The sequence below is a fragment of the Amycolatopsis vancoresmycina genome (genome assembly GCF_000716785.1).
GTDB classification, from domain to species: Bacteria; Actinomycetota; Actinomycetes; order Mycobacteriales; family Pseudonocardiaceae; genus Amycolatopsis; species Amycolatopsis vancoresmycina.
This window is the reverse complement of the sequence record NZ_JNYY01000001.1, coordinates 857319-971493: the sequence shown is the minus strand read 5'-3', so window position 1 is coordinate 971493 and position 114175 is coordinate 857319. Positions and strand designations below refer to the sequence as shown.

Here is a 114175-nt window from a genome sequence, read left to right as displayed (position 1 = left end):
TCGAGAAAGCGCTTTCACAACCCGGTCGGACGTTTTCCGTCAGCGCCGATTGAAGCCCAGGACCAGGGAGTGACGAATGGTTTCCCCAGCGATGTCCCGGATGATCCGGGTGGCGGCGGTCGCCGCGCTCGTGGTTTCGGCGGCGGCAGGCACCGGCGCCACCGCGTCGGCCGCCTCCTGGCCGAGCCCGGGCAGCAGCGTCCCGGTGCCGAAGACGATCAAGGTCACCAGCGGCACCTACGACGGCGGCCTCAAGCGGTTCTACGGCACCGGCGACCTCGGCACCGGCGGCCAGGACGAGAACCAGAGCCCGATCTTCGAGCTCTCGAACGGCACCACGCTGAAGAACGTCGTCCTCGGCAGCCCGGCCGCCGACGGCGTGCACTGCCTGGGCACCTGCACGCTGCTGAACGTGTGGTGGGAGGACGTCGGCGAGGACGCCGCGACCTTCAAGGGCACCTCCGCCTCCCAGACGATGACCATCGACGGCGGCGGCGCGCGCAAGGCGTCGGACAAGGTGTTCCAGCACAACGGGCCCGGCACCATGTACATCCGCAACTTCCAGGTCAACGACTTCGGCAAGCTCTACCGCTCCTGCGGCAACTGCAAGACGCAGTACAAGCGCAACGTCGTCGTCGACAACGTCACCGCCACCGTGCCCGGCAAGGCACTCGTCGGCATCAACACCAACTACGGCGACACCGCGAAGCTGACGCGGATCACCATCGTCGGCGACTCCGGCCGCAAGATCGAGCCCTGCCAGAAGTACCAGGGCGTGACCAGCGGCGAGCCGACGAAGATCGGCACCGGGCCGGATGCGGCGAACTGCCTCTACACCGCCGCCAACATCACCTACAAATAGGGGCGTCATGTTCAAGACCCTGCTCACCGCGTCGGTGCTCGCCGGGGCGTCGCTGGCCGCCCCGGCCGCCGGTGCGGCGGCGGCGAACGTCGTCGTGGCCAAGGACGGTTCCGGGAACTACACCACCGTCCAGGCCGGGATCAACGCGGTCCCGGCGGGCGGCACGATCTCGGTCAAACCCGGTACCTACCGCGAGGTGATCTCGGTGCCGTCGGGCAAGACCGGGATCACCCTGCGCGGGACGACCGGGAAGGCCGCGGACGTCGTCGTCGACTACGACAACGCCAGCGGGACGAAGAAACCCGACGGCTCGACCTACGGCACGTCCGGCAGCGCGACCGCCACGATCGCCGCGAACGGCTTCACCGCGTCCGCGCTGACCTTCCGCAACTCCTTCGACCGCGGCGCCCACCCGGAGATCAAGGACACCCAGGCGGTCGCGGTCAAGACCACCGGCGACCGGATGGTCTTCGACAACGTGACCTTCCTCGGGCACCAGGACACGCTGTACGCCGACACCGCGGCCGTCGGCACGATCGGCCGCCAGTACTACCGCAACTGCGCCATCAGCGGGGACGTCGACTTCCTCTTCGGCCGCGCCACCGCCGTGTTCGACCGGGCGACGATCACCGCGCTCGACCGCGGCTCCAGCAGCAACAACGGGTTCCTGACCGCGGCCAGCACCCGGCGGACGAACCCGTACGGCTTCCTGATCGTCGGCAGCCGCGTGCTCAGCTCGGCCGCGAACGCCAGCTTCTACCTCGGGCGCCCGTGGCACCCCAGCGGGGACGTCGACGCCATCGCGCAGGTCCTGATCCGCGAGACCGCCCTGCCGGCGGCGATCAAGGCGGCGCCGTGGACCGACATGTCGGGCTTCTCGTGGAGGGACGCGCGGTTCTCCGAGTACCGCAACACCGGCCCGGGCGCGGGGACCGGCACCGACCGGCCGCAGCTGCCCGCCGCGCAGGCCGGGACCTACACCGCGCAGAAGTACCTCGCGGGCGGCGACGGGTGGAACCCCGTGCACTGACACCGTCGTGAGTGGTAAGGCGTGTTCTAACTCGCCTTACCACTCACGACCTGGCACGGTTGACACTCGACTTTGGGACACCCATGCGCCTGCGCCGCCTCCCGGCCCTCGCCGTCGCCGCCGTCCTGCTGGGCGCCCCCGCCGCGGCCTACCCGGACCCCGGGTACGTCACCGGGGACGTCGAGGCGGTACACGACCCGTCGATGATCCGCGCGGCCGACGGCAGCTACCTGCTCTACTCCACCGACCAGTACCTGCAGATCCGCCGCTCCACCGACCGGATCCACTTCACGAAGATCGGCTCGGTCTGGCCGGACGGCGCACCGTGGACCGCGCCCTTCACCGACCCGGCCAAGCCGGGATACCTGTGGGCGCCGGACATCTCGTTCCACAACGGCAGGTACTACCTCTACTACGCCGCTTCCTCGCTCGGCTCCCGCAACTCGGCGATCTTCCTCGCCACCAGCACGACCGGCCTCCCGGGCAGCTGGACGAACCAGGGCATCGTCGTGCAGACGAGCGCGAGCGACGACCACAACGCGATCGACCCGAACCTGTTCGCCGACACCGCCGGCCGCTGGTGGCTCAGCTTCGGCTCCTGGTGGACGGGCATCAAGATGATCCGGCTCGACCCGGCCACCGGCAAGCGCAGCACGAGCGACACCGCGCTGCGGAGCATCGCCCAGCGCACCGGCAGCACGTCCGCCGAAGAAGCGCCCTACATCGTCCAGCACGGCGGCTACTTCTACCTGTTCGTCTCGTGGGACCTGTGCTGCCAGGGCACGAAGAGCACCTACCGCGTCATGGCCGGCCGCTCGACGTCGATCACCGGCCCGTACACCGACCGGAACGGGGTCCGGATGACCGCGGGCGGCGGCACGCAGATCCTGGCGAGCCACGGCGCGGTGCACGGCCCCGGGCACGTGGCCGTGCTGCACGACTCGGACGCCGACGTGCTGATCTACCACTACTACCACTCGGACGCGACGCCGCTGACGGGCAAGCTCGGCATCAACCTCATCGGCTACGACAGCGCCGGCTGGCCGTACGTGTACTGACTTCCGTATAACGCCCTATACCTCGCCGATCGGAAGAAGTCCATGCGCCGGTTCCTGTCGTTCCTGCTCGCCCTGCTCATCACGACCGGGCTGTGTGCCGCACCGGCGTCGGCTGCGCCACCGGCGAAGCACCGGGTCACGTTCGACAAGTACTCGCTGATGCTGGACGGCCGCCGCCAGATCGTCTGGTCGGGGGAGTTCCACCCGTTCCGGCTGCCCAGCCCGGACCTCTGGCGGGACGTGCTGCAGAAGATGAAGGCCACCGGCTACACGGCGGTCTCGATCTACTTCGACTGGAACTACCACTCGCCGGCGCCCGGGGTGTACGACTTCACCGGCGTCCGGGACATGGACCGCGTCCTGGACCTCGCCGCGGAAGCGGGCCTGTACGTCATCGCGCGGCCCGGGCCGTACATCAACGCCGAAGTCACCGGCGGCGGGTTCCCGGCGTGGCTGAGCACCCAGGCCGGCCGGGCGCGCAGCGACGCGCCGGACTACCTCGCGGCGGCCGGCGAATGGCTGGCGCAGATCGACCGGATCATCGCCCGCCACCAGTACACCGACGGCCGCGGGCCGGTGATCCTCTACCAGATCGAGAACGAGCTGGCGGCGACCGGGACCGCGCAGCAGAACTACGTCGCGCACCTGTACGACCGGGTCCGGGCCGACGGCATCACCGTCCCGGTGTTCCACAACGACAAGGGCCGCAACGGGATCTGGGTGCCGGCGGGCTCCGGCGTGCCCGGCACCGTGCCGGGCAAGGTCGACCTGTACGCCTTCGACGGCTACCCCGGCGGCACGTGCCGCACCGACGCGACACCCGGCAACCCGAACGCCGCGCCGGACTGGGGCACCTACGGGCCGGGCGGGGCCAAGGGCGGCGCGAGCGCGTCGCCGGACACCCCGGGATTCGCCGCCGAGTTCGGCGGCGGCTGGTTCGACTACTGGGGCAGCAACGGCACCTACCCGTGCACCGCGGTCCGGGAGGGCCCCGGCTACGAGCGCGTCTTCTACGGCACCAACCTGGCGAACGGCCTGACGATCCAGAACTTCTACATGACCTTCGGCGGCACCTCGTGGGGCCGGCTGCCGGCGCCGGTGGTCTACTCCTCCTACGACTACGGTGCGGCAATCGACGAGGGACGTCAGCTGCGGCCCAAGGCGCTGACGATGAAGGAGCTGGGCTACTTCCTCGGCACCGTGCCGGATCTGGCCGAAATGGACCGCGGCGAGCCGGTGACGCCGTCGTCGGCCGCGGTGAAGGTCTACCACAACGTCAACCCGGACACCGGCGTCCACTTCTACCTGGCGGTGCACTCGCCGTCGAACGCGACGACGGACGACTCCTTCACGTTCCTGCTGTCCACATCGGATGGTGCATACACCGTGCCGCTGCGGCTGACCGGCCAGGACGCCAAGCACCTGGTGGCGAACTTCGACGTCGCCGGGCAGCACCTGGTGTACTCGACGTCCGAGCTGATGGCCCAGGCCGCCGGAACCGTGCTGCTGCACGGCCGTCCGGGCGAGGACGGGCAGACGGTGCTGCGGTACGCGTCCCGGCCGCGGGTGGACGTCCTGTCCGGGACGGTCACCACGACCTGGACCGGCCACGACCTGCGCCTGGACTACCGGCACGACGGGCTGGCGCGCGTCCGCATCAGCGGCGGCGGCCGCCCGCCCGTCACGCTGCTGCTCGCCGACGACGCCACCGCCGGCACGTTCTGGCTGGACTCGGGCGTGCTCGTGCGCGGGCCGGACCTGGTGCGCACCGCCCGCACCGGCTTCCGGACCGCGCTGACCGGGGACACGAAGGCGCCGCGCGACCTCGAGGTCTGGGGCGCCCGCGGCCCGGTGGTGACCTGGAACGGCACTCCGGTGCCGGTGCGGCCCACCGCCTCGGGCAGCCTGCTCGCCGTCCGCCCGCTGCCCGGGCCCGCCGACCCGCGGCTGCCCGAGCTCACCGGCTGGCGGTCGGCCCCCGGTTCACCGGAGGCCGACCCGGCCTACGACGACTCGGCGTGGCCGGCCGCGGATCGGACCACGACGCACAGCACCACCCCGCCCCCGGCCGGGCAGCCGGTGCTGACCGCGGACGACTACGGCTTCGGCGTCGGGGACGTCTGGTACCGCGGGCGGTTCACCGGACCGCCGGGGGAGCAGGTGAGCCTGCGCTACGGCGGCGGGGGCGCCGGGATGCTGCAGGCGTGGCTGGACGGGCAGTACCTCGGCGAGCACGTCCTGCCGTCCGGGCTGGCCGCGCCGCCGACGACCGGCACGGCGGCGTTCACCGTGCCCGAAGGGCTGCGCGGCGACGGCCCGCACGTGCTTTCGGTGATGGTGCGCAACAACGGCCACAACGAGGACGGCGGCGTCAACGACGCGCACAAGGAGGGACGCGGCCTGATTTCGGCGTCACCGGACGGCGTGGCGTGGAAACTGCGGGGCGGGACGGCCGATCCGGTGCGCGGCCCGCTGAACAACGGCGGTCTCGCGGGCGAGCGCGCGGGCTGGTCATTGCCGGGCTTCCCGGACCGGGACTGGACACCGGCGGCCGTCCCGGCACCGGCCGCCGCGCCGGGGACGACGTGGTACCGCACGACGTTCTCGATGCGGGTGCCGCGGGGTCAGGACACGTCGGTGGGCCTGACGATCGGCGACCCGGCGAAGCCGCGGTCCGGCGGCCGCTACCGGGTGCTGGTGTTCCTGAACGGCTGGAACGTCGGCCAGTACATCGGGGACGTCGGCCCGCAGCACACTTTCGCGCTGCCGGACGGGATCCTCGACGCCCACGGCCGCAACACCGTGGCCCTGGCGGTGACCAGCGACGGCGGCGCGGGCAACGGCCTGGAGCGGGTCGTGCTGACGGACCTGGGTTCGGCGCGCGGCGGCGTGCCGGTCCGGCCGGTGACCTCGCCGGGTTTCGCCGCCCCTGCGGGTGGGTAGGCGGTGATCACTTGCGACCGTCCCCGCCGTGAAGGAGTTCGCCGATGAGCGCTCTCGACCCGTCCGCCCTGCTGCTAACCGCGACGACCGCGGAACCCCGGCCCGGGACACTGCGGGTCACGGTCACCGGCGAAATCGACATGGCCACGTGCCCCCGCCTCGACGCCGAACTCGACCGCGCGGTGGCGGCGGCCCCGGAACGCCTGGTGGTCGACCTGCTGGGGGTCGGCTTCTGCGGTGTGACGGGGGTGGCGTCGCTGGGCAGGCTGCGGACCCGCTGCGCGGAAACGGGAATCGACCTGGCGCTCAAGCCGTCCCGCGTGGTGCGGCGAGCGCTGGACAACGCGGCGATCGCCCCGCTGTTCCGGCTGGAGGAGCGGGTCATCGCGCAGTGACCGGCGGGGGCCCTTGGCCGGCGGCGGTCGTGTTGTGCGGTCCGCTGGAGGAGCGGGTCATCGCGCGGTGACCGGTGGCCCGGTGAACGTCCTGGCCTCCTCGTCGGCCGCGGCCAGCTCGCGTTCCGCGGCCGCCGTGTCGCCCGGGCCGTTCCGGCGGACCAGGGCCTCCGCGTGCCGGCGGCGGGAAAACACCACCGCCGGCCAGTGGGCCAGGGCGAGGTTGTGCCGGACCGCCGCGCGCAGGTGCGTCACCGCGCGGTCCGCGTCGCCGGCCGTCAGGGCCGTCGTGCCCAGCGGGTGGTGGACCGACCCGAAGCACGCGATGCCCAGGCTCGCCATCGCCGGCAGGTGGCCGAACGGGCGCAGCAGCTCGTGGATCCGCGCCGCCGTCGCGTGGTCGTCCAGCAGGTAGGCCGTTTCCGCGGCGCCGCACAGGGAAATCAGCCACGTGCTCGACCGCGGCAGCGCCCCCGGGTCGTCGCCGCACAGCCGCGCCAGTGCGCCCGCGGCCGTCCGGCGGTCGCCGGCCGAGGCCGCCGCCACGGCCAGTGCCGCGTAGTACGAGTTGTCGATCGGGCTCAGCGTCGGCGAATGCATCAGCCCGTCCAGCACCGGCACCAGCTCCCCGAGCCGGCCCTGGAACCACCGGATCGCCACCAGCTGCGCGCCGTACCAGCCGAGCGCGTCGAAGTCGCCCGCGGCCTGCCCGACCTCCGCGCACGCCTGAGCCCCGGCTTCGGCCTCGCGGAACCGGCCGGCCCGGATGTGCAGCATCACGTGGAGCGCGTCCGCCACGAACCCCGCCGCCAGGTGCTTGCGTTCGGCCAGCAGGTCGTCGAGCTCGCCGAGGCGCCGCTCCGCGTGCGGGTCCGCGGCGAGGAACGAGTCGACGGCGTCCCACAGCACGCCCATCACCAGGTCGGTGCGCCGCCCGGAGTGGCCGCTCACCGCGACGAGCTCCGTCGCGAGCGCGTGGCGCAGCTGCGTGTGGTCCGGGCCGAGCAGGCAGTGGTGGGCCAGGCTCAGCGCCTCGGCGTGCGCGACCGGGTCGCCCGCCGCCCGCGTCCGGCCGGCGACCGCCAGGATCCGCTCGTGCGTGCCGGCTTCGTAGTCCAGCTCGGCCGCCAGCCGCGCCTGCAGCCGGTGCCCGAGCGACGACCCGGGATCCACCCGCTCCAGCGCGTACCGCACCCGCGTCAGCAGGGACGCCGACGCCGCGCACGTCCGGTGCTCGTGCACCCACACCCCGCCCAGGCCGAGGGCCGCGCGGGCGAGCGTGTCGGCGTCGCCGGTCCGCTCGGCCCGGACGTAGGCGGTTTCGAAGTGCTCCCGGCCGGTCCGGAGGTCGCCGTCCTCGAGCAGCGCGTGCTCGCCGGCGGCGAGCGCGTCGTCCTGGACGGTCACCACCGCCTCGGCGCGGACCGCGAGCAGCGCCGGGTCGTGGGCCAGCACCCGGCGGTGCACCTGCGCCAGCACCGGCGACGGCTCCACCCCGGACGCGGTGATCAGGCCGTGCCGGGCCCGGCGGAACGCTTCGAGCGCGTCACCCTGCCGCCCGGCCCGGTAGAGCGCCGTCATCAGCTGCGCCCACAGCCGTTCGTGCCCGGGGAACGCGGCGGTCAGCGTCTCCAGCTCGGCGATCAGGCCGGTGTCCTCGCCGGTCGCGAGGTCGGCGTCGATCCGGTCCTGGACGGCGTTGTGCCGCAGCCGGTCGAGCCGCATCCCTTCCGCCGCCAGGGTTTCGACGTCGGCGAACTCCTCGTACGCGCCGCCGCGCCACAGCGCCAGTGCGCCGGCCAGCTGCCCCCGCGCGGCGGCGGGCTCCCCGGCGGCCAGGGCCCGGCGTCCTTCGGCGGCCAGCTGTTCGAACCGGGTGGCGTCGAGGGCCGACGGCGGCAGGTGCAGCACGTACCCGGGCGACCGGGTCCGGAGCACACCGGAGTCCACCGTGCCGCGCAGGCGCGAAAGGTAGGTCCGCACGGTCCGGTCGGCGTGCGCGGGCGCCTGTTCGCCCCACAGCGCCCGGCCGAGCGCGGGAACGCTGACGACGCGGCCCGCCTCCGCCGCCAGCACCGCCAGCAGGGCTCGCAGGCGCGGCCCGCCGACGTCCCGCGGCTCGCCGCCGACCCGCACCTCGAACGGTCCCAGCACCCGGAGGTCCACCCCGCCCATGCCCGCCCCTCCGCGCGCGGGTGTGGCGCGCGCTTCGGCGTACAAGAGCGACCGGCGCCGCCGGGGATACGTCCCACAGCGCGGTAATTCTCCGTCGACGAACTGTCGACGGATTGTCGATGGGCGCTGCGAGTCTCGGCGCTGCGGACCGGAGGGGTCCGCACCACCGGTTCTTCGGGAGGACGTCCATGAAACGCACGATTCGGGGTCTCGCACCGGTTCTCGCCGCCGCGGCGGCGGGGGCGGCCACGCTGTCGGGTGTCCCGGCGCAGGCGGCGCCGGCGCACTCCGCGGCGGTGCTGGAGGTGAAGAGCGCGACGTGGGGCCAGCTGCACGTCGGAGACTGCGAGCAGGACAACGGTACCATCGTGATCCGCTCGGACGGCACGGGCACCTGGAGCGCGACGACGCTGACCTTCCAGACGCACTCCGGCGACGTCTGGCACTCCAGCTTCGACTTCAAGACCACTGCGGGGACGCAGCTGTTCCACGCCGGCACGTTCGACAGCCCGCGGATGAACGACGGCAACCCGCCGCCGCGCTACCCGTGGAGCAAGCCCTTCACTTTCGACGCGTCGCTCTTCAGCGCTGTCGACATCTTCAAGACGATCCAGCACTCGAGCTGCTGAGGACGGGGTGAGAACCGCACTGGGTCACGGTCCGCCGGGACCCAGTGCGGTGCCCGCGACGGCCCCGCTGGGGCGGGGTTCCTTCAGCTCGACGAAGAAGGAGTGCGTCGGTGTCTCGCCGATGTTCTCGCCCGAGTGCTCCTGCGCGGCGACCCAGCGCACCGCGCCGGCCGGCAGGTCCACCCGCACCTCGCGGCCGCCGGCGGAGATCCGGCGGCGGAACGCGCTCAGCGTGAGCATCACCGTGTCCGGGTGCCGGTGCGGCGCGGTCCGGTCGCCCGGGCCGTCCCGGTATTCCAGGACCCGAACGCGCTCGTTTTCGAAGACCACCCGGTACAGCTCCGGGTTCGTGTCGGCCGGGTCACCGGTCATGGCCGCCTCCTTCGTGGGACTGGAGTACCATGATGGCATGGCAGTGCCGTATGAGTCCACGGGCCGGAGCAGGCAGAAGGGGCGGACCCGGGCCGCGCTGGTCGCCGCGGCCCACGAGCTGCTCGCCGAAGGCCGTTCGCCGACGGTCGAGGACGCGGCCGAGGCGGCCGGGATCTCCCGCACCACCGCCTACCGCTACTTCCCGAACCAGCGCGCGCTGCTGCTCGCCGCGTACCCGGAGATCCAGGACGACGCGGGCCTGCTGCCCGCGGACGCGCCGGCCGACCCCGCGGCCCGCCTCGCCCTGGTGATGCGCGCGTTCGTCGAGTTCACGCAGCGCTGGGAGCCGCAGCTGCGCGCGCAGCTGCGGCTGTCCTTGGAGCCCGGCGCGCCGCAACCGGTGCTGCGGCGCGGCCGGGCGATCCGCTGGATCGAGGAGGCCCTCGCCCCGCTCGCGGACACCCACCCCCACGTCGACGTGCACGGCCTCGCCGTGGCGATCCGGTCGGCGACGGGCATCGAGTCCCTGGTGTGGCTCACCGACATCGGCGGCCTCGACCGCGCTCAGGCGGCCGCGGTGCTCGCCGGCTCGGCGCAGGCCATCCTGCGCGCGGCGCTCGACCCGGTCACCTGATCAGGACTGTCGCGACGCAGGAATCGGTGCCGTTGTCGAACGTCGCCGCCGCGGTGCCTTCGGACGTGACCGGCACGGCGGTGGTCGAGGGCATCGTGAACGTGGTGCTCCCGGTGGTCGGCGCCGACTGCGAGTACACCGTCTGCGTCGTCGATCCGGTGCGGTAGGAAATCCGCAGGGACACCTTGCCCGCGACGTCGCCGATGTAGGGCCCCGACGTGGTGTACCCGCTGACGATGCGGTGGTAGCCGCCGGAGGTGTCGTACCGGAGGGTGAACGTGCCGCCGTAGCCGCCCGCATGGCAGACGGCCGTCCGCTGGACGATCGTCGCCGCCTGCGCCGGGGTCACCAGCACCGTCGCGCCGGCCAGCATCGCCGCCAGCCCGGCCTTCACCACAGTCTTCATCTTTCTTCCTCCCTCGTGTTCGCGCGTCATCCTGCCCGGTGCCGCTTCCGTCCCGCTTCCCTTCACGCGGTGGTGCGCACCAGCAGGACCGGGCAGGCGGCGTGGTGCAGCAGGGCCTGGCCGGTGGAGCCGAGCAGCAGGCCGGGGAACCCGCCGCGGCCGCGGTCGCCGAGGACCACGAGCTGGGCGGCGGTGCTGCGCTCGACGAGTTCCCGCCGCGGGTGGGCGTGCACCACGACCTGCTCGACCTCGACGTCACCGGTGTCGTGGGCCAGGACCCGCTCGCCGAGCAGCCGGCGCCCGGCCTCGGTGACGCACCGCGGGTCCCGGTGCGGCGGCGGGCTGTCGGCCCAGGCGTGCAGGACGACCAGCGGCGCCTGCCGCGCGCGGGCCTCGGCGACGGCGGCGGCCAGCACCCAGGCACCGGCTTCGCTGCCGTCGATGCCGGTGACGACCGGCCGGGCGGCGGCGCCGGGCTCGTCCCAGCTGTCCCCGCGGACGACGGCGGTGTCGCAGCGCGCGTGCGTGCCGACGGCCGCGGCGACCGAACCGGCGAGCAGGCTGGTGAGCCTGCCGTGCCCGGCCGACCCGACGACGAGCAGCGCGGCGTCCCGCGACGCCCCGATCAGCGCCTGCGCGGCACGGTCGGGATCGAGCCGGGCGGCGGCTGCGGGCACCCCTTGCGCGGCGGCGAGTTCCTGCGCGGTCCGCAGCGCCCGCCGCCCCCGGGCGCGCAGGGCGTCGACCATCTCCTCGGGCGGCGGGACGACTCCGCCGGCGACCAAGGCCGGCACGTCGAGGGCGTGCACGATTTCGAGCGGCGCGTCCCGCAGCCGCGCGGTCCGCGCCGCCCAGCGGACGGCATCGAGCGACTCGGCCGACCCGTCCACCCCGGTGACGATCGGCCCTCCGGCGGCGGTCATCCTCCAGACTGTAGGCCCGCCCGTGCCGCCCCGGGACCCCTAACCTGAACGGCCGACTCGCGCACCCGGAGGGTCGGCTCGCGTGCCTGGATGGACGACTCGCGTGCCTGGATGGACGACTCGCGTGCCTGGATGGACGACTCGGGCGGCCGTCGTGTCGTCCATCGCGGTACGCGTGTCGTCCGGCTGGGTACGCGTGTCGTCCGTTGGGGTGCGCGTGTCGTCCGGTCGCGGGCGGGGGCGGTGTCCGGCATGATCTGCGGCGTTGCCGAGCCGAGTCCGGAGGAGCCCGATGGCGGTGGTGGTCGTGACGGCGGCCGTGCTCGGGCTGCTCGTCGGGTCCTTCCTCAACGTCGTGATCCACCGGGTGCCGCGGGGTGAATCCGTCGTCCGGCCGCCGTCGCGGTGCCCGGACTGCGGGCAGGAAATCCGGGCGCGGCACAACGTGCCCGTCGTCGGCTGGCTCGTCCTGCGGGGCCGGTGCGCCGGCTGCGGGACCCGGATCAGCGTCCGGTACCCGCTGGTCGAGCTGGGCACCGCCGTGCTGTTCACGCTGCTGGCGCTGCGGTTCGGCCCGCCCGACCTGCCCGCCTTCCTGTACTTCGGCGCGATCGGGATCGCGCTCGCCCTGATCGACCTCGACTGCCGCCGCCTGCCGAACGCGATCGTGCTGCCGTCCTACCCGGTCCTCGCCGTCCTGCTGACCGCGTCGGCCGGGTACCGCGGCGACTGGTGGTCGCTGGCCCGCGCCGGGATCGGCGGGGCCGCCCTGTTCGCGTTCTACCTCGCGCTCGCGCTGGCCTACCCGGCCGGCATGGGCTTCGGCGACGTCCGGCTCGCGGGCATCCTCGGCGGCGTGCTCGGGTACGTGTCCTGGGCGGCGCTGCTGATCGGGGCGTTCGGCGGGTTCCTGCTCGGCGCGGTCGCCGGTGTCGTGGTTCTCGCGGCCGGGAAGGGCGGCCGCAAGACGGCGTTGCCGTTCGGGCCGTTCATGATCGCCGCCGCCCTCGTGGCGCTCTTCGCGGCCGGCCCGCTCGGCCAGGCCTACCAGCGGCTGACCGGCCTGACCTGAGCGGTCACCGGTTCCCCGACCAGCTCAGCACGGAGACCTGCCGCGCCCCCGCCACCGGGTTCGCCGGATCGCCGTCGACGTAGGCCACCCGCGCCCGGGCCACCGGCGTCCCGCCGGGTGCGCACGTCCCCGTGCCGGGACAGACGTAGGCGGACAGGTAGACGCCGAACACGAAGCCCGGCGAGTCGTCCGGGACCTCGATCACCGCGCCGGTGAACGTCACGCTGCCGGTTTCCTTCACCCACAACGACCGCGCGACGACGCCGAAGCGGAAGATCGGCTCGGTCGCGTTGTTCAGCGTGACGTCCAGGACGGCTTTCGGCGCGTACGTCGTTCCCTGCACGTAGAACCGGTTGCCGGAGTTGTTGAGGGCTGTCACCAGCGCGCACGCCGACGGGCTTGTGTACGGCAGCTGGGTGCAGCCGCTTTCCGCGCGCAGGGCGGGCGGGGTGTAGGCGAGGTCCAGCTGGACCGCGTCCACCAGTTCGGTGCCCTCGTGCTTGACGTTCACGGCGTAGCTCAGCTGGCCGCCGCCGAAGGTGCCGTCGTACACGGACTGGGCCAGCTGGCTCGTCACGTCGGTGACGTCGGTGGCGGCCGAGCCGTCGCTGGGGGCGGACAGGGTCAGCGGGATCGGCGCACCGCCCGCGGGGGTGAACTGCGCCGTGCGCGAATCCTTGCTCGCGCCGTGGTCGTTGCTGTGGGTCACCCGGATCTTCGCGGAGGTCAGGATCGTCCCGGCGGGCGGCGTCACGGCGGGGGAGAACGCGGTGGCGGTCAGGGTGGCGGTGCCGCCGCTCTTGCCGGGCGCGGCCCAGGTCGCCCCCGTGCTGTCCACTTTGGACAACGCGGCCGCGGTCCCGCCGGTGAAGTCCCCGGTCGCGGCGCCGGGCGTCAGGGTGCCCGTGACCGGCGCCTCCGCGCCCGAAGCCAGGCCGTACAGGGCGACCGGCGGCCGGTCCGCGCGGTAGCTGCCGCAGATCTCCACCTGGCCCGCCTTCACCGCCAGCCGGCTGTCGCCGCCGAAGACGAACTGGACGCCGGCCGCCTTGGCGTCGTCGATCGGGTTGTCGCAGGCGGCCGGGATCTTCGCCGGGACCGGCGGCTTGGCGATGATCCGCCCGCCGGCGTCCACCGGCGTGCCCGCGACCAGGTAGCCGTTGTCGACCGTCCACACGTCGTCGCCGCCGGGCAGCGACGGCGGCCGGAGCGCGGCGCTGTTGCGGAAGTCGAAGTAGTACGTGCCGGGCGTGAACCAGAACGTGCTGTCCTTGCACTTGCTGCTGGCCGACATCATCGCCGACAGCCCGGCCGCGTCGTCGTAGAACCCGGGCTGGAAGGTCACCAGCGAACCGGCCTTGGTGCACGGCGGCAGCGCCTGTCGCGGCGGAACGGAGGTCAGCGCGGGCGCGTAGCCGGGGTCCGCGCCGAGGTTCGAACCGCCGTAGCCGCACGCCGCCGCGGGCGTGCTGCGGATCGTGCCCGCGCAGGCGCCGCGGGCGTACACCGCGGTGTTGGTGTCGAGGGACCCGTTGACCACGTTGATGTTCGAGTTCGAATACACCACGCCGTGGACCCGGAACGAGGAACCGGTCGGCTGCTGGATGTTGAGCCCGTCCTCGCCGCCGGTGCCGAGGGTGAGGATCGCGCTGCCCGGCCGGTTGCACACGCTCAGGGACGGGCACTGGATCTGCACCTTCGCCGGATCCGCGGTGCACGACACGGCCGCCGCGCCGCCGCTGCCGAAGCCCGGCAGGCTCAGCGTGTCCGACGCGCCGAAGCAGTGCTCGCCGTCCGCACCGGTGAACGTGCTGTTGCGGATCGCGTTGATCCCGGCCTGCAGGGCGCCGTCGGCCGTGTAGGCGGACGCCGCCTGGTCGCGGAGGTTCACCGTGGTGCGGACGCTGGTGTCGGCGAAGGACAGCAGCGCCCCCAGCACCACCGCGATCACCGTGACCAGGATGAGCACCAGCGGCAGCGCGGCCCCGGTGTCGTCGTCCTTCCGCCGGCGGTTCATGTCTGCCTCCGTTGCCCGAACAGGGTGATGGGGTAGGGGTCGGCGTTGCGCGTGACGGCGGTGAAGGTGAGCTTCACCCACAGCGGCACGGCGGCGTCGGTGCACGCGCTCGCACAGGTGACCGCGGGCGTGGCGGGGTCGACGTTGTGCGCGACGACCGCGTCGGAAACCGGCGCCGCGGAGCCCACGCAACGCAGGCGGTGCAGCTCGGTCCCGGCCAGGTAGTAGGCGACGATCGCGGTGCGCCGGGTCGCGGACGGCGGGCTGGTGTCCCAGTCGTCCGACAGCAGCCGCACGAGCGAGACCGGCGTCGCGGCGGTGCCGCAGACCTGGCCGCCCGCGTTGTACGCCGCGTTCAGCTGGACCGACGGCGAGAACGGGACGGCCCCGCTCGCGACCAGGCCCGAGTAGTCGCGCAGCCCGGTCGCGGCGACGTCCTGGGCGAAGAACGCCGCGCTCTGCTGGGCGTCGTGGGAAACGGCCAGCCGCGCCGAGGTGGCATCGGTGTTGCGGATCGAAACGATCACCACGTTCGCGATCGGGGCGGCGACCACGCCCAGGATGACGACGACGATGAGCAGCTCGATGAGCGTGAACCCGGCGTCGGACCGGCGGCTCAGCACGGTGCCTCCCCGAGCCCGCACCGCTTGCGCACCACGACCTCCAGGCGTTCGCTCGCCCGCCCGTCGCCGCTGGCGACCTGCAGCGTCACCTGCTGCAGCCCGGTGTCGGTGCCGCAGGTCGCCGACCAGGCCGAGCCGGTCCAGTACTTCACCGAAGACACCGAGCTGGTGAACCCGGCGGGCACGGTGAACCCGGCCGGGGCGGCGTACTTCGCGGGCGCGGCGCAGGTGAAGTAGCCGCCCGCCATCACCTGGTTCTCGACCGCCTCGCCGAAGTCGCGCACACCGGCACCGGCCGTCGCCTGCTTGCGGTGGACGTCGGACATGAGGACGCCGACCCCGATCCCGCCGACGATCGCGAGCACGGCGACGCCCAGGATCGCGACCGCGACCAGCAGCTCGAGGAGGCTCTCACCCCGGTCGTCGCCGCCCATCAGACGTGCACCTGGCCGAAGATGCCGTACATCGCCGACACGAGCGCGACCGCCACGAACCCGACGACCAGGCCCATCACCACGATGACGGCGGGTTCGAACAGCGCGGTGAGCTTCTTCAGCCGGTAGTCCAGCTCGCTCTCGTAGTACTGGGCGGTGACCTCGAGCTGCGAGTCGAGGGTGCCGGTGTCCTCGCCGACGCGGATCATCTGCGCGGCGGTCACCGGGAACAGCCCGGAGCCGGTGAGCGGCCGGGCCAGGCCCTCGCCGTTGAGCACCGCCTGCGCGACCCGGGTCAGCGCCCGCATGAACACGCGGTTGCGCAGCGAGTCGGTCGCGACCCGCAGGGCCTCCGGCAGCGGCACCCCGGCGCTCACCATGGACGACAGGATCCGGCAGAACCGCTCGACCAGCGCGTGCCGCACGGTCGGGCCGATCGCCGGGACGGCGAGCAGCGCCCGGTCGCGGGCGTACCGGCCGCCGGGCGTGCGCACGGCGAGGACGTACAACGCGATCGAGGTGACCAGCCCGGCCAGCAACGCCCACCACCACTGGCCCAGGAAGTCCGTGAGGGCCAGCAGCATCCGCGTCGGCAACGGCAGTTTCGCATTCAGGCTGGCGAAGAACGTCTTGAACCGCGGCAGCACGAAGGTGGCGAGCACGACGACGGTGACGACCGACATCAGCGCGATCATCGCCGGGTAGATCAGCGCGGCCTTGATCTTGCGCCGGGCTTCGAGGTCGCGCTCGAGGTAGTCGGCCAGCTGGTCGAGGACGACGTCGAGCTGCCCGGTGAGCTCCGCCGAACGCAGGATCTCGCGGTAGAACTCGGGGAAGATCTTCGGGTGCCGGTCGATGCGGTCCGACAGCCGGTCGCCGCCGCGCAGGCCCTGCTCGACGTCCCGCAGCATCCGGGCCACCGAGGAGTTCGCGGCCTCGTCGCCGAGGATGCGGACCGCGTCGATGAGCGGCAGCCCGGCCCGGACGAACGCGCCGAGCTGCCGCGAGAGGTGCATGACGACCTCGCGCTTGACCCGCGGCGCGGTCAGCTCCAGGCTCAGCACGCTCTTCTTCTCGGTGACCTCGATGTCCCGCAGCTCACGCTCGTACAGCGCGAGGACGGCGGAATCGGCGTCGGCGGCCTTCTGCACCCCGCGGGTGCGCTGCCCGTCCGGGCCGGTGGCGACGTAGGCGTACCGGTTCATCGCGCCCCTCCGGTGAGGTAGATCGACCGCAGCACCTCGGCCGGGGTGGTGACGCCCTCGGCGACCAGCCGCAGGGCCTCGTCCTGCAGCGTCCGCATGCCCTCCTTGCGGGCCAGTTCGTGCACCTCGCGGTGCGGCGCGCTTTCCAGCACCAGCGTCCGGATCCCGTCGCTGACCGGCATCAGCTCGTAGACGCCGGTGCGGTCGAGGAAGCCGGTCTGCGCGCAGAAGTTGCAGCCGGCGCCGCGGACGAACCCGCCGGCCGGCCCGTCCGCGCCCAGGGCGTCCAAAAAGGACATCTCCTCGGCGGTAGGCTGGTAGTACTCGCTGCAGCGCGCGCAGATCCGCCGCACGAGCCGCTGGGCGAGCACCGCGGTGACCGACGACGCCACGAGGAAGTTCTCGATCCCCATGTCCAGCAGCCGGTGCAGCGCCGACGCGGCGTCGGTCGCGTGCAGCGACGAGAGCACGAAGTGCCCGGTGAGCGCGGATTGCACGGCGATCCGCGCGGTGTCGACGTCCCGGACCTCGCCGACCAGGATGACGTCCGGGTCCTGCCGCAGGATCGACTTCAGGCCGTCGGCGAAGGTGACGCCGGTCTGCTCGTTGATCTGGATCTGGTTGATCGAGGACATGGTGTACTCCACCGGGTCCTCGATGGTCATGATGTTGCGCTCGCGGCTGTCGAGCTCGCCCAGCGAGCCGTACAACGTCGTGGTCTTGCCGCTGCCGGTCGGCCCGGCGCAGATCACCATGCCGTAGGGCGACTGCAGCACCGCCGAGTACCGCGCGGCCATCTCCTCGGGCATGCCCAGCTGCGGCAGCCGGAACAGCGGACGGCTCTTGTCCAGCAGCCGCAGCACGACCTTCTCGCCGCCGACGACCGGCGTGCTCGCCACCCGGATGTCTACCGGCCGGTCCTCGACGTCCATGCTGATCTGGCCGTCCTGCGGGCGGCGGCGCTCGACGATGTTCATCCCGGCGAGGATCTTGATCCGGCTGGTCACCGCCGGCCCCATCGAGCCGGGCAGGTCGAGGACGTCGTGCAGGACGCCGTCGATCCGGTAGCGGACGCGGATCCGCTCGGCCTGCGGCTCGACGTGGATGTCGGAGGCCCGGTCGCGCAGCGCCTGCTTGATCATCAGCGCGACGACGTGCACGACCGGCGCGTCGTCGTTCGCCGTGGCCGGCGCTTCGGCGCGGGCGGCGTCCCGGCGGAGGGCGTCCCGGGCCTCGAACGCCTTGACCTGCTGGTCGACGCCGGTGAGCGCGCGGTAGGTGCGGCCGATGGTGGCCAGGATGTCCGCACGGGCGGCGACGGCGACGGTCACCGGGCGGCCGAGCGCCGCCTGCAGCGCCGGGGCGGTGGCCGCATCGGCCACCGCGACCAGCACGGCGTCCTCGCGGACGGCCAGGGGGATCGCGCAGAGCTCGCGGGCCTTCGCCTCGCCGAGCAGGTCGGCGGCGGCGCGGTCCGGGGTCACCGTGCGGAGGTCGACGGTGCGGGGCTGGGTGCGGAGTCTCATGCCGGCACGCTCCGGGGCCGAGGCCGCGGGTCGATGTCCTGCGGGTGCATGCTGCGGGCGGCCGCCTCGGCGGGGGAGACCAGCCCGGCGGCGACGAGCGCGGACAGGGACTGCTCCAGCGTCACCATGCCTTCGCGGCGGCCGGTCACCAGCGCGTTGCGCAGCTGGTGCGGCTTGCCCTCCTTGATGAGGTTCCGGACGGCGGTGTTCGCGACCAGGACCTCGAAGGCGGCGACGAGCCCGCCGCCGACGCGGGGCAGCAGGCGCTGGTAGACGATCCCGGTGAGCGCGGCGGCGAGCTGGACGCGCACCTGTTCCTGCTGTCCCGCCGGGAAGACGTCGATCATCCGCGCCAGGGACTGCGCGGTGTCGTTGGTGTGCAGCGTGGCGAAGACGAGGTGCCCGGTCTCGGCGATGGTGAGGGCGAAGCGGATCGACTCGAGGTCCCGCATTTCGCCGACCAGCAGGACGTCGGGGTCTTCCCGCAGCGCGCTGCGCAGCGCCGCGGGGAAGGATTCGGTGTCGGTGCCGACCTCGCGCTGGTTGACCGCGGACCGCCGGTGTTCGTGGACGTACTCGATCGGGTCCTCGACGGTGAGGATGTGGCAGGCGCGTTCGGAGTTGATCCGGTCGATGACGGCGGCGAGCGTGGTCGACTTCCCGGAGCCGGTCGGCCCGGTGACGAGCACCAGGCCCTGGTGACGGCGGGCGAAGTCGGCCAGGACGGGCGGCAGGCCGAGGTCGGCCATGCCGGGGATCCGGCGCGGGATCATTCGCAGCGCGACGACGGTCTCGCCGCGCTGGGTGAAGGCGTTCCCGCGGACGCGGGCTTCGTCGCGCCAGCCGAAGGAGAAGTCGAATTCGTGGCTGGTGCGCCAGGCGAGGGCCTGGTCGTCGGTGAGGAGCTCGGCGAGCAGCGCGCGGGTGTCCTCACCGGTGAGGACGGGGTGGCCGGGGACCGCGGAGAGGTCGCCGTGCACGCGCAGCTGGGGCGGCAGTCCGGCGGTGAGCAGCAGGTCGGTGCCACGCGCCTGCCACAGCGCCTCGAGCAGGCCGTCGACGCGGCTGCCGATCTGGGTGGGCATGGGATCCTCCGAGGCGAGGTGGTCCGTGGAGGCGGGTCGCCCCGCCCCCACGGGACTTCAGTGGGTGCAGGCGCCGGCGGCCTTGACGACGCCGGAGGCGATGGTGATCGTGTAGCCGTTGGTGGTCGACGGTTCGTCCTTCAGGTAGCCGGCGGTCTTCAGCGTGGCCGGGTCGGCGGCGTAGCCACCGGTCTTGGCGTAGTAGGCCTCGTTGGCGGTCTCGACGCTCTTCCAGTCGGCGTTGCACGCGGCGGCCTTGCCGTCGCCGTTGAACGCCTGCACGGCGAACACGACGACCCCGGCGAGCACCCCGAGGATCACGACGACGATGAGCAGTTCGATGAGGGTGAAGCCGTCCTCGTTCGCGCGGGCGGCACGCAGTCTTTCCAGCATGGTGATTTCCTTTGCGTTGCAGGGGTTTCAGGGGTGTTCCGGAGTCAGCAGACACGCACCTCCCCGGACCGGAGCCGCCAGGTTCCGGCGACTGAGCGCACGCTCAGGTAGGCGGCCTGGTTGTTGCCGGGCAGCGGGATGGTCGCCGACAGCGCGGTGGTGGTGGCGGCCACCGCCGGGCTGGCGTTGTTCGGCGTGGTCGACGAGAGCACTTCGAACTTCGGTGGCAGGAAGGTGCTCGGGTAGGTCCAGGTGACCGTCGCCGTGGGGTCGGTGCCGCCGCTTCGGTTGCACTTCACGTTCGAAGTCGTCGGGGTGTCCGGCGCCTTCAGCGGCAGCGCGGCGGCGGAGGCCGTGCCGGCGCCGGACTTGAGCCAGGCCGCTTCCGCCTTGGCCGCGCCGACCGCGACCAGGCCGCTGATCACCGTGGTCCACGAGGCCGCCACCAGCACCGCCGCGAAGACCACCCGGGGGGTGCTCATCCGCTCACCACCGTGACCGTCACCGGGATCGCGAACAGCGCGCCCTGGCAGCCGTCGTCGGCGGCTGTGCTCATCGAGACCGCGTTCGCCAGGGTGAGGGTCGTGCTTCCGTTGGCGGGCACGGTGTTCCCGGTCGTGGGTGTCTGCGTTGCGAAGCTCACGCCGGTCGTCGTGCAGGTTCCGGTGCCGCCGGACCCGGTCGGTGTCCCGTTCGCAGCGACGGAGGTGACCTTGACCGGGTACGGATTGGGGTTGTTCACCAGGATCTTGGCGTCCCCGGCCGGGCCGCCGGGGTAGAGCAGGCCGCCGGCGAAGGCCGAGGCGGGCACCGCCCCGGTCGTCGGGGCCGACGCGGTGCCGGCCTTCGCGTTCGCGGCGCCCGAACCGGAGCTCGTCCACGCCGCGACGGCGATCCCGCCGCCCAGCGTCGCGCCGACCACCGTGGTGACCACGAGCACGCGGCGCAGGGTCGGGTTCTTCATGGCTTGACCGCCGTTCCTGTGTACGTCAACGGGAAGGTGACCGACCGGCACGCGTCGGGCGCGCCGGGCAGCATGTGGCTGGTGAGCGGGACGTCGGCGGTGCCGTTGCCGGCCACCGTCACCGGCCGGGGGAGTGCGTCGACCCGCACCGACGACGCCGGGCAGGCCGGGACCGGCTTGCCGCGGCCGTCGACGGGCTTGCCGACGTCGGCCGTCACGGTCTGGACGAGGATCGGGAAGTTCTCCGCGTTGGCCAGCCGGATCCACCGCGTCCCGGTCGCGCCGGGGAACAACGCGGTGGCCCGGCCGGGCACGTCGGCGATGCCGAACGGCTTGATGCCGTTGCCGTTCGCGGTGCTCGCGACCGGCGCGGGGCCGATCGCGAACCACGTCACCACGACGGCCGCGAGCGCGCCGGCCGGAACCGCGATCCGCCACCTGGACATCGGGGCGCCGTCTGGTGCGGGTCAGGCGGACGCGAGGGTGGCGGTGAGCGGCAGCACGAAGGTCTGGCTCTTGCAGGCGTCGGTGGCGCCGCTGCTCATCGTCGCGTGCAGGGTGTACGTGCCGCTGCCCTTGGCCGCGATGGTGCCGGTGGTGCTCGAGGGCGCCGGGCTGGTGACGGTGCCGGCGGCGCAGCCGTTGACCGCGTCCGAGGAGCCCGCGCTGATCGAGGTGACGACGACGGGGTAGTCGTTGGGGTTGTTGATGGTGACGGTGAAGTCGGTGCCGCCGCCCGGGTAGAGCGCGGTGCCCGAGCCGGCGGGCGTGATCGTCGAGTTGACCGACGTGGTCGAGGAGACCGAGCCGGTGCCGGCGCCGGAGCTGGACCAGGCCGCGTAGGCGACACCGGCGACGACGACCACACCGGCGGCGCCGAGGACGACCGCGGACCGCTTGCTGATCTTGCGCATGAGTTCACTCCTGAAAGCTGTTTCACCGGGAAGGCCGCAGCCCGGGGATGGCTCCGGCTGGTCCGAGCGGACCGTCACGAAGAGTGTGCGAATTCCGCGGCGACCTTCTCCCCGGGCGACCGGCCTGACTGCGAAGGTCCGAGGTCCCTTGTCTTCGGCGGAGCGGCGTGTTACGCGCGCGTGATCGCGTCGAAGCGACGGCGTTTCACTCCGGAAAAGTTCCGATGCGGGACCGTGACCTGCGGCTTTTCCGACCCGATCGGCCGAATGGCGGAGACCGTCCCGTGACCTTCCCGTCGGTGCTCGCCGGTGCCGGGCAGCCTCGGTTCCGGGATCGACCCGTCGCAATTCTTCGATTGATGAGTTACTGGGAGTAGTATTTGAACGTGTTCAAGTATGCCGGTACCCTGGGCGCAGGGCGGGAATCGGAGGGGTGGCATGAAGATCGTGATTCCGGGCGGGACCGGGCATCTGGGGCGGGTGCTGAGCCGGGCGCTGGCCGGGCAGGGGCACGACGTCGTCGTGCTGACGCGGCGGGAGGCGCGGCCGGAGCCGGGGGTGCGGCACGTCCGCTGGGACGGCCGCGGCCCGGGCCCCTGGACGGCGGAGGTCGACGGCAGCGACGTCGTGCTGAACCTGGCCGGCCGGTCGGTGAACTGCCGCTACACCCGGGCGAACCTGCGGGAGATGCGGAACTCGCGCGTCGACTCGGCGCGCGTGGTCGGCGGCGCGATCGCCCGCGCGGCGCGGCCGCCGCGGGTCTGGCTGCAGATGAGCACGGCGACGATCTACGTGCACACGTCGGGCCCGCCGAACGACGAAGCGACCGGCGTCCTCGGCGGGGACGAGCCGGACGTCCCCGCGTACTGGGCGTACAGCGTCGACATCGCGAAGGCATGGGAGCGCGAGCAGCACTTGGCGGCGACCCCGCACACGCGGAAGGTCGCGCTGCGCACGGCGATGGTGATGAGCCCGGAGCCGGGCGGCGCGTTCGCGATGCTGCTGCGCCTGGCCAGGCTGGGCCTGGGCGGCCCGGTGGCGGGTGGCGCCCAGTACCTGTCCTGGATCCACGACGCCGACCTGGTCCGCGCGATCGGGTTCCTCATCGAGCGCGAAGACGTCGGCGGCCCGGTGAACCTGGCGGCCCCGGAACCGTTGCCCTACCGCGACTTCCTCCGGACGCTCCGCGCGGCGGCGGGAATCCCGGTGGGCCTGCCGGCGGCGAAGTGGATGGCGGAGATCGGGGCGTTCGTGCTCCGCAGCGACACGGAGCTGCTGCTCAAGAGCCGCCGGGTGATCCCGGGCAAGCTCGCCGACGCGGGTTTCGAGTTCACCTACCCGGAATGGCCCGCCGCGGCGGCGGACCTGGTGCGCCAGTCCCGAGGCACCCTGGCCCCGGCCCCCTGAACCGACCGTCCGGGTACGCGAGCCGACCGTCCGGGCGGGTCCACACAGGACGGTCAGCCCAGGTCGGCGTTGTCCCGCAGCCGTCGCAGCATCAGGGCCAGGTGCAGCCGGAACCGGCCCGCTGGGGAATCCACCTCGAAGCCCAGCACCGCCTCCGCGCGGGCCAGGCGGGCCGGCATCGTGCTGTGGTGCCGGTGCAGGACCGCCGCCGCCTTGCGCGCCGAACCCGTGGCGCACAACGCGTCCAGCGCCGCCAGCGTGTCCGGGCCGTGGTGCTCCGCCGCCAGGCTGTCGAGCCCGCGGACGTCGGGCAGGTCCGCCAGCTCCGGCGGGCTCAGCTTGTCCGCCAGTGCCGCCAGGCCGCCCAGCCGCTCCCACCACACCACCGGCTCCGCCGCCGACGTGAACCGCAGGGCCGTGCGGGCCGCCGCCCAGGACCGGGGTGCCTCGATGGCCGGTCCCTCCGGGCCGATGCCCGCGCGGGCGCCGTCCGGCACCGTGGCCGCGTCGCCCGGCAGCAGGACCACCCGCACCCCGCCCAGCCGCGCCGAGCGGCCCGCGAGTGCGTCGACGCCGGTGCCCGCCAGCACGCGCAACCGGGTCGCCGGGCCGAAACCCAGCAGGTGCAGGGCCCGTGACCGCTCCACCGCGCCGGCGTCCGCGGACAGCGCCAGCTCGACCAGCGCCGGGTCCCCGAGCTCGGGCCGCGGCACGCCGGAGTGCTCCAGCAGGATCGCGGTCGCGATCGCGAACCGTTCCAGGAGCATGTCGTCGAGCGGGACCGGCTCGCCCGCCCGGGCCACCCACACGACCACGCCGCCTTCCAGCGGCCGCACCGCCGCCCCCGCGGGCGCCGCGCCCGGTGTCACGACGCCGGTCCCCGGGGCCGCGCGCAGTGACAGCCCCTGGCCGGGCGCGTGCACGCCGACCGGGCAGCCGGCGAGGTCCGCGGTGCTGCGCACCAGGGCGTCGAGACCGGCGCGGCCGGCGATCAGGCGGTCGAAGAACCCGATCACCCGCACGGCGTTCTCGGCGTCGGCGTCGAGCCCGGACAGCCTCAGCAGCAGCCCTTTCATCCCGCCACGATAGGCGCGCCCGCCGCCGGATGGCGAGGATCGGCCGGGCAACGCCCGCCGGGTGGCGGTGGCCGGGGTCGCGCCGGGCGGCCGATGATCGGACCATGACCTACGCGATCGATCCCGAGCTCCTGCCCTGGCTGGACATGCTCCCGGCCGTGACCCTCACCGACGACGGCCTGCCGGCCGCGCGGGCCTCGATGGCGCAGCTGGCCGAAGTGCTGCCGGCCTACGAACCGGCCCAGCCCATCGACGTCCGCGACACCGCCGTGCCCGGGCCGTCCGACGCCCCGGACGTCCCCGTCCGCGTCTACGCGCCGGCGAACCGCACCGCGCCGGCCCCCGGCTTGCTCTACATCCACGGCGGCGGCTTCATCATGGGCGACCTGGACACCTTCGACGCGCACCTGCTGCGCCTGGTCGACGAACTCGGGATCGTGATCGTGTCGGTCGACTACCGGCTGGCCCCCGAGCACCCGTTCCCGGCGCCGGTCGAGGACTGCTACGCGGCCCTGAACTGGGTCGCGGCGAAGGCGGACGAGCTGGGCATCGACCCGGCCCGGCTCGGCGTGGCCGGCGAAAGCGCGGGCGGCGGGCTCGCCGCGGCGGTCGCCCTGCTGGCCCGCGACCGCGGCGGCCCGGCGCTGTGCTTCCAGTACCTCGGCATCCCGGAGCTGGACGACCGGCTCGACACGCCGTCGATGCGCGCCTACACCGACACGCCGATCTGGAACCGGCCGAACGCGGTCTTCAGCTGGACGAGCTACCTCGGCGCGGAACCGGGCGGCGACGGCGTCTCGCCCTACGCCGCGCCGTCGCGCGCCACCGACCTGGCCGGCCTGCCGCCGGCGCTCGTGACGACCTGCCAGTTCGACCCCCTGCGCGACGAAGGCATCGACTACGCACAGCGGCTGGCCCACGCCGGCGTGCCGGTCGACCTGCGCCACTACCCGGGCACCTTCCACGGCTCCTCGATGGTCGAGGCGGCGGCGGTCTCCCGCCGCATGTTCGCCGACGAGCTCGACGCACTGCGGCGCGGCCTCGGCATCGCGGACTGAGCGGGAGCGGCCACCGCGCCGGATACCGCCGCCACCAGTGCGGCGCCCACGGCCGCGGAACCCCAGCCGCGCTCGGGCGTTGCCCGGCCTCGGGGCCGCCGACGCCGCACTGGGCCGGGACGCGGCCCGCCACCTGCGCGCGGGCCGCGCCTTCCACGACGAACTGGGCCTTCCCGGCCCGGTTCCCCGGACCGTCAGCCGGCCGGGCTGACGTCGATCAGCACCTTTCCGGTGATCCCCTCTTCGGACGCAGCATGCGCCTTCGCCGTTTCGGCAAGGGAAAACCGGTGCACCGGCACGCCGTGGTCCTCGCCGAGCCGCAGCGCGCCGTCGGCGAAGGCCGCGGTGACGTCCTCGGCGCCGGCGCGCAGCTTGTCCTCGCCCACCGTGTAGAGCACCAGGAACTGGTACCGCGCGTTCAGCCACAGCGCCGGACCGAAGTCCAGGGCGACGGTGCCGGTGCCCCGGTCGTCGCCGTAGGCCGCGACCGTGCCGCGGGGCCGCAGCACCTCCGTGTGCAGCTTTGCGTTGACCCCCGCGGCGACCTCGACCACCACGTCGACGCCGTCGGGCGCGACCTCGCGGATGCGGGCGCCGAGCTCCGGGTCGGGGTAGCGGACCACGTGCTGGGCGCCCGCCGCGCGGGCGAGCGCGGCCTTTTCGTCGCTGCTGACCGTCGCGACCACCGTCGCCCCGGCCCAGCGGGCGAGCTGGATTGCCGCGTTGCCGACCGCGCCGGCGCCGCCGCTGACCAGCACCGTGCGGCCGTCGAGCGCGCCGGGGGCGAGCCGGGACGGCCCGTCTTCGGCGACGGTGAGCGCCCGGTGCGCGGTCAGCGCCGGGACGCCGAAGCCGGCTCCCTCGTCGAAGCCGGTGCCGTCGGGCAGGCGGACGAGCTTCGCCGCCGGGAGCACGGTGTACTCCTGCGCGGTGCCGGACAGCGGCCCGTACGCGCCGGCGATGACCGTCCACACGCGGTCGCCGGGTGCGAAGCCGGTGACGTCCGGGCCGACCGCGTCGACCACGCCCGCCCCGTCCTGGTTGGGCACGGTTTCCGGCACCTCGGCCCCGGGTTCGGCGCGGAGGCCGCTGCGGGCCTTCCAGTCGGTCGGGTTGACCGCGGAGACGACGATCCGGACGCGGACTTCGCCGGGGCCCGGGTCCGCGGCGGGCCGCTCGGTGAGCGTCAGGACCTCGGGTCCGCCGTGGCGGCGGTAGACGACTGCTTTCATGCCCGGTGCAATCACGGGCGTCCCCGGCTTATTCCCGGCCGCACCGGGAATTCGGCCCGTGAAATGCCTTTTTCACCGCCGTCGAAAAGGGGAAATCGGCGCCGCGCGGGTGATCCCCCGGCCGGGCGATTTTCCGGGCCGGTCCCAGCGGAATCGCCGGGCGTCGCAGAAACTGGGCGCGTGGGAGAGGAAAAGCGCACGCCGGGGGATGAGCGGCCGAAGCGCGACGATGGTGAGCCGACGCCGATCTTCGACGCGGTGTTCAATGCGACGCGCGCGAAGGCGAATACGCCGGAACCGGCGGGCGAGCCGGGCAAAACCGCGCGGTGAGCCGGCCCGCGGACCACGACGTGCAGCACTTCGTTCGACGTCCGCAGCGAACATGTAGCATCCGGGTGCCCGTGCACCCGCGCTCGAGGAGTCACTTTTGCCCGGTGTCGTGAACAGCATGATCGCCGCCGAGTACGCGGCGGGCGCGTCCATCTCGGAGCTGGCCGAGCGCTGGGGGATCGACCCCCGGCAGGTCGTCGAGCGGATCTCGGCGGCCGCCCGCTCCTGAGCGCCCGGCTCAGATCGCCCGTTCCCCCTTGCCCAGCACGACGATGCCGCCCTCGCTGACGTGGTAGTGCCCGCGGTCGCGGGCCAGGTCGACGCCGATGTGCGCGCCGGGTGGCACCACGACGTTCTTGTCCAGGATCGCCCGCCGCACCACCGCGCCGCGGCCGACGCGGGCGCCGTCCAGCAGCACCGAGCCCTGCACCACCGCGCCCTGTTCGACGATGACGTCGGGGGAGAGCACCGAGTCGACGACCTGCGCGCCGGAGATGATGCAGCCGTTGCTGACGATCGACTGGTTCGCCGAGCCGCCTTCGACGAACTTCGCCGCCGCCCGCTGGCCGGGGTGGGCGAGGATCGGCCACCGCCGGTTGTAGAGGTTGAAGATCGGGTGCGTCGAAATGAGGTCGACGTGCGCCTCGTAGTAGCTGTCGATGGTGCCGACGTCGCGCCAGTAGCCGTGGTCGCGCTCGGTTTCGCCGGGCACGACGTTCGTGTTGAAGTCGTAGACGGCGGCCTCGCCCGATTTGACCAGCGCCGGGATGATGTCGCGGCCCATGTCGTGGTGCGAGGCAGCGTTTTCCGCGTCGGCGTAGAGGGCCTCCAGCATCACCTTCGTGGTGAAGATATAGTTCCCCATCGACACGTACGCCTCTTCGGGGGAGTCCGGCAGGCCCGGCGGGTCCGCGGGCTTCTCCATGAACGCGTCGATCATGAGCCCGTCGGTGGTCCGGATGACCCCGAACGAGCTCGCCTCCTTCCGCGGCACGCGGATGCCGGCGACCGTGACCCCCGCGCCGGAGGCGACGTGCGCCTCCAGCATCTGCCGCGGGTCCATCCGGTAGATGTTGTCCGCGCCGAACACCGCGATGTACTCGGGGTTCTCGTCGTGGACCAGGTTGAGGCTCTGGTGGATGGCGTCGGCGCTGCCCTGGTACCAGCGCGGGCCGAGCCGCTGCTGCGCCGGCACCGGCGTGACGTACTCGCCGGTCAGCGACGACAGCCGCCAGGTCGTCGAGATGTGCCGGTCGAGCGAGTGCGACTTGTACTGCGTCAGCACGCACAGTCGCCGGATGCCGCCGTGCACGAGGTTGGAGAGCACGAAGTCGATCAGCCGGTGCGTGCCGCCGAAGGGCACCGCCGGTTTCGCCCGGTCCGCCGTCAGCGGCATCAGGCGCTTGCCCTCGCCGCCCGCGAGCACGATGCCCAGGACATGGCATTCGCTGTTCACAGCGACCTCCCGCACGCTTCGTAGAGGGCGACCGTCCGCTCGGCGATCGCCTTCCAGCCGAACTCGCCGACCGCGCGCTCGCGGCCGGCGGTGCCCATCGCGGCGGCCCGGTCCGGGGAGCCCACCACCTCGTTCAGCGCGGCGGCCAGGCCCGCCTCGAACGCCTTCGCGTCCTGTTCGTCGTAGTGCACCAGCAGCCCGGTCCGGCCGTCGTCGACGACCTCGGGGATGCCGCCGACGTCGCTGGCCACCACCGGCGTGCCGCACGCCATCGCCTCGAGGTTCACGATCCCGAGCGGCTCGTAGACCGACGGGCAGGCGAACACCGCGGCGTGGGTCAGCAGCTGCACGACCTCGTCGCGGGGCAGCATCTCCGGGATCCAGCGGACGCCGGTGCGCGTCTTCTCCAGCTCGGCGACCAGGCCGCGGAACTCCGCGTCGAGCTCGGGGGTGTCGGCGCCGCCCGCGCACAGCACCAGCTGGACGCCCGGGTCGAGCTCCGCGCCGGCGCGGACGAGGTGCGGGACGCCCTTCTGCCGGGTGATCCGGCCGACGAACAGCACGTACGGCCGGTCCGGGTCGATCCCGTGCTTGGCCAGTGCCTCGGTGCCCGGGTCGGGGCGGTAGAGGGTGGTGTCGATGCCGTTGTGGATCACGTGCACGCGCTCGGGCGGCACCGCGGGGTAGGCGGCGAGGACGTCCCGGCGCATGCCGCCGCTGACCGCGACGATCGCGTCGGCGGCCTCGTAGGCCTCGCGCTCGATCCAGGAGGAGACGCGGTAGCCGCCGCCGAGCTGCTCGGCCTTCCACGGCCGCAACGGCTCCAGCGAGTGCGCGGTGACGACGTGCGGGATGCCGTGCGTCAGCTTCGCCAGGTGGCCGGCGAGGTTCGCGTACCAGGTGTGGCTGTGCGCGAGGTCGTGTCCTTCGAGGGCGTTCGCCATGGACACGGCGATGTCCATGGTCGTGAACGCGGGCTGCCGGTAGCCGTGCGGATCGGTGTGCCCGGTCGCGCCGGGGCGGTCGGCGCCCCAGCAGTGGACGTCGAGATCGACCAGCGGCCGCAACTCCCGGGCGAGGAACTCAACGTGGACCCCGGCGCCGCCGTAGACCTCCGGCGGGTATTCGCGGGTGAGCAGGCCGACCTTCATGATGCGAACCCTATGGCCTTTCCCGGCCGCGGCGCAGTCTGGCGTCCAGGGGAATCTCGCGAGTTTTCCGTCACGGCCCCGGCGTGAGGGTGAAGTGGCCGTCGCCCTTCGCCGCGGACCGGACCGGCCAGCTGTCCGGTCCGGTCGCCGGACCCGAGCCGTACTGCAGCCGGTAGTCCGCCCGCCGCGGTGCCAGTGACGGGTCCAGCCAGTGGTAGTTGATCCGCAGCGCCAGGCTCATCAGCGGGTTCGCCAGTTCGATCCGCTTCCGGATCAGCTCGACGGCGTGGCCGCGGTCGGAGAACTCGTCGATGATCGCGCACTCGCAGAAGTAGGCGAGGGTGCCGATCTCACCGGGGCCGGCGACGCTGGCGCCGTGCAGCCGGGCGCCCAGTTCGGTGCCGACGCGCGCGTAGTCCCGGGCGCTCGCCCAGTTCCCGAAGACCACCGGCGACGGCCACGGCAGCCCCTGCGCGGCGTCGACCGCGGCGGCGCTCAGCGCGAGCACGCCGGTGAGGCCGAGGGCGAGCACCGGCGGCCCGGTCCGCCACGCCGTCCGCTCGCGCGCCTGGGCGTACCAGGTGCCGCAGGCGGCGACGGCGAACGTGCTCGCCGCCGTCACCGGGGCGACGTAGTACCAGTGGAACGGGCCGACACCGAGGAACGAGTAGGCGACGTAGTGCAGGATCCCGCCGCCGGCCAGGGCGGCGACCGGGCCGAGCGCGGGGAACTCCGGCCACCGCACGGCGAACCGCGCCGCGGCCCACGCGGCGAGCGCGACCACCCCGGCCAGTGCGGGCAGGAACGACACGAGCACGGTGACCGGCCAGCCGAGGTAGTACATCATCGGCCCGGTGCCGTAGCTCCACGGCGCGAACACCCCGGCCTGGAGCTGCTTGATCACGAGCGTGTCGGGCACGAACGAGCCGAAGGCGAGCCAGCTCACCAGGAACCACGGCGCGGCCGTGAGCGCGGTCAGCCCGGCGGCGGCCCGCCACCGGCGCCGGATCGCCGGCGTGCTCACCCCGATCACCACGACGAACACGACGAGGTCGAGCCGGGTGAGCACGGCGAGGCCGCCCGCGACGCCGAACCAGGCCGGCCTGCCCTCGAGCGCGCAGACCGTGAGCGCCAGCAGCACGACCGGGATCAGCAGCACCTCGAGCCCGATCGCGGACAGCACGAACGGGTTGACCAGCACCAGCGCGACGCCGATCACCCCGGCCGCGGGCGGCAGCGCGAGCACCCGGCCGATGCGCTGCCACGCCCAGCCGAGCCCGGCCCCGGACAGGACGGTGAGGACGCCGAGCGCGACGACCGGGTGCGGGCCGCCCGCCACCCGCGTCACCAGGGTCAGCGCGGCGAGCAGCAGCACGTTCAGGGGAGAGGTCGCCGCGTTGGCGGGCGAGCCGGGGATGATGCCCCATTCGCCGTGCACGGCGAGGTTCTTGGCGTACGCCAGGGTGATGTAACCGTCGTCGGTGAGACTGGTCCGGACCAGGAGGAAAACGGCGGCGCCCAGCACCGCTCCGAAGGCAGCGGGGAGCCACCGGCCCCGCGTGTTCGTCCGTTCCGCGTTCGTTACCGCCAGCAACCTGCCTACCTCGTCATGCGGGACTTCACCCGATCGTGGCATGTGCCGCGTGGGTTCGCAGTACGGCGAGTGAGCGTTGCCGCGCGTTCAGGGCCGGGCGGGGACCCGGACCGCGGCGACGGCCGCATGCGCCGCGTCGAGCGCGGAGTGCAGCGGCAGCGACCGGTCCAGGCCGAGGAGCTGGAGGGGCCGGGCGACCGCGGTCTCGCCGGCGGCGATGGCGAAGGCGACGTCGTGCGCGGCCGCGTCGCGGAAGACCTCGGCCAGCACGGTGAAGACGGTCGAATCGCAGAACGTGGTGCCGGTGAGGTCGGCGACGACCCCGCGGGCGCCGGCGCGGACGGGCTCCAGCAGTGCGTCGCGGAGCCGGGCCGCGCTGCCGAGGTCGAGCTCGCCGGCGCACCGGACGGTCGTGATGCCGGTGCCGGTCGTGGTGGTGATCCGGGGCGCGGTGCGGTGGTCGGTCATCGGTTCTCCTCCTCGGGCGCCTAGCGGTTAATACCCACCACGGCGTGGGATCACTCGTCCGGTGGAGGTCGGCGCACTGCGACATCCGAGGGAAGGCGATGCACAACCGTTGCAGCACAGGTATAGCTTGGGTCGGGAAGGGTTTCAACGCGTAGCCGGCCGTAGCGGGTGCCACCCCGGGCGGCCGGGCCCGGATCCGGCCGACGCGGGCCGGATCACCGGCGCCGGGCGGCGCCGGAGGGGACGCGGCAGGCCATCGCCCCGCCGCCGCGTCCCCACCCCGGGCCTGCCTGGTCACGGGGCCGCCGGGGGCCGCCGGTGCGGTTCTCGGGGTGGGCGGGACCGCTTTCGTTGCGCCGTGTCGCCGGTCGGGTGCGGTGTGCGTCGCTAAGCTTCGGGGAACGTCCGCCGTCCGCGAGCGAAAGGATGCGGTGGAACCCGAGAACGTCGACGCGCCGTCCGTCGCAGGAGCCTGGGCCCCCGGAAAGGTGGCCGAACTGCTCGGCGTGTCGCCGGTGACGCTGCGCAGCTGGAGCGCGCGGTACGGGATCGGCCCGCCGGCCGGCGCCGGACGGCACCGCCGGTACTCCGACGCCGACGTCCGCCGCCTCCAGCACATGCAGCGGCTGGTCGCGCGCGGGATGCCGGTCCGGGAGGCGGCGGCGGCCGCGTTCAGCGGCGGACCGGGCACCGTCGCGCCGGAGGTACCGGCGTCCCGCCGCGCGGACGAGCTGGCGGACGCCGCGGACGAGCTCAGGTACGCCTCGGTGGCCGGCCTGCTGGACGAAACGCTGGGCACGCTGGGCCCGGCGGCGGCGTGGACGGACGTCCTGGCACCGGTGCTGCGCGGCCTCGGCGACCGCTGGCAGCGCGGGGACGTGTGCTTCGCGTCGGAGTGGGCGCTGACGACCGAGATCTCGCTGGCGTTCGAGCGGTTCAGCCGCCGCTTCCCGGCGGCGGTGCCGGGCCGCCCGGTGCTGCTGGCGTGCTGCCCGGCCGAACGGCACTCCCTGCCGATGGAAGCGCTGCGGGCGACGCTGGCGGAGGCGGGGGTCCCGGTGGCGTACCTGGGCCAGCTGGTCCCGGCGGAGACGGTGGCGGACCTCGCGGCCCGCCTCGACCCGGTCCTGGTCCTGCTCTGGTCGAAGACACCCCCCACGGCCGACGACCTCCTGGCGGCCCGGCTGCGCGACCTCGGCTGCGCGGTGGGGACGGCCGGGCCCGGGTGGGACCACCTGGGGGATCGCGGGTTCCCGAGGGTGAACGACCTGGCCTCGGCGGTGGAGGTGGCGCTCGAGCACGCGCGGGCGTAGCGCGGGCCGAGGGCCTCGCCACGGCGGCGGAAGTGGGGCGGGTGCGGCGCGGAGGCCTGCCGCGCCCTGCTGGGACTGGGGTGCCTGGCGCTTTCGGTGAGCCGCTCAGCCGAAACGCCCGGCAAGGCAGCCACGCGGCCGCTCAACCTCCGCTGCAATTGCGTTGCAACCCCGCCGTGTTCCGCTCACCGGGGCACTACACCCCACCTCGCCGACATCGATGTCATTTATCCGAATTCTTGTCCTCCTTGTCGTCTTGACGGTCCCGACAGCCGCGGCGGAAGCTTCCTGGCAACGTTGTCAGCCCGCGGTGCGGCACCCCGCCAGGTCGCGCGCCGGGACCCGGGCTGCCGCTTCGAGAACGGAGTTCGCATGGCGGAAGAGCACGAGCGGGTGTCGCGGCGGCACGTCCTGGCCGCCGGGTCCGGGCTGCTGGCCGGGTTCGGCCTCGCCGCCCTCCTGCCCGGAACCGCGGCCGCCGCGGAAGCCCAAGTCGCCGAAGGTGCGGCGAGCCGCCGGACCGACCTCGCCCTGTTCCGGCCGGTGCAGGTGTCTTCGACCGACTACGCCGCCACCCCGGCCGAGTTCGCCGTCGACGGCCTCGCCCAGGTCGGCGTCCGCGGTTCCGGCTGGCGCGCCGCCCAGGGCGATGGCCAGTGGATCGTCGTCGACCTGCAGGCGCCGTGCGCGATCGAGTCCGTCGTCCTCACCTTCGAGGCGCAGCCCGGCGACCCCGCCTTCGACGCCGCCGCCTCCCGCAGCCACACCAGCGGTTTCGAGGTCCAGTCCAGCTACGCGACGGCGTTCGACCTCGACGTCTCCGGCGACGGCAAGGCCTGGCGCACCGTCCACCACACCGACGCGGGCACCGGCGGCGTCGTCACCATCCCCGTCGCCGTCACCGCGCGGTGGGTCCGGTTCACCGCGAGCCGCCGCTCGACGAGCAACCCGCTGGGCCTCAACGGCTTCCAGGTCTTCGGCACCAGCCGCGGCACCCGGCCCGCGGTCCGCGGCTGGACGAGCTTCCCAGTGCGCCCGGACGACAACCCGCCCGCGCTCGCCGTGGCGCCCGACGGCACCGTGCCGCTCGAATCCGGCTGGGTGCTGACCATGGACGACTGGGCCCCCGCGGGCGGCGGCCAGGCCCTGTCTGCGTCCACTGTGGACACCCGCGGCTGGCTCCCGGCGACCGTGCCCGGCACCGTGCTGGCTTCGCTCGTCGAGCAGGGGCAGCTGCCCGACCCGGTGGCCGGGATGAACAACCTGCACGTCCCGGAAGCGCTTTCCCGCCACGCGTGGTGGTACCGCCGCCGCTTCACCCTCCCACGCGGCCTCGACACCTCGCCCGGCCGGCACGTCTGGCTCGAGTTCGACGGCATCAACCACGAGGCGCAGATCTGGCTCAACGGCGCCGAAATCGCCACCCAGAGCCACCCGTTCGGCCGCGGCGTCCACGACGTCACCGCCGCACTGCGCCGCACCGGCGAGCAGGTCCTCGCCGTGCAGGTCGCGCCGATGCCGAAGCCCGGCAGCCCCGCCGACAAGGGCGCCAACGGCAGCTCCTGGGTCGACGCCGGCGGCACGATGTTCGAGAACTCGCCGACCTACCTCGCCGTGTCCGGCTGGGACTGGATGCCCGCGGTGCGGGACCGCGCGTCCGGCCTCTGGGACCACGTACGCCTGCGCTCCACCGGCGCGGCCGTGCTCGGCGACGTGCGCGTCGACACGAAGGTGCCGGACGCGAAGACCGCCGAGGTGACGCTGACCGTCCCGGTCCGCAACGCCGCCGCGACCGCCCAGCGCATCAAGGTCACCGCCGCCTTCGGCCCGGTGAACGTGGCGAGCACGGTCACCGTCCCGGCCGGGCAGGCCACCGACGTCGTCTTCCCGAAGCAGCGGATCGACAACGCGAAGCTGTGGTGGCCCAACGGCTACGGCGACCCGAACCTCTACGACCTGACGCTGACCGCGGCCATCGGCGCCGCCACGAGCGACCGCCGGACCGTCAAGATCGGCCTGCGCGAGATCGGCTACCGGTACGACCTGCCCATCGTCATCGACGGCGGCCGGGCCACCCAGACCGTCGACCTCGCTCCGCAGAACGCCCGGTTCGTCCGCATGCAGGGCCTGAGGCGGGCCACCGGCTGGGGCTTCTCGCTCTGGACGATGTCCGTGCAGAACGGCTCGGGCCCCGACCTGGCGCAGGGCAAGCCGTCGGCGTCGCAGTCGGTGGCCGACGGCAACCCGCCCGAACGGGCCTTCGACGGCGACCCGAACACCCGCTGGACATCCGAATACAGCGACAACCAGTGGCTGCAGGTCGACCTCGGCGCCGCGACGGCGTTCGATCGTGTCGTGCTGACCTGGGAAACCGCTTACGCGGCGACGTTCAAGATCCAGGTGTCGCAGGACGGCGGCACCTGGACCGACGCCGCGTCGGTCGACAACAGCCCGAAGCCGCTGACCTTCCTCGTCAACGGCGTCAAGATCTTCGCCCGCGGCGGCAGCTGGGGCTGGGACGAGCTGCTGCGCCGGATGCCGGCCGAGCGGGCCGACGCCGTCGTCGCGATGCACCGCGACATGAACTTCACGCTGATCCGCAACTGGGTCGGCTCGTCGTACCGGCCCGAGCTGTTCGACGCCTGCGACAAGTACGGCATCCTGCTGTGGAACGAGTTCTGGGACGGCTGGTCGACCGACCCGGCCAACCACGACATCTTCCTGGCGCAGGCGGCGGACACCGTGCTCCGCTACCGCCACCACGCCTGCGCGACGGTCTGGTTCGGCTGCAACGAGGGCACCCCGCCGCCGTCGATCGACAACGCGCTGCGCGACATCGTGCACTCGAACACCGACCTGCTCTACCAGGGCAACTCGGCGGGCGGCGTGATCACCGGCGACGGGCCCTACTTCTGGCAGGACCCCAAGCGCTACTTCACCGGCGAGGCGACCGGCGGCAAGTACGGGTTCTGGAGCGAGATCGGGCTGCCGACCGTGTCGGTCGTCGAAAGCATGCGCAACCTGGTCGGCGCGGGCGACCCCGGCTGGCCGATCGGCGCGCCGTGGTTCCTGCACGACTGGTCCACGAACGGCAACCAGTCGCCGCAGAGCTACCTGGCGGCGATCGACGCGCGGCTGGCGCCCTCGACCAGCTTGGCCGAGTTCTGCCGCAAGGCGCAGTTCGTCAACTACGAGAGCATGCGCGCGATCTTCGAGGCGTGGAACGCGAGGCTGTGGGACGACGCCACCGGCGTGCTGCTGTGGATGTCGCACCCGGCCTGGCACAGCACGGTCTGGCAGACCTACGACTACGACCTCGACGTCAACGGCAGTTACTACGGCGCGCGCAAGGGCTGCGAAGCCCGGCACGTCCAGGCCGACCTCACGACGTGGCAGGTGCGGGTGGTCAACCACACGCCGTCGGCGCTGACCGGCGTGACGGCGACCGCGCGCCTGTTCTCCCTGGAAGGTGCCTCACTCGGCGCTCCGGCGCAGCAGAAGCTCGACGTCGCCCCGGATTCGGCCGCGGCGGCGTTCACGGTCCCGTTCGCCGACGGCCTGCCGGACCTGCACCTGCTGCGGCTGACGTTGACCGATGGCCAGGGCGCCGTGCTGTCGGAGAACACGTACTGGCGGTACCGGACGGATGCGGCGATGCGCGCGCTGAACCAGCTGCCGGGCGCGCGCCTGACGACGTCGATGCGGCCCGACGGCGACGCCCACACCGCGACGATCCGCAACGACGGGCGCACGGTCGCGGCGATGATCCGCCTGTCGCTGCGGGAACGCAACGGCACCGACCGCGTGCTGCCGACCCGCTACGGCGACAACTACTTCTGGCTGCTGCCGGGCGAGAGCCGCACGATCCGCATCGAGCCGCGGCGGCGGGTGCCGAACGCGAAACTGCTGGTGGAGGCCTACAACGTGGCCGCGAAGCTGATCTAGGCGGGTTTTGTCGGACCTCGCCGCTACGCTCGCGGGGTCCGCGAGCGAGGAGGACCGGTGCGTGGCTGTGGGTCGCGATTCCGGAGCGAGTGGAGGGGTGCCGCGCGCTCCCCTCACCGCCCCCCGACGACCAGCCCGGAGCCGATCCGGGTCTCGGTGCTCCTCGCTCGTGGATCCGGCGAGGGGGAGGAGCGGTCATCGAGGAGTTGTACCGGACGGTACTGGCCAGGACGGCGTACCAGGACGCGTTCTTCGCGTGGCCGCGCGCGGACCGGGAGCGGTACGTCGCGCTGCTGCGGTCGGCGGACCCGACGTGGGCACCGGATTTCCTGAGCTGGCTCCGGACGGAGACACCGATGCGCTACCCGGCTCTGGTCGGGGCAGCGGCGTTCGTGGCGGGGCGGCGGGAGCGAGGCGAGCACGGGCTGTCGCGGCAGGTGATCGCCGCGGTGCTGCGCCGCGCGGACGATCCGGGGCACCTGCTGGCGTACTGGGGTTCCGCGTACGGGCCATCGCTGCCGAAGCCGGTGAAGCGCGGCGTGGCAGAGGCGGTGACGTGCCTGTACGACGAGCAGGCGCTGCTGGCGTATGACAACGCGAGCCACCATTTCGAGCTCGGGTTCGTCCGCGCCGACCTGCCATGGCACGGCGGGATCGGCACGCCTCGGCCGCTCCGGTTCGGTACGGTGATCAGGCTGGTCCATCCCCGCGCCCGCGACCGCGAGCAGGGGGATTTGTTCCGGTATGCACTGGCCAGGAGGTACGGGAGGGTCCGGACGATCCCGGCGACGCTGCCCTTGGCGCGGAGCTGGGCCGGGCTGCCTGCGGCGGTCGGCGGGGTCGGCGGTGAGCCGCCTGGGCCGGTCGGCCGGGGGAGCGCGGTGTCGCCGGGGGAGCAGGCCATGGCGGAGCTGCCGGGCGGATCGGTGAGCCGGGGCAGTGCGGCGGGGGGGCAGCGGCAACCAGCCGCCGAGCCGGCAGCGGGTCGTCCGGCACCGGCCGGATCGCCGCGCCGAGGCGAACCACCATCGAATCTCCCCTTACCACCCGGGCCGCTGCACCTCACCGCCGCCCTGCGCTCGGTCGCCGGTCACCCGCCGCCCGGCCAATGGCTCGCCCAACTCCGGCGCGCCCGTACCGGCGACCACGCCGGCACCGTGCTCGCCACCCTGCCCCTCGCCGACCTCCTGGCCCGGCCCGGCGGCCTCGCCCGGCTCGAACCCCTGATCCCGCACCTCCCCCTCTCCACCCTCCTCGCCCACCTCCGCCGGTTCGACGCCGCCGGGATCGGCTTCGAAACCGCCATGGCCGTCGCCGCGCGGATTGCCGATCCCGGCGAAGTCCGCGCCTCCGGCCTCGGGCCGCTGCGGTTCGCGGCGGCCTGGGGGCGGGCGGACAGCCGGCGGTGGGAACCCGCCCTCGCCGCCGGAGCCCGGCACAGCCTCGAAGCCGTTCCGCGGCTGCGCGGGCGCACCCTCGTCGTCGTCGAACCCGGCTGCGACACCCGGATCGTCTTCGGGATCGCCCTGGCGCAGCGGTGCGACGACGCCGACGTCGTCCTCCTCGGCGGCGGCCGGTTCGCCCTCCGGCCAGGGGAGTCGCCGCTGCACGCGCTGATCCGCTGGCACTCCACCGACCTCCGCGCCGCCGCGCCCGTCACCCCCGGGCACGATCGGGTCGTCCTCCTCACCGAGCAGTACCTCGGGGAGCCGCCGGGCACCGGCGTCCCGCACTACGTCTGGGAAACCCGGCGGCACCGCCGGCACGAGCACGAGCCGGAGTTCGCGCCCGGCTCGGGGTGCGGGTTCTTCCGCGGGCTCGGCGACGCGTCCTTCCGGATCATCCCCTGGTGGGAGGAGTTCGTCGGCCACGACCAATGACAAGGCTGATTTCGTCCGCTGCGACGAACTAGGCTCACGGCATCGCGCCTAGCTTCGGGAGGTGCTCGTTTCGGTGAACCTGCGCCCGCACGCCAGCCTCGGCCGCGTCCTCGACGACCTGGGCGGCACCCTCCTGGACCTGGTGCTCGGCGACGGCGACCGCCCGGGCGGGATCGGCGGCGTCGCCATCCACGACCCGCTGGACGAACCCGCGCTGCCGCAGCATGCCCTCGTGCTGGGCGTCGGCCTCGCCGGCCCGGACGAGGTCGTCCGGCAGCTGCGGACCCTCGCCCGGCACGACGCGGCCGGGCTGGTGCTGCGCGCGCCGGTCGCGGTGACCCCGGCGATCACCGCCGCCGTCGAGGAGACCGGCGTCGCCCTGCTGAGCCTGGCTCGCGGCGCGTCCTGGGCCCAGCTCGCCGCCATGCTGCGGTCGCTGCTGGCCGAGGGCGACGTCGGCGACGCGCAGCCGGAGACCCTCGCCGGGCTGCCGTCGGGTGACCTGTTCGCCGTGGCCAACGCCATCGCCGCGCTGATCGACGCGCCGGTCACCATCGAGGACCGGCGGTCCCGCGTGCTGGCGTTCTCGGGCCGGCAGGACGAAGCCGACGCCTCGCGCGTCGAGACCATCCTCGGGCGGCAGGTGCCCGAGCGGTTCGCGCGCGTGCTGGCCGACCGCGGCGTGTTCCGCGAGCTCTACCGCACCGACCAGCCGGTGTACGCCGACCTGCGCGGGGAGGGCCTCGAAGGGCTGAAGCTGGTCCGGGTGGCCGTCGCGGTCCGCGCGGGCGACGAAATCCTCGGCTCGATCTGGGCGGCGGTGCGCGAACCGCTGACCGCCGACCGGACGCAGGCCCTCTGCGACGCGGCGCGGCTGGTGGCGCTGCACCTGCTGCGCGTCCGGGCCGGCGCCGACGTCGAACGGCGGCTGCGCGCGGACCTGCTCAGCACGGCCCTCGAAGGCGGGGCCGCCGCACGCGAGGCGCTGAGCCGGCTCGGCCTGGCCGACCAGCCGGTCGTCGTGCTGGCGCTGGCGGTGCTGGGCTCCGGCGCCGCCGACGCCGAGCTGGCCGCCGACCGGCAGCGGCTCAGCGACGGCCTGGCGATGCACCTGAGCGCGGTGCACCCGCGCTGCGCCGCCGCGCTCGTCGGCGACACCGCGTACGGGCTGGTCCCGGTGACCCGCGACGCCGACGGCGAGCGGCGCGCCCTGCGGATCGCCAAGGACTTCCTGGACCGGGTGGGCGACCGGGTCCGGGCCGTGGTCGGCATCGGCCCGGTGGCCCGCAGCGCGGCCGAACTGCCGGAAGCCCGCGACAGCGCGGACCGGGCGTTGCGGGTGCTGCGGTCGGGCAGCGGCGCCGGCCGCCGGGTCGCCCTGCTGGCCGACGTGCACGTCGAGGCCCTGCTGCTCGAACTGCAGGACCTGGTCGCCGCCCGCGGCGACCGCCCGACCGGGCCGGTGGCCCGCCTGCTCGACTACGACGAGCAGCACCACGCCCACCTCGTCGAGACGCTCCGGGCCTGGCTGGACGCCTTCGGCGACGTCATCGCGGCTTCGGCGGCGGTCCACGTGCACCCGAACACGTTCCGGTACCGGCTCCGCCGCCTCGCCGAAGTCGGCGGGTTCGACATGGCCGACCCGGAGGCGAGGTTCGCGGCGATGCTCCAGCTCCGCGTGGTGGCCCCACCCGCCCCCTGACCCCGTGCGGAAAGGGGCATCACCCGTGATCAGCGGGGACACACGCGTGACTGCAGGGGCATCTCGCCCGATGCCCCCGCAATCACGCGTGATGCCCGCCCAATCACGGGTGATGCCCTTTCAAGCACGGCCTCGAAATTGCGTTGGCGGACGTGCAGTACCCGGCTAGGCTGCGCCGGAACCTGTCCGCCGCGTCGAATGAGGGGAGCCGGCCGTGCGTGTTCGCATTGCTGTCGCTTCCCGGTTGCGGTCCGAGGTGATCCTGGTGTCTCCGCGTTCCCGGTGCCTGCCGCGCGGCTCGCACCGGACTCCGTGACGCGCTGACAATCTCTCCGTCGCGGGGAATCGCGCCGCCCTGATCACTTCGTCCACAAAGGACCAGGCTGTGCGTACCACCCTGACCGCCGTTCGCAACCTCGGCATCCTCGCTCACGTCGACGCGGGCAAGACCACCGTCACCGAACGGATCCTCCACCGCACCGGTGCCACCCACAAGACCGGCGAGGTCCACGACGGCACCACCGTCACCGACTTCGACCCCCAGGAACGCGACCGCGGCATCACCATCTTCGCCGCGGCCGTCAGCTGCACCTGGGCCGGCCACCGGCTCACCCTCATCGACACGCCCGGCCACGTCGACTTCACCGACGAGGTCGAGCGGTCGCTGCGGGTGCTCGACGGCGCCGTCGCCGTGTTCGACGCCGTGGCGGGCGTCGAGCCGCAGAGCGAAACCGTGTGGCGGCAGGCCGACCGGCACGGCGTGCCGCGGATCGCGTTCGTCAACAAGCTCGACCGCGCTGGCGCCGACCTCGACGCCGCCGTGGCATCGATCCGGGCGCGGCTGCACCCGGCGCCGCTGGTCGTGCAACTGCCCGTCGGACGCGAGGACGGCTTCACCGGCGTCGTCGACTTGCTGCGCCTGGACGACGTGCCGGACGACCTCCTCGCGGAGGCCCGCCGGCGGCGCCGGGTGCTGGAAGAGGCCGTCGCCGAGCTGCACCCGGTGGCGCTGGACGAGTTCTGCGCCACCGGCACGGTCTCGGCGGAGACCCTGGAGAAGGCGCTGCGGGAGCTGACCCTCAGCGGCGCCGGGCTCGTCGTGCTGTGCGGCGCGGCCTACCGCGACCGGGGGATCGGGCCGCTGCTCGACGCCGTCGTGGCGTACCTGCCGTCGCCGGCGGACGTCCCGCCGGTGCGGCCCGACCGGCCCGCCGACCCGGCCGCGCCGCTGGCGGCGCTCGTGTTCAAGGTCGTCTCGACTGCGACGGGACGGCTGACGTACCTGCGGGTTTATTCGGGAACACTGCGAAAGGGGGACCAGGTGACGGACGCCGGGCGCGCCGAACGCGTCGCGCGGGTGCTGCGCGTGCAGGCCGACCGGCAGTCCGAAGTGGACAGTGCGGTGGCCGGCGACATCGTCGCGGTGGCCGGGCCGAAGGCGGCGCGCGTCGGCGCCACCCTCTGCGCGCCGGGCGACCCGGTGCTGCTGGAGCCGCCGGTGACGGCGGACCCGGTGGTCTCGGTGGCCGTCGAGCCCCGGCGCGCGGGCGACGGCGAGCGGCTGACGGCGGCGCTGGCGCGGCTGGCCGAGGAGGACCCGTCGCTCGTCGTGCGGGTCGACCCGGAGACCGGGCAGACGGTGCTGTCCGGTCTGGGCGAGCTGCACCTGGAGGTGGCGGTGGAGAAGCTCCGCCGCGACCGCGGCCTGGAGGTGGTGGCGGGCCGTCCGTCGGTGGCGCACCGCGAGACGGTGGTCCGCGGCGTGTCGGGGCTGGTCTACCGCCACGTCAAGCAGGACGGCGGCGCGGGCCAGTTCGCGCACGTGGTCCTGGACGTCTCGCCGGCGGCCGAGGGCTTCGAGTTCGCTTCGGCGATCGTCGGCGGCCGGGTGCCGCGCGAGTACGTCCGCGCGGTCGAGGCCGGCTGCCGGGACGCGCTGGCGGAGGGCCCGCTGGGCGGCCACCCGGTGACGGGCCTGCGCGTGACGCTGACCGACGGGGCGACGCACCCGAAGGATTCGTCGGACCTGGCGTTCCGCACGGCGGGACGGCTCGGGCTCCGGGAGGCGCTGCGGGCGTCGGTCCTGCGGCTGCTCGAACCGGTGGCCGAGGTGGTCGTGACGGTCCCGGCCGACGCGGTCGGCGCGGTGCTGGGCGACCTCGCAGCCCGGCGCGGCCGGGTGGCGGGCTCGGCGGTCCGGCCGGGCACGGCGGTGGTGACGGCGACGGTCCCGGTGGCGGAGTTGTTCGGCTACGCGAACCGCCTGCGCAGCCGGACCCAGGGCCGCGGCACGTTCACCGCCCGCCCGGCGGGGTTCGCGCCGGTGCCGTGAGGTGAGGGTGGCGAGCGGGGATGCCCGGCTCGCCACCCGGTCCGGCTTCCCGAGCCTGCCGCAGCCGGTCGTGAGTGGTAAGGCGAGTTAGAACTCGCCTTACCACTCACGACAGCCGCGGAAGGGCGGCTGCGGAGGGGCGGCTGCGGTGGGCAGCTGCGGAGGGGTGGTTGCGGAGGGGGGCTCGGAAGGGTGGTTGCGGAGGGCGGCTGCGGAGGGGCGGTCGCGGAAGGGCGGCTGCGGTGGGGTGGTCGCGGAGGGGTGGCTGCTGTGGGAGGTAGTCGCTGCGCAAGGCAGCAGCGGCCGGGGTCTCAGCCCCGGGGCAGTGACTTCACCCCGGCCAGTAGCCGGTCCACGTCTTCCTCCGTTGTGTACGGTGCGATTCCCGCCCGCACCGCGCCCGTGTCACCCAGCCCCAAATGCCGTGAACACTCGATCGCGTAGAAACTCCCCGCCGGCGCGTTGACCCCGACTGCCCCGAGGTGCTCGTACACCGCCTGCGACGGCACCCCGTCCACCGAAAACAACACCGTCGGCGTCCGCCGCCGGTCCGGTGCCCCGTACCGCGTCACGCCCGGCAGTGAAGCCAGACCACCGTCGAGGCGGGCCAGCAACGCGTCCTCGTGCGCCTCCAACGCCGCCATCGACGCGACCAACCGCTGGCGCCGCGACCCCGGACCCGGCACCAGCCCGGCGAGAAAATCGATCGCCGCCGTCGTTCCGGCCAGGAGCTCGTACGGCAACGTGCCCAGCTCGAACCGTTCCGGGACCGCGTCGGTCGAAGGCAGCAGCTTGTCCGGGTGCAACGTCTCCAGCAACGCCGGTGCCGCCACCAGCACCCCCAGGTGCGGCCCGAGGAACTTGTACGGCGAGCACGCGTAGAAATCCGCCCCGAGATCCCTCGCGGACACCGACGCGTGCGGGGTCAGGTGCACGCCGTCCACGTACAGCAGCGCTCCTGCGGCATGGACCTCCGCCGCGATCGCCGGGATGTCCGGGCGGGTGCCCAGGAGGTTCGACGCCGCCGTCACCGCGACCAGGCGTGTCCGCTCCGACAGCAGCGGGCCGATCGGGGCGAGCTCGCCGGTGGCCGGATCGAAGTCCGCCCACCGCACCTTCGCCCCCGTCTGCACCCACGGGCGGATGTTCGCGTCGTGGTCGAGACGGGTGACCACGACTTCGTCGTCCGGGCCCCAGCCGCGGGCCAGCGTGCGGGAAAAGTCGTACGTCAGCTGGGTCATGCTGCGGCCGAACACCACCCCCGCCGGGTCGGCGTCGAGCAGGTCGGCGACCGCCTGGCGGGCTTCGGCGACCACCGCGCTCGCGCGCCGCTCGGCCGCCGTCACGACGCCGCGGTTGGCGATCGCCGCGCACAACGTCTCGGCCACCGCCGCCCCGACCACGTCGGGGACCTGGGAGCCGCCGGGGCCGTCGAAGTGCGCGGCGGAAAGGGCGGAGAAGTGCTCGCGGATCTTCCACACGTCGTAGGTCACCGCGCCAGCATGCCTCAGGTTCTGCGCAGCGGGGCGGCCGCGGTGACGGGCAGCTGCGGCGGCGCCGCCACCGGCCGCCGGACCGGCGCGGGCGGGCGCAGGTGCCGGCGCAGCCGCTGCGTCGGCTTTTCGACGTAGTTCCAGGACAGCTGCCCGACGGCGTACGCGGCCGGCACGGCCAGCAGGATCAGCAGCCACACCTGCCGCACGCCGGCGAGGATGAGCAGCTGCTGGATCGGGAACCCCCAGATGTAGGTGCCGTAGCTGCCGTAGACGTACGGCGCGGCCGCCTCCAGCTTCCGCGGCCAGTGCGTCGCGAGCGTGATCGCGCCGTAGGCCGCGCTCAGTGCCAGCGCGTACCGGCTCGCCGGGGTCTGGCTCAGCGCGAGGTACGCGCCGAACAGCACCAGCGCCACCCACGGCTTGAGCGGGATCCGGTCGCGGTAGGCGTGCAGCACCACCCCGATCACGAACGGCACCAGGAACGACACCGTCGACCCGATCGGCACCACCAGCAGCGACCCGCCCGCGCCGTGGTACTCGAACGTCGCCCGCAGCACGCTGTCGGTGTAGACCATGCCGCCCAGGACGAGGACCAGGAACCAGCGCGGCACGCCGATCAGCACGATCACCCCGGCCACCAGGACCAGCCCGTAGCCGAGCAGTTCCATCGGCAGCGTCCAGATCGCGCCGTTGACCGAGAACGGGTACGGGTTGGCCGCGAACACCCCCGGCAGGTCGTGCTGCATGTAGAACAGCACGGTCGTGCCGACCAGGTAGCGCCAGGTCTGGATGTGCGTCCAGTAGGCGTGCGCCGGCCACGTCGTCACCAGCGGGCCGATCACGAACACCGTCACCAGCAGCACCACGACCAGCGGCGGCATGATCCGCAGCAGCCGCCGCGCGGCGAACCGCCACCACGACGGGTCGCGCGCCCAGCTGTCCTGGATCTGGTAGCCGCTCATCGCGAAGAAGCCCATCAGCGCGATGTACCCCGGCGACATGTGCCAGGACGCCGGGAAGACCGTCAGCCGCTGCGGGTGCAGCAGGGGCATGCTGTGGTCGACGATCACCGTGATCGCGCCGATCATCCTCAGCCACGCGAAGCCGGTGTTGGGATTGGCGTGAATTTTTGACGAGGTCGGCACGGGACGGGATGCTAGCCCATCCGGTTGCGCCGCTTGCCCCGAACGGTCGAAAAGCTCAGCGTCCGCGGTTGCGCGGGTGGTCCCGCGCCCGGCGTTCGTTGCCGTGCTTGTAGTTGCCGGTCACGCGGGCCATCAGCAGCTGCTGGTCGTCGCCGCGCGCCACCGCGGCCAGGAACCGGGCGGCGGCGGCCCCGCGCAGCGTCCCGGCGGGCCGGCCGTGGTGGGTGATCGTCACCGTGCCGCGCTCGTCGCGGTAGGCGAAACCGTCCGGGGTCCCCATGCGTCCAGGGTGACACGGGCGGCAAGGGAGTTTTCCGGGACGACGTCGGGGGTTTCCCGGATGGTGCCCCGGCCGGGACCCGACAGAATGCGGGACATGACCGGAGGGGGCGCAGGGGTGCGGGCCAGACTGGGGAACAAGTACGTGCTGCTCGGGGCGCAGCTGATCGTGCTGGTGGCGGTGCTCGTTTCGTACAACGGCGGCCGGTGGCGGTTCCCGGCCTACCGCGTCGACCTGGACGTCTACCGGCTCGGCTCGGCGGCGCTGCTGCACGGCCAGGCGCTGTACGGGACGCTGCCGCCCACCGGCGACGGCCAGTCGCTGCTGTTCACCTACCCGCCGTTCGCGGCGATCGTGCTGGCCCCGCTGGCGCTGCTGCCGTACTGGGCCGCCTGCCTCGCGCTCACCCTGCTCACGCTCGGGCTGCTGGCCGTGGTCCTGGTGACGGTGCTGCGGGCGCTCGGGCTGCGGTCGGACTGGCGGCGGGTCGGGGTGCTGCTGCTGGCGGCCGAGGTCCTGGAACCGGTGCTGCGCACGCTCTACGCCGGTCAGATCGACCTGCTGCTGCTGGCGCTCGTCGTGCTGGACGTCCTGGTCGACACCCCGCGGTGGCCGCGCGGCCTGCTGATCGGCCTCGCCGCCGCGGTGAAGCTCACCCCGGCGGTGTTCCTGCTGTACTTCCTGCTGCGCCGGGACGGCCGGGCCGCGGTGACCGCCGTCGTGACGTTCCTGGCCGCGACGGCGCTGGGTTTCCTGCTCGCCGGCGCGGATTCGGTGCGGTACTGGACGGGCGCGCTGTGGGACACCGGCCGCGTCGGCGAGCCGACCTACGCCGGCGACCAGTCACTGCTGGGCCTGCTGGCCAGGGCCGGGGTGCCACCGGAGGCACGGACCGCGTGGTGGCTGCCGCTGGTGGCGGTGGTGCTCGTGCTGACCGCGTGGGGCGTGCGACGCGCGCTGGCCGCGGGGGAGACCACCGTGGCGCTCGGCCTCAACGCCGTCGGCGGGCTGCTGGTCTCGCCGATCTCCTGGACGCACCACTGGGTCTGGGCCGTAGTCGTCCTGCTCGGCTGGGCGGAGCTGGCCCGCCGGACGCGGCGGCGCGGGGTCGCGGTACTGGCCGGGGCCGGCGCGGTGCTGTTCGTGGCCGGGCCGCAGTGGTGGTGGCCGCGCGGGGGCGAGGTGGAACGGCACTGGAGCTTCCTCCAGCAGCTCACCGGCAACGGCTATGTCCTCCTCGGACTCGCGGTGCTGGTCGCGGCGCTGCTGGTGCGGTTCACGCCGCGCGACGACGTCGTCAGCGGGGCCGTGCCGGTCCGCGCCGGAGCCAGCCCGCGCCGAGGATGAGCATCGCGGTCCCGGCCGCCAGGTCGAGGCAGATCCCCGCGTTGTTCAGCGGCAGCGCCTCGGTGACCACGTCCGGCAGCGGGAGCAGCCCGGCGAGCCCGGCCACGGCGTAGCAGGCGCCTGCCACCAGCAGGAACCGCGCGGCCCAGCGCGGCGACCGGGTGCAGAACACCGCGGCGGCGCCGGTCAGCAGGTGCACCACCGTCCACACCCCGGACACGGCCAGCCCGCCGAACAGCATGCGCGGGCCGCCGCCGGCGGCCGCTCCCGTCATCAGCTCCAGCGCGGCGAGCACCAGGAACAGCAGGCCGATCAGCATGCCCATGCCCTGGACGGGGGCGGGGCCCCGCCGGGGCACCCGGGCCTCGGGTTCGGTGGCCGTCATGCTTCCGGGGTTCCCCGCGCGAACCCTTTTAATGCACCGCATCAGGGGTATCCGGGCCCGGAACGGACCGCCGAGCAGGAGTGAGACGATGACCGAATACCGCCACACCGCGACCGCCGACATCCCCGCCGACGAGCTGTTCGCGTTCCTGAGCCACCCCGAGAACCTGCCGCGCTACTTCCCGGAGATGAAGGTCGCCGAGCCGCAGGGCGGGGACACCGTCCACGTCGAGGCCGAGGTGCACGGCAACCGCGTCGCGAGCGAGGCGTGGCTGCACACCGATCCGGGCACCAGGTCGCTGAAGTGGGGCGCCGAAGGCCCCGACGACTACCACGGCGAACTGCGCATCCGCGAAGAGAGCCCGGCCACCTCGGAAATCACCGTCACGCTGCACAGCGTGCGCGAGGCCGACGGCGACGAGGTCCAGCAGGGCCTCGAGCGCACGATCGCCGCGATGACCCACGCCGCGTCCGCCGACGCCGACGTCGAAGCGGCCGAAGGCCAGGGCGGCTGGACCTCCTACGACGACAAGAGGGATTCGTCGAGTTGAGGCGCGAACGGCCCGTAGGCGTTGGCGCGGGCCCCGCGGGTGCGCACCCCCGGGACGGCGAACACGTACTTGAGCAGCTTCGGGGGTGCGGCGCCGCGGCCGCGGGCCCGGGCGGCGGCCGACCGGCGCTCGACCCGCACCTGGTCGGCCTGCACCCGCTCGATCGCCCGGATCCGGTCGGCCTGCACCCCGGCGAGGTCGGCCGGGGTGACGCCGCCGCGGCGGAAGGCGGGGACCAGCCGGTTCGCCGCGGCGACGGCGTCCTGGACCGCCATCAGGATCCCGTTGCCGCCGACCGGCGAGATGACGTGCGCGGCGTCGCCGAGCAGCAGCAGGCCCGGCCGGTGCCAGTGGTCCACGCGCGAGATGTCCACCGACAGCAGCGTCGTCTGCGAGAAGTCCGTGAGCAGGTGCGCGCGGTCGGCCAGCCACGGCACGCGCTCCCGCACGAACGCGCGGACCGGCTCGACCCCGCGCTCGCGCAACGCCGGGTACGAGCCCTTTTCGAGGCTGTAGCCCACCTGCCAGTCGCGGACGCCGCCGAGGACGCCGACGTAGGCGTCGCGCCCGAAGTACAGGTCGAGGTCGGCGTCGGGCGGGTCACCGGGCGAGCGCGGCAGCCGGAACCACAGCAGGTCGGTGGTGGCACCGAGGGAGCGCGCTTCGAGCCCGGCCAGGCGCCGGACGGTGGAGAACCGGCCGTCGGCCCCGACGACGACGGACGCGGTCAGCTCGCCGCCGCGGTGGCGGACGCCGGTCACCGTGCCGTTGCCGTCGTCGATCAGCCCGGTGACCTTGGCGCCGGTGCGCAGGGTGAAGTTCGGCAGGGTGCTCGCCCGCTCGGCCAGGAAGTCGAGGAACCGCACCTGGGGCATCAGGGCGATGTAGGCGAACGGCGTGCGGAGGCGGCCGTAGTCGGCGGCGCGGTAGACGCCGTCCGGGGTGTGGAACCGGAACGAGCGCGCCTTGAAGTGGTCGAGTTCCAGCAGGTCGCCGGCCAGGCCGAGCCGGTCGAGCAGCTCGAGGGTGTAGGGGTGCAGGGAGTCGCCGCGGAAGTCGCGGTCGAAGTCCGACCGGGCCTCGAGCACGGTGACCTCGATCCCGGCGCGGGCGAGCAGGTAGCCGAGCAGCAGCCCGCCGGGTCCGCCGCCCGCGATCGCGACGCTCACGAGTCCACTGTGGACAGGCGGAACACGGCCATGCCCGGCAGCTGTTCGAGGATTTGCGCCGGTGTGGCGTCCTGGGGGACCGGGAACGCCCGGATCGCCCACGGCACCGACATCGCGGCCAGGTAGGCGGCCACCACCGCGGCCGCCTCCTCGCCCCCGGCGGGATCGGCCCGGCGGTCCTCGCGGCGGCCGCCGGACAGCAGCGCGCACTCCGGCGTGGCCACCAGGTTCTCCACCCAGTCGCGGTCGCGGACGGGGGAGACGAGGTACTGCCCGCCCTCGTGCGCGACGACGGCCAGCGGCACGCGCCGCGGTGCGCCGGTGCGGCGGCCGCGGGTCTCGACGACCCGCAGCGCGTACCCGCCTTCGGGTGGTGCCCCGGCGGGCGCGTCGATCAGCTTCGCGGTCATTTCGGCGTTCATCGCTCGGACGTCCACGCGCTCCACGGTAGCAAAACTAGCTAGATTGTCTAGCTAACTTAGAATGCGCCGGTGGAAGACAGTCCCGTCGCCCTCCGGGTGAACCTCGCCCTGCGGGAGCTGCTCGCGCTCGCCCACGACGTCCAGATCGCCCTCGCCCGGCGCCTGGGCCTCGGCGCGACCGACGTGCAGGCGCTGCAGCACCTCGCGGCCGGCACGCCGATGGGCACGGTCGACCTCGCGCACGCGCTGAAGATCCGGTCCGCCTCGGCCACCGTCCTGGTCGACCGCCTGGAAGCCGCCGGCCACGTCCGCCGCGGCCCGCACCCCCGCGACGGGCGGCGGGTCACCCTCGTCGTCAGCGAAGCCGCCCGCACCGAGGTCCGGGCCGCGCTGGCCCCGCTCGTCGACGCCATCACCCGGTTGACGGACGGCCTGCCACCGGGGCAGGCGGAGGTGGTGGCGCGGTTCCTCGGCGACACCACGGAGATCCTCCGGGCCTACGCTGCGGAGCCACCGGAAGCGGGTTAGCGTTCCGCGCATGCGAGACGAGCCCGCGCTGTGGCTGTTCGCCGACCAGCTCGGACCGCACTTCCACAGCACGCCCGACCACCGCGACCGCGACGTGCTGCTGATCCGCTCGGCCGCGGCCTTCGCCGCGAAACCGTTCCACCGGCAGAAGCTGCACCTGGTCCAGGCGGCGCTGCACCGGCTGGCCGCCGACCTCGGCGACCGCGTCACGCTGATCGACGCCCCGGACTACCGCACCGGCCTGCGCCGGTTCGGGCGGCCGGTGGTGGTGCACGAGCCGACGTCGCACGCGGCCGACGCCTTCGTCCGGCGGCTGCGCGACGAAGGCGTCGTCACGGACATCCTGCCGACACCCGGCTTCGTACTGTCCAAAGCGGACTTCGCCACCTGGGCCGACGGCCGCGCCCGGTTCGTCATGGAGGACTTCTACCGCGACCAGCGCCGGAAGTTCGGCGTGCTGCTCGAAGCCGACGGCGAACCCGAAGGCGGGCACTGGAACTTCGACCACGACAACCGGCGGCCGCCGCCCAGGACCGTCCGACTCGACGTCCCGGCGCCGTGGCACCCGCGCGAGAACGAGATCGACGAGCGGGTCCGCGCCGAACTCGACGCGGCCGAGCGCGCCGGAAGGATTCACCCGGTCGGCGTGGACGGCCCGCGGCAGTTCGCCGTCGGGCACGACGAAGCGAAACGGGCGCTGCGCCGGTTCCTCGACCACCGCCTGCCCTCGTTCGGCCCGCACCAGGACGCGATGCTGACCCACGACTGGGCGATGGCGCACGCGCTGCTGTCGGTGCCGCTCAACCTGGGGCTGCTCGATCCCCGGGAGGTGGTCCGGCAGGCCGAAGCGCGGTACCGGGCCGGCGACGCGCCGCTGAGCAGCGTCGAAGGGTTCGTCCGGCAGGTGCTCGGCTGGCGGGAGTGGGTGTGGCACTGGTACTGGCACGCCGGACCCGATTACCTGCGCCGCAACGCCCTGCGGGCGCACCGGGAGCTGCCGGCGTGGTGGCGGACGCTGGACGCCGACGCGGTCGAGGCGGCGTGCCTGCGCACCGCGCTGGCCGGGGTCCGCGACCGCGGCTACGCCCACCACATCGAACGCCTCATGGTGCTCGGCAACCACGGGCTGCAGCGCGGCTACGACCCGGCCGCGCTGACCCGCTGGTTCGCCACCGCGTTCGTCGACGGGTTCCCCTGGGTGATGCCGGCCAACGTGATCGGCATGAGCCAGTACGCCGACGGCGGGGTCGTGGCGACCAAGCCGTACGCGGCCGGCGGCGCCTACATCAACCGGATGAGTGACCACTGCGCCGGCTGCGTGTTCGACCCCAAGAAGCGGACCGGACCGGATGCGTGCCCGTTCACCGCGGGCTACTGGGCGTTCCTGGACCGGAACGCCGGACGGCTGCAGGGCAACCACCGGATGCGGCAACCGCTGCGCGGCCTGGAACGGCTGGCGGACCGCGCCGAAGTCGTCGCCCGGGAAGCGGACCGCGAGCACTTCTGATCGTATAACGCCCTATACGGCGGCCGAGGATCGAGACCAACGCCGCGAGCGTGAACAAGCCACTGGCGACGGCCGCCGCGACCTGGACGCTCACCGTGCAGGCCGCCCGCGCCGCCGCGAGGAGCTCGGTGGCCTGCGTCAAGCCGTGCGACGCGGCGTCCGCCTGGGCGGGACCGGCCGACGCCAGCCGTTTCGCGGCGTCCGGCACACCCGGCGGCACCACCAGGTGTGCCGCGTAGACGGTGGCGGCCAGCGAGCCGAACGCCGTCGTGCCCAGGCCCGCGCCCAGCTCGTAGCCGGTTTTCTCGACGGCGGCCGCGCCACCCGCCCGGTCGGCGGGCGCGGCCGACAGCAGTGTGTCCGTGCTCGACGTGAGCGCGAGCGCCATGCCGAAGCCCGAACCCACCAGGGCGACGCCGAGCCACCACGGCGATGTCAGCGCTCCCGCCGCGGGCAGGGCGAGGGAGACCGCGGGGAGGGCGAACCCGGCCGTGCGGACGCGCGCGTTGCCGAACCGTTCCAGCAGGGCCGGGGCGGCGACGCTGCCCACCGCCGACGCCCCCAGCACGAGCAGCAGCCGAGCCGCCGCGGCCGTGGGGGAGAGACCGAGCACCACCTGCAGGTACTGGGCGAGCAGCAGGCCGAGCCCGACCAGGGTGCTCATCACCAGCAGCACCCCGCCGGCCGCGCCCGGCACGCCGGGCCGCCGGAACAGGGCCGGGTCCAGCAGGGGCGCGGCCGCCCGCCGCTGGCGGCGCACGAACAGCGCGAGCAGGACACCGCCCGCGGCCCCCGCCGCCAGGCCGCCCCCCGACGGCCCGGCGGCGAAGGCGATCCCGAGCACGCCGCCCGCGGCGAGCCCGGCGCCGAGCGCGTCCCACGGCCCGCGCCCGGGCGGGGTCCGCGGCAGCCACCGCAGCGCCGCCACCACCGCGGCGAGGATCACCGGCGGGTTGACCAGGAACGTCGCCCGCCAGCCCCACGCCTCGACGAGCAGCCCGCCGAGCACCGGCCCGAACACCGAACCGGTCCCGGCGATGCCGCTGCACACCGCGATCGCCGTGCGCCGCCGCTGCCGGTCGGGGAACACCTCGCGCAGCAGTGACATCGTCACCGGCATGATCAGCGCGCCGCCGACGCCGAGGGCCGCGCGGGCGGCGATCAGGGCCGTCACGCTCGGGGCGAGCGCGCAGGCGAGCGACGCCAGCCCGAACACCGCGTAGCCGGTGACCAGGACCCGGCGCCGCCCGAAGCGGTCGCCGAGCGTGCCCGACGGCAGGAGCAGCGGCGCCGCGGTGAGCGGGTAGACCGCCACGATCCACACCTGGGCGGCCGCGCCGGGCCGCAGCTGCCGGACGACGTCGGGCAGCGCGACGTGCAGCACGGTGGCGTCCACCGCGACCAGGAACAGCCCGGCGCCGAGCACGGCCAGCAGCCCTCCGGTGCGCGTCACGGCCACAGCAGCCCCGCCAGGTGCCGCGCGACGACGTCGACGTGCGGCGGGTCGACCACCGAGAGGTGGTGCGCGGGCACCGGCACGATCTCCAGCCGCGGGCACAGTTCCGCCCAGCCGGCCGCGAGGTCGGTGCGGGCGTAGCGCGGTTCCATCGCGAGCCCGGCCGCGTACGGTTCGGTCGCCCGGTAGAGCACCACCCGGCCGGCGTAGGGGCGCGGGGTCCCGCGTTCCGCGGCCAGGGTGTCCAAAAAGGACTGGTGCTGGTGGCGGAGCACGCCCGGGCTGAGCAGGCCGGCCTCGGCGACCCGGCGCATGGTGAGCTCGATCTGCGCTTCTTCGGGCAGCGGCGCGAGTTCCTCGTGGCCGAGCCGGACGGTCCGGCCGTAGGTGCCTTCGACGTAGCCGGTGAAGCGCAGGAACCGCCGGGCCGAGGAAGCGCGCGGGTCGAGGTCCGGTTCCGGCAGCGGCAGCATCGTGTCGATCAGCGCGACGAGCTCCACCGGTTCGCCTTCGTCGGCGAGCCGCGCGGCGACGCCGTAGGCGAGGGCGCCGCCGAACGACCAGCCGGCGAGCCGGTAGGGCCCGTGCGGCCGCCGGGCCCGGACCAGCGGCAGCAGCCGGTCGACGCGCTCTTCGATGCTCGCGCCCGGCACGCGTTCGAACCCGGCGCAGGGCACGCCGGCGGGCAGCCGGTCCAGCAGCGGCCGGTAGACGGTGCAGGTGCTGCCGCCGGGGTGGAACAGCAGCAGCGGCGCGGTTCCGGCGTCGCCCGCCTTCAGGGCGTGCACAGGCCCGCGTTCCTCGCGCGTGTCCAGGACGGCCCGTGCGACGTCGGCGATGGCGGCGAGGGAATCGTGCGCCAGCAGCTCGGCCGGGTCGACCGGGGTGTCGAGCTCGGCGGTGAGGCCGTCGGCGAGCTGCCGGGCCAGCTGCTCCGAGCCGGCCAGGCGGATGTGCGTCCCGGCCGCGTCGGTGCCGGTGTGCTCGCGCCAGAGCCGCAGGACGAGCCGGTCGGCGGCGTCCCAGGCGCGGCCGCGGGGCGCGAGGTCGCGGTTGAGGTCGGCGAGGGTGGCGCCGCGCAGGACGGCGGCGGTGTCGGGCTCGGTGCCCAGCTCCCGGCGGACGGCTTCGCGGATCCGGTTCGCCATCAGGGAATCCAGCCCCAGATCGACGAGCGGGGTGCCGGGGTCGAGGCGGCCGGGGGCGAGGCCCATGATCGCGGCGACGATCTCGGTGAGCCGGTCGGTCCCGGCGGCGGGGGTGGGCGTCGCGACGGGCCGCGTGGGTTCGGTGCCCGGTGCCGGTTCCGTGTACCAGTGCCGCTCGTGGCGCCACGGCATCGGCGGGACGTCGGCGAGCCGGGCGCCGTCGTCCGGGCCGGCGAGGGTGATCCGCGTGCCGGCGCAGTACAGCGTGGCCGCGGCCGCGCCGAACGCCCGGACCTCGTCCTGGCCGCGGCGCACGGTGCCGGTCACGACGGCGCCGTCGATCCCGGCGGCGTCGAGCGTCCTGGCGAGCGAGCCGCGCAGGATCGGGTGCGGGGACACCTCGGCGAACACGCGGTGCCCGTCCGCGGCCGCGGCGGCGACCGCCTGCCGGAACCGCACCGGGCGGCGCAGGTGGGCGGCCCAGTACCCGGCGTCGAAGTCCGGCAGCTCGCGCGGATCGGTCAGGACGGTGTCGTACCAGGGCACCAGCGGCCGTCTCCCGCCGAGCTCGGCGAGCGCGTCCCGCAGCGCACCGAGGACCGGCTCGACCCCGGCCGAATGCCCGGCCACGCCGACCGGCAGCCGCCGCGCACCCCGCCCGGCGGCGGTGAGTCCGGCGACGAGCTCGTCCAGCACGGACGCGTCCCCGGCGACGGTCAGCTGCCCCGGCGCGGAGTCGACGGCGAGCTCGACACCGGGGTGGCGGGCGAGGTCGCCGGGGCTCAGCTCGACGGCGGCCATCGCACCGCCGTCGCCGATGGTGCCGAGCAGCCGGGCCCGGGTGGCGACGAGGTGGACGGCCTCGTCGGCGGTCAGCGCCCCGCTGACGACGGCGGCGGCCGCGGACCCGAGCGAGTGCCCGAGCACGGCGGCGGGCCGGACGCCGAGCGCCTCCCACCGCGCGGCGAGCGCGACCTGCATCCCGAAGATCGCGAGCTGGGTCTCGGCGAGGTCGTGGGGGCCGCCGGTGAGCAGGGCGCGCAGGGAGCGGCCGGTGTGCTCGGTGAAGGGATCGCCGAGCTTGTCGACCTGCGCGGCGAACGCGGGTTCGGCGGCGAGCAGGTGGCGGCCCATGCCGGGCCATTGGGAGCCGTGCCCGGAGAACACGAAGACGGGTCCCTCGCCGGGGACGGCGGTACCGGTGAGGGCACCGGCGGGCAGCGGATCGTGGCCGGCGGCGACGGCTCGGAGGAGGGCGGCGAGTTCACCGTGGTCGGCGGCGACGAGGGCGGCGCGGTGGGGGTCGGCGTTGTCGCGCCGGTGGAGGGTGTGGGTGACGTCGGCGAAGGGACTGCGGCGCCCGGCGGGGGAGTCGAGCCAGGTGGACAGCTGGGCGGCCCGCTCGGTGAGCCGGTCGCGGGTACGGGCGGAGAGAACGGTGATCCGCACCCCGGCCCGGGGTGGTTCGCCGGTGCGGGCCGTGCGCTCGGCTTGCGCCGGTGGGGTTTCGCCGGTGGCCGGTTCCTCGAGGACCACGTGCGCGTTCGTCCCGCCGAACCCGAAAGCCGACACCCCGGCCACCGCGCGGCCGCTGTGCCGCGGCCACGGCGTTGCCTCCGTGACCACCTCGACGCCCAGCTCGCCGAACGCGATGTGCGGGTTCGGCGCCGCGAAGTGCAGCTGCGGGGGCAGGGCGCCGTGCTGCATCGCCAGGACCACCTTGATCAGCCCGGCGATGCCCGCCGCGGCCTCCGCGTGCGCGATGTTCGTCTTCACCGAGCCGATCAGCAGTGGTGTGTCCGCCGCGCGGCCCGCGCCGAGCACCGCGCCGAGCGCGCGGGCCTCGATCGGGTCGCCCAGCAGCGTGCCCGTGCCGTGCGCCTCCACGTAGTCCACAGTGGACGGATCGAACCCGCGGTACGCCTCCCGCAGCATCGCCTGCTGCGCCAGCGGGTTCGGGGCCGCCAGGCCGTTCGACCGGCCGTCGGAGTTGACCGCCGACGCGCGGATCACCGCCAGCACCCGGTCGCCGTCGTATTCGGCGTCCGCCAGGCGCTTCAGGACCACGACGCCGCAGCCCTCGGCGCGCGCGATGCCGTCGGCGGCCGCCGAGAACGTCTTGCAGCGGCCGTCGCCCGCGAGCAGCCCGGCCGCCGCGAAGGCGGCCGTCGGGCCCGGCAGCAGCATCAGGTTGACGCCGGCCGCCAGGGCCAGGTCCGCGTCGCCGTCGCGCAGCGCGCGCACCGCGTGGTGCACCGCCACCAGGGAGGACGAGCACGCGGTGTCCACCGCCATGCTCGGCCCGCGCAGGTCGTAGACGTACGACAGCCGGTTCGCCGCGATGCTGCCCGCCGCGCCCGTCGCCGTCCACAGGTCCGGCTCGCCGCCGGTCATCGTGAGGTGGCCGTAGTCGTGGGTGGCGATGCCGGTGAACACCCCCGTCCGGCTGCCGCGCAGCGACGCCGGGGCGATGCCGGCGTGCTCCAGCGCCGCCCAGGTGACCTCCAGGAGCATCCGCTGCTGCGGGTCCATCGTCGCTGCCTCGCGCGGGGTGATGCCGAAGTGCCCGGCGTCGAACCCGGCCACGTCGTCGAGGAACCCGCCGAGCACCGGCGCCGCACCGGCGTCCCACCGGCCCGGCGGCGCGGACCGGACGGCGTCGCGCCCGTCGCGGAGCAGCTCCCAGAACTCGCCGGGCCCGTCCGCGCCCGGGAACCGGCAGCCGAGGCCGACCACGGCGACCGGGTCGGTCCGGCGGCGGTCCGTGCTCCGCGGGGCGTCCGGCTCTTCGGTGCCGGTCAGGCTGCGGACGAGGTGGTCGATGGTCGGGCTCTCCCACAGCAGCGTCGCGGGCAGCCGCCGGCCGAGCCGTGCTTCGAGGTCGGCGGCGATCCCGACGGCTTGGCGGGAGGACAGGCCGTAGTCGCCGAGCGGGTGGTGCGGCTCGGCCCGGACGCCGGTGTGCTCGGCGACGGTGTCCAGCAGCCAGCGGCGCAGGGTGTCGGTCGTCGGGTCGCTCATCGCGCCAGTGCCTTTCCGTAGTCGCCGGCGAGGTAGCGGTCGCGGCAGGCGCCGCGCGCGATCTTGCCGCTGGAGGTGCGCGGGACCCGCCCGGGCGGGACGAGCAGCACGTCCCGCAGCGCGAGGCCGTGCGCGTCGGAGACCAGCCGGCGGATCGCGGCGGCGAGCGCGCGTTCCGCCGGTTCGGCCAGGTCGTCGTGGCCGCGGTGTTCGGCGACCACGACGACGGCCTCGGTGTCGGTGCCTTCGACGGCGAAGGCGGCGACGCTGCCGGGGCGGATGGCGCCGTCGGCCGACGCGGCGGTCGCCTCGACGTCCTGCGGGTAGTGGTTGCGCCCGTCGACGATGATCAGGTCCTTGATCCGGCCCGCGATGTAGAGCTCGCCGTCGTACCGGACACCCAGGTCGCCGGTCCGCAGCCACGGCTCTCCCGGCCGCCCGCCGGCCAGCCGGGCCCCGAAGGTTTCCGTGCTCTCCAGGGGTTTCTGCCAGTACCCCGCGCCGACGTTGGGCCCCTGCACCCAGATTTCGCCGACCGAGCCGTCCGGGAGCGCGACGGCGGTCTCGGGGTCGGCGAGCGTGACGAGCTGGCCGGCCGGGGCACCGCACGCGACCAGGCGGATGCCGTCGGCGGCGGGCCGCGCGGTGCCGGTGGCGAGGGCGTAGCGGTCGAACGTCGTCACGCGGGGGACCGCGGCCGGGCCGGTGGTGACGAAGACGGTCGCCTCGGCCAGGCCGTACGCCGGGCGGGTCATCTCCGGCCGGTACCCGGCCGCGGCGAAGGCGGTGTGGAACCGGTCGAGGACGTCCGGGTTGATCGGCTCGGCGCCGTTGACGATCGCGGCGACGCGGCCGAGCCGCAGCCGGGCGCGGTCGGGTTCGCGGATCCGGCTCGCGCAGTAGTGGAAGGCGAAGTTCGGCGCCGCGCTCCAGCTGCCGGCGTGGTCGCCGAGCAGTTCCAGCCAGCGGACCGGCCGCTCGACGAAGGCCAGCGGGTCCATCAGCACCGACCGCAGGCCCAGGGCCAGCGGCGTGATCAGGCCGAGGACCAGGCCCATGTCGTGGAACAGCGGCAGCCACGACACCGTGGTGGCCGCCGCCGGGTCGAGGCCGAGGCCCTGCACCACCTGGGCGACGTTCGCGAGCACGTTCGCGTGGGTCAGCACCACCCCGGCCGGGCTGCGCGTCGAGCCGGAGGTGTACTGCAGGTAGGCGACGTCGTCCGGGGCCGCCTGCGGCGCGGGCCACGACCGGGCCGGGCCGGGGCGGTCGGCCGCGACCACCGGGACGCCGCCGCCGAGGAACCGCTCGACCGCCGGTTGCGCGGCGGTGTTCGTGACGACGGCGGCGGGCTCGCAGTCGGCGAGGACCGCGGTGAGGCGTCCCGCGTGGCCGGGCAGGCCCGGGTCGAACAGCGGCACCGCGATGGCGCCCGCGGTGATCGCGGCCAGGAAGCCGACGACGTAGTCGGGGCCCTGTGGGCAAAGCACGGCGACGCGGTCGCCGGGTGACACCGGCAGCGCGGCCGCGGCGGCGTCGACGCGCTCGGCCAGCTGCCGCCAGCTGAGGGTGCGCCGCCGGCCGGCGGGGTCGGTGGCGAAGTCGGCGAAGGTCAGGGCGGGGGCGTCGGGGGTGGCGGCCGCCCAGTGGCGCAGGCACGCGGTCAGGGTGCCGGGGATGGGGTGGGACACGGGGTTTCTCCTTGCTAGCGGCCGAGCCGCGGGGCCGCGTGCTGCCACGCGGCGACGGCCAGGGTGTCGAGGTCGAGGCCGGTCGTCCCGGCGTCGCGGAGCAGGACCAGCACGTCGCCGGCGGCGACGGCGACCGTGCGCAGGCGCAGGCCGGGCAGCTCCGCCTGCTGGCCGGGCAGGGTCAGGACCTGCTGGTAGGACAGGGTTTGCGCACCGGGAACCGCGGGCGCGGGCGTGACGGTCGTGGTCGAAACCGTCGGCAGGTCCTGGTCGTCGACGGTGACCTGGCCGCAGCGGTGCGCCTGCGCGGTCCAGGCGGCGAGGTCGGGCGGGTGCGGGGTGCGGGCGACCAGCTCGGACAGCTGCCCACCGGGCACCGCCGTCTGGAAGCCCTGCCCGGTGCCGGAGCGCAGGAGCCGCCCGTGGACGACGTCGTCGCAGCCGTCCCCTCGGTCCACAGTGGACAGCGCGGTGGCGACGTCGAACACGTCACGGGCCGCGGGACGTCCGGGGATCGCCTCGGCGGGCAGCAGGGCGGCGGGCGGTACCGCGGGAGGTGGCGCGGGTGGTCCGGGCACCGGCGCGGCGCCGGTGGCCGGTTTGGCGGGCGAAATGGTCGTGACCGCGGCCGCGGCGATCAGCAGGACGGCGGCGCGACCCGGGGAGAAACGAATTCGGGCAGGCATGGAGAACCCTTCCGGGAGCATTCTCGGGGGAGGTGCGGTCCCGGCGCTGGAACCCTTCGCCGGGGACGCGTCAGCCCGGCGGCACGGGTCAGGCTACGCCAGGTAATCGGTTACCGGAACCACCTCAAGACGGCGTAAACATCTTCGTGTACACGCTGTGAACTGCGGAATCGCAGGTTACTGGCGAGTTCGGTCCGGCACTGTGGCACGGGCGTGCGAGATCGGCTACCCTCCGCGACCGGCGGCTCACCCGAGTGGGGGAGTTTGTTTTCCTTCCATTCACATTGTCCGCCCGCATCGTGGACAGGACAATTGCGCCGTCAAACGGTGTTCGGCTAGCTTGGCCGCACTTCTTCGGGATTTCGTGAACGGGAAAGGAAACACATGCGCCTGGTTGCGAGGTGGTGCGCGGTGCTGGCGGCCGTGGCGGGCACGCTGCCCGGGATCCCCGCCGCGGCCGCGACGGCCGTGCCGGACGCGCGGGCCGACGACGGGTCGCACGTCGTCGCCCAGACCACTGTGGACGGTGACGGGCGGGTGCTCGACCTGACCGTGCGGTCGACCGGCGTCGGGGCCTACGCGATGGTCCGGCTGATCCTGCCGCGGACCTGGGCGGCCGAACCGGACCGGAAGTGGGCGGCGGTCTACCTGCTCGCCGGTGAGACCCGGCTGCAGGACTACCGGGGCTGGAGTGCGAACACCGACGTCCGGCGGCTCGCCGACGACGCCGGTGTCCTGGTCGTCATGCCCGGCTCGGGACCGGCGGGGTTCTTCGGCGACTGGTGGAACTACGGCAAGGACATCGCGCTCAACCAGTGGGAGACGTTCACCGCCGTCGAACTGCCGCAGCTGATCGACCGCGGCTACCGCGGGGACGGCCGGCGCGCGGCCGCCGGCCTGTCCCTCGGCGGGTACGGCGCGATCGAGCTCGCCGCACGCCGGCCGGGCGTCTTCCGCTACGCCGCTTCCTTCAGCGGCAACCTCAACCCGACCGGCCCCACCGGCGAGCTGCTGACGGACGCGATCGTCACCTCGGCCCACCTCGACCCCGAGGCCCTGTGGGGTGACCGGCGGCGCGAGGCCGCGCGCTGGGCGGCCCACGACCCGCTGGTGAACGCGGACCGCCTGCGCGGCACCGAGCTGTACCTCTCGGCGGGCAACGGGCTGCCGGGCCCGCTCGACGCGAAGCTCCCGGTCGACGTGCTGCCGGGCGCGATGCTCCTGGAGTTCCTGTGTGGCGCCCAGACCACGGCGATGGCCGCGCGGCTGCGCGACCTCGGCGTCCCGGCGACGGTGGACCTCTACGGCCCGGGCACCCACCAGTGGGCGTACTGGCAGGAGCAGCTGCACAAGACGTGGCCGCGGATGCTGCAGGTGCTGTCGTGAAGCCGTCCTACGTGGTCACCGGAGCGGCGGGCGGGATCGGCCGCGCGTGCGTGGCGGAGCTGGTCCGGCGGGGCGCGCACGTGTGGGCGAGCGTGCGCACCGACGCGGACGCAGCGGAACTCGAGCGCGCGTACGGCGACGCGGTCACGGTGCTGCGGATGGACCTGCGCGACGCGGAGTCGATCGCGCGGTGCGGCGAGCGGGTCGCGGCGGCGGGACCGTTGCGGGGCTTGGTGAACAACGCGGGCCTGGCCCGGCCGGGGCCGCTCGAACACGTGCCGCTGACGGCGTTCCGGGAGCAGCTGGAGGTGAACGTGACCGGCCAGCTGGCCGTGACGCGGGCGATGCTCCCGGCCCTGCGGCGCGCGGAGGCGGCCCGGGTGGTGACGCTCGGCTCGATCGGCGGCCGCATCGCGGGCCCGATGGTCGGCCCGTACCACACGGCGAAGTTCGCCCTGGTCGGCTTGACCGACAGCCTGCGCGCGGAGCTGGCCCCGGAAGGCATCCACGTGGTCCTGGTCGAGCCGGGAGCGGTGACGACGGCGATCTGGCCCCGCGCCCGGGCGGCCGCGGAGGAGGTCCGCGCGGGGTTGTCCCCGGCGGCGCTGGAGCGGTACGGCGCCCAGCTCGCGGCGGCGGAGCGCAGCGCGGCGCGCTCGGAGCGGACGGGCGTGCCGCCGCGGCGGGCGGCGGAGGTGGTGGTCCGGGCGCTGGTGGCCCGCCGCCCGGCACCGAGGTACCTGGTGGGGGCGGACGCGCGGGTGGCCGCGGTCCTGGCGAACCTCCCGTTCCGGCTGCGGTACCGGCTGACGGCGGCGAAACGGTGACCGGCCGTCCCGCGGCGGTGACGCCGTGAGCCGGCTGGTGGTCATCGTCGCGCCCGGCTCGCGCGGGGACGTTCAGCCCTGCGTCGCCCTCGGCCGTGGCCTCGCCGACGGCGGCGACCGGGTCCGGGTGCTCGCCGCGTCCTGCTTCCGGCCGCTCGTCGAAGCTCACCACCTCGGCTTCGCGCCGCTGTCCGCCGATCCCGGTGCCCTCCTCGGCAGCGCGGCCGGCCAGGCGTGGACCGGCGGAAGCCGCCTGACCTTCCTCGCCCGGCTGCGCGAGGTCCTCCGCCCGCTCCTCGACCAGCTCCTCGCCGACGTCCACGCCGGTGCCGCCGGGGCCGACCTCGTGCTCGCGCCCTCGCTCGGCTTCCTCGGCGCCCACCTGAGCGCCCACCTCGGCGTCCCCCACGCCGAACTGCACTACCAGCCCAGCGTGCCGACGCGGGCGTTCCCGCACCCGCTCCTGCCGCGAGCCGCCCGGCTCGGCCCGTGGGGACGGCAGCTCAGCTTCGCCGCCGTCGACGCCCTCACCTGGCAGGTCCTGCGGCCGGAGGTCGACCGCTGGCGCGCCGGAACGCTCGGCCTGCCCCCGGCCGGGGCCAGGGGGCCGCGGCGGCGTTCGACCGTGCTGTGCGGCTTCTCCGACGCCGTGGTGCCGCGGCCGCCCGACTGGCCGGACCGCGTGCACGTCACCGGCTACTGGTTCCTCGACACCGCCCGCCCGCGGCCGGACCCGCGGCTGCGCGACTTCCTCGCCGCCGGGCCGCCCCCGGTGTACGTCGGCTTCGGCAGCATGCAGCCCGCGGACGCCGAGCGGACCTTCGCCGTCGTCCGGACGGCGTTGCGCCGCGCCGGGCTGCGCGGTGTCCTCAGCGACGGCGAGGATTGCGACGACCTGCTCGTCGTCGGGGACGTCCCGCACGAATGGCTGTTCCCGCGCACCGCCGCCGTCGTCCACCACGGCGGCGCCGGGACCACCGCGGCCGGGCTGCGGGCCGGCGTGCCCGCGCTCGTCTGCCCGGTCTTCTCCGACCAGCCCTACTGGGGCGAGCGGGTGTCGCGGCTGAGCGCGGGCCCGAAACCGCTGCCGCTGGCGGACCTCGACGTGGACGTGCTGACCGCCCGGCTGCAGGAGCTGACCGGCAATCCGCTGTTCCGGCGGGGCGCGCAGTACGTCGGCGCGCGCCTGCGTGCCGAGGACGGCGTGGCCCGCGCGTGCTCGGTCCTGCGTTAGGCGAAGATCGTCAGGGCCACGCCCGCCCCGGCGATCACCACGCAGGCCGCGATCGTCGTCCGGCGGTAGTACAGGATCAGCGCCGCGAACTCGCGCAGCAGCGCGCTCGGCAGGAAGTACCGGGCCGTCGGCGCGCCCGTCGCGTGGAACGGCAGGCCCAGCCGGCGGCACTCCACCGCCGTCCGGAACACGTGGTAGTTGCTGGTCACCGCGACCACCCGGTGCGCGTCGGCGGGGAGCAGCTCCGCCGAGAAGCCGAGGTTCTCCTCGGTCGTCGTGGCCCGGTCTTCGCGCCGGATGCGGTCCTCCGGTACGCCGCGGTCCCGCAGGTAGGCGTGCATCGCTTCGGCTTCGGTGACCGTCTCGCCGGGACCCCGCCCGCCGGAAACGACCAGCACCGGCGGCGTCGCCTCCCGTTCGGCAAGCCGGATCGCGCGGTCGAGGCGCCCGGCGAGCAGCGGCGGCACGCGGTCGCCGTCCAGGCCGCAGCCGAGCACGATGATCGCGTCGAACCCGCTGCGGCGGCCGAGCCTGCCGTACACCACGGAGTAGATCAGCAGCGACAGGAACAGGAACCCGAAGTAGCAGGCCAGCACGGCCGCGATGGCCACCAGCGCCGAACCCCACCGGCCGAGCGGGACGAAGAACAACGCCTCCAGCGCCACCAGCCCGGCACCGAGGCCGAGCGACAGCAGGTTCCCGGCGCTGCGCCCTTCCCGCCGCCACATCCGCACGCCGTTGGCGATCAGCGCGGCCGGCAGCACCAGCGCGACGAGCACCACCACGACCCCGAGCAGGACCGCCAGCACCGGCGTCAGCCACTCCAGGTGCAGGGCCGCGCGCAGCAGCCACAGCGCGGTCAGCAGCAGCGCGACGCCGAGCCAGACGGCGTTGCCCAGCCGCCGCGGTTCGCGCGCGAGCCGCACGGCGAACACGACGAGGGCCACCCCGGCGGCGACCGGCAGCACCCCACCGGCGACGTTCACCCCGGCCTCCCTGGTTTTCCGTGCGGGTCCAACCTAGCGGGCCGCCGGTCTGGCAGGGTGACGGACGTGACCGATCGGCGACCGGCGTTCGTGCTGCACGAGCACTGGCGCCCCCGGCACCACTTCGACCTGCGCCTGGAGGAGGCCGGCGTGCTCCGCTCGTGGGCGGTCCCGCGCGGCCTCCCCCCGGACGCCGCCACGAACCGGCTCGCGGTCGCGGTGCCGGACCACGCCCTCGACCACCTGGCCTACGAGGACGACACGAAGAAGATCGCCGACACGGGCTGGTGGGAGGAACACGACCGGACGGCCAAGCGGATCCTGTTCACCCTGCACGGCCGCGCGGGCCCGGTGCGCTACGCCCTGATCCGCACGGCGAGCGATTGGCTCCTCCACCGCACCCGCGACCAGCCGGGCGACGAGACCGAGTAGCCCCAGGACTGTCGTGAGTGGTAAGGCGGGTTCTAACCCGCCTTACCACTCACGACCTGGACCACACGCGAGTTGTGGGTCAGGCGGACGGGCGGAAGCGGACGCCGGTCGGCATCGCGCGGTGGGCCCAGTGGCCCAGCAGCACCAGCAGCGCGATCTCCAGCACCATCATCAGCCGCTCCACCAGGCCGGTGGCCACCGTCGGGAGGTGGCCGCCCAGGACGACGTTCACCGCGAACGGGACGATGAACGGCAGGTAGAACGGGATCGCCGCCAGGGCCAGCCGCCGGGACCAGGTCGCGAAGCGGCGCCAGCGCGGGTCGTCGCGGTGGCGGCGGCCCAGCGCCCAGCCGACGACCGGCAGGCTCAGGCACGTCACCGCCGACGCGTAGAGGTGGATCTTGCCCGTCGCGGTGATCGCGCCGCCCTGGGGGTCCTTCGCGAACACGGCCACCGCCAGCAGGCTCACGCACCACAGCGCCTTCGCCGCCACCAGCGCCGGGTTCGCCAGCAGGCCACGGCGGTAGAGCGCCACCAGCAGCAACGCCGATCCCGTGCTGGTGAGCAGCAGCGCGCCGTCCCACAGCAGGCGGCCGGGGCTCAGCGCGTAGTCGCTGAGCATCGTGCTCACCGGGTCGAGCGGGGCCAGGCGCCGGTCGACGTGCAGCACGGTGAGCAGCACGACGGCGCCGGCGAAGGCGGCGAGCGCCCCCGGGACGAGGAGGCGGGCGCGCAGGCGGGGACGGACGGGTGCGGGACACAGCATGTAGGGAGACACTCCGGGACGGTTCGGCTGGTTCAGGCGCAGCCGCGCACGCTACCCGTGACCATTCCGTGACCATGGCCGACGCGCCCGCGCTGTGACGCAGGCCACCGTCAGTGGTCGCCGTCCTGCGGGATCTCGGCCGAATCCGTGAGCCGCAGCTTGCGCCGCGCCCGCTGGTAGAACGTCGTCATCCCGAGCCGCACCACCCGCGCCGCGCTCGGCCGGCCGCGCAGGTCCAGCCGCTCGCCGGGGGAGACGTACCCCTCGACCTGGCCGTCGACCTCCACCGCGAGCCGGCCGCTGGTGGGCAGCAGCTCCAGGGTGACCTCGTCGTGCACCGACAGCACCACGCCCCGGCTGTACGCCGAATGTGGTGCCGCCGGAGTCACCAGCAGGGCCTCCACCGCGGGGCTGGTGATCGGGCCGCCCGCCGAGAAGCTGTACGCCGTCGAGCCGGTCGGGGTCGCCACCACGACCGCGTCGGCCGAATAGCTCACGAACGGCTGACCGCCGACGCGGACGGCGACCACCGCGCTGCCGTCGCCGGGCACGCGCACCACCGCGATGTCGTTGAACGCGGTGATCCTGCGCCCCTGCAGCACCGCGTCCACGGCCAGCCGCGGCTCCACGGTGAACTCGTGGCCGTCGATCGCCGACAGCGCGTCCGGCAGGTCGGGGACGTCGACCTCAGCCAGGAAGCCGAGCTTGCCGAGGTTCACCCCGAGCACCGGCGCGCGCTGCCCGTCGGCCAGCCGCATGGCCCGCAGCATCGTGCCGTCGCCGCCGAGGCTGACCACCAGGTCGGAGCGGCGCCCGAGCTCCTCGGGCGTCACCCCGATCGCGGCGCAGTTCAGCCGGACGATCTCGTCGGCGATGCCGAGGACCTCGATGCCCCGGTTCCCGGCCCAGCCGAGCACGGCGTCGACGGCGGCCGCGGAGTCGCGGCGGGGGTGCAGCACGAGCCCGGCGGAGTGCATGTCAGCGGCCCCGGGCGGGGGAGAAGCGCGTCATGCGCTCAGTCTGCCCGCTCCCGCCCCGCGCCGCCGCGAGAACCGCAGCGCGCCGTCGTCGATCCGGCCGTGCCGCAGCTTGACGACGTCGTGCGCGTAGCTCATGCCCAGCTGCCACGGCGCCCGCGACCCGGCCTTCGGGAACTCGTCGATGGACCGCAGCACGTATCCGGCGTCGAAGTCCAGCAGCGGCCGCTCGGTGACCGCCGGGTCGTCGTTGACCGGGACCGCCTGGTCGTGGCCGTGCCGGTCGAGGTGCCGCAGCAGCCGGACGACGTACTCGGCGACGAGGTCGGCCTTGAGCGTCCACGACGCGTTCGTGTAGCCGATGGTGAAGGCGAAGTTCGGCACGCCGCTGAGCATCATCCCCTTGTACGCCATGGTTTCCGGCAGTTTCACCGGGTCGCCGTCGACGACCAGGTCGATGCCGCCGAAGGCCAGCAGCCGCAGCCCGGTCGCGGTGACGACGACGTCCGCTTCGAGCTCGCCGCCCGATTCGAGCCGGATGCCGGTCGTCGTGAAGGACGCGATCCGGTCGGTGACGATCGAGGCGTCACCGCGCTTGATCGAGCGGAACAGGTCACCGTCCGGGACCAGGCACAGCCGCTGGTCCCAGGGCTGGTAGCGCGGCTTGAAGTGGGTGTCGACGGCGTATCCGGGCGGCAGCTGCTTCATCGCGGCCTTGCGGATCAGCCGCTTCACCACGCCCGGCCGGCGCCGGCTGAGCTGGTAGATCAGCGTGCTCACGGCGACGTTCTTCCAGCGCGCGATCGGGTACGCCAGCCGCGGCCCGAGCAGCCCGCGCAGCCGGTTGGCCAGCGCGTCCTCCGAAGGCAGCGAAAGGATGTACGTGGGGGAGCGCTGCAGCATCGTCACGTGCGCGGCGCGGTCGGTCATCGCCGGGACGAGCGTCACCGCCGTCGCGCCGCTGCCGATGACGACGACCTTCTTGCCGGTGTAGTCCAGGTCCTCGGGCCAGTGCTGCGGGTGCACGACCGTCCCGCCGAAGTCCTCGAGCCCGGGGAACTCCGGGGTGTGCCCGGCCGCGTAGTCGTAGTAGCCGCTGCAGAGGTACAGGAACTTCGCGGTGAGCTCGACCGGTTTCCCGTCGTGCTCGGCCGTGACCGTCCACCGTGCGTCCTCTGTGGACCATTCGGCCCGGACCACCTTGTGCCCGAACCGGATGAACCGGTCGATCCCCGCGTCGGCCGCGGTGTCGCGGACGTACCGCAGGATCGACGGGCCGTCGGCGATCGCCTTCGCGTCGGTCCACGGCCGGAACCGGTAGCCGAGGGTCTGCATGTCCGAGTCGGACCGGACACCCGGGTAGCGGAACAGGTCCCAGGTGCCGCCGATCGCCTCGCGGGCTTCGAGGATCGTGAAGGTCTTGCGCGGGAACGCCGTCCGCAGGTGGTGGGCCGCGCCGACGCCGGACAACCCGGCACCGACGATCAGCACGTCGACGTGGTCGGTCATCTCAGACGGCCTCCGTCCGCCGGGCGCGCTGCAGCACGCGGGTCAGCACGGCGTTGTAGTGGGTGGGGGTGATGCGGGCGAGCGCGTCGAACAGGTAGGCGTCCGGGCCGACCAGGATGCGGGCCTTCCCGCGGTCGACGCCGGTGTGGATGATCGCCGCCGCCTTGTCCGGCGACGTCATCGTCATGGCCTCGAACTGCGCGGCCATCTGCTCGTGGGTGCGGCCCCGGCCCTCGGGGTCGCGGCGTACCCGGGCGTTGCGCGCGATGTTCGTCGTGATGCCGCCCGGGTGGACGGTCACTGCGCGGACGTGGGTGCCGCGCAGCTCCTGCCGCAGCGACTCGGTGAAGCCGCGGACGGCGAACTTCGCCGCGCAGTAGGCGCTCTGGTACGGCACCCCGAGCAGGCCGTAGACGCTGGAGGTGTTCACGATCGCGCCTTCGCCCTGCTCGACGAGGATCGGCAGGAACGCCCGCGTCCCGTGCACCACGCCGTGGAAGTTGATGTCGTGCAGCCAGTCGTCGTCCTCGGGCACGGCGTCGAGCACGGACGAGGTGACCGCGACCCCGGCGTTGTTGAACACCGCGGCCAGCGGCGCCGGGAGCCACTCGCGGACTTCGGCGGCGAACCGGAGCTGGTCGTCGGCGTCGCGGACGTCGAGGACGCGGGTGAGGACGCGGCCGTGCAGGGCGGCCGCGGTGGCCTTGAGGCCGTCTTCGTCGACGTCGGCGAGGGCGACCGGCGAACCGAGCCGTGACAGCCGGGTGGCCAGCGCGCGGCCGATGCCGGACGCCGCGCCGGTGATGACCACCGGACGCCCGGTGAGACTACGAGGCCGGGACATCGCTGCTCCTCGCGTGCTCGTCGATCAGGTCGAGGATGGTCGGCCAGGCGCCCTCGGGCAGGTCGTGCCCCATGCCCGGGACGGTTTCGAGGCGCGCGCCCGCGATGGCGCGCGCGGTGGCGGCCCCGCCGGTCGGGTGGACCATCCGGTCGCGGTCGCCGTGGATCACCAGCGTCGGCGCGGTGATCCTCCGCAGCAGCGGTGTCCGGTTGCCGGACTTCATGATGGCGGCGAGCTGGCGGCCGACACCGCCGGTCGTCGGGTCGCGGTCCCAGCCCGTGGCGGCCAGTTCGCGCACGAAAGCCTCGTCGAACGGGAAGCCGTGCGAGCCGATGTGCCGGAACATCCGGACCGCGCTCGCGATCGCCTCCTCGCGGGACTTCGGCGGCTTCGCGCCCATCAGCCGCCACGTCGAGAGCGCCGGGCGGCCGATCAGGCGGGACCCGGTCGTCGACATGATCGACGTCAGGGTGCGGATCCGGTCCGGGTAAAGCGCAGCGACGGTCTGGGCGATCATGCCGCCCATGGACACCCCCGCGATGTGCGCGGTCTCCAGGTCGAGGGCGTCGAACAGGCCGATCGTGTCGGCGGCCAGGTCCGTCAGGTCGTACTGCTGCGCGGGGAACCGGCCGGCGAGCATGCCGACCAGGCTCGGCGGCCGGAACCGCGGGTGCGTCGAGCGCCCGGCGTCGCGGTTGTCGAACCGGACGACCTCGTAGCCGCGCCCGGCGAGCTTCGCGCAGAAGGCGTCCGGCCAGCTGTGCAGCTGCTGGCCCAGCCCGGCCACGAGCACCAGCGGCTCGGCGCCGGCGTCCCCGATCCGTTCGTACGCCAGGGAAATCCCCCGGCCGACGTCGGCGATCTGTTCGGTCACTGCTCTCCTCCGGTGCTTCGGCGGCGCACGACCGCGCGGCCGCCCTTGGCGGGGGCGTAGGCGACACCCCGCGAGTGCCAGCGTTCGCCGGGCTCGGTCGTCGGGACCAGCGTGAAGTCCCGCAGCAGGGTCCGCAGCACGACGGTCATCTCCATGGTCGCGAAGGCGGCGCCGAGGCAGCGGCGGGTGCCGCCGCCGAACGGGATCCACTGGTAGAGGTCCGGCCGCGCGCCGGCGAAGCGGTGCGGGTCGAAGGTGGCCGCGTGCGGGAAGACGGCGTCGTCGTCGTGGATCAGCGCGATGCTGACCAGCACGGCGTACCCCTTCGGCAGCGTCCACCGGCCGAGCCGGAAGCCGTCCTGCTTGACCTGCCGGGCGGTGAGGTCGATGACCGGGCGGGTGCGCTGGACCTCGAGGATGGTGGCGTCGAGGAGCTTGTCGTTCCGGTCCAGCTCGGCGAGCAGCGCGGGGTGGCGGCGGAGGCGCTCGACCGCCCAGGCCAGCGTGGTCGCGGTGGTCTCGTGCCCCGCGGTGAGCAGCGTGAGCAGCTGGTCGGCGATCTCCTCGCGGCTCAGCCCGGACTCGTCGTCGTAGCGGGTCTGCAGCATCATCGACAGGACGTCGTCCTTTTCCCCGGCGCGGGCCTTCGCGATCAGCCGGTCGACGATCGCGTCGTACTCGCGGCGCATCCGTTCGAAGCGGCGCCACGGGTTGAAGCGGCCCTTCTTGGAGATCGGCGCGACGGCCAGCCGGGAGCCGAGGGTGACGAACGGCGGGAGCAGCTCGCGCAGCTCGGCGAACTCGGCCCCTTCGGCGCCGAAGACCGCGCGGAGGATGGCGTTGAGCGTGATCCGCATCATCGACGGCAGCGTGGCGAACGGCTTGCCTTCCGGCCAGGTCGCGAGCTCGCGGACGGTCTCCTCTTCGACGATCTTTTCGTACCCGGCGAGGCGGCGGCCGTGGAACGGCGGCACCAGCAGCTTCCGCTGCCGTTTGTGCTCGTCACCGGACAGCGCGAACATCGACCGCGGCCCGAGCACGCGCCCGAGGTTGACCTCCAGGTTGTCGACGAGGTCGGGCCCGGAGGTGAACAGCTGCTTGATCTCGGCGGGGCTGCTGATCACGACGGCCCGGCCGAAGATCGGCACGTTCACCGTGAAGGCGTCGCCGTAGCGCTCTTTGAGCCGCCGCATGCCGCGCAGCGGCTGGGTCAGGGCGTAGGCGCCCTGGACGGCCCGCGGCACGGTGGGCCCCGGCGGCAGCGTGGCGGGGCTTGTCATGGTCGTCATCGACCCTCCCGGAAGGTGGTACGCGAACGTACCGTCGGTACGGTACGCCGGTGTACCATGCCTTTTCAAGAGGAAGGGTCTAGCGTGACGTCAGTGGACGTAGACACCCGCCCGCACCGGCAGCGCCTGTTGGACGGGCTGGCCGGGTCGATCACCGAGACGGGCTTCCGCGACACGACGGTGGCCGACGTGGTCCGCCGCGCCCGCACGTCCCGCCGCACGTTCTACGAACACTTCGCCAGCCGTGAAGAGTGCCTGATCGCGCTGCTGGCGGAGGCGAACCGGTCGATGATCCAGCAGATTTCCGAGGCGGTGGACCCGCAGGCACCGTGGGCGCGCCAGGTCCGCCAGGCGATCGAGGCGTGGATCGCCTGCGCGGAGTCCGAGCCGGCGATCACGCTGAGCTGGATCCGCGACGTCCCGGCGTTGGGTGCCCCGGCCCGCGACCTGCAGCGCGACGCGATGGAGGGGTTCATCGCGATGACGCACCGCCTGACGGACACCCCCGAGATGCGCGCGGCGGGCATCAGCCCCCCGTCCCGCCAGCTGTCGATCATGCTGCTGGGCGGCCTGCGCGAGCTGATCGCAACAACCGTCGAGGACGGCGGCCGGGCCGGCGACGTCACCGAGGTGGCGGTGCGCGCCTCGATCGCCCTGCTCGGCCCGGCCTGACTTCCCCTCAGAGCGCGGGCTTCAGCACCTCCCGGCACCAGGTCCGGAAGTCCGTCGCCGCGATCGTCGCCGTCGCCCAGTCCGCGTCGTAGATGCCGTCGTCCTGGGCGGCGAACATCTCGGCCGCGTCCGCGACCAGCCGTTCGCTCGCCCCCTGGGACCGGCGCATCGCGGCGAAGCCGGCCAGGGTGATGCGCTGGTAGGCGACCGGCCGGCCCAGCTCCTCGCTCAGCACCTCGGCCATACCCTCGGGCGTGAGCCGGTCGGGGCCGAACACCGGCACGTCCGCCTGTTCCGTCCAGGACCGGTCCGTCAGCAGTCCCGCGGCGGTGGCCGCGATGTCGCGGGTCGCGATCGTGGCGAGCGGCCGGTCGGCGGCGCAGGCCAGGGCGAACACGCCCCGCTCCCGGATCGAGGCGAGCTGGCCGAGCAGGTTCTCCATGTAGAAGGGCGGCGACACCGCCCGGTAGGCCGCGCCCGCCTTCCGGAGCTCGACGTCCATGGCGAAGGCCGCGGAAAGCACCCCCGCGGGCTTGGTCCACCCGTGTCCGGCGCTGCTCACGGCGACGACGTGGCCGACGCCATGGCGGCGGACCGCCGCACCACCGGCCCGCGCGAAGGTGAGGTAGTGCTCTTCGGCGCTCGCCGCGGCCGGGTTCGGCGGTACGAGCCAGAACAGCGCCTCGGCGCCGGGCAGTGCCGCGTCGAGCACGGCCGGGTCGTCGTGCGTTCCCTCGACCACCTCGACCTGCTCGCGGACGTCGTCGCCGAGCCGGGCGGCGTCGCGGACGACGACCTTGACCTTGGTGCCGGCGGCCAGGAGGTGCCGGACGAGCCGGCGGCCGACCTGCCCGGTGGGCGTGGTCACGACGATCATGGGAGCTCCTAAGCTGAAGGTGAATTCCGCTTCCGAATATAGCCCGGGAGCCGCCACCGTCAAGTACGCTGGGGCGACCATGACCGCTTCCCGACGTGCGCTGCGCGCCGACGCCCGGCGCAACCGCGACGCCATCCTCGACGCCGCCGGCGATCTGTTCGCCCAGCGTGGCGACGCCGTCCAGATGGAGGAGATCGCCGACCGCGCCGGGCTGGGCGTCGGCACCCTCTACCGGCACTTCGCCGACAAGCAGGCCCTGCGCGCGGCGATCATCGGCCGCCGGTTCGAGGAAATGACCTTCCTCGCCGAGGCCGCCGAGCAGGCGGACGACCCTTGGGTGGCGTTCGAGTCGCTGCTCTACGGCTACCTGGAGGCGGCGGAACCCGACGCCGCGTTCCGGTTCGCCCTGCTCGGGCCGGACGAACCGAGCTGGGCCGACATCGAAGAGCAGAAGGCCGCGTTCTCGGCGATCGTCGGGCGCATCGTGCAACGCGCGGTCGAAGCCGGGCGGCTGCGCACGGACTTCGGCCCCGGGGACTTCATCCTCATCACCCGCGCCGCCATGGCGAACATGGGCGACGGCCGGTGGCGGCGGCTGATCGACCTGCAGCTCGAAGGCATCCGCGCCTGAAGACGCGCCGAGGGCGCGGCACCCGCGTGCCGCGCCCTCGTGCCGGGTTACGCGTCCAGGTCCCGGGCGATCAGCTCGGCCAGCGCGTCGACCGAGGTCTGCGCCTGGTCGCCGTCGGCGGACAGCTCGACCTCGTCCCCGTGGGCCGCGCCCAGGGTCATCAGGCCGAGGACGCTGGCCGCGTCGACCGGGTCCCCCGCCACCCCGCCGGTGATCTTCGCGATCTTCACCTTCGCGGGCTGGCCGGCGGCCGTCTTCGCGACCAGGCCGGCGGGGCGGGCGTGGAGCCCGACGCTGCTGGCGACGAGCGTGCGGCGGTGGTACACAGTGGACTCCTTCACGCGTTGACGGGCTGGCCGGAGACGGCGGCGGAGCGTTCCGCCGAGCGGAAGCGCACCTGCTTGAGGGCGATGACCGAGCCGGCCGCGACCGCGGTGCCGGCGATCAATGCCACCAGGAACAGCAACGGGCTGCCGATCAGCGGCAGGACGAAGATCCCGCCGTGCGGGGCGCGCAGCGTGGCGCCGAAGGCCATCGACAGCGAGCCGGTGACCGCCGAGCCGAGCATGATCGACGGGATCACCCGGAACGGGTCCGCCGCCGCGAACGGGATCGCGCCCTCGGTGATGAACGACGCCCCGAGCAGCCAGGCCGCCCGGCCGTTCTCGCGCTCGGCCTCGGTGAACAGCTTCTTGCGGACGGTCGAGGCCAGCGCCAGCGCCAGCGGCGGCACCATCCCGGCCGCCATCACCGCGGCCATGATCTGCAGCGACCCGGTGGCGCCGGTGGTCAGGCCGCCGACGGCGAAGGTGTAGGCCGCCTTGTTGACCGGGCCGCCCATGTCGAACGCCATCATCAGGCCCAGGAGCGCGCCCAGGAGCAGCGCGCTGGCCCCGCTGAGGCTGTTGAGCCAGTTGGTCAGCCCGCTCGTCGCGGCCGCCATCGGCTTGCCGACCACGACGTACATCAGCACACCGACCACAATGGACCCGAGCAGCGGGTAGACGACCACCGGCATGATGCCGCGCATCGCCTTCGGCACCCGGATCTTCTTCAGCCACAGCACCACGCCACCGGCCAGCAGACCGGCCACGAGGCCGCCGAGGAACCCGGCGCCGACCGTGACGGCGATCGCGCCGCCGACGAAACCGGGCGCGATGGCCGGGCGGTCGGCCATCGCGAAGGCGATGAACCCGGCCAGCACGGGCACCAGGAACTTGAAGGCGGCGCTGCCGATCTGGAACATCAGCGCGGCCCAGCCGGCCACCGAACCGGCGTCGAAGTGCTCGGTGACCGCGGGCGCGTCGGAGATCTCGTACCCGCCCAAGGCGAACCCGAGCGCGATGAGCAGCCCGCCCGCGGCGACGAACGGGATCAGGTAGCTGACCCCGGTCATCAGCCACTGCCGGACCTTGGTGCCCGCCTTGTCGTTCGCGCCGACCTTCGAGGTCAGCTCCGGGGCCGCGGGGGCGACGGGCTCGCGCGCGGCGGCCTTGGCGCGTTCGAACAGCCCGGCCGCGTCGTTGATCGCGGCCTTGACCGGCGCCTCGACGATCGGCTTCCCGGCGAACCGGTCCCGGCCCTGCACGGCGAGGTCGGCGGCGAAGATGACGGCGTCCGCGCTCGCGATGTCCTCGGCGGACAGCGGTTCGGAGCCGGCCGACCCCTGCGTTTCGACGACGATCTCGTCGCCGTTGGCCTGGGCGGTCTGCTCCAGCGACTCGGCCGCCATGTAGGTGTGGGCGATCCCGGTGGGGCAGGCGGTGATGGCGACGAACTTCATGATCAGGCCACCTCCTGGCGGATGTAGTCGGCGAGGGCGGCGGCGTCGGCGGCGTCCAGGAGGTGCCGCTTGAACTCCGCCCGGACGAGCCGGCGGGCGAGGGCGGCCAGTACCTTCAGGTGGTCGCTGCCGCCGCCTTCCGGCGCGGCGATGAGGAAGATCAGCTTCGCCGGGCCGTCCGGCGCGCCGAAGTCGATGCCCGCTTCGCTGCGGCCGAAGGCCAGCGTCGGCGCGGTGACCGCGGCCGAGCGGCAGTGCGGGATGCCGATGCCGCCTTCGAGCCCGGTGGCCATCTGCTCTTCGCGGGCGGCGACGTCCTTCAGGAACAGGTCGAGGTCGGTCACCCGGCCGGCGTCGACGAGCCGCTGCGCGAGGCCGCGCACGGCGGCCTGCTTGTCGCTCGCGTCGAGGTTCAGGTCGACCAGGTCGGCGGTGATCAGGTCTGGGGTGGTCATGCGGCGGCTCCGCTGAGGGTGAAGGAAGGATCGACGTCCAGCACGCGCACCTGGTCGGGGTGCACGTCCTGCGGGGTGGGCATGCGGCTGCCCTCCTGCGTGACCGCGGCGGTGCCGTAGGCGACCGCGGTCCGCAGGGCTCGGGGGCCGGTTCCTCCCGCGTGGAGGAACCCGGCGAGGGCGGCGTCTCCGGCGCCGACGGTGCTGCGCACGGCCACCAGCGGGCCGAGCGCGTGGCAGGTCCCGGTCTCCTCGACGAGCACCGCGCCGCGCGCGCCCAGGCTGACCAGCACGCGGCCGACGCCGCCGGAGATCAGCTCCCGGCAGACCGCGACGACGTCGCCGAGCAGCGGCAGCGGCCGGCCGGCGAGCTCGGTCAGCTCGTCGAGGTTCGGCTTGAGCAGGTCCGGGCCGCCCGCGCAGGCGGCGGCGAGCGGCGCGCCGGAGGAGTCGACGGCGACCTTCGCGCCGGCATCGTGCGCGAGCTTCGTCAGCCGCGCGTAGAAGTCGTCGGGCACGCCGGCGGGGAGACTTCCGCAGCACACCAGCCATTCGCCGCGCGCGGCCAGCTCGACGGCCCGGCGTTCGAGGGTGGCCAGCTCGGCGGGGGAGATCTCCGGGCCCGGCTCGTTGATCTTCGTCGTGGTCCCGTCGGCTTCGACGAGCGTGATGTTGCTGCGGGTCGACCCGGCGATCGGCACCGCGACGACCGGCACGCCTTCGGGCGCGAGCAGTTCGCCCAGCCGTTCGCCCACCGGGCCGCCGGCGGGCATCAGGGCCACGGTCGGGGTCCCGGCGGCGGCCAGCGCGCGGGCGACGTTCACGCCCTTGCCGCCCGGGTCGAGCCGGACGGCGGACGCCCGCAGCACCTCGCCGCGCCGCAGCTCGGCCAGCCGCAGCGTCCGGTCGAGGCTGGGGTTGGGGGTCACGGTGACGATCACGCCAGCACCACCTCCGGGCCCGCTTCCTCGAGTTCGGCCACCGCGCCGGCGTCGATGCCGTTGTCGGTGACCAGGACGTCGATCTCGGCCAGCCGCGCGAACCGGCTGAGCTGGTCGGTGCCGTACTTGCTGTGGTCGGCCAGCAGCACCCGCTTGCGGGCGGCGGCGACCACGGCGGCCTTCACCGCGGACTCGGCCATGTCCGGCGTCGTGCAGCCGTGTTCGGCCGAAAAGCCGTTGGCGCCCAGGAAAGCGACGTCCACGAGGAGGCCGTCGAGCGCGTGCAGCGTCCAGGCTTCGACCGCGGCGAGCGTCGTCCCGCGGACGCGGCCGCCGAGGATGTGCAGCGTGATGCCCGGGCGGGTGGCGAGGATCGAGGCAACCGGGATCGAGTTGGTGATCACCGTGAGCTCGCGGTCGGTGGGCAGCAGCGTCGCGAGCCTGCTGGTCGTGGTGCCCGCGTCGAGCAGGATCGAGCCGCGGTCGGGCACCAGGTCGAGGGCGGCCCGCGCGATCGCGTCCTTTTCGGCGGCGTTGGTCTGGTCCCGCTGCGCGACCTCGGGTTCGAAGTCGAGCCGTTCGACGGCGACGGCGCCGCCGTAGACGCGGCGGACGACGCCCTGGCGTTCGAGGACGCCGAGGTCGCGGCGGATGGTCTCGGGGGCGACACCGAGTTCGCCGGCGACGTCGTTGACGTCGACCCGGCCGTCACGACGTGCGCGTTGCGCCAGGAGCTGGTGCCGTTCGGCGGCGTACATGCCCGTTCCTCTCCGATGTTTGCCCGTTGCCGTTTGATTGTGCCCGTTGTTACCGTACTGTCAATCCCCAGTTACGAGATCCTTGGCGTTCGGAGGTCTTTTCATGCAGCTGTCCGGAGTCGGAGTCAGCCCGGGCCGGGTGGCCGGCCCCCGTGTCGTGGTGGCCGCTGACCTGCCGAAACCCGCTTCCGAGCCCGTTCCGTCGGATCTCGCGGCCGAAGCGGGCAAGATCGGGCAGGCGGCAGCTGCAGTGGCGACCGCGTTGTCTGATCGTGCCCGTTCCGTGTCCGGAGATGCCCGGTCGGTCCTCGAGACGACGGCCGCGATGGCGTCCGATCCGGCGTTGACCGCGTCCGCGGAGAAGCTGGTCCTCGGTCGCTCGCTCCCGGCGCCGCGAGCGGTGTGGGAGGCGGCGGGGGAGTTCATGACGGCGCTGCAGGCCGCCGGCGGCTACCTGGCCGAGCGCGCCCGGGATGTCGCGGACGTCCGGGACCGGATCGTCGCGGCGCTGCTGGGCGTGGCCCCGCCGGGCGTCCCCGAGCTGACGTCGCCGAGCGTGCTGGTGGCCCGCGACCTCGCCCCGGCCGACACGGCGGGCCTCGACCCGGACCTGGTCCTGGCCCTGGTGACGGAGGAGGGCGGCCCGACGAGCCACACGGCGATCCTGGCGCGGGCGCTGGGCATCCCCGCGGTGGTGGCGTGCGCGGGCGTCCTCGGCCTGGACAGCCCCGGCCTCGCGGTCGACGGGTCCGCGGGCACGGTGGCCCCGGCCGACGGCACGGTACGGGCGCCGGCCCGGACCGCCCGCCCGGAGTGGGACGGCGTCGGCCGCCTCGCCGACGGCCACCGCGTGAAGCTCCTGGCCAACGTCGGTTCCGCGGCCGACGCGTCGGCTGCCGCGGCGGCCGGCGCCGAGGGAATCGGCCTGTTCCGCACCGAATTCTGTTACCTCTCGGCGGCTTCGGAGCCGACGGAGGCGGAGCAGCGGGCGGCGTACGCGGCGGTGCTGTCCCCGTTCGCGGGGAAACCGGTCGTGGTCCGGACGCTCGACGCGGGCTCGGACAAGCCGTTGGCGTTCTTGCCGATGGGCGAGGAACCCAACCCGGCACTGGGCGTCCGCGGGTTGCGGGTGGCGTTCGACCGCCCGGAGCTCCTGGACCGCCAGCTGTCGGCAATCGCGGCGGCGGCCGCGGAAACGGGCGTGGAGCTGTCGGTGATGGCCCCGATGGTGGCAACGGCGGCAGAAGCGGCCTGGTTCGCGGACCGAGCCCGGGCAGCGGGGATCGCCAGGGTGGGCGTGATGATCGAGATCCCGGCGGCGGCGTTGTGTGCGGCTTCGATCTTCGAGGTCGTCGATTTCGTTTCGCTCGGGACGAACGACCTGGCCCAGTACGTGTTCGCGGCGGACCGCCAGCTGGGCGCGGTGGCGGCGTTGAACGACCCCCACCAGCCGGCGTTGCTGCGGCTGGTGGGAATGGTCGCGGAGGCGGCGGCAGGCAAGCCGGTCGGGGTGTGCGGCGAGGCGGCAGCGGACCCGTCACTGGCCCCGGTGCTGGTCGGCTTGGGCGTGACGTCGCTTTCGACGAACGCGGTCGCCTTGGCGGGCGTGGGCGCGGTATTGCGCGAGGTGGACCTCGAGACGTGCCGCGTCAGGTCACGGCGGGATCTCCGAGGGCGAGCTCGGGCGGCCGGCCTCGCCGGGTGACGACGACGGCCGCGGAACCGAAGGGAGACGCCGCCACGCCCGGCCGGGACAGCTCGAGCCGCAGCACGCGGGCGCCCGTGACGTCCAGGTCGATGGTGGCCGGTTTCCCGGCCGAGACGTCGTGTTCGGACCGTGGCGTCCCGTCGAGCACCGTCCGGACCCGGCCCACCTGGAACGGGTCGCGGGCGTTGTCGAGCACCCCGGCGACCGTGGTGAACCGCTGGTAGTGGCCGCCGAGGTCCAGTTCGACGAACCCCTGCCCCGTGGCGGACGGCGTCCTCGGCCGCAGGACGATGCTGTCCGCGTAGCGCAGGCCGTCGATCCACGCCTCGCCCCGCCGGACTCCGGGGCTGGTGCACGTCCACGGCAGGTCCCCGGCGGGCACCCGCCGCGGTGCCCGTGCTCCGCCGCGCCAGACCCCGCGGCGGGGCATCGGATGCCTCCCCTGGCCCGTGATTGCGGCGAGCAGGTCGGCGACGCCTTCGTCGCTGAATTCCGCGATCTCGTACCGGGTCATGGAGTAGGGGTTGAGGAACTCGGGGATCTCGTCGATCGACCGGCCGGGCAGGACGACGGGGAGGACCCGGCGGGTGCCGTCCTCGAGGTCCCTGGTCAGCTTGTTGCGGATGATCGCGGTCTCGAACTGGGCACCGCGGCCCTCGTCCGGCGGTGCCTCGCCGTCGGCCCGGGCCCGGTACAGGGGAGACGCCACGACGATGACGAAGTCGGCCGCCTTGAGGTTGCGGGTGGCCCACAGTGACCAGTCGATGCGGTGGTTGTCGTGCCACTGGTCGAGCACGACCTCCAGGCCGATCCGGCTGTGCAGGAAGGTCGCGAACCGCCGGACCAGCTCCTTGTGTTCTTCGGTGTCGTGCGAGTAGCTGAAAAACACCTTCGGCGGATCGGGTTCTGACATCGGCTTCCCCTCGGATCGGTCGGTGAATCACCGATCCGGGAGATCGGTTTCCCGCAAACGATTCGGCCCCTCGTGCTCCGTGTTCGCCTGTCATATATCGGCCGGACTGCCGATTGTCAAGGCAGCGTTTCCGGCTCGGTTCGGGCCCTGGCCAGCTATTGTCCTGGATCTGTCAGCTTTCCCGTCTTCTTCCTCTGACCCCGCGGATCTAGGATCGATCCGCCTGGCGGGAGCGGTGAAGGGGCGGCGGCACGCGTGTATGAGTACGACGTGTTCATCAGCTACCTCCGCACCGCAGGGGACATATCGGCGTGGATTCGCCACCATTTCCACCCGCGCCTTCTGGAAGTGCTCGGCAACAACCGGTACGAGGACGTCCGGATATTCTTCGACGACCAGGTCCGGGTCGGATCCCGCTGGCCCGCGGAACTGAGCTCGGCCCTGCAACGTTCGCGGGTGCTGGTTCCGGTCTGTTCGCCGAAGTACTTCCGGGACGAATGGTGCCTGGCCGAGTGGGCCTCGATGGAGGAGCGGGAGGCGCTGACCGGGGCGCGCCGGCGGCCCCTGATCTACCCGGTGATCTTCTGCGACTCCCGGCACTTCCCCGACTGGGCCCACGCGCGGCGCCCGCGTGACCTGCAGCAGTGGAACCACCCCTTCGAGCACTTCCAGACCGCGCCGGCCTACCTCGACTTCAACCAGCAGATCAAGCAGATCGCCGCGGAGCTGGAGGACCTCATCGACGGGGCGCCGGAGTGGCGGGGCGACTGGCCGGTGCGCACCCCGGCCCCGGCACCGCCGAGCCGGGCACGGATGCCGAGGTTCTGACCGATGCCGGGAACGATCTTCACCTTCTACTCCTACAAGGGCGGGGTCGGCCGGAGTTTCACGCTGGCCAACGTCGCCGTGCTGCTCGCCCGCTGGGGCCACCGCGTGCTCTGCCTGGACTGGGACCTCGAGGCCCCCGGCCTCGGCGACTACTTCCGGTCGCAGCTGCCCGCGCCGCCGTCCGGCGGTGTGGTCGACCTCGTCGACGACTTCCGGCACGGCCGGTTCGCCCCGGAGGCCCATGTCCAGCGGCTGACCGGCGTCGGCGTGCTCGACTTCCTCGCCGCCGGCCGAGATGATCCCGGCTACGTCACCCAGGTGCAGGAAATCGGCTGGGACGGCCTGTACGACGACGGCTTCGGCGAATACCTCGAGAAGTGCCGTGAGTTCTGGACCGCCCGCTACGACTTCGTCCTCGTCGACAGCCGCACCGGCATCTCCGACATCGGCGGGATCTGCACGGCGCACCTGCCGGACCACCTCGTCCTGCTGTTCACCGCCAACCGGCAGAGCATCCTCGGCGCGGTGGAGGCGGCCCGCCGCGCCGACGCGGCGCGCAACCTCCTGCCGTTCGACCGCGCGCGGCTGACCGTGCTGCCGGTGTTGTCGCGGTTCGACAACCGGGAGGAGTACGACCGGTCCGAGACCTGGCGCCGCATCGTCGTCGACGAGACGGCCGAGCTGTACCGCACCTGGCTCGACCAGGCCGTCGAACCGGCGACCATGGCCCGGCACCTCACCCTGCCGTACGTGTCGTACTGGAGTTTCGGCGAGCAGCTGCCGGTGCTGTCGGAACAGACGCCGGGCGCCGACCAGATCGGGTTCGCCCTCGAGACGGTCGCGGCGGTGATCGCCTGCCGGCTCGACCGGACCGACCTGCTGGCCGAGAACCGCGACGCCTACGTCGCCGCCGTCCGGTCGAGCCGCCGGGAGTTCAAGCACGACCTGCGGGTCAGCATCCCGCGCACGTCCGTCGGCACGGCGAACGAGCTGGTCGACGAACTGAAGAGGCGGGACGTGCGCGCGGTGAAATCCCTCTCGGGCGACCGGTCGCTGCTCTCGCGGGCCGAAGACGACGCCCGGCACCTGTGCCTTGTCGTCGACGGCAAGGTCAGCCGCTGGCAGGCGGCCGAGGTCGAACTGTTCCTGCACCGCACGCTCGGCCAGGACCGCCGGGTGATCCCGATCCTGACGGCGGGCACCGAGGCGTCGTCGCTGCCGGGCTACGTCGGGAACCTCCGCTACCTGCGCCTGGGCGGTTCACGGGGTCCCGCCGAGGTGGCCCGCGACCTGGTCGGCCAGCTGAAGGGCGGCACCCCGCTCGCCGACGACGATCCGGACCTCCCGGCCCTGCTCGGCCAGGTTCGCGAAGCCCGCCTGCGCCCGTCGCGCTGGGACCTCGTCGACGAACTGGTCACGGCCCTGCAGCCGGCCGTCGGCGCGGCCGACAGCGGCCGGGCCCGCGACCTCGCGACGGACCTCGCCGTCGCGGTGAAACCGCATTCCCCGGACGGCGCCGACCGCCACCCGGCCCCGCCGGGCGTCCGCCGGTCGATCGACTGGCTCCTGAGGATTCTCGACACCCGCGCCCAACCCACGACGCAGCACCGGAAGGATCTCGGATGACCGACCGCTTGGGACACCGGCAGACCGCGGCGATGTTCACGCTCATGGTACTGGGCCGCGAAGTGCCCAACCCGGAGCTGAAGGAGCTGGTGGGCTTCACCCTCACCGGAAAGGAACGCACGCAGCTGAACGACAGCGGGTACGTGGACAGCGAGAAGTCCGGCCGCACGTTCGTCCACCAGCTGACCGACAGCGGCTGGGCCTGGTGCGAGAAGGAGCTCGGGGCGAAGAAGCCCCCGCCGCCGCGGCCGCAGAGCACCCTCTGCACGGTGCTGTACCTGGTGCTGGGCGGGTTCGACGACTTCCGCCGCGCCCGGAACCTGCGGCTGGCCGACGTGTTCGGTGCCGTGGTTTCCTCGGCACCTGCCGAAGATCTCGAAAGCCGCATCCGTGTCGCCTACCGGGAACTGGTGAAGGAGCCGCGCGGATGGGTCGGGCTGGTCGACCTGCGGCCGAAGCTCGGTGCCCCGGCAGCCGAAGTCGACGCCGTGCTCAAGAGGCTGAGCAGCGAGGGCAAGGTGCACCTCGTCCCGGAGGACAACCGGAAGGCGCTCACCGCCGCCGATCACGAAGCGGCCATCCGCATCGGCGGTGAGGACAACCACCTGCTCTCCATCGAGGCGCTGTGATGGACGAGCTCAGGGCTCTGGCAACGCTGAGCTTCGACTGGGCGGACACACCGGACCACGTCTGGCACGACTCGCCCTACCACGTCGACGGCTTGCACGGCGACGCGCTCGCCGCGATCAACGCGGGCATCCGCGACGCCTCCGGCAGCGAAGGGCCGAGTCCGATCGGACTTGTCCTGCGCGGTCTGAAGGGTGTCGGCAAGACCCACCTGCTGGGCCTCGTCCGGCGCCAGGTGCACCGTGCGCGGGGTTACTTCTTCCTCGACGACGTCACGGCGGGGGACGCGTTCTGGGAAAACACGGCGGAGGCGCTGCGCCGCGGGCTGGTCCACCCCGATGATTCGGGTGAGTCGCAGCTGAAGCAGTTCTTGCTGCGCGTGTGCCTGCGTGCGCACGTCGATGCCGGCATCGAGGCGAGGATCCGGCGCGGGCGCGGTCTGACGGTGGACGACGTCGAAGCCTTCATCACGGCCGTCGACTCCCTCGACGAAAGGGTTGCGGACGAATGCGGGGACACCGCACGCGCCCTCGTGCTCATCGCCAGCAAGGAGCCCGGTGCCAAGTACATCGGCGAGGACTTCCTCGACGGCGACGAACAGCTCACGCCGGAAGCGCGGAAGTGGAACATCTACTCGCGGCCGAAGCCCGCCCGGGTCCTCGTGCGGGAGATCACCCGGCTGCTGGCGCTCACGGGGCCGGTCGTGATCGCCGTGGACCAGCTCGACACCCTCATCGCCGAATCCGGCCGGCGCACGCAGGAAATCGGGACCAGCGCCGAGGAAGACCTGCTCGTGGCCCAGATCGCCGACGGGCTCATGGGCCTGCGCGAGGTGACTCGCAAGACCCTCACCGTCCTGACCTGCCTGCCGAGCACCTGGGAGCAGATCAGCACGAAGGCGACCGGGACGGTGCCCGACCGGTTCCGCACATCGGTCACCCTCGGCCGGATCCTCGACCCCGAGGTCGGCCGGGCGCTGGTGGCGAAGCGGCTCGGGGTGGCCTACGAGGCCATGGGGTTCACCCCGCCGCACCCGACCTGGCCGGTCGCGCCGGATGCCTTCGCCGAGCCCTGGGAGCAGTGGACGCCACGGCAGCTGCTGAAGCGGATCGGCGCGCACATCGAACTGTGCCTGCGCGCCGGTCAGGTCCAGGAACTCGGTTCGTTCGACGAAAAGGCCGCGGTGCCGGTCGTCCCCGTGCGCGCCGCGGTCGAGCACGACCGGTTCGCCGAGCTCGACGCCGAGTTCGAAAAGCTGCAGGCGGAAGCCGATCCGCAGGCGCTGCTCGCCGAGAAGACCGTGGACAGGACCATGCCAGACCTGCTGTCGGCCGCGCTGCGGTGCTGGGTCACCGAGGTCGGGAACGACGAGATCGAATGGTCGTGCGAGCGCCAGAACGGGCGCAGCGGGGTGCACGCACGGCTCATCCGGACCGTCGTCGAGTCCGTCGACCTGCAGGAGCACTGGGCTTTCCGGGTGATCGCGGCCCGGGATCCGCGGGCCGCGCTGAGCCGGTTCCGCAAGGCCCGCTCCGAGGCGGGGCAGTTGCAGGGTGCGGACAACCGGCACCTCGTCATCCTCCGGGACGCCTGGGGACGCGGCGCCAAGACGCGGGAAGAGGTCGAGAAGTTCACCACCGCCGGCGGCCGGACGATCCCGCCGAGCCCCGCCGACGTCCGGATCTTCTGGGCGCTGAACAAGATGCTCGCCAACGGCGGCCGGGAACTGCACGAGTGGCTGATCGACCGGCGGCCCGCGAGCCGGTCCGAGTTGTTGTCCGCCGTGCTGCCGGAAAAGCCGTCGGGGCGGGCCGCCGAAGGGACCCACCCGCCGCCCGCCGACGGGGAAATCACCCTCGGCACCGTCGTCGATTCGGGGGAACCCGTCCGGATCGAACTCTCCGCTCTCCGCAAGCACGCTGCCGTCTTCGCCGGGTCTGGGTCCGGGAAGACCGTGCTCCTGCGGCGGATCGTGGAAGAGTGCGCTCTGCTGGGCGTCTCCGCCATCGTCCTCGATCCCAACAACGACCTCGCGCGGCTCGGGGATCCCTGGCCCGAACCGCCCGACGGCTGGACGAACGGCGACGCCGAACTCGCCGGGAAGTACCTCGCCGAGACCGATGTCGTCGTCTGGACGCCGGGGCGGGCGACCGGGCGGCCGCTGGCCTTCCAGCCGCTGCCGGACTTCGGTGGGGTGCTCGACGACTCCGACGAATTCACCGCCGCCGTCGAGGTGGCCGTGGCGACGCTCGCCCCTCAAGCCCGGCTGACCGGGAGCACCGCCAAGGCGAACATCGGGCTCGCCGTGCTCCGGCAGGCGGTCGTCCACCACGCGCGCACGGGGTCGCGGAGCCTGCCGGACCTCATCGAACTGCTGGCCGATCTGCCCGACGATGTCAGCAACCTCAACGACGCCCCGCGCATCGCCGCCGGGCTGGCCGAAATCCTGAAGGCCGCCATGGTCAACGATCCGCTCTTCGCCGGCGGTGGCGAGCCCGTCGATCCCGGCGTGTTGCTGACGCCGGCGGTGGGGAAGCGGGCGCGGGTTTCCGTGATCAGCTTCGTCGGGCTGCCCGCGGACGAACAGCGGCAGAACTTCGTGAACCAGCTGCAGATGGAGCTGTTCGCGTGGGTCAAGCGGAATCCGGCCGGCGACCGGCCGCTGGGTGCGCTGTTCGTGATGGACGAAGCCCAGACGCTGGCGTCGTCGGCGGGCCTCACGGCGAGCACGCGCAGCACGATCGTGCTGGCTTCGCAGGCGCGCAAGTACGGGCTGGGCCTGCTGTTCGCCACGCAGGCACCCAAGGGCCTGCACAACCAGGTGACCGGCAACGCGATGACGCAGTTCTTCGGCCGCCTCAACAGCCCGGCCCAGATCGCCGCGGCCAACGAGCTGGCCCGCGCGAAGGGCAGCCCGGTCGCGGACATCTCCCGGCTGGAACGGGCGCAGTTCTACGTGGCGGGGGAGGCGTTCGGCTTCCGTCAGGTGGCGACGCCGCTGTGCCTGACCCACCACCCGGCCAGCCCACTGCGGCTGGAGGAGGTGATCGCCCGGGCGCGGAAGCACTGAGCGGCTGTCGATCCGGGCGGGTTTCGTTCGACGCAGTGGTAAGCGAACCCGGCCCGAAGGGGACTCCCATGATCCGCCTCTACATGACGACGTCCCTCGATGGTTTCGTGGCCGGACCGGACGACCGCCCCGGCCAGGAACTCGGCCGCGGCGGCGGCCGGCTCTTCGACTGGCTCGACCACCGGCACGGGGACGGTGCCAGCGGGCAGATCTACCGTGAGGCGCTGGCGACCGGCGTGCCGATCCACGTGCTCACCCACCACGTCGATCCCGCGGACACTTCGCCCGGCAGCGCCCGGTTCTTCACCGATGTCACGGCAGCTGCGGAAGAAGCCCGCGCCGCGGCGGGCGAGCGCGCGGTCATGGTGCACGGCGCCGGGGCGGCGCAGGCGTTGCTGGCCGCGGGCCTGCTGGACGAGATCGAACTCCACGTCGTCCCGGTGCTCCTCGGTGCCGGACGGCGGCTGTTCGGCGACACCGAAGCCGAGCTCGAACTCGTCCGCCGCCTCGAGGACCGCGACGTGCTCCACCTGCGCTACCGGGTGCGGTGACCGGCGATCGGCCGGAGTGCCCGGTCCCGGCGTGCGGGACCGGGCACTCGGCTCAGTCCGCTTCCGGGAAGTGGATGTCGGTGACGTGCACGTCCACGACCTCGACGTCGAGGCCGAGGTACTGCTCGACGGCGTCGATCACGGCGACCCGGACCTGCTCGCCCGCCGCCTTGACCGCGTGGCCGAACTCGAGGACCAGCGGGATCGTGATCCAGGCGACCTCGTCGGCCAGCTCGACCTTGATCCCGCTGTCGTCGACGCTGTGCACGCCCTCGGTCTTGGCGGCGATGCGCAGGACGATCTTGCCGACCACCCCGTCGGCGACCGTGGTGCTGCCGCGGGTGCCCGCGGCCGGGCGGGCCGCGGCCGGCTCGGCCTCGACGGCCGGTTCCGCTTCGGCTTCCGCGACGGGCTCGTCCTCGGAAACCGGCGCCTCCTCGGCTTCGGCGACCGGCTCCGCCTCCGCGACCGGCTCGGCTTCGGTCTCGGCCTCAACGGTGTTCGAGTCCGTGTCGTCGTCTTCGGCTTCGGCGACGTCCTCGTCGGAGGCGTCCGCGACGTCCTCCTCGGACTCCTCGGTGTCCGTCGCGTCTTCGTCGGCGTCCTCGGTCTCGGCGGCGTCCAGCTCCTCTTCGGCGTCCTCTTCGGATTCGTCGGCCGCTTCGGCCTCGGCGGTTTCCGCCGTGGCTTCCGCCTCCGGTGCGGATTCCGTCTCCTCGACCACGACGTCCGCGTCGGCGGTCTCGGCGGCGGGCGCCTCGGCGACCACCACCGGCTCGGGCTCGACGGTGCCGTAGGCGTAGCCGCCGGTGTTTTCGTTCTTGGGACGGCCGAAGATGCTGTTGATGACGTCGGACATGGTTTCCCTTTCCGGGAGCGACGACCTGTGGGGACGAGCAGACGGCGACATACTAGGGGCATCGCCGTGATCCGCGGCACAGGGGCCCCGGCATCGAGACTCGCTTGTGTCCCAACGGGTATCCGGCGTGATCACCGTCCGTCAGATCGGGCTCGGCGAACAGTGATCACGGCCGGGAAAACCGCGTCCAGGAATTGTCCACTATTCGGTGGGAAACCTTTTTTTCACGAAAACAGCCCGAGCGGGACACTCGAACCGAGCGCGCGATACCCCGCCGGGTTGAGGTGCAGGTGGTCGCCGACGTCGTAGGCCGGGAGCAGCTGCGCCGGGGCCGCCGGGTCGCGGGCCACCTTGTCGAAGTCCAGCAGCGCGTCGAAGTGTCCCGGCTGACGGATCCACGCGTTCACCTTCTGCCGGGCCGCTTCGCGTTCCGGCACGTCGTAAGCCGCGTTGCCGCCGAACGGGGTGATCGTCGCGCCGTAGACGCTGATGTCCTGGGCGTGCGCGCGGACCAGGATCTGGTCGTACGCGTCGATCAGCTCGTCGGCCACCGCCGCCGCGTCGGCCGGGGCCGCCGTGCCGATGTCGTTCACGCCCTCGAACACGATCGCCCGCGAAACCCCGCTCGTCGACAGCAGATCGCGGTCCAGGCGGGCCAGCACGTTCGGGCCCAGCCCGTCCTGCAGCACGCGGTTGCCGCCCGCGGCCTGGTTCACCACGGCCACCCCGTGCAGGCGCCCGGCCAGGACGTCCGGCCAGCGGTCGTTGCCGTTGGTCGTCGAGCCGCGGCCGTCCGAAATGGAGTCGCCGATCACCGCCACCGCCGACGCCGGCGAGAGGACCTCGATGCCGCTGAAGAAGTACCAGTGGTCCACCGGGGTCGCGCCCGGCAGGTCGGTGGCCGTCACCTGGTCGCCCGCCAGCAGGTAGGACGTCGTGCGGGAGCCGGGGTGCGAGGTGATCGACGTCGACGCCTGGCCGTGCGCCAGGTACGCGGTCACCGTGATGTTCTCCGACGGCCGCACCGGGAACGGCAGCGGGTCCGACACGACCTGGGCGCCCATCGGCACCACCGTGGACGGCCTGCCGTGGAACGTCACGGGCACGACGCTGCCCGGCACCACGGCGGACACCCCGGCCGCGCCGGAAACCGGGCGCGCCACCGAGACCGCGGTCAGCGGCAGCGGAGCCCCGCCGAAGGCGTTGGAGAACCGCAGCCGGATCCGCGGGCCGCCGGCCGTCACGTGCGCAGTCTCGCGCACCGACGCGTTGTCGAGCACCCGGTCGGTCCCGGTGAACGGCGCCGGTGGCAGGTTGCCCGGCTCGGTCAGCTGGGGCATCGACGTCCAGGTCGCCACCCAGTGCGACGGCGCGGGACGGCCGGAGGCGCCGACGAACAGGGCGGTCAGCACGGCCAGGAAGAGGACCGCGAGCGGCCGCTTCACGACGAGAACTCCGGGGCCAGGACCCGGTCGAAGCCGACGAAGCGGCGCGGCCCGGTCAGCGTGCAGTGCAGGGTGGCGACGATCTGCTCGCTCGACGTCCCCACCCGCAGCTCGACGTCGCCGGGATCGACCTGGCGGCGGCCGGCGCGGCCGGTGTACGACGTCAGGTCCGCGTGCAGCGCGACGTCGAGCACCGTCGTCGTGCCCGGGGCGACGGTGACGCGGCGGGCCGCGATCAGCTGGCGCTCGGGCCGGGCGACGTCGGCCACCGGGTCGTGCAGGTACACCTGGACGACTTCGGACGTCTCGCGCTGGTGGTCGTTGCGCAGCGTCACCCGGACCCGGCAGACGCCGTCGGTCGGCCAGAGCGAGCCGGTCGCGCTGACGTCGAGCCAGGTCGCCGGCGCGTAGGACAGCCCGTGGCCGAACGGGAACAGCGGCGACGGATCCACTGTGGACACTTCGCTGCGCCGGCCGAGCGGCGCCGCCAGGTAGGTCGACGGCTGGCTCGCGCCGGCCGCCGGGAAGCTCACCGGCAGCCGCCCGGCCGGGTTGATCCGGCCGTCGAGCACGCCGGCCAGCGCCGCCGCGCCCTCCTCGCCGGGGTAGAAGCCGCACACGACCGCGGCCAGCCGGGGCAGCTGCCGGGAAAGCTCGTACGGCCGCCCCGAGAGCAGGACGAGCACCACCGGCTTGCCCGTGTCCAGCAGGGCGTCCAGCAGTTCTTCCTGGCGGCCCGGCAGCCGCAGGTCGGGCGCGTCGCAGCCTTCGCCGGACGTCCCGCCGCCGAACAGCCCGGCCCGGTCGCCCAGCACCGCCACGCACACCGACGCGTCCGCGCAGGCCGCCACCGCCTCGGCGATCCCGTCGTCGTCCCCGCCGGTGACCGGGCAGCCCTGGGCGTAGGTGACGTCGTAGGAGGACCGCAGGGCCTCCAGCACGGTCGGCACCGAGACGCCGAACGGGACGTCGGGGTGGTGGACGCCGACGTGCAGCGGGAAGGAGTAGCAGCCGAGCATCGCGCCGGGCGTGTCGGCGCGCGGGCCCACCACGGCGAGCCCGGTGCCGGGCGTGAGCGGGAGCGTGCCGTCGTTGTGCAGCAGCACGATCGAGCGCTCGGCGACCTCGCGGGCCAGCGCCCGCGACTCCGCGTCGTCGAGGTCGATCTCCTCGGGCACCTCCGGCGCCCAGCCCGCGTCGAGCAGGCCCAGTTCGCACTTCTGCCGCAGCACCCGTTCGAGGGCGCGGTCGACGGCGGCGACATCGACCGCGCCCCCTTCCACCGCGGCGAGCAGCGGCTCGCCGTAGCAGTCCATCGTGGGCAGTTCGACGTCGATGCCGGCGGTGAGCGCCTGCCGGGCGGCGTCGCCGCGGTCGGCCGCGACCCCGTGCAGCCGGTGCAGGAACGCCACCGAGAAGTAGTCGGCGACGACCGTGCCGTCGAAGCCGTAGGTGTCGCGCAGCAGGTCCGTCAGCAGCGTGGTGTCGGCGGCGGACGGGACGCCGTCGGTGTCGGTGTAGGCGTTCATCACCGACCGGGCACCCGCACGCAGGGCCAGCTCGAACGGCGGCAGCAGGACGTCGGCGATCTCCCGCGGCCCGGCCGAAACCGGCGCCAGGTTGCGCCCGGCGCGCGAGGCGGAGTACCCGACGAAGTGCTTGAGCGTGGCGACGATGCCGGCCGACTCCAGGCCCGCGACGTACGCGCTGCCGATCGTCCCGACCAGGTACGGGTCCTCGCCGATGGTCTCCTCGACCCGCCCCCAGCGCAGGTCGCGGGCGACGTCGAGGACCGGCGCGAGCCCCTGGTGCACGCCGAGGCCGCGCATGGTCCGCCCGATCTTCCCGGCCATCCGGCGCACGAGCTCCGGGTCGAAGGTCGCGCCCCACGACAGCGGCGCGGGGTAGATCGTCGCCTGCCACGCGGCCAGGCCGGTCAGGCACTCCTCGTGGACCACGGCCGGGATGCCGAACCGGCTGCTGGTCACGATCTGGCGCTGGGTGCGGGCGAGGCTGCGCGCCCCGATCACCGGGTCGACCGGCCGGGTGCCGAACGCGCGGGTCAGCTGCCCGATGCCGTGGCGGACCAGGTCGTCGAGGTCGACCGCCGCGTCGACGAAGTCGTGCTGGTGCGGCGCCATCTCGCCGCCCGAGTCGATGCCGACCCAGACGCCGTAGAGCTGGGCGAGCTTCTCGCGCAGGGTCATCCGGTCCAGCAGGACGCGGACTCGCTCGCCCGGGTCGGCCGCGGGGTCGCGCCACGGCTCTCCGGCCGTGGTGGGCTGCGTGGTCAAGGGTTTCCGCCCTTCGTGTGGGGGGGGCGTGGGAAGGGGTTCAGGGGATGGCGCGGGTCGAGTGCCGCACCACCAGGCCGGTGTCGAGGGTGACGTGGGTCGGCCCGACCTCGTCGCCGTTGATCAGCGCGATGAGCATCCGGATCGCCCGGTGGCCCATCTCGCGGATCGGCTGGTCCACTGTGGTCAGCGGCGGGCTGCAGAGCGCGGACTCGGGCACGTTGTCGAAGCCGACCACGGACAGGTCGCCGGGCACGGTCAGCCCGAGCTCGCGGGCCGCGCCGACGGTCGCGATGGCCGAGATGTCGTTCGCGGCGAACACCGCGGTCGGCCGGTCCGGCCCGGTCAGCAGCTCGTGGGCCGAGGCCGCGGAGACCTCCGGGTCGTAGGCGCCGACCCGGATCAGGTCCTCGTCCGGGGTGATGCCCGCGGCCGTCAGCGCGCGCAGGTACCCGGTCTTGCGCAGTTCGGCCGACTGCAGGTCGGGGCGGCCGGAGAGGAACGCGATCCGCCGGTGCCCCAGCTCGAGGAGGTGCTCGGTGGCCAGCTGGGCGCCGCGCAGGTTGTCGGAGTCGATGGTCGGCAGGTGCGACGGCCCGGTGTGCGGGTCGACCGCGACGACCGGCGTGCCGGGCACGGCTTCCAGCGACACGGCCGGGGTGACCAGCACGGCGCCGTCGACGAGGGTGCCGCTCAGCCGGGAGAGGTAGCGCTTCTCCCAGCCCACCGGGTCGCCGGTGCGCCCGCCCGCGGAGTAGACGACCAGTTCGAAACCGCTGCCGCGGATGGCGTCCGCGGCCCCCTTCAGCAGCTCGGTCGAGAACGGTTCGAGGTCGGCGACCAGGATCCCGATGACGTTCGTCCGGTGGTTTCTCAGGCTCTGCGCCACGAGGCTCGCCTCGTAGCCGAGCTCTTCGATGACGGCACGGACGCGCGCGAGCGTCGCGGCGGAGACGCCGTAGCGCTCGTTGATCACTTTGGAGACCGTGGCCACCGAGACGCCGGCCCGGGCGGCGACGTCACGGATGGTCACCCTCGAACTGGGCTGCATCGGCTCAGACTAACCATGGAAAACGTTATCGACAACGATTGACATCCCATTTGCCCGGGGAGCAGACTCTTCGCCAACCCGGGCGCAGTCGCGCCCCGTCCAACTCGGCCGAAGTCGTCAGGAGTGGACCCACGATGTCTCTGAAACACCGGATCCCCGTTCTCGCCGCCCTGGTGGCCATCGCGCCGCTCGTGCTCTACGGGTGCAGCAGCGGGGGAAGCAGCGACACACCCGCCCAGCCGTCGGGCCCGGTCACCCTGACCTGGTGGCACAACGGCACCACCGACCCGATCAAGTCGGTCTGGGCGAAGGTCGTCGCCGACTACCAGAAGGCGCACCCCGAAGTCACGATCAAGGCCCAGCCGCTGCAGAACGAGGACTTCAACACGAAGGTGCCCCTCGCCCTGCAGTCGGCCGAGCCGCCGGACATCTACCAGTCCTGGGGCGCCGGCGACCTGGCCGGGCAGATCACCTCGGGCAAGGTCGCCGACATCACCGGCGACACCAAGTCGTGGATCGAGCAGGCCACCGGCAAGTTCGGCGAGAAGTGGCAGGTCGACGGCAAGCAGTACGGCGTGCCGTTCACGCAGCACTTCGTCGGCTTCTGGTACCGCAAGGACCTGTTCCAGCAAGCGGGGATCACCACCCCGCCGAAGACCATGGACGAGCTGAACGCCGCCGTCACGGCGCTGAAGGCCAAGAGCATCGCGCCGATCTCGGTCGGCGGCAAGGACCGCTGGCCGGATGCCTTCTACTTCAACTACTTCGCCATCCGCGAATGCTCGACCGCGGTGCTCCAGCAGTCGGTGAAGGCGGTCAAGCTCGAGGACCCGTGCTGGACGAAGGCCGGGCAGGACCTGAAGAACTTCCTGGCCACCGAACCGTTCCAGACCGGGTTCGCCGGCACGCCCGCCCAGCAGGGCGCGGGCAGCTCCGCCGGTCTCGTCGCCAACGGCAAGGCCGCGATGGAGCTGCAGGGCGACTGGGAACCCGGCACGATGTCGTCGCTGACCGAGGACAAGGACCTGGACTCGAAGATCGGCTGGTTCCCGTTCCCGACCGTGGCGGGCGGGCAGGGCGACCCGGCGGCCGCGCTCGGCGGCGGTGACGGTTTCGCCTGCACCACCCGTGCGTCCAAGGCCTGCACGGCCTTCCTGCAGTACCTGGTCAGCGAGCCCGTGCAGACCGAGCTCGCCGCGAAGGGGACCGGCCTGCCCGTGAACGTCGTCGCCGCGAAGTCGCTGAAGACCGATGTGCTCCGGCAGGTCAACGACTACGGCACGAAGGCGCCGTACGTGCAGATGTACTTCGACCGGGCGTTCCCGACGGCGGTCGGCGCCGCGCTGAACGACGCGGTGGCCAACATGTTCGCCGGCCAGGGCACCCCCGAAGGCATCGTGACCGCCGTCAACCAGGCCGCGGCGGGCAACAAGTGACCACGGCGACGACTCCGGTGCGGGCGGCGGCGCGGCCGCCCGCACCGGCGGTCCGTGCCCGGGGGAAACGCTCCGGTCTCGGCAAACGCCTGGAGCTGGCGGTGCTGCTCGGGCCGGCCCTGCTGGTGTTCGTCGGGTTCGTCCTGGTGCCGATCGGGATCGCCGGCTTCTACAGCCTGTTCAAGTGGAACGGCTTCGGCCCGCTCGACGACTTCGTAGGCTTCGACAACTACACCGACGCGTTCAACGGCACGGTGTTCCAGAGCGCCATCGTGCACAACCTGATCATCGCCGGGCTGTCCATCGTGGTGCAGCTGCCGCTGTCGATCGGGCTGGCGATGCTGCTCAACCGGAAGCTGAAGGGCCGTGCCGTGCTGCGCGCCCTGGTGTTCGCCCCCTACGTGCTGTCCGAGGCGATCACCGCGGTCATCTGGTCGCTGATGCTGCAGCCGGGCGCGTTCGCCGACCAGGTGCTCAAGGGCGTGGGGCTGGGCGGTGCGATCCACCAGTGGCTGGCCGACCCGGGCATCGTGCTCTACACGCTGTTCGCGGTGATCACCTGGAAGTACATCGGCTTCGGCATCATCCTGCTGCTCGCCGGCCTGCAAGGCGTGCCTGCCGAACTTCGCGAAGCCGCGGCGCTCGATGGCGCGTCGGCGTGGCAGACGACCCGGCACGTGGTGCTGCCGCTGCTCGGCCCGACCATCCGGATCTGGATCTTCCTGTCGGTGATCGGCTCGCTCCAGCTGTTCGACATCGTCTGGATCATGACCACCGGCGGTCCGGCGAACGCCTCGACGACGATGGCGACCTACCTGATCGACCACGGCTTCAAGCGCTACGAGTTCGGGTTCGGCTCCGCGGTCGCGGTGATCCTCTTCGTCATCTGCTTCCTGTTCGCCCTGCTGTACCAGCGGTTCGCGCTCCGCCGGGACACCCAGGGCGCCCTGACCAGGATGGTGGGCTGATGCGGTCCGGCAAGTTCGGCCTGTCGATGGGCTACCTCGCGGCGATCGTCGTCGTCGGCGTGACGGTCGTGCCGCTGCTGTTCGTCGTGCTCGGCGGGTTCCGCACCAACGCCCAGATCAACACCGACCCGGCCGGGCTGCCCGGCCCGTGGGTGACCGACAACTACGCCTCGGTCCTGGGCTCGAGCGCGTTCTGGACGTTCCTGGGCAACAGCGCGCTGATCGCCGTGATCGCGACCGCGGTCGCCGTCACGCTCGGGTCGATGGCCGGGTACGCCCTTTCGCGGTACCAGTTCAAGGGCCGCGAAGCGTTGTACACGCTGTTCACCATCGGCCTGCTGTTCCCGCTGACGGTGGCGACGCTGCCGCTGTACCTGTGGCTGCGCCAGCTGGGCATGCTCGAGAGCTTCTGGGGGGTGGCGATCCCCGAGGCGGCGTTCTCCCTGCCGGTGACGATCGTGATCCTGCGGCCGTTCATGCACGCGATCCCGGGCGAGATCGAGGACGCGGCCGTGCTCGACGGCGCCACCCGGCTCGGGTTCTTCTGGCGGATCCTGCTGCCGCTGTCGACGCCGGCGCTGACCACGGTCGCCGTGCTCGCCTTCGTCACCAGCTGGAACGCCTACCTGCTGCCACTGCTGGTGTTCAACGACTCCGGGCACTTCACGCTCCCGCTCGGCGTCGCGATGTTCCAGTCCCAGTTCTCCCAGGACACCGCCCGGGTGCTCGCGTTCACCGCCCTGTCGGCGATCCCGGCGCTCGCGTTCTTCGTGCTCGCCGAACGGCGCATCGTCGGCGGGCTGACCGGATCCGTGAAGGGCTGACTCAGGAGGTCTCCCGTGCCGTCCGAGGTCCACCGTCGTACCTTCCTGCAGTTGCTCGCCCTGGCCGGGGCGGGGTCCGTGGCGCTCCCGGGCCTGGCCGAAGCCGGCACCGGGTTTCCGCTGGTGTCGCGGGGAAAGGCCGCGACGATCGTGGTGAGCCCGGATGACCAGCCGGGTGTCCGGCGGGTCGCCGGGGACCTCGCCGCGGACATCGAGCGGGTCACCGGGGTCCGGCCGGCCGTGTCCGCCGTGGTGCCCGCCGGCGGGCCGGTGGTGCTGGTCGGCACCCTCGGGCACAGCCCGCTGGTCGACGGCCTGGTGGCGGCCGGGAAGCTCGACGTCACCGGGATCGCCGGGGAGTGGGAGACGTCGCTGAGCCAGGTCGTCGACGGGCGGCTGGTGCTCACCGGCAGTGACCAGCGTGGCGTGATCTACGGCGTCTACGAGGTCTCCCGGCGCATCGGCGTCTCGCCGTGGTACTGGTGGGCGGACGTGCCACCGCGGCGGCAGGCGGAGCTGCACCTGCCGCGCGAGCGGTTCAGCCTCGGCACCCCGCACGTGAAGTACCGCGGGTTCTTCATCAACGACGAGAACCCGGCCCTCGGCACCTGGGCTCCGGCCTTCTTCGGGCCCGGCAAGGCGCCCGGGTTCCCGAACGGCTTCAACCACCTGTTCTTCGCCAAGGTCTTCGAGACCATGCTGCGGCTGCGGGCCAACTACCTGTGGCCGGCGGTGTGGGGGCGGGCGTTCGCCGAGGACGACCCGCTCAACCACGCCACGGCCAAGGAGTACGGCATCGTCATGGGCACCTCGCACGAGGCGCCGATGATGCGCGGGATCGAGGAGTGGAACCGGCACGCGGTGCCCGCGGTCCGCGACGCGGCCGGGAACATCACCACCCCGGGGCACGACCCGTACGGCGGCACGGGGGAGTGGAGCTTCCGCCGCAACGGCGAGGCGATCAAGGCGTACTGGACCGACGGGATCCGCCGGATGGTCCGCGAGGACTTCGAAGGCGTCGTCACGCTCGGCATGCGCGGCAACGGCGACGTCGGCCTGCCCGACGGCGACGGCATCGAGCTGATGCGCGAGATCATCGCCACCGAGCGCGAGATCCTCGCCCGCGAAACCGGCCGCGACCTCACCACCGTGCCGCAGGTCTGGACGCTGTACAAGGAAGTCCAGCGGTACTGGGCGAAGGGCCTGCGCCCGCCGGACGACGTCATCGTGGTGTTCACCGACGACAACTGGGGCAACATCCGCAAGATGCCCGACCTGTCCGGCCCGCCGCACCCCGGCGGGTACGGGCTGTACTACCACTTCGACTACGTCGGCGGCGGGCGCAACTACAAGTGGGTCGACACCGCGTTGCTCGCGAACACCTGGGAGCAGCTGCACCAGGCGTCCGCCTACGGCAACGACCGGCTGTGGGTGGCCAACGTCGGCGACATGAAGGGCAACGAGCTGCCGCTGCAGTTCTTCCTCGACTACGCGTGGGACCCGGGTGCGCTGCCGATCGAGCGGCTGTCCGCTTGGGAGCGTGCGTTCGCCGCGGAGAACTTCGGTCCCGCTCTCGCCTCGGACATCGCCGCGGTGCTGCACGACTACGGGCGGCTGCAGTCGCGGCGCAAGCCGGAGCTGCTCAACCGGCGGATCACGGTGGACGCCGCCGGGACGATCACCTACGACGACCAGATGACGCCGTTCAGCCTGGTCGACTACGGCGAGCTGGACCGGGTCACCGGCGAATGGCGCGACCTCGCGGCGCGGGCGTCGAAGATCGGCGCGCGGCTGCCGAAGGCCTTCCAGGACGCCTATTACGAGCTGGTGGGGTACGAGGTCGAGGCGTCGGCCAACCTCTACGCGCTGCGGCGGGCCGAGTTCACGAACCTGCTGTACGCGGCCCAGGGCCGGGCCTCGGCCAACGGCCTCGCCGCCGTCACGGAGGCCCGGTTCGCCGACGACCTCGCGCTGGCCGAGAAGTACAACACCGGCATCGCGGGCGGCAAGTGGCAGGGGTTCCAGACCCAGCCGCACATCGACTACGGCGACGTCGCCCGGTACGGCCCCAACGCGCCCTGGCAGCAGCCGGAGAAGGACAACGTCGCCCTGCCGGACGTCATCTTCCCGGCGGTGAAACGCCTCGACCTGCCCGCGGCGGCGGCACTGGGCGTCGCGGTCGACGGCTCCCCGGACGCGTGGCCCGGCGCCGCGGGACGGCCCGCGCTGCCGGAGTTCAGCCCGTACCAGACTGCGCCACCGCAGTACGTCGACGTCTTCAACCGCGGCCGGGAACCGTTCCGCTGCACCGTCTCCGCCGGTGCGCCGTGGGTGCAGGTCGAGCCGCGCGGCGGCCGGGTCACCGAGGAGCTGCGGATGACGGTTCGGATCGACTGGGCCCGGGCGCCGAAGGGCACCACGACGGTGCCGATCACGGTGACGGGCGCGGGGACGTCGGTGGTGTTGGACGCGGTGGTGCGCAACCCGGTGCTGCCGGCCCGCGGTTTCGTCGAAGCGGGCGGGTACGTGTCGATGGAGGCCGAGCACTGCAGCGCGAACGTCGGTGCGGCGGACGTGGCGTGGCGGCGCATCCCGGACATCGGGCGCACCGGGGCGGGGATGACCCCGTTCCCGGTGACGGCGGCGAGCCGCGCGCCGGGAGCGGGACCGCGGCTGGAGTACCGGATGACGCTGTTCACGACGGGCCCGGTGACGGTGTGGGCGTACCTGTCCCCGCGCAGCAACGTGCTGCCGGGCGACGGCCTGCGGTACGCGGTTTCGTTCGACGACGCGGAACCGCAGCTCGTGAACATCACGACGGCGACCGGAGCCGACGACACGGCGATGAACCGCCAGTGGGAGCGGACGACGTCGGACAACGTGAACCTGACGTCGACCCGGCACGTGGTCGAAGCGGCGGGCTCGCACGTGCTGAAGTTCTGGATGGTGGACCCGGCGGTGATCGTCCAGAAGCTGGTGGTCGACACGGGCGGCCTGCGGGCGAGCTACCTGGGACCGCCGGAAAGCCTGCGGTGGCCGTGGTGAGCGCGCAGCTGCTCACCACGGAACGGGGGCGGTGGCCGTCGCCCGGGGATCGGCCCCGCGCCGGGCTACCGCCGGCCGCCCGACAGGACGTGGTGGCCCTGGTGGGCCGGGGCCGCCGTGCTGTGCCGGACCACCAGGCTGGTCGCCAGCTCCACGCGGTGGCTCTCCGGATCCACGCCGCGGGCCAGGGAAATCGCCAGCCGGGCGCCGGCCGCCGCCATCTCCTGGAGGGGCTGGCGGACCGTCGTCAGCTCCGGGGTCAGCCAGCGGGCGATCGGCAGGTCGTCGAAGCCCACCACCGAAAGGTCGTCCGGGATGCGCAGCCCCGCGTCGCGCGCGGCCTCGTACACGCCGAGCGCCTGCAGGTCGCTGCCCGCGAACACCGCCGTCGGCCGGTCGGGGAGGGTGAGCAGTGAGGCCAGCTCCCGGTAGCCCGCCCGGACGTGGAAGTCGCCGCGGCGGACCAGGGCCGGGTCGAACGCCAGGCCGGCCGTCTCCAGTGCCGTCCGGTACCCGTCGATCCGGGCCCGGCTGCACAGGACGCCTTCCGGGCCGCCGATCATCGCGATCCGGCGGTGGCCCAGCTCCACGAGGTGCCGGGTGGCGGTCAGCCCGCCCTGCCAGTTCGTGGCCCCGATCGAGGGCGTCTCCGGCCCGGGCGCGCCCGCCGGGTCGACCACGACCAGCGGGATGTCCCGCGCCCGGAGCTTCGCCAGCTGCCCGCCGGTGAAGTCGGAACAGACCGAGACGATGCCCACCGGCCGCCGGGCGAGCACGCTCTCCAGCCAGCTCTGCCCCGGCGTGTGCCGGCCGGAAGATTCGGCGAGCACCACCGCCATTCCGTTTTCGCGGGCGACGCACTCGACCCCGCGGATGATTTCGAGCGCCCACGTGCTTTCGAGTTCGTGGAACATGAGTTCCAGCAGCCGGGAACGACGGGAGCGTTCGTCGGCCCGGCGCCGGTAACCGTATTTCCCGATGACCGCTTCGACGCGGGCACGGGTGGTTTCGGCGACGTCGGGCCGGCCGTTCAGCACTTTCGAAACAGTCGGCACGGAAACACCGGTCTCGGCGGCGATCCGGGCGATGGTCACCCGGGATGCGCTCGGCTCGAGATCGTCGGACTTCGTTGTCATGAAGGAGATTCTAGGTCATCGAAACCCGATTTGAAACGGTTGGAAACTTTCGGAGCTCCATTGTCACGCGGAGGATGAAGATGTCGCGAAGAATTCCTAAGAAAACTGTCCTGATGGCGGTTGCGGCCACGCTGGGTATTGCGGTGTGGCAGGCGCCCGCGGCATCGGCAGGGTCGGCTTCGGTGCCGCTGCAATACACCACGAACCGTTACGTCGGCAGCGCGGTGGCGGCGGCCTACCTGGCCTCGGAAACCGATTACCGGGCGGTGCTCACCCGGGAATTCGACAACGTGACGCCCGAGAACGAGATGAAGTGGGGCACGATCGAAGCCGTGCGCGGCCAGTACGACTGGTCCGGCGCGGACGCGATCGTCGAGTACGCCCGGACCCACCACAAGACCGTCCGCGGGCACACGCTCGTCTGGCACTCCCAGCTCCCGGACTGGGTCGCCGCGCTGCCCGCCGACGAGCTGCGGCGGGTCCTGCGGGACCACATCACCACGGAAGTCAAGCGGTACAAGGGAAAGATCCGCGCCTGGGACGTCGTCAACGAGATCTTCAACGAAGACGGCACCCGGCGTGACACGGTCTTCCGGCAGAAGCTCGGCGACGGTTTCGTCGCCGACGTCTTCCGCTGGGCGCACGCGGCCGACCCGCACGCGAAGCTGTACCTCAACGACTACAACATCGAAGGGATCAACCCGAAGAGCAACGCGGTCTACGACCTGGTGAAGACGCTGCGGCGGCAGGGCGTGCCGATCGACGGCGTCGGTGTCCAGGGGCACCTGTCGATCCAGTACGGCTTCCCGGGCCAGTACCGCGAGAACCTGGCCCGCTTCGCCAAGATCGGCGTGGAGACCGCGGTCACCGAGGCCGACGTCCGGATCCCGACCCCGCCCGACGCGGCGAAGCTCGCCACCCAGGCGAGCTACTTCGGGCAGCTGTGGGACGGCTGCCACGCGGTCCGCAAGTGCGTGGAGTTCACCACGTGGGGCTTCACCGACCGGCACTCGTGGGTCCCGGACGTGTTCCCGGGCGAAGGGGCGGCCTGCCTGTTCGACGAGAACCTGCGCCCGAAGCCGGCGTACTACGCGCTCAACCCCTGACCCGCGCCGGTCGCCGGTGCCGCGAATGACTCATTCGGGACCTCCGAGGCCCCGAATGAGTCATTCGCGACGTCCGGAGCCCGCGGGTCAGGAGGCGGTGACCGGGCCGGGACGCAGGCCGCGTTCGGCGAGCGCGGCGAGGATGCGGGGGACCGCATCGAGGGTGGCCGGGCGGCCTTCGTGCATCAGCACGACGCCGCCCGGCTGCACCTGCCCGGCCGCGGCGACGATCTCGTCCGCGGTGCAGCCGGCCCAGTCGCGGGTGTCGACGCTCCACAGCACCTCGGTGAGCCCGTGGACCGCGAGCGTCGAGGCCACCGCGGCGTCCGTGTCGCCGTAGGGCGGCCGGAACAGCGCCGGCCGCAGCCCGGTCAGCCGGGTCAGCAGGTCCTGCGTGCGCCGGACCTCCTGGTCGCGGGCAGCGTCGTCAGCCAGCGTGGTCAGGTGCGGGTGGGTCCACGTGTGGTTGCCGATCGCGTGCCCCGCCGCGGCGATCGCCCGGACCAGGTCCGGGTGGGCCGCGGCGTGCTCGCCCCACAGGAAGAACGTCGCCCGCGTGCCGCCGAGCGCGGCCAGCAGGGCCGGGGTCGTCTCGGGGTACGGGCCGTCGTCGAAGGTGAGCGCGACCGTGTCCATCCGTCCAAGATCACGCGGGCCCGCCGGGCCGGGCAAGGACTTTCGCCCGGCTTTCGCTCGGTTTCGCCGGCTTTCGTCAGCGGGCGGCCAGTGCGGCGAGCCGCTTCGCCGTCGGCCAGCGCACGTTCCACGCCCAGCCCAGCTTCTCGAACGCCCAGATCACCCGCGCGGACACGTCGAGCTGGCCGCGCAACACGCCGTGGCGGGCCGACGTCGGATCCGCGTGGTGGGTGTTGTGCCAGGACTCGCCCATCGACAGGATGGCCAGCGGCCAGAAGTTCGCCGACCGGTCGCGGCTGCTGAACGGGCGCTCGCCGATCATGTGGCAGATCGAGTTCACCGACCACGTCACGTGGTGCTGGAACGAGATCCGCGCCAGGCCCGCCCACAGGAACGCCGTCAGCGCGCCCCACCACGACAGCGTGATCAGGCCGCCGAGCAGTGTCGGCAGCAGCAGGCTCAGCACCACCCACAGGGGGAAGAGCCGGTCGACGACGCGCAGGTCGCGGTCGGCGGCCAGATCCGGGGCGAACCGGTCGACGTTGGTCTTGTCGCGGCCGAAGAGCCAGCCCATGTGGGCGTGCCAGAACCCGCGGGCCAGCGCCACCGGCGACGTCCCGAACAGCCACGGCGAGTGCGGGTCGCCGTCCCGGTCGGAGAAGGCGTGGTGGCGGCGGTGGTCGGCGACCCAGCCGATCACCGGACCCTGCGCCGCGAGGCCGCCCGCGATGGCCAGTGCGATCCGCAGCACCCGCTTCGCCCGGAAGGAGCCGTGGGTGAAGTAGCGGTGGTAGCCGACGGTGATGCCGAGCGTCGACAGCACGAAGAACGCGCCGCCGAGGGTGAGGTCGAGCCAGCTGACGCCCCAGCCCCAGAACACCGGGACGGCCGCGGCGAGCGCGAGGAACGGCACGAGCAGGAAGGTGCGGATGGTGATCAGCTCGGCGACGGTCTGCTTGCCGTCGAGCACGGGTTTCGGGGTGGGCCGGGCAGCCTTCACGGAGGCGGTCATGCAGTACTCGTTTCGAGGTCAGCACGCGCGGGCGGGGCCCGCGCGGCAGCCGGGGAGCGGGAACACCCGGCGGTCGGGGTCTGCGGTGGGCCGGGCTCGTCGCCGCTCCTGCCGGCGATCGGCCTCGATGGCCGCGGGCCGAGGGGGAAACCGGCGGGCCGCCGACGTCCGAGGGTCCCTCGACGCAGTCCACGTTACCGGACCGTTGTGAATCCGCAGTGTGGCCGGAACGAGTAAGGCCCCCGCCCCGGGTGGGGGCGAGGGCCTTAGGGTGCCTCGTGGCTCAGATGACGCTCACGCGCTGGGCCTGCGGGCCCTTCTGGCCCTGGCCGATCTCGAACTCCACGCGCTGACCCTCGTCGAGCGACTTGAAGCCGCTGCCCTGGATCTCGGAGTAGTGGACGAACACGTCCGGACCCCCGCCGTCCTGCGCGATGAAGCCGAAGCCCTTTTCGCCGTTGAACCACTTGACACTGCCCTGAGCCATACCCATACCTACTCTTTGTAGTGAGCCTGGGCGTCCCGTTCGGACACCCGGTCTCCCCGCCATCCTCCCATTGCCGGACGCCCGGGGCCACCCCCGGTGGTCAAACTCCCCAATCGGGGCGCAGCGGCATGCCCATCCCGCCCTCGTTGTCGGTTCGCACCCCGAGGATGTGGTGCAGTTCGATCTCCCGCCGTTCAAAGGCCAGCCGGCAGGCCGCGAGGTACAGCGCCCACACGCGGCTGCGCCCGGCACCGGCCTCCGCGACCGCCTCGTCCCAGTGCTCGTCGAGGTTGGCGCACCACCCGGCCAGGGTCTTGGCGTAGTGCTCCCGCAGGTTCTCCGCGTGCCGCACCTCGAGCCCGGCGTCGTGCATGGCCGTCATCAGCTCGCCCGGGCTTTCGAGCTCGCCGTCCGGGAAGACGTACCGGTCGATGAACCCGCGCGACCGGTGGGCCACGCTGGAGTCGGGGTTGGTGATGCAGTGGTTCAGCATCCGCCCGTGCGGCTTGAGCTTCGCGGCCAGGAAGCGGAAGTAGCCGGGGACGTTGCGCGCGCCGATGTGCTCGGTGAGCCCGATCGAGGAGATCGCGTCGAACCCCGTTTCGGTGACGTCCCGGTAGTCGAGGTGGCGGATCTCGGCCCGGTCGGCCAGGCCCAGCGCGACGATGTTCTTCTGCGCCCACTGCGCTTGTTCACGCGAAAGTGTGACACCGAGCGCCTCGACGCCGTAGTGCCGGACGGCGTGCGCGACCATGCCGCCCCAGCCGCAGCCGACGTCGAGCAGCCGCATCCCCGGCTGGAGGCCGAGCTTGCGGCAGATCAGGTCGAACTTGTTCGCCTGCGCTTCCTCCAGCGTCGCGTCCTCGGTGGGGAACACCGCGCAGGTGTAGGCCATCGACGGGCCGAGGACCAGCTCGTAGAACCGGTTCGACACGTCGTAGTGGCTGGCGATGGCTTCGCTGTCGCGCTCCTTCGAGTGCCGCAGCGCGGTCAGCCCGCGCCGGAACCGGCTCGGGTGCTCCTCGGCCGGCGGCTTGACCGGCCGCAGGTGCCGCGGGCCGAGCTTGCGCAGCAGCCACAGCCGGTCGGCCGGGGTGAGCTGGTCGACCTGGGCCGACAGCGCGTGCAGCGCCGTGTAGAGGTCGCCTTCGACGTCCAGCGCGCCGGCGACGTACGCGCGGGCGAGGCCGAGGTCGCCGGGGGAGGACATCAGGTAGTCCAGCGCCAGCGGGGAGGTCACCCGGATGGCCACCGGGGCGTCCGCCGGGCCGCTGCTGCTGCCGTCGTAGGCGGTGATCGACACGGTGGCGCGCGGCCCGAGGAGCCGTTCGAAGACCGCGCCGACCGTGGTGCTTTCCTGGGTCACGTTGGTTCCTTTCACCGGCGGCGGACGCACTTCTCGTAGAAGCCGAGCAGCCGCTCGCCCGGGTCGTAGGCCTGCTTGAGCCGCCGGTAGGCGTCGCCGTTGTAGAGCCGCCAGAACTCGTCCTCGGTGTAGAAGCTGTCCGAGTAGAGCGACTTGTGCCCGCCGAGCCGGGTGACCTCGGCTTCGACCATCCGGTTGTGCACGCCGTCGCGCTCGCCGGGGTCCAGCGGCACGGCCGACCAGAACCCGAAGTTGACGTACAGCTCTTCGGGGTCCAGTTCGTACAGCGGCCAGCGGACGCCGCCGGGCCGCTGCCGCAGCGGGCAGATCCAGACCGGGCTGATCGGGATCTCCCGCTCGAAGAAGGCGAGGAACTCCGCGGCCCGGCCGAGCGGGACCTCGATGTCCTGCACGATCGTCTCCTCCGGCGGCAGCCGCCGCAGCTTCAGCAGCCGTTCGGCGATCCGGAACCGGCGGTCGAGCGCGACGACCTTCCAGTAGACCGACGACCGCAGCAGCCGGCGGCCGAGCAGCAGCCGCGGCAGCCGGTGCTGGACGCCGAACGCGCGCGAGCACCAGAACCAGTCGGTGTCCCAGCGCCAGAGGTAGTCCCGGACGGTGAGGTGGTCGGTCTCGCGCTGCTGGATCGACCGGTAGTAGATGTCCAGCCAGGTGTAGTCGCTGGTCGCGGGCGCGGTGTCGGTGAACTTCGCCAGGGTCAGGTAGAGCTCGGCGGGCCCGAAGACCGTGCCGTCGACGAAGTCGTGCTCGCCGCTGTCGCAGGCTTCGCGCAGGGCGGCGAAGTAGCTGTCCCGGTCGTGGTAGCGGACGTGCCGGAGCTCGACGAACGGCTTCACCGGCTCCAGGAGGATCTTCAGCCGCAGGGCGTAGCCGAGGGTCCCGTAGGAGTTGGGGAAGCCGTGGAACAGGTCGCGGTGCTCGTTGTCCGGCGTGGCGACGACGATCCGGCCGTCGCCGGTGAGCACCTCGAGCTCGAGCACCGACTCGTGCGGCATGCCGTTGCGGAAGGACGAGGACTCGATGCCGAGGCCGGTGACCGCGCCGCCGAGCGTGATGGTCTTCAGCTGCGGCACGACCAGCGGCATCAGGCCGTGCGGGAGGGTGGCGTCGACGAGCTGTTCGTAGGTGACCATCCCTTCGACGTCGGCGGTGCGGGTCACGGGGTCGACGCGCAGCACGTGGGTGAAGCCGGAGACGTCCAGCCCGGGGTGCTTCGCGGCGGCCCGGGAGCGGAACAGGTTGGAAGTCCGCTTCGCGAGCCGGACGGTCGCTTCACCGGCGATCGCGGTGAGCTGCCGTCTCAGAGCGTCGACGCGGGCTTCGTGCGCGGGGAACGGCGGGGCTTCCGGCACCCCGGCCTGATCGATGGTCACGAACCCGATCCTGCCTCACGCCGACGGCGGGCGCACTGCGCCACCGGGACGGGTTTTTCCGCCACCTCCCGGCTGGTGGGAACGGTTCAGGCGGCAGCGGGCAGCCGGGGGTCGCCGTCGAGCAGTCCGGCCGCCTCGGCCAGGAACGCGTCGGCCTGCCGCAGCCGGTCGGCGGTGCGCCGTTCGATCGCGGCCAGGCGCTCGGCGCGGCGCCGGGCGTACTCCGTCTCGCGGGCGGCCAGCACGCGGGCGTCCTCGACTTTTCGGGCCGCCGTTTCCTCCGCTTCGCGAACGATCGCCGCGGCTCGTTCCCTGGCCTCCGCGACGACACCGTCGGCTTCGGCGTGGGCCAGCTGGAGCAGGTGCCGCACGCGGTCCCCGACGGCGGCCGGGTCGGCGGGGGTCCGGCACAGGCGGTCGGTGCGGGCCCGCAACGCGGCGGTGTCGGACCGGGCCTGTTCGAGGCGCCGGGCCAGGTTCTCCGCTTCGGCGACCGCGGCGTCGCGGTCGGCCGTGAGCAGGCGGATCTCGGTGAGGAGCTCGTCGATCCGCGCGTCGACCTGCTCGCGGTCGTAGCCGCGGAACGTCAGCGCGAAGCTCTCCGGCAGGGGGAACGTCATGACCGGCGCAGCAGCGCGGCGAGTTCGCCGGCGTCGCCCGCGGTCCGGAGCGGCACCGGATCGGGCCGTCCCACGGTGTGGTCGTCTTCGTGCAGGGCTTCGACGAACCGGGCGACCCGGTCCGGCGGCGGGGCGACGGCCGGCCCGCCCAGGTAGCGCAGGACGATCAAGTCCTCGCCGGAGTGCGTCTCGATCGCTGCCGCCCAGCCGCGGACCTCGTCCCAGAGCAGGGCGACGTCGCGGTCGGGGTAGTGCGGCAGCCGGGTGTCGAGGGCGACGTAGGCGGAGATCGGGCGGTCGTGGTCGAGCGTGCACGACTCGAGGCCGATCCCGAGCTCGGCGGTTACGTCGCGGAGGTAGCCGAGCAGCGCGGAGACGACGGGGTGCGGGTAACCGGTCGGGAGTTCGATCGATGCGGTCACGGGCGGCGGGTCACCTTTCTCTTCGGTCCCCCCGATTCTGGCATGTCGTCGGATCGATGACAAGTGAGATGTCAGCGGGTGGACGACATCTCACGCCGGGTTCGCCGGGTTGAGCAGCGGAACCCGGGGGTACCCGATCGGGCGACGCGGAGGATCCCGCGCCGGGACGGGGAAAGCGAGGCGGCGTTGAGCATTCTGATCGACTTCGGGCGCGACACGGAGTTCTCGTTCGAGCGGCGGTTGCGCGGCTACGTGGGGGCGGTGGCCAAGGCGGTGGGGGTGGGACTGGAGTCGTGCACGCTCGACACGGGCACCCCGGCGGGCGCCTACATCGCGCTGGACTGGCGCCTGTCCCGGTTCCCCGGCCACGACCTGGCCCTGGTGTGGGACGAGGTCCACGGCTGGGCGGCGGCGATCGAAGACGGCACCGCGACGGTCCTGGCCCACCTGGGTGGCGAAGTCTTCCCGGAGCCCCGTGCGGTGGTCCGCTTCCTGGCGGCGGTCCGCGCGGACGACCCGGACGCGGGCACCCCGGAGGCACCGGTCCTCCGCGAGGCCGGCGACCACGAGCAGCTGCTGAAGCTGGTCCCGGAGGTGGCACCGCCCGGCCGCGGCTGGGCACACTGGGGTGCATGGGGGAACTGACGGCGGAGGCCGTGGTCGACCGCCAGGTGCCGGCGACCCCGCGGGTGTCACCGGACGGCCGGTGGGTGGTGTACGCGACCGCCCCCGAGGGGCGTACGGGCCGGCACCCGGTGAGCGGTCTGTGGCTCGCCCCGGCGGACGGCGGCGAGCCGCCCCGGGAGTTCGCCCCGAGCCCGGCGGAGGACCGGGAACCGCGGTGGTCGGCGGATTCCGGGTGGATCTGCTTCCTGTCCGACCGCGCGGAACGCGGGACGGCCCAGCTCTACCGGGCTCGCCGGGAGGGCGGCACACCGGAGCGGCTGACGGACTGGCGCGCGGCGATCAGCGACTACGCGCTGCTGCCGGACGGCGATGCGGTGGTGCTTGTGGCGCCTCGGGAGAGAGATGAGGCTGCCGATCCCCGGGTTCGGGTGGTCGGGCGTGCGGCGGGCAGCGCCGAAGCTCCCGCAGGCGGGCTGGGGCAGGGAAGCCTCGAGCCTCCCTCCGCCGGGCCGGAGGCAGGCAGCCCCGAAGCCCCCGCCGAACCCACCCCACCGCTGCACCCCACCTGGGACACCCAAGCCCGTCCCGACCGGCTCTGGCTCCTCGACCTGCCCACCCGCGCCGTCCGCCCCCTCGGCGACTTCGGCTCGCGGCACGTCGTCGAAGCCGTCGCCCGGCCCGATGGGGGCGCCCTCGCCGTGCTCACCTGGTCCGCCGCCGACCGGGAACCCGGGGTCTTCGAACCCGCCCTCCACCTCTTCGACCCCCGCACCGGCGCGCGGCAGGAGCTCGGTGTTCCGGCGCTGGAAGCCTCGTCGCTCACCTGGTGGCGCGACGAGACCGGCTGGCGCCTGGCCTACCTCGGCCTGACCCCGCCCGGCCTGATCGGCGGCGACGCGGTCTTCGACGCCGGTGACCACCGCAACCTCACCGCCGGGCTGCCCGTCTGCCCGCTCGAACTGGCCGGCGGCGGCCCGCTGCTCGCGCTCTTCGCCGAAGGGCTCGACACCACGATCCGGCGCCTCGATCCCGCCACCGGCGCCTTCGCCGAGCTCACCCGCGCCGCCGGCAGCCTCAACGGCCTGTCCGCGGGCGGCGGGACGGTCGCCGTCGTGGCGAGCACGGCGACCGAACCCGACACCGTCCACTGTGGACCACCCGGCGGCCCGCTCGCGCGCCTCGGCGAGCTGCCGCTGCGCGGGATCCGGTGGGGCGGCCAGGAACGCCTGGCCTACCGCGCCGAGGACGGCCTGGATCTCGACGGCCTCCTGGTCCTCCCGCCCGGCCGGACCCGCGCCGACGGGCCCTTCCCGCTGGTCACCCTGGTCCACGGCGGCCCGTACGACCGCTTCGCCGACCGGTTCCAGCTCGGCTGGTTCCGCTGCGGCCAGTGGCTGGCCGCGGGCGGGTTCGCGGTGTTCCTCCCGAATCCCCGCGGCAGCTCCGGCCACGGGCACGCCTTCGCGGCGAGCGTCGCCGGGGACGTCGGCGGCGCCGAATTCACCGACCTGCTCACCGGGATCGACCTCCTGGTGAAAGACGGCGTCGCCGACGAAGACCGGCTCGGGATCGCCGGCGGGAGCCACGGCGGGTTCATGGCCGCCTGGGCCGTCGCGCACACCGACCGGTTCAAGGCGGCCGTCGTCAGTGCGGGCGTCATCGACTGGCCGCTGCTCGCCGCGACCGGTGAGCACAGCCGGTTCGAGCTCGCCCTCGGCAGCCGGGAAACCAGCCCGATCACCCACGCGGACCGGATCGCGACCCCCGTCCTCATCGTGCACGGCGAGGACGACGCGAACGTCCCGCTGTCGCAGGCCGAGCTCCTGCACCACGCCCTCGGCGACCGGCCGCACGAGTTCGTCGTCTACCCCCGGGAGGGGCATTCGCTGCGCGAACGCGGCCACCAGCTCGACTTCCTGCGCCGGATGCGCGCCTGGTTCTCACACCTGCTCGCCTAGCTTGTACTCCGCCCCGCCGGTGAACGAGAACCCGTCGGCGCCGACGGTGACGTCGGCTTCGCGCGGCTCGGCCCGTTCGACGACCGGCTGCACCGCACCGTCCAGGTCCAGCACCCGGGACGCGTCGGTGTACCAGCTCGGCACCACCGGGTTGCCCCACCAGTCGCGGCGCTGGTTGTCGTGGACGTCCCAGGTGATCACCGGGTTGTCCGGGTCGCCGGTGTAGTAGTCGTGCGTGTAGATCTCGATGCGGTGCCCGTCCGGGTCGCGGACGTAGAGGTAGAACGCGTTCGACACGCCGTGGCGGCCCGGCCCGCGCTCGATCATCGCGGACTTCCGCAGCGCGCCGAGGTGGTCGCAGATGTGCAGGATCTGGTGCCGTTCGTGCGAGGCGAACGCGATGTGGTGCAGCCGCGGGCCGTCGCCGCCGGTCAGCGCCACGTCGTGGACCGTCGGCTTGCGGAACATCCACGCCGCGTACACCGTGCCCTCGTCGTCCTGGATGTCCTCCGAGACGCGGAAACCCAGGCCCTCGTAGTACTTCCGGGCCGCCGGGACGTCCGGGGTGTCCAGGTTGAAGTGGTCCAGCCGCGACAGGGCGCCGGCGCCGTGGACGTCGTAGCGCTGGGTGAAGCGCTCGACGTGCTCGGCCTCGTGGAAGAACTCGACCGGGAACCCGAGCGGGTCGAGCACGCGCACGGCCTCGCCGATGCCCCGGGTCGCGCCCGCCGCCCGCCGCTCGACCCGGCAGCCGAGCCCGGCGTAGTACGCCTCGGCCAGGTCCAGGTCGGCCGGCGTGCGCACCCGGTAGGCCAGCACGCCCAGCGCGGGCTCCGGGCCCTTCCGCAGCACCAGCGAGTGGTGCAGGTACTCCTCGAACGCCCGCAGGTACAACGCGGAAGCGTCCTCGTGGGTGACGACGAGCCCGAGCACGTCGACGTAGAACGCCCGCGACGCGGCCAGGTCGGTGACGACGAGTTCGGCGTACGCGCAGCGGATGACGTCCGGCGGGGTGGTGGTCATGCGGTTTCCTTCCCGGCGCCGAACCGGGCCGTGTGCACCGGCCCGAGCGAGACGTGGACGGCCTGCTGGTGGGTGTAGAAGTCGAGGGAGCGGTAGCCGCCTTCGTGGCCGAGGCCGGAGGCCTTGACCCCGCCGAACGGCGTCCGCAGGTCGCGGACGTTGTGCGAGTTCAGCCAGACCATCCCGGCTTCGACCGACTGCGCGAAGGTGTGTGCCCGCGTCAGATCGGACGTCCACAGGTACGCGGCCAGGCCGTACTTGACGTCGTTGGCCAGTGACAGGGCTTCGGCTTCGGTGTCGAACGGCGTCAGCGCGACGACCGGGCCGAAGATCTCCTCCTGGAAGATCCGCGCGGTCGGCGGCACGTCGGCGAACACCGTCGGCGCCACGTAGTTGCCACTGTCCGAACCGGACGGGCGACCGCCGCCCGCGAGCAGGCGGCCTTCCGTCTTGCCGAGCTCGACGTACCGCATGACCTTGGCGTAGTGCTCGGGGTGCACCAGCGCGCCGACCTCGGTGGCCGGGTCGTGCGGGTCGCCGACGACGATGTTCGCCGCCCGTTCGGCGTATCGCGCGCAGAACTCCTCGTAGATCGGCCGCTCGACGAGGATCCGGCTGCCCGCGGTGCAGCGTTCGCCGTTGAGCGAGAACACGCCGAAGAGGGTCGAGTCGAGGGCGGCGTCGAGGTCGGCGTCGGCGAAGACGATCGCCGGGGACTTGCCGCCGAGTTCCATCGACATGCCCTTGAGGTGGGCCGCGCAGTTGCGGTAGATCGTCTGCCCGGTCGTGGTCTCGCCGGTGAACGAGATCAGCGGCACGTCCGGGTGCTTGACCAGCGCGTCGCCCGCTTCCTCGCCGAAGCCGTTGACCAGGTTGAACACCCCGTCCGGCAGGCCCGCGCCGGCGAAGATCCCGGCCCACAGGCTCGCCGACAGCGGCGTGAACTCGGCCGGCTTGAGCACCACCGTGCAGCCCGAGGCCAGCGCGGGCGCGAGCTTCCAGCTCTCCAGCATGAACGGCGTGTTCCACGGCGTGATCAGCCCGGCGACGCCGACCGGCTTGCGGTGCACGTAGTTCACCTGCCTGCCAGGCACCTGGTAGGTGTCGTCGGCCTGGGCGACGACGAGGTCGGCGAAGAACCGGAAGTTTTCGGCCGCGCGCTGCGCCTGCCCGAGCGCCTGGGTGATCGGCAGGCCGGTGTCGAACGTCTCCAGTTCGGCGAGCCGCTTGTCCTGGGCTTCGACTGCGTCGGCGATCCGGTTGAGGATCCGCGCGCGGGCCCGGGGCAGCATCCGCGGCCACGGCCCTTCGGTGAACGCCGTCCGCGCCGCGGCGACCGCCCGGCCGACGTCCTCGGCCTGGCCGGCGGCCGCGGTCACGTACGGGGTGTTCGACACCGGGTCGAGCACGTCGAACGTCTTGCCGGAGACGCTGTCGACGAGCTCACCGCCGATGTAGTGCTTGAGCTCGCCCGGCAGTCCGTCCGGGACGTAGTGGGTCATGCCTTTCCTTCCACGGTGAAACCTTCGACGGGCGAGAGGTACTTCGCCCCCTCGGTCATGAGCTCGGTGATCCGGGCGACGCCGGACTCGGTCGGCGGGATCAGCGGCGGCCGGACGTGCCCGGACGCGATCAGCCCGCGCTGCTCCAGCACCCACTTCCCGGGTGCCGGGTTGGTCTCGACGAACAGCAGGTCGACCAGCGGGTGCAGGCCGTAGTGGAGTTCGCGGGCCCGTTCGTGGTCGCCGGACTGCCAGGCCGTGTACATCTCCGCGCACGCGGCCGGGGCGATGTTGGCCGTGGCGCTGACGAACCCGGCGCCGCCGAGGGCCAGCAGCGGCAGGCAGAGCAGCTCGATCCCGGACCACACCAGCAGTTCCCGGCCGCACAGGTGCAGCACGCGGGAGAAGTGCTCGAAGTCCTTCGTCGTCTCCTTGATCCCGACGAAGTTGTCGCACGAGCGGTACAGCCGCGCGACGGTCTCCGGCGCGAGGTCGACCGCGGTCCGGCTCGGCACGTTGTAGGCGACGATCGGCAGGTCCGGGAACTCCCGGCAGACCGTGCGGTACCAGACGAACAGGGCGTCCTGGGTGGGCCGCGCGTAGTACGGCGTGATGACCAGGGCCGCGTCGATCCCGGCGTCCCTGGCCAGTGCCGTCAGCTCCAGGGTCTCGTCGAGCTTCGCGGAGCCGGTGCCCGGGACGAACGGGACGCGGTCGCCGACCTCGGCGGCCACCGTCCGGATCGCCTCGGCGCGCTCGGCCACCGTCTGGGAGCCGGGTTCGCCGGTGGAGCCGCCGATCGAGATGCCGTGCGTGCCCGAGGCGAGCTGCCAGCGCACGAGGTTCTGCAGCCCGGCGTGGTCGACCGCGCCGTCGGCGGTGAACGGCGTCATCAGCGGCGCGATCGACCCGCGGACGGCCTGGGGGTCGGAGCGGAATCGCATGGGGTTTCCCTTCCTGCGTCAGTGGCGGCGGTAGGCGAGGTAGGCGTCCAGGGTGGCCAGCCGGTGGGCGCGGACGGCCTGTTCGACGTCGGCGGCGGGTGCGCCGCGGTCGAGCAGGCCGAGGATGGTTTCGTGCTCGGCGACCGACTCGCGGGCGCGGCCGGGCACGAAGCTGAACGTCGAGCTGCGCAGGCCGCTGAGCCGGTCCCAGCCGCGCCGGACCAGGTCCAGGACCTGCGGGTTCGGGCAGGCTTCGAACAGCACGGCGTGGAAGTCGCGGTTGAGCCCGGTGAACCGGGCCGGTTCGAAGTGCCCGAGGCAGCCGGCCAGTTCCGTGTTGAGCGCCCGCGCCCTGGCCAGCGTGCCGGACGTCAGCAGCGGCGCGGCGAGCGCGGCGGCGTAGCCCTCGACCAGGGCGAGGGTCTGCATCGTGTGCTGGTACTCGCTTTCGTCGACCATCGCGACCTGCGCGCCGACGTTGCGTTCGAAGGTCACCAGGCCCTCGGCCTCGAGCAGCCGGATCGCCTCGCGGACCGGCACCACGCTGACCCCGAGCTCCTGGGCGAGCTGGCCGAGGACCAGGCGGTAGCCGGGGGAGAAGGTGCCGTCGGCGATCCGGGCCTTGATCCACTGGTAGGCGATCCGCGACTTGCTCATCGCGGCGCCGTTCACCGTTTCGCGCGCCATGCGGCGAACCTCCCGCGCCAGTGCTCGTCCATCGGGTAGAGCCCTTCGACGCGCTCGCCGGCGGCGACCTGCTCGGCGATGAACGTCTCGTGCAGCTCCTGCTCGATCGCCGCCTCGACCACCTCTTCGACCAGGTCCGGCGGGATGACCAGGACCCCGTCGGCGTCCCCGGCGATGACGTCGCCCGGGCACACCGCCGCGCCGCCGCAGGCGATCGCGACGTCGACGTCCCAGGGCACGTGCCGCCGGCCGAGCACCGCCGGGTGCGGCCCGGCGTGGTAGGTCGGGATGTCCAAAGCGGATACCGCGGCCAGGTCGCGGACCCCGCCGTCGGTGACGATCCCGGCCGCGCCGCGCACCTGGGCCCGCAGCGCGAGGATGTCGCCGACCGTCCCGGTGCCGCGTTCGCCGCGGGCCTCCATGACGAGGACGTCGCCGGGGCCGAGTGCGTCGATCGCGCGCTTCTGCGCGTTGTAGCCGCCGCCGTGGGCCTTGAACAGGTCTTCGCGGTACGGCAGGTACCGCAGGGTCCGCGCGCGGCCGGTCAGCCGGGTGCCCGGCCGGGTCGAGGTCAGCCCGTCGATCGACACCGCGTTGTAGCCGCGCTTGCGCAGTTGCGCCGAAAGTGTTGCGGTGCCGACGGATTCGATCCGCTCCTTGAGGGCCGCGGTCAGCTCGAACCCCGGCTCGGCCGCCCCGTACGCGTCCGCGCGCTGCTGCTCGTCGACGCGGGGGAGGGCGCCGTACGGCCCGAACGGGACGGTCCCCTCGGCGATCGTGGTGACCAGGCGGCCGGTGGTGTGGCGGCCGCTGTCGACCTCCACCTCGACGACGTCGCCGGGGACGGCGACCGACGCGCCCGCGGGCGTGCCGGTCAGCACGACGTCACCGGGCTCGAGGGTGATCAGCTGTGAGAGGTCGGCGACCAGCCGCCCGAAGCCGAAGAGCAGGTCGCCGGTGGTGTCCTCCTGGACGAGTTCGCCGTTGAGCCAGGTCCGCAGCCGCAGCGCCGCCGGGTCGACGTCCGCCGCGGGCAGCACCGCCGGGCCGAGCGGGGTGAAGCCGTCGCCGCCCTTGGACCGCAGGTTGCTGCCCTTGTCGGCGTACCGGAGGTCGTAGACGCCGAAGTCGTTGGCCGCGGTGACCCCGGAGACGTGCGCCCAGCCGTCCTCCGGCGTGACGCGGCGGGCGGTGCGGCCGATGACCAGCGCGATCTCGCCTTCGAAGCCCAGCAGCTCGGTGCCCGCCGGGCGTTCGAGCACGGCGCCGCTCGCCGCCACCGACGTCGGCGGCTTGAGGAAGTACGACGGCTGCGCCGGCACCCGGCCGCGCTG

At 73.2% G+C, this 114175-nt stretch carries 102 protein-coding genes and 1 pseudogene (1 of these 103 running past the window's edge); 41 read left to right on the top strand and 62 right to left on the bottom strand.

Annotation, left to right across the window (positions count from 1 at the left end):
- Positions 1 to 91: 91 nt before the first annotated feature.
- The 5 genes from OO60_RS04120 (at position 92) to OO60_RS04100 (ending at position 6288) form a co-directional block, all read left to right on the top strand.
- The gene (locus tag OO60_RS04120) at positions 92 to 862 is read left to right on the top strand and encodes a pectate lyase (RefSeq protein WP_004561331.1); all 771 of its coding nucleotides are present in this window, start codon (positions 92 to 94) and stop codon (positions 860 to 862) included.
- A gap of 7 nt (positions 863 to 869) precedes the next feature.
- On the top strand, positions 870 to 1892 hold the full coding sequence (locus tag OO60_RS04115; RefSeq protein ID WP_004561330.1) for a pectinesterase family protein: 1023 nt from the start codon (positions 870 to 872) through the stop codon (positions 1890 to 1892).
- A gap of 83 nt (positions 1893 to 1975) precedes the next feature.
- Complete coding sequence (locus tag OO60_RS04110) at positions 1976 to 2950, top strand: arabinan endo-1,5-alpha-L-arabinosidase (protein WP_004561329.1); 975 nt, start codon at positions 1976 to 1978, stop codon at positions 2948 to 2950.
- A 42-nt stretch (positions 2951 to 2992) separates the two neighbouring features.
- Positions 2993 to 5893: a beta-galactosidase gene (locus OO60_RS04105; RefSeq protein WP_033260788.1), complete on the top strand. Its 2901-nt coding sequence runs from the start codon at positions 2993 to 2995 to the stop codon at positions 5891 to 5893.
- Positions 5894 to 5937: 44 nt separating this feature from the next.
- Positions 5938 to 6288, top strand: coding sequence for an STAS domain-containing protein (locus OO60_RS04100; protein WP_033260787.1), 351 nt, complete (start codon positions 5938 to 5940; stop codon positions 6286 to 6288).
- 57 nt (positions 6289 to 6345) lie between these two features.
- Here OO60_RS04100 and OO60_RS04095 read toward each other — a convergent pair whose 3' ends face one another.
- On the bottom strand, positions 6346 to 8463 hold the full coding sequence (locus tag OO60_RS04095) for an AfsR/SARP family transcriptional regulator (protein ID WP_033260786.1): 2118 nt from the start codon (positions 8461 to 8463) through the stop codon (positions 6346 to 6348).
- Between the two features lie 188 nt (positions 8464 to 8651).
- Between OO60_RS04095 and OO60_RS04090 the strand changes: the two genes are divergently transcribed.
- On the top strand, positions 8652 to 9092 hold the full coding sequence (locus OO60_RS04090; RefSeq protein ID WP_003095879.1) for a DUF6294 family protein: 441 nt from the start codon (positions 8652 to 8654) through the stop codon (positions 9090 to 9092).
- A 24-nt stretch (positions 9093 to 9116) separates the two neighbouring features.
- Here the strand turns inward: OO60_RS04090 and OO60_RS04085 are convergent, their stop codons facing one another.
- The gene (locus OO60_RS04085) at positions 9117 to 9464 is read right to left on the bottom strand and encodes a cupin domain-containing protein (protein ID WP_003095882.1); all 348 of its coding nucleotides are present in this window, start codon (positions 9462 to 9464) and stop codon (positions 9117 to 9119) included.
- A gap of 37 nt (positions 9465 to 9501) precedes the next feature.
- On the opposite strand from OO60_RS04085, the gene OO60_RS04080 reads away from it, so the two are divergent.
- Positions 9502 to 10098, top strand: coding sequence for a TetR/AcrR family transcriptional regulator (locus tag OO60_RS04080; RefSeq protein WP_033260785.1), 597 nt, complete (start codon positions 9502 to 9504; stop codon positions 10096 to 10098).
- Here the strand turns inward: OO60_RS04080 and OO60_RS04075 are convergent.
- Together OO60_RS04075 and OO60_RS04070 are read right to left on the bottom strand one after the other, a co-directional pair.
- Positions 10091 to 10504 (bottom strand): hypothetical protein, encoded by a 414-nt coding sequence (locus OO60_RS04075; RefSeq protein ID WP_033260784.1) that lies wholly within the window; start codon positions 10502 to 10504, stop codon positions 10091 to 10093. The genes OO60_RS04080 and OO60_RS04075 overlap by 8 nt on opposite strands.
- 62 nt (positions 10505 to 10566) lie before the next feature.
- Positions 10567 to 11427: a universal stress protein gene (locus OO60_RS04070; protein ID WP_033260783.1), complete on the bottom strand. Its 861-nt coding sequence runs from the start codon at positions 11425 to 11427 to the stop codon at positions 10567 to 10569.
- Positions 11428 to 11719: 292 nt separating this feature from the next.
- On the opposite strand from OO60_RS04070, the gene OO60_RS04065 reads away from it, so the two are divergent.
- Complete coding sequence (locus OO60_RS04065) at positions 11720 to 12499, top strand: prepilin peptidase (RefSeq protein WP_003097694.1); 780 nt, start codon at positions 11720 to 11722, stop codon at positions 12497 to 12499.
- 4 nt (positions 12500 to 12503) lie between these two features.
- Here the strand turns inward: OO60_RS04065 and OO60_RS04060 are convergent, their stop codons facing one another.
- The 11 genes from OO60_RS04060 to OO60_RS04010 are packed head-to-tail and all read right to left on the bottom strand — an operon-like array spanning position 12504 to position 21660.
- Complete coding sequence (locus OO60_RS04060; RefSeq protein ID WP_003097692.1) at positions 12504 to 14516, bottom strand: hypothetical protein; 2013 nt, start codon at positions 14514 to 14516, stop codon at positions 12504 to 12506.
- Positions 14513 to 15139, bottom strand: a complete 627-nt coding sequence (locus tag OO60_RS04055; RefSeq protein WP_003097689.1) for a prepilin-type N-terminal cleavage/methylation domain-containing protein — start codon at positions 15137 to 15139, stop codon at positions 14513 to 14515. Before OO60_RS04055 ends, OO60_RS04060 begins: the two co-directional genes overlap by 4 nt.
- Entirely contained in the window at positions 15133 to 15573 is a 441-nt protein-coding gene (locus OO60_RS04050; RefSeq protein ID WP_033260782.1) for a type IV pilus modification PilV family protein, read from the bottom strand. The genes OO60_RS04055 and OO60_RS04050 overlap by 7 nt, the downstream gene beginning before the upstream one ends.
- The gene (locus OO60_RS04045) at positions 15573 to 16778 is read right to left on the bottom strand and encodes a type II secretion system F family protein (RefSeq protein WP_003097686.1); all 1206 of its coding nucleotides are present in this window, start codon (positions 16776 to 16778) and stop codon (positions 15573 to 15575) included. The genes OO60_RS04050 and OO60_RS04045 overlap by 1 nt, the downstream gene beginning before the upstream one ends.
- The gene (locus tag OO60_RS04040) at positions 16775 to 18304 is read right to left on the bottom strand and encodes a GspE/PulE family protein (RefSeq protein WP_003097682.1); all 1530 of its coding nucleotides are present in this window, start codon (positions 18302 to 18304) and stop codon (positions 16775 to 16777) included. The genes OO60_RS04045 and OO60_RS04040 overlap by 4 nt, the downstream gene beginning before the upstream one ends.
- The gene (locus OO60_RS04035) at positions 18301 to 19389 is read right to left on the bottom strand and encodes a type IV pilus twitching motility protein PilT (protein WP_003097678.1); all 1089 of its coding nucleotides are present in this window, start codon (positions 19387 to 19389) and stop codon (positions 18301 to 18303) included. The genes OO60_RS04040 and OO60_RS04035 overlap by 4 nt, the downstream gene beginning before the upstream one ends.
- A 57-nt stretch (positions 19390 to 19446) precedes the next feature.
- Positions 19447 to 19782 (bottom strand): competence type IV pilus major pilin ComGC, encoded by a 336-nt coding sequence (locus OO60_RS04030; protein WP_003097675.1) that lies wholly within the window; start codon positions 19780 to 19782, stop codon positions 19447 to 19449.
- A 44-nt stretch (positions 19783 to 19826) separates the two neighbouring features.
- On the bottom strand, positions 19827 to 20264 hold the full coding sequence (locus OO60_RS04025) for a hypothetical protein (RefSeq protein ID WP_033260781.1): 438 nt from the start codon (positions 20262 to 20264) through the stop codon (positions 19827 to 19829).
- Entirely contained in the window at positions 20261 to 20746 is a 486-nt protein-coding gene (locus OO60_RS04020) for a hypothetical protein (RefSeq protein WP_003097669.1), read from the bottom strand. Before OO60_RS04020 ends, OO60_RS04025 begins: the two co-directional genes overlap by 4 nt.
- Positions 20743 to 21192, bottom strand: a complete 450-nt coding sequence (locus tag OO60_RS04015; protein ID WP_003097667.1) for a hypothetical protein — start codon at positions 21190 to 21192, stop codon at positions 20743 to 20745. Before OO60_RS04015 ends, OO60_RS04020 begins: the two co-directional genes overlap by 4 nt.
- A 21-nt stretch (positions 21193 to 21213) precedes the next feature.
- The gene (locus OO60_RS04010; protein WP_003097666.1) at positions 21214 to 21660 is read right to left on the bottom strand and encodes a hypothetical protein; all 447 of its coding nucleotides are present in this window, start codon (positions 21658 to 21660) and stop codon (positions 21214 to 21216) included.
- Positions 21661 to 22098: 438 nt separating this feature from the next.
- On the opposite strand from OO60_RS04010, the gene OO60_RS04005 reads away from it, so the two are divergent.
- The gene (locus OO60_RS04005; RefSeq protein WP_003097662.1) at positions 22099 to 23067 is read left to right on the top strand and encodes a TIGR01777 family oxidoreductase; all 969 of its coding nucleotides are present in this window, start codon (positions 22099 to 22101) and stop codon (positions 23065 to 23067) included.
- 53 nt (positions 23068 to 23120) lie between these two features.
- Here the strand turns inward: OO60_RS04005 and OO60_RS04000 are convergent, their stop codons facing one another.
- A complete protein-coding gene (locus OO60_RS04000; protein ID WP_033260780.1) occupies positions 23121 to 24143 on the bottom strand; it encodes a helix-turn-helix domain-containing protein in 1023 nt (340 codons plus the stop codon).
- Between the two features lie 104 nt (positions 24144 to 24247).
- Here OO60_RS04000 and OO60_RS03995 point away from each other — a divergent pair, with 104 nt between their 5' ends.
- The gene (locus tag OO60_RS03995; protein WP_033260779.1) at positions 24248 to 25201 is read left to right on the top strand and encodes an alpha/beta hydrolase; all 954 of its coding nucleotides are present in this window, start codon (positions 24248 to 24250) and stop codon (positions 25199 to 25201) included.
- A 79-nt stretch (positions 25202 to 25280) separates the two neighbouring features.
- Complete coding sequence (locus OO60_RS48145) at positions 25281 to 25412, top strand: hypothetical protein (RefSeq protein WP_280513805.1); 132 nt, start codon at positions 25281 to 25283, stop codon at positions 25410 to 25412.
- Here the strand turns inward: OO60_RS48145 and OO60_RS03990 are convergent.
- Positions 25396 to 26433: an NADPH:quinone reductase gene (locus tag OO60_RS03990; RefSeq protein WP_004559093.1), complete on the bottom strand. Its 1038-nt coding sequence runs from the start codon at positions 26431 to 26433 to the stop codon at positions 25396 to 25398. The genes OO60_RS48145 and OO60_RS03990 overlap by 17 nt on opposite strands.
- A gap of 180 nt (positions 26434 to 26613) precedes the next feature.
- On the opposite strand from OO60_RS03990, the gene OO60_RS47050 reads away from it, so the two are divergent.
- Together OO60_RS47050 and OO60_RS48140 are read left to right on the top strand one after the other, a co-directional pair.
- On the top strand, positions 26614 to 26763 hold the full coding sequence (locus OO60_RS47050; RefSeq protein ID WP_167346728.1) for a hypothetical protein: 150 nt from the start codon (positions 26614 to 26616) through the stop codon (positions 26761 to 26763).
- 97 nt (positions 26764 to 26860) lie between these two features.
- On the top strand, positions 26861 to 26992 hold the full coding sequence (locus tag OO60_RS48140; protein ID WP_276204627.1) for a hypothetical protein: 132 nt from the start codon (positions 26861 to 26863) through the stop codon (positions 26990 to 26992).
- A 9-nt stretch (positions 26993 to 27001) separates the two neighbouring features.
- Here the strand turns inward: OO60_RS48140 and glgC are convergent, their stop codons facing one another.
- From glgC to OO60_RS03970, 4 genes are all read right to left on the bottom strand, one after another.
- Positions 27002 to 28219: a glucose-1-phosphate adenylyltransferase gene (glgC, locus tag OO60_RS03985; RefSeq protein ID WP_004559095.1), complete on the bottom strand. Its 1218-nt coding sequence runs from the start codon at positions 28217 to 28219 to the stop codon at positions 27002 to 27004.
- Positions 28216 to 29370 carry a glycogen synthase gene (glgA, locus tag OO60_RS03980; RefSeq protein ID WP_004559096.1) on the bottom strand — a complete coding sequence of 385 codons (1155 nt, stop codon included), beginning with the start codon at positions 29368 to 29370 and terminating at the stop codon, positions 28216 to 28218. The genes glgC and glgA overlap by 4 nt, the downstream gene beginning before the upstream one ends.
- A gap of 70 nt (positions 29371 to 29440) precedes the next feature.
- The gene (locus OO60_RS03975) at positions 29441 to 30895 is read right to left on the bottom strand and encodes a hypothetical protein (protein WP_033260936.1); all 1455 of its coding nucleotides are present in this window, start codon (positions 30893 to 30895) and stop codon (positions 29441 to 29443) included.
- Positions 30896 to 31051: 156 nt separating this feature from the next.
- Positions 31052 to 31432: an STAS domain-containing protein gene (locus OO60_RS03970; protein ID WP_004559413.1), complete on the bottom strand. Its 381-nt coding sequence runs from the start codon at positions 31430 to 31432 to the stop codon at positions 31052 to 31054.
- Positions 31433 to 31863: 431 nt separating this feature from the next.
- Here OO60_RS03970 and OO60_RS03965 point away from each other — a divergent pair, with 431 nt between their 5' ends.
- The 5 genes from OO60_RS03965 (at position 31864) to fusA (ending at position 42604) form a co-directional block, all read left to right on the top strand.
- Entirely contained in the window at positions 31864 to 32745 is an 882-nt protein-coding gene (locus tag OO60_RS03965) for a MerR family transcriptional regulator (RefSeq protein WP_004559414.1), read from the top strand.
- Positions 32746 to 33117: 372 nt separating this feature from the next.
- Positions 33118 to 36690, top strand: coding sequence for a discoidin domain-containing protein (locus tag OO60_RS03960; RefSeq protein ID WP_004559415.1), 3573 nt, complete (start codon positions 33118 to 33120; stop codon positions 36688 to 36690).
- A gap of 206 nt (positions 36691 to 36896) precedes the next feature.
- A complete protein-coding gene (locus OO60_RS03955) occupies positions 36897 to 38570 on the top strand; it encodes a hypothetical protein (RefSeq protein ID WP_033260778.1) in 1674 nt (557 codons plus the stop codon).
- Between the two features lie 61 nt (positions 38571 to 38631).
- Positions 38632 to 40272, top strand: a complete 1641-nt coding sequence (locus tag OO60_RS03950) for a PucR family transcriptional regulator (protein ID WP_033260777.1) — start codon at positions 38632 to 38634, stop codon at positions 40270 to 40272.
- 385 nt (positions 40273 to 40657) lie between these two features.
- Entirely contained in the window at positions 40658 to 42604 is a 1947-nt protein-coding gene (gene fusA / locus OO60_RS03945; RefSeq protein ID WP_033260776.1) for an elongation factor G, read from the top strand.
- A gap of 311 nt (positions 42605 to 42915) precedes the next feature.
- On the opposite strand, the gene OO60_RS03940 is transcribed toward fusA, so the two are convergent.
- The 3 genes from OO60_RS03940 to OO60_RS03930 are packed head-to-tail and all read right to left on the bottom strand — an operon-like array spanning position 42916 to position 45525.
- Complete coding sequence (locus OO60_RS03940; RefSeq protein ID WP_003102194.1) at positions 42916 to 44097, bottom strand: cysteine desulfurase-like protein; 1182 nt, start codon at positions 44095 to 44097, stop codon at positions 42916 to 42918.
- A 14-nt stretch (positions 44098 to 44111) separates the two neighbouring features.
- Entirely contained in the window at positions 44112 to 45245 is a 1134-nt protein-coding gene (locus tag OO60_RS03935) for an acyltransferase family protein (RefSeq protein WP_033260775.1), read from the bottom strand.
- Between the two features lie 55 nt (positions 45246 to 45300).
- The gene (locus OO60_RS03930; protein ID WP_003102200.1) at positions 45301 to 45525 is read right to left on the bottom strand and encodes a hypothetical protein; all 225 of its coding nucleotides are present in this window, start codon (positions 45523 to 45525) and stop codon (positions 45301 to 45303) included.
- Positions 45526 to 45621: 96 nt separating this feature from the next.
- Here OO60_RS03930 and OO60_RS03925 point away from each other — a divergent pair, with 96 nt between their 5' ends.
- Positions 45622 to 46872 (top strand): glycosyltransferase 87 family protein, encoded by a 1251-nt coding sequence (locus OO60_RS03925; RefSeq protein ID WP_244885481.1) that lies wholly within the window; start codon positions 45622 to 45624, stop codon positions 46870 to 46872.
- Here the strand turns inward: OO60_RS03925 and OO60_RS03920 are convergent.
- On the bottom strand, positions 46823 to 47257 hold the full coding sequence (locus tag OO60_RS03920; RefSeq protein ID WP_081911116.1) for a DUF4383 domain-containing protein: 435 nt from the start codon (positions 47255 to 47257) through the stop codon (positions 46823 to 46825). The genes OO60_RS03925 and OO60_RS03920 overlap by 50 nt on opposite strands.
- An 88-nt stretch (positions 47258 to 47345) precedes the next feature.
- On the opposite strand from OO60_RS03920, the gene OO60_RS03915 reads away from it, so the two are divergent.
- Complete coding sequence (locus OO60_RS03915; protein WP_004558932.1) at positions 47346 to 47807, top strand: SRPBCC family protein; 462 nt, start codon at positions 47346 to 47348, stop codon at positions 47805 to 47807.
- On the opposite strand, the gene OO60_RS03910 is transcribed toward OO60_RS03915, so the two are convergent.
- Complete coding sequence (locus OO60_RS03910) at positions 47777 to 48976, bottom strand: FAD-dependent oxidoreductase (RefSeq protein WP_033260773.1); 1200 nt, start codon at positions 48974 to 48976, stop codon at positions 47777 to 47779. The genes OO60_RS03915 and OO60_RS03910 overlap by 31 nt on opposite strands.
- A complete protein-coding gene (locus OO60_RS03905) occupies positions 48973 to 49413 on the bottom strand; it encodes a nitroreductase family deazaflavin-dependent oxidoreductase (protein WP_033260772.1) in 441 nt (146 codons plus the stop codon). Before OO60_RS03905 ends, OO60_RS03910 begins: the two co-directional genes overlap by 4 nt.
- A gap of 54 nt (positions 49414 to 49467) precedes the next feature.
- Between OO60_RS03905 and OO60_RS03900 the strand changes: the two genes are divergently transcribed.
- A complete protein-coding gene (locus OO60_RS03900) occupies positions 49468 to 49926 on the top strand; it encodes a MarR family winged helix-turn-helix transcriptional regulator (RefSeq protein WP_033260771.1) in 459 nt (152 codons plus the stop codon).
- 10 nt (positions 49927 to 49936) lie between these two features.
- Positions 49937 to 50530, top strand: a pseudogene (locus tag OO60_RS47650) (cryptochrome/photolyase family protein); the annotation flags it as partial.
- Between the two features lie 757 nt (positions 50531 to 51287).
- On the opposite strand, the gene OO60_RS45340 reads toward OO60_RS47650, so the two are convergent.
- Genes OO60_RS45340 through OO60_RS03880 form a run of 4 tightly spaced genes read right to left on the bottom strand, consistent with a single transcriptional unit; the run spans position 51288 to position 59435 of the window.
- Positions 51288 to 52892, bottom strand: coding sequence for an MFS transporter (locus OO60_RS45340; RefSeq protein WP_081911114.1), 1605 nt, complete (start codon positions 52890 to 52892; stop codon positions 51288 to 51290).
- Positions 52883 to 57058, bottom strand: a complete 4176-nt coding sequence (locus tag OO60_RS03890; RefSeq protein ID WP_033260770.1) for a type I polyketide synthase — start codon at positions 57056 to 57058, stop codon at positions 52883 to 52885. Before OO60_RS03890 ends, OO60_RS45340 begins: the two co-directional genes overlap by 10 nt.
- Positions 57055 to 58749, bottom strand: a complete 1695-nt coding sequence (locus OO60_RS03885; protein WP_033260769.1) for a fatty acyl-AMP ligase — start codon at positions 58747 to 58749, stop codon at positions 57055 to 57057. Before OO60_RS03885 ends, OO60_RS03890 begins: the two co-directional genes overlap by 4 nt.
- 14 nt (positions 58750 to 58763) lie before the next feature.
- Positions 58764 to 59435 carry a hypothetical protein gene (locus OO60_RS03880; protein ID WP_033260768.1) on the bottom strand — a complete coding sequence of 224 codons (672 nt, stop codon included), beginning with the start codon at positions 59433 to 59435 and terminating at the stop codon, positions 58764 to 58766.
- 384 nt (positions 59436 to 59819) lie between these two features.
- On the opposite strand from OO60_RS03880, the gene OO60_RS03875 reads away from it, so the two are divergent.
- From OO60_RS03875 to OO60_RS03865, 3 genes are read left to right on the top strand one after another with little or no spacing between them, the layout of a single operon-like run.
- Complete coding sequence (locus tag OO60_RS03875) at positions 59820 to 60821, top strand: alpha/beta hydrolase (RefSeq protein WP_051767626.1); 1002 nt, start codon at positions 59820 to 59822, stop codon at positions 60819 to 60821.
- A complete protein-coding gene (locus OO60_RS03870; RefSeq protein WP_033260767.1) occupies positions 60818 to 61648 on the top strand; it encodes an SDR family NAD(P)-dependent oxidoreductase in 831 nt (276 codons plus the stop codon). The genes OO60_RS03875 and OO60_RS03870 overlap by 4 nt, the downstream gene beginning before the upstream one ends.
- Positions 61649 to 61673: 25 nt before the next feature.
- Positions 61674 to 62882, top strand: a complete 1209-nt coding sequence (locus OO60_RS03865) for a glycosyltransferase (RefSeq protein ID WP_004561076.1) — start codon at positions 61674 to 61676, stop codon at positions 62880 to 62882.
- Here the strand turns inward: OO60_RS03865 and OO60_RS03860 are convergent.
- A complete protein-coding gene (locus tag OO60_RS03860) occupies positions 62879 to 63868 on the bottom strand; it encodes a YdcF family protein (RefSeq protein WP_004561077.1) in 990 nt (329 codons plus the stop codon). The two genes, OO60_RS03865 and OO60_RS03860, sit on opposite strands and share 4 nt — an antisense overlap.
- 66 nt (positions 63869 to 63934) lie before the next feature.
- Here OO60_RS03860 and OO60_RS03855 point away from each other — a divergent pair, with 66 nt between their 5' ends.
- Positions 63935 to 64300 carry a DNA polymerase ligase N-terminal domain-containing protein gene (locus OO60_RS03855; RefSeq protein WP_004561078.1) on the top strand — a complete coding sequence of 122 codons (366 nt, stop codon included), beginning with the start codon at positions 63935 to 63937 and terminating at the stop codon, positions 64298 to 64300.
- Positions 64301 to 64379: 79 nt separating this feature from the next.
- On the opposite strand, the gene OO60_RS03850 is transcribed toward OO60_RS03855, so the two are convergent.
- The 6 genes from OO60_RS03850 to OO60_RS03825 form a co-directional block, all read right to left on the bottom strand.
- Positions 64380 to 65078 carry a DUF998 domain-containing protein gene (locus tag OO60_RS03850; protein ID WP_240490900.1) on the bottom strand — a complete coding sequence of 233 codons (699 nt, stop codon included), beginning with the start codon at positions 65076 to 65078 and terminating at the stop codon, positions 64380 to 64382.
- A gap of 98 nt (positions 65079 to 65176) precedes the next feature.
- The gene (locus tag OO60_RS03845) at positions 65177 to 66043 is read right to left on the bottom strand and encodes an NAD(+)/NADH kinase (protein ID WP_004561080.1); all 867 of its coding nucleotides are present in this window, start codon (positions 66041 to 66043) and stop codon (positions 65177 to 65179) included.
- Between the two features lie 30 nt (positions 66044 to 66073).
- Positions 66074 to 67552 (bottom strand): flavin-containing monooxygenase, encoded by a 1479-nt coding sequence (locus tag OO60_RS03840; protein ID WP_004561081.1) that lies wholly within the window; start codon positions 67550 to 67552, stop codon positions 66074 to 66076.
- Position 67553: 1 nt separating this feature from the next.
- A complete protein-coding gene (locus tag OO60_RS03835; RefSeq protein WP_033260766.1) occupies positions 67554 to 68396 on the bottom strand; it encodes an SDR family NAD(P)-dependent oxidoreductase in 843 nt (280 codons plus the stop codon).
- Positions 68380 to 69270: an alpha/beta fold hydrolase gene (locus OO60_RS03830; protein ID WP_004561083.1), complete on the bottom strand. Its 891-nt coding sequence runs from the start codon at positions 69268 to 69270 to the stop codon at positions 68380 to 68382. Before OO60_RS03830 ends, OO60_RS03835 begins: the two co-directional genes overlap by 17 nt.
- Positions 69267 to 70559 carry a cytochrome P450 gene (locus tag OO60_RS03825; RefSeq protein WP_033260765.1) on the bottom strand — a complete coding sequence of 431 codons (1293 nt, stop codon included), beginning with the start codon at positions 70557 to 70559 and terminating at the stop codon, positions 69267 to 69269. Before OO60_RS03825 ends, OO60_RS03830 begins: the two co-directional genes overlap by 4 nt.
- Positions 70560 to 70643: 84 nt before the next feature.
- Here OO60_RS03825 and OO60_RS03820 point away from each other — a divergent pair, with 84 nt between their 5' ends.
- Complete coding sequence (locus tag OO60_RS03820) at positions 70644 to 71231, top strand: TetR family transcriptional regulator (protein ID WP_033260764.1); 588 nt, start codon at positions 70644 to 70646, stop codon at positions 71229 to 71231.
- A 7-nt stretch (positions 71232 to 71238) separates the two neighbouring features.
- Here OO60_RS03820 and OO60_RS03815 read toward each other — a convergent pair whose 3' ends face one another.
- Positions 71239 to 72108: an NmrA family NAD(P)-binding protein gene (locus OO60_RS03815; protein WP_004561086.1), complete on the bottom strand. Its 870-nt coding sequence runs from the start codon at positions 72106 to 72108 to the stop codon at positions 71239 to 71241.
- Positions 72109 to 72187: 79 nt separating this feature from the next.
- On the opposite strand from OO60_RS03815, the gene OO60_RS03810 reads away from it, so the two are divergent.
- Positions 72188 to 72739 carry a TetR/AcrR family transcriptional regulator gene (locus tag OO60_RS03810; protein ID WP_004561087.1) on the top strand — a complete coding sequence of 184 codons (552 nt, stop codon included), beginning with the start codon at positions 72188 to 72190 and terminating at the stop codon, positions 72737 to 72739.
- Positions 72740 to 72786: 47 nt separating this feature from the next.
- Here the strand turns inward: OO60_RS03810 and OO60_RS03805 are convergent, their stop codons facing one another.
- The 5 genes from OO60_RS03805 to OO60_RS03785 are packed head-to-tail and all read right to left on the bottom strand — an operon-like array spanning position 72787 to position 76676.
- The gene (locus OO60_RS03805) at positions 72787 to 73065 is read right to left on the bottom strand and encodes an HPr family phosphocarrier protein (protein ID WP_004561088.1); all 279 of its coding nucleotides are present in this window, start codon (positions 73063 to 73065) and stop codon (positions 72787 to 72789) included.
- 11 nt (positions 73066 to 73076) lie between these two features.
- On the bottom strand, positions 73077 to 74522 hold the full coding sequence (locus tag OO60_RS03800; RefSeq protein WP_004561089.1) for a PTS fructose transporter subunit IIC: 1446 nt from the start codon (positions 74520 to 74522) through the stop codon (positions 73077 to 73079).
- 2 nt (positions 74523 to 74524) lie between these two features.
- A complete protein-coding gene (locus OO60_RS03795) occupies positions 74525 to 74977 on the bottom strand; it encodes a PTS sugar transporter subunit IIA (RefSeq protein ID WP_004561090.1) in 453 nt (150 codons plus the stop codon).
- Complete coding sequence (pfkB, locus tag OO60_RS03790; protein ID WP_033260763.1) at positions 74974 to 75918, bottom strand: 1-phosphofructokinase; 945 nt, start codon at positions 75916 to 75918, stop codon at positions 74974 to 74976. Before pfkB ends, OO60_RS03795 begins: the two co-directional genes overlap by 4 nt.
- A complete protein-coding gene (locus tag OO60_RS03785; protein WP_004558433.1) occupies positions 75915 to 76676 on the bottom strand; it encodes a DeoR/GlpR family DNA-binding transcription regulator in 762 nt (253 codons plus the stop codon). The genes pfkB and OO60_RS03785 overlap by 4 nt, the downstream gene beginning before the upstream one ends.
- Before the next feature lie 103 nt (positions 76677 to 76779).
- On the opposite strand from OO60_RS03785, the gene OO60_RS03780 reads away from it, so the two are divergent.
- Complete coding sequence (locus OO60_RS03780) at positions 76780 to 78381, top strand: phosphoenolpyruvate--protein phosphotransferase (RefSeq protein ID WP_033260762.1); 1602 nt, start codon at positions 76780 to 76782, stop codon at positions 78379 to 78381.
- Here the strand turns inward: OO60_RS03780 and OO60_RS03775 are convergent.
- Complete coding sequence (locus OO60_RS03775; protein WP_004558432.1) at positions 78326 to 79297, bottom strand: SEFIR domain-containing protein; 972 nt, start codon at positions 79295 to 79297, stop codon at positions 78326 to 78328. The genes OO60_RS03780 and OO60_RS03775 overlap by 56 nt on opposite strands.
- Positions 79298 to 79552: 255 nt before the next feature.
- Here OO60_RS03775 and OO60_RS03770 point away from each other — a divergent pair, with 255 nt between their 5' ends.
- From OO60_RS03770 to OO60_RS03750, 5 genes are all read left to right on the top strand, one after another.
- On the top strand, positions 79553 to 80125 hold the full coding sequence (locus OO60_RS03770; protein WP_004558431.1) for a TIR domain-containing protein: 573 nt from the start codon (positions 79553 to 79555) through the stop codon (positions 80123 to 80125).
- Between the two features lie 3 nt (positions 80126 to 80128).
- Positions 80129 to 81751 carry a KGGVGR-motif variant AAA ATPase gene (locus OO60_RS03765; RefSeq protein ID WP_004558430.1) on the top strand — a complete coding sequence of 541 codons (1623 nt, stop codon included), beginning with the start codon at positions 80129 to 80131 and terminating at the stop codon, positions 81749 to 81751.
- Positions 81748 to 82380: a hypothetical protein gene (locus OO60_RS03760; protein ID WP_004558429.1), complete on the top strand. Its 633-nt coding sequence runs from the start codon at positions 81748 to 81750 to the stop codon at positions 82378 to 82380. The genes OO60_RS03765 and OO60_RS03760 overlap by 4 nt, the downstream gene beginning before the upstream one ends.
- Positions 82380 to 85448 carry an ATP-binding protein gene (locus OO60_RS03755; RefSeq protein ID WP_004558428.1) on the top strand — a complete coding sequence of 1023 codons (3069 nt, stop codon included), beginning with the start codon at positions 82380 to 82382 and terminating at the stop codon, positions 85446 to 85448. The genes OO60_RS03760 and OO60_RS03755 overlap by 1 nt, the downstream gene beginning before the upstream one ends.
- A 68-nt stretch (positions 85449 to 85516) precedes the next feature.
- A complete protein-coding gene (locus OO60_RS03750) occupies positions 85517 to 85999 on the top strand; it encodes a dihydrofolate reductase family protein (protein ID WP_004558427.1) in 483 nt (160 codons plus the stop codon).
- A gap of 52 nt (positions 86000 to 86051) precedes the next feature.
- Here the strand turns inward: OO60_RS03750 and OO60_RS03745 are convergent, their stop codons facing one another.
- The 4 genes from OO60_RS03745 to OO60_RS03730 all read right to left on the bottom strand — a co-directional run bounded on the left by OO60_RS03745 (position 86052) and on the right by OO60_RS03730 (position 91648).
- The gene (locus OO60_RS03745) at positions 86052 to 86858 is read right to left on the bottom strand and encodes an Asp23/Gls24 family envelope stress response protein (RefSeq protein WP_004558426.1); all 807 of its coding nucleotides are present in this window, start codon (positions 86856 to 86858) and stop codon (positions 86052 to 86054) included.
- A 224-nt stretch (positions 86859 to 87082) separates the two neighbouring features.
- Positions 87083 to 88303 (bottom strand): SGNH/GDSL hydrolase family protein, encoded by a 1221-nt coding sequence (locus OO60_RS03740; protein WP_004558425.1) that lies wholly within the window; start codon positions 88301 to 88303, stop codon positions 87083 to 87085.
- Positions 88300 to 90597 carry a beta-xylosidase/alpha-l-arabinosidase gene (locus OO60_RS03735; protein ID WP_004558424.1) on the bottom strand — a complete coding sequence of 766 codons (2298 nt, stop codon included), beginning with the start codon at positions 90595 to 90597 and terminating at the stop codon, positions 88300 to 88302. The genes OO60_RS03740 and OO60_RS03735 overlap by 4 nt, the downstream gene beginning before the upstream one ends.
- Positions 90598 to 90637: 40 nt before the next feature.
- Positions 90638 to 91648, bottom strand: a complete 1011-nt coding sequence (locus OO60_RS03730) for a LacI family DNA-binding transcriptional regulator (RefSeq protein WP_240490805.1) — start codon at positions 91646 to 91648, stop codon at positions 90638 to 90640.
- Between the two features lie 134 nt (positions 91649 to 91782).
- On the opposite strand from OO60_RS03730, the gene OO60_RS03725 reads away from it, so the two are divergent.
- The 4 genes from OO60_RS03725 to OO60_RS03710 are packed head-to-tail and all read left to right on the top strand — an operon-like array spanning position 91783 to position 97921.
- On the top strand, positions 91783 to 93084 hold the full coding sequence (locus OO60_RS03725; RefSeq protein ID WP_004558422.1) for an extracellular solute-binding protein: 1302 nt from the start codon (positions 91783 to 91785) through the stop codon (positions 93082 to 93084).
- A complete protein-coding gene (locus tag OO60_RS03720) occupies positions 93081 to 94052 on the top strand; it encodes a carbohydrate ABC transporter permease (protein ID WP_033260761.1) in 972 nt (323 codons plus the stop codon). The genes OO60_RS03725 and OO60_RS03720 overlap by 4 nt, the downstream gene beginning before the upstream one ends.
- Positions 94052 to 94876 carry a carbohydrate ABC transporter permease gene (locus OO60_RS03715; RefSeq protein ID WP_033260760.1) on the top strand — a complete coding sequence of 275 codons (825 nt, stop codon included), beginning with the start codon at positions 94052 to 94054 and terminating at the stop codon, positions 94874 to 94876. Before OO60_RS03720 ends, OO60_RS03715 begins: the two co-directional genes overlap by 1 nt.
- A 15-nt stretch (positions 94877 to 94891) precedes the next feature.
- Positions 94892 to 97921, top strand: a complete 3030-nt coding sequence (locus tag OO60_RS03710; protein ID WP_004558419.1) for a glycosyl hydrolase 115 family protein — start codon at positions 94892 to 94894, stop codon at positions 97919 to 97921.
- 65 nt (positions 97922 to 97986) lie between these two features.
- On the opposite strand, the gene OO60_RS03705 is transcribed toward OO60_RS03710, so the two are convergent.
- On the bottom strand, positions 97987 to 99057 hold the full coding sequence (locus OO60_RS03705) for a LacI family DNA-binding transcriptional regulator (RefSeq protein ID WP_033260759.1): 1071 nt from the start codon (positions 99055 to 99057) through the stop codon (positions 97987 to 97989).
- Positions 99058 to 99170: 113 nt separating this feature from the next.
- Between OO60_RS03705 and OO60_RS03700 the strand changes: the two genes are divergently transcribed.
- The gene (locus OO60_RS03700; protein ID WP_240490804.1) at positions 99171 to 100163 is read left to right on the top strand and encodes an endo-1,4-beta-xylanase; all 993 of its coding nucleotides are present in this window, start codon (positions 99171 to 99173) and stop codon (positions 100161 to 100163) included.
- Positions 100164 to 100250: 87 nt separating this feature from the next.
- Here OO60_RS03700 and OO60_RS03695 read toward each other — a convergent pair whose 3' ends face one another.
- From OO60_RS03695 to OO60_RS03665, 7 genes are all read right to left on the bottom strand, one after another.
- Positions 100251 to 100799: a polysaccharide deacetylase family protein gene (locus OO60_RS03695; protein WP_004558416.1), complete on the bottom strand. Its 549-nt coding sequence runs from the start codon at positions 100797 to 100799 to the stop codon at positions 100251 to 100253.
- Positions 100800 to 100875: 76 nt separating this feature from the next.
- Positions 100876 to 101811: an acyl-CoA desaturase gene (locus OO60_RS03690; RefSeq protein WP_004558415.1), complete on the bottom strand. Its 936-nt coding sequence runs from the start codon at positions 101809 to 101811 to the stop codon at positions 100876 to 100878.
- Positions 101812 to 102094: 283 nt separating this feature from the next.
- Positions 102095 to 102298, bottom strand: a complete 204-nt coding sequence (locus OO60_RS03685) for a cold-shock protein (protein WP_004558414.1) — start codon at positions 102296 to 102298, stop codon at positions 102095 to 102097.
- A gap of 100 nt (positions 102299 to 102398) precedes the next feature.
- Positions 102399 to 103664, bottom strand: a complete 1266-nt coding sequence (locus OO60_RS03680) for a class I SAM-dependent methyltransferase (RefSeq protein WP_004558413.1) — start codon at positions 103662 to 103664, stop codon at positions 102399 to 102401.
- An 11-nt stretch (positions 103665 to 103675) separates the two neighbouring features.
- Positions 103676 to 105058 carry an FAD-binding oxidoreductase gene (locus OO60_RS03675; RefSeq protein WP_004558412.1) on the bottom strand — a complete coding sequence of 461 codons (1383 nt, stop codon included), beginning with the start codon at positions 105056 to 105058 and terminating at the stop codon, positions 103676 to 103678.
- Positions 105059 to 105144: 86 nt separating this feature from the next.
- Positions 105145 to 105678, bottom strand: coding sequence for a hypothetical protein (locus tag OO60_RS03670; protein WP_004558411.1), 534 nt, complete (start codon positions 105676 to 105678; stop codon positions 105145 to 105147).
- Positions 105675 to 106100, bottom strand: coding sequence for a DUF6292 family protein (locus OO60_RS03665; protein WP_004558410.1), 426 nt, complete (start codon positions 106098 to 106100; stop codon positions 105675 to 105677). Before OO60_RS03665 ends, OO60_RS03670 begins: the two co-directional genes overlap by 4 nt.
- 186 nt (positions 106101 to 106286) lie before the next feature.
- Between OO60_RS03665 and OO60_RS03660 the strand changes: the two genes are divergently transcribed.
- Positions 106287 to 106745 carry a DUF6292 family protein gene (locus OO60_RS03660; RefSeq protein WP_004558409.1) on the top strand — a complete coding sequence of 153 codons (459 nt, stop codon included), beginning with the start codon at positions 106287 to 106289 and terminating at the stop codon, positions 106743 to 106745.
- A complete protein-coding gene (locus OO60_RS03655) occupies positions 106733 to 108685 on the top strand; it encodes a S9 family peptidase (RefSeq protein WP_004558408.1) in 1953 nt (650 codons plus the stop codon). Before OO60_RS03660 ends, OO60_RS03655 begins: the two co-directional genes overlap by 13 nt.
- Here OO60_RS03655 and hpaD read toward each other — a convergent pair.
- The 5 genes in view from hpaD to OO60_RS03630 are tightly spaced (at most 18 nt apart) and all read right to left on the bottom strand, a layout consistent with a single transcriptional unit that may run on beyond the window.
- The gene (gene hpaD, locus OO60_RS03650) at positions 108668 to 109708 is read right to left on the bottom strand and encodes a 3,4-dihydroxyphenylacetate 2,3-dioxygenase (protein WP_004558407.1); all 1041 of its coding nucleotides are present in this window, start codon (positions 109706 to 109708) and stop codon (positions 108668 to 108670) included. The two genes, OO60_RS03655 and hpaD, sit on opposite strands and share 18 nt — an antisense overlap.
- Positions 109705 to 111210, bottom strand: a complete 1506-nt coding sequence (gene hpaE, locus OO60_RS03645) for a 5-carboxymethyl-2-hydroxymuconate semialdehyde dehydrogenase (RefSeq protein WP_004558406.1) — start codon at positions 111208 to 111210, stop codon at positions 109705 to 109707. The genes hpaD and hpaE overlap by 4 nt, the downstream gene beginning before the upstream one ends.
- Positions 111207 to 112154 carry a 4-hydroxy-tetrahydrodipicolinate synthase gene (gene dapA / locus OO60_RS03640; RefSeq protein WP_004558405.1) on the bottom strand — a complete coding sequence of 316 codons (948 nt, stop codon included), beginning with the start codon at positions 112152 to 112154 and terminating at the stop codon, positions 111207 to 111209. Before dapA ends, hpaE begins: the two co-directional genes overlap by 4 nt.
- An 18-nt stretch (positions 112155 to 112172) precedes the next feature.
- Positions 112173 to 112841 carry a GntR family transcriptional regulator gene (locus OO60_RS03635; RefSeq protein WP_004558404.1) on the bottom strand — a complete coding sequence of 223 codons (669 nt, stop codon included), beginning with the start codon at positions 112839 to 112841 and terminating at the stop codon, positions 112173 to 112175.
- A protein-coding gene (locus tag OO60_RS03630; protein WP_004558403.1) for a fumarylacetoacetate hydrolase family protein crosses the window boundary here: on the bottom strand, positions 112823 to 114175 show its 3' portion. Its footprint extends 66 nt past the window's final position; only the last 1353 of its 1419 coding nucleotides appear in the window; its start codon lies off the right edge, out of view; the stop codon is at positions 112823 to 112825. Before OO60_RS03630 ends, OO60_RS03635 begins: the two co-directional genes overlap by 19 nt.

Bases quoted from the DNA above. Each gene is read 5' to 3' on its own strand.
- OO60_RS04120 (WP_004561331.1), top strand. From the start codon at position 92: ATGTCCCGGATGATCCGGGTGGCGGCGGTCGCCGCGCTCGTGGTTTCG.
- OO60_RS04115 (WP_004561330.1), top strand. From the start codon at position 870: ATGTTCAAGACCCTGCTCACCGCGTCGGTGCTCGCCGGGGCGTCGCTG.
- OO60_RS04110 (WP_004561329.1), top strand. From the start codon at position 1,976: ATGCGCCTGCGCCGCCTCCCGGCCCTCGCCGTCGCCGCCGTCCTGCTG.
- OO60_RS04105 (WP_033260788.1), top strand. From the start codon at position 2,993: ATGCGCCGGTTCCTGTCGTTCCTGCTCGCCCTGCTCATCACGACCGGG.
- OO60_RS04100 (WP_033260787.1), top strand. From the start codon at position 5,938: ATGAGCGCTCTCGACCCGTCCGCCCTGCTGCTAACCGCGACGACCGCG.
- OO60_RS04095 (WP_033260786.1), bottom strand. From the start codon at position 8,463: ATGGGCGGGGTGGACCTCCGGGTGCTGGGACCGTTCGAGGTGCGGGTC.
- OO60_RS04090 (WP_003095879.1), top strand. From the start codon at position 8,652: ATGAAACGCACGATTCGGGGTCTCGCACCGGTTCTCGCCGCCGCGGCG.
- OO60_RS04085 (WP_003095882.1), bottom strand. From the start codon at position 9,464: ATGACCGGTGACCCGGCCGACACGAACCCGGAGCTGTACCGGGTGGTC.
- OO60_RS04080 (WP_033260785.1), top strand. From the start codon at position 9,502: ATGGCAGTGCCGTATGAGTCCACGGGCCGGAGCAGGCAGAAGGGGCGG.
- OO60_RS04075 (WP_033260784.1), bottom strand. From the start codon at position 10,504: ATGAAGACTGTGGTGAAGGCCGGGCTGGCGGCGATGCTGGCCGGCGCG.
- OO60_RS04070 (WP_033260783.1), bottom strand. From the start codon at position 11,427: ATGACCGCCGCCGGAGGGCCGATCGTCACCGGGGTGGACGGGTCGGCC.
- OO60_RS04065 (WP_003097694.1), top strand. From the start codon at position 11,720: ATGGCGGTGGTGGTCGTGACGGCGGCCGTGCTCGGGCTGCTCGTCGGG.
- OO60_RS04060 (WP_003097692.1), bottom strand. From the start codon at position 14,516: ATGAACCGCCGGCGGAAGGACGACGACACCGGGGCCGCGCTGCCGCTG.
- OO60_RS04050 (WP_033260782.1), bottom strand. From the start codon at position 15,573: ATGGGCGGCGACGACCGGGGTGAGAGCCTCCTCGAGCTGCTGGTCGCG.
- OO60_RS04045 (WP_003097686.1), bottom strand. From the start codon at position 16,778: ATGAACCGGTACGCCTACGTCGCCACCGGCCCGGACGGGCAGCGCACC.
- OO60_RS04040 (WP_003097682.1), bottom strand. From the start codon at position 18,304: ATGAGACTCCGCACCCAGCCCCGCACCGTCGACCTCCGCACGGTGACC.
- OO60_RS04035 (WP_003097678.1), bottom strand. From the start codon at position 19,389: ATGCCCACCCAGATCGGCAGCCGCGTCGACGGCCTGCTCGAGGCGCTG.
- OO60_RS04030 (WP_003097675.1), bottom strand. From the start codon at position 19,782: ATGCTGGAAAGACTGCGTGCCGCCCGCGCGAACGAGGACGGCTTCACC.
- OO60_RS04025 (WP_033260781.1), bottom strand. From the start codon at position 20,264: ATGAGCACCCCCCGGGTGGTCTTCGCGGCGGTGCTGGTGGCGGCCTCG.
- OO60_RS04020 (WP_003097669.1), bottom strand. From the start codon at position 20,746: ATGAAGAACCCGACCCTGCGCCGCGTGCTCGTGGTCACCACGGTGGTC.
- OO60_RS04015 (WP_003097667.1), bottom strand. From the start codon at position 21,192: ATGTCCAGGTGGCGGATCGCGGTTCCGGCCGGCGCGCTCGCGGCCGTC.
- OO60_RS04010 (WP_003097666.1), bottom strand. From the start codon at position 21,660: ATGCGCAAGATCAGCAAGCGGTCCGCGGTCGTCCTCGGCGCCGCCGGT.
- OO60_RS04005 (WP_003097662.1), top strand. From the start codon at position 22,099: ATGAAGATCGTGATTCCGGGCGGGACCGGGCATCTGGGGCGGGTGCTG.
- OO60_RS04000 (WP_033260780.1), bottom strand. From the start codon at position 24,143: ATGAAAGGGCTGCTGCTGAGGCTGTCCGGGCTCGACGCCGACGCCGAG.
- OO60_RS03995 (WP_033260779.1), top strand. From the start codon at position 24,248: ATGACCTACGCGATCGATCCCGAGCTCCTGCCCTGGCTGGACATGCTC.
- OO60_RS03990 (WP_004559093.1), bottom strand. From the start codon at position 26,433: ATGAAAGCAGTCGTCTACCGCCGCCACGGCGGACCCGAGGTCCTGACG.
- glgA (WP_004559096.1), bottom strand. From the start codon at position 29,370: ATGAAGGTCGGCCTGCTCACCCGCGAATACCCGCCGGAGGTCTACGGC.
- OO60_RS03970 (WP_004559413.1), bottom strand. From the start codon at position 31,432: ATGACCGACCACCGCACCGCGCCCCGGATCACCACCACGACCGGCACC.
- OO60_RS03960 (WP_004559415.1), top strand. From the start codon at position 33,118: ATGGCGGAAGAGCACGAGCGGGTGTCGCGGCGGCACGTCCTGGCCGCC.
- OO60_RS03930 (WP_003102200.1), bottom strand. From the start codon at position 45,525: ATGGGGACCCCGGACGGTTTCGCCTACCGCGACGAGCGCGGCACGGTG.
- OO60_RS03925 (WP_244885481.1), top strand. From the start codon at position 45,622: ATGACCGGAGGGGGCGCAGGGGTGCGGGCCAGACTGGGGAACAAGTAC.
- OO60_RS03920 (WP_081911116.1), bottom strand. From the start codon at position 47,257: ATGACGGCCACCGAACCCGAGGCCCGGGTGCCCCGGCGGGGCCCCGCC.
- OO60_RS03915 (WP_004558932.1), top strand. From the start codon at position 47,346: ATGACCGAATACCGCCACACCGCGACCGCCGACATCCCCGCCGACGAG.
- OO60_RS03890 (WP_033260770.1), bottom strand. From the start codon at position 57,058: ATGAGCGACCCGACGACCGACACCCTGCGCCGCTGGCTGCTGGACACC.
- OO60_RS03880 (WP_033260768.1), bottom strand. From the start codon at position 59,435: ATGCCTGCCCGAATTCGTTTCTCCCCGGGTCGCGCCGCCGTCCTGCTG.
- OO60_RS03875 (WP_051767626.1), top strand. From the start codon at position 59,820: ATGCGCCTGGTTGCGAGGTGGTGCGCGGTGCTGGCGGCCGTGGCGGGC.
- OO60_RS03845 (WP_004561080.1), bottom strand. From the start codon at position 66,043: ATGCACTCCGCCGGGCTCGTGCTGCACCCCCGCCGCGACTCCGCGGCC.
- OO60_RS03840 (WP_004561081.1), bottom strand. From the start codon at position 67,552: ATGACCGACCACGTCGACGTGCTGATCGTCGGTGCCGGGTTGTCCGGC.
- OO60_RS03835 (WP_033260766.1), bottom strand. From the start codon at position 68,396: ATGTCCCGGCCTCGTAGTCTCACCGGGCGTCCGGTGGTCATCACCGGC.
- OO60_RS03825 (WP_033260765.1), bottom strand. From the start codon at position 70,559: ATGACGACCATGACAAGCCCCGCCACGCTGCCGCCGGGGCCCACCGTG.
- OO60_RS03815 (WP_004561086.1), bottom strand. From the start codon at position 72,108: ATGATCGTCGTGACCACGCCCACCGGGCAGGTCGGCCGCCGGCTCGTC.
- OO60_RS03810 (WP_004561087.1), top strand. From the start codon at position 72,188: ATGACCGCTTCCCGACGTGCGCTGCGCGCCGACGCCCGGCGCAACCGC.
- OO60_RS03800 (WP_004561089.1), bottom strand. From the start codon at position 74,522: ATGAAGTTCGTCGCCATCACCGCCTGCCCCACCGGGATCGCCCACACC.
- OO60_RS03795 (WP_004561090.1), bottom strand. From the start codon at position 74,977: ATGACCACCCCAGACCTGATCACCGCCGACCTGGTCGACCTGAACCTC.
- OO60_RS03785 (WP_004558433.1), bottom strand. From the start codon at position 76,676: ATGTACGCCGCCGAACGGCACCAGCTCCTGGCGCAACGCGCACGTCGT.
- OO60_RS03780 (WP_033260762.1), top strand. From the start codon at position 76,780: ATGCAGCTGTCCGGAGTCGGAGTCAGCCCGGGCCGGGTGGCCGGCCCC.
- OO60_RS03775 (WP_004558432.1), bottom strand. From the start codon at position 79,297: ATGTCAGAACCCGATCCGCCGAAGGTGTTTTTCAGCTACTCGCACGAC.
- OO60_RS03765 (WP_004558430.1), top strand. From the start codon at position 80,129: ATGCCGGGAACGATCTTCACCTTCTACTCCTACAAGGGCGGGGTCGGC.
- OO60_RS03760 (WP_004558429.1), top strand. From the start codon at position 81,748: ATGACCGACCGCTTGGGACACCGGCAGACCGCGGCGATGTTCACGCTC.
- OO60_RS03755 (WP_004558428.1), top strand. From the start codon at position 82,380: ATGGACGAGCTCAGGGCTCTGGCAACGCTGAGCTTCGACTGGGCGGAC.
- OO60_RS03750 (WP_004558427.1), top strand. From the start codon at position 85,517: ATGATCCGCCTCTACATGACGACGTCCCTCGATGGTTTCGTGGCCGGA.
- OO60_RS03745 (WP_004558426.1), bottom strand. From the start codon at position 86,858: ATGTCCGACGTCATCAACAGCATCTTCGGCCGTCCCAAGAACGAAAAC.
- OO60_RS03730 (WP_240490805.1), bottom strand. From the start codon at position 91,648: ATGCAGCCCAGTTCGAGGGTGACCATCCGTGACGTCGCCGCCCGGGCC.
- OO60_RS03725 (WP_004558422.1), top strand. From the start codon at position 91,783: ATGTCTCTGAAACACCGGATCCCCGTTCTCGCCGCCCTGGTGGCCATC.
- OO60_RS03715 (WP_033260760.1), top strand. From the start codon at position 94,052: ATGCGGTCCGGCAAGTTCGGCCTGTCGATGGGCTACCTCGCGGCGATC.
- OO60_RS03705 (WP_033260759.1), bottom strand. From the start codon at position 99,057: ATGACAACGAAGTCCGACGATCTCGAGCCGAGCGCATCCCGGGTGACC.
- OO60_RS03700 (WP_240490804.1), top strand. From the start codon at position 99,171: ATGGCGGTTGCGGCCACGCTGGGTATTGCGGTGTGGCAGGCGCCCGCG.
- OO60_RS03695 (WP_004558416.1), bottom strand. From the start codon at position 100,799: ATGGACACGGTCGCGCTCACCTTCGACGACGGCCCGTACCCCGAGACG.
- OO60_RS03690 (WP_004558415.1), bottom strand. From the start codon at position 101,811: ATGACCGCCTCCGTGAAGGCTGCCCGGCCCACCCCGAAACCCGTGCTC.
- OO60_RS03685 (WP_004558414.1), bottom strand. From the start codon at position 102,298: ATGGCTCAGGGCAGTGTCAAGTGGTTCAACGGCGAAAAGGGCTTCGGC.
- OO60_RS03670 (WP_004558411.1), bottom strand. From the start codon at position 105,678: ATGACGTTCCCCCTGCCGGAGAGCTTCGCGCTGACGTTCCGCGGCTAC.
- OO60_RS03655 (WP_004558408.1), top strand. From the start codon at position 106,733: ATGGGGGAACTGACGGCGGAGGCCGTGGTCGACCGCCAGGTGCCGGCG.
- hpaD (WP_004558407.1), bottom strand. From the start codon at position 109,708: ATGACCACCACCCCGCCGGACGTCATCCGCTGCGCGTACGCCGAACTC.
- hpaE (WP_004558406.1), bottom strand. From the start codon at position 111,210: ATGACCCACTACGTCCCGGACGGACTGCCGGGCGAGCTCAAGCACTAC.
- dapA (WP_004558405.1), bottom strand. From the start codon at position 112,154: ATGCGATTCCGCTCCGACCCCCAGGCCGTCCGCGGGTCGATCGCGCCG.
- OO60_RS03635 (WP_004558404.1), bottom strand. From the start codon at position 112,841: ATGGCGCGCGAAACGGTGAACGGCGCCGCGATGAGCAAGTCGCGGATC.